The sequence below is a fragment of the Mesorhizobium sp. CNPSo 4689 genome, from assembly GCF_057784325.1.
The window spans coordinates 441,813-524,098 of record NZ_JBWLUZ010000003.1; the positions used below are offsets into that span (position 1 = coordinate 441,813).

The window sequence follows — 82,286 nt, forward strand, 5'->3', positions numbered from 1 at the left end:
GCTTTTCAGCCATCCGAAGAACTTCACGCCGGTCTGCACGACCGAGCTTGGCACCATGGCCGGGCTGGAGGGCGAATTCAAAAAACGCAACGTCAAGATCATCGGTATTTCGGTCGACCCGGTTTCGAGCCACGACAAATGGCAGGACGACATCAAGACCGCGACCGGCCAGGTGGTGAAATATCCGCTGATCGGCGACAAGGAACTCAAGGTCGCCAAGCTCTACGAGATGCTGCCGGCGGGCGCCGGCGAGACTTCGGAGGGCCGCACGCCGGCCGACAATGCCACGGTGCGTTCGGTCTACGTCATCGGCCCGGACAAGAAGATCAAGCTGGTGCTCACCTATCCGATGACCACCGGCCGCAATTTCGACGAGATACTGCGCGTCATCGATTCCATCCAGCTGACGGCAAAGCACCAGGTGGCGACGCCGGCCAACTGGAAGCAGGGCGAGGATGTGATCATCACCGCCGCGGTCTCCAACGAAGACGCGATCAAGCGCTTCGGCGCCTTCGATACGATCCTGCCCTATCTGAGAAAGACCAAGCAGCCGACCGCGTGAGCCTTCCTTCTCCCCGTTCACGGGGAGAAGGTGCCCGAAGGGCGGATGAGGGGCGGCGCGGCGTTCGGCCATGATCGCACGCCGGCTCTCCGAATGCGATTGCTCGCAGACTTGGCGCTGCCCCTCATTGCCCTGCCGGGCATTTCTCCCCGTATAGTGACGGGGAGAAAGGGCTGGTTCGCCGGCTTCGTCAATCGTGGACGCTGAGCTAAAATAAAAACGGCGGCGCCAGATCCTGGCGCCGCCGTTTTGTTATTGTTCGATGCGCGGCAGCCTTAAGCCGCCGGCTGTGCCTCGATGGTGCGCAGCGCCTGCATCTGGCGCTTGGCGGCGGCCTTGACCGCATCCTGCACCTTCTCGAAGGCGCGCACCTCGATCTGGCGCACGCGCTCGCGGCTGATGTCGAACTCGGCCGACAGCTCTTCCAGCGTCAGCGGCTCCTCGGCGAGGCGACGCGCCTCGAAGATGCGCCGTTCGCGCTCGTTGAGCACGGCAAGAGCGCCGGACAGCATGGTGCGCCGATTTTCCAGCTCATCTTGCTCGATCAGCATCTCTTCCTGGCTTTCGTGGTCGTCGACCAGCCAGTCCTGCCATTCGCCGGACTCACCTTCGCTCGCCCGGATGGGCGCGTTGAGCGAGGCGTCGCCCGACAGGCGGCGGTTCATCGACACCACTTCCGCTTCGGACACGTTGAGCCTTGTGGCGATCTCGGCGATCTGTTCGGGCTTCAAGTCGCCGTCGTCGAGCGCCTGGATCTTGCCCTTCACCTTGCGCAGGTTGAAGAACAAACGCTTCTGGTTGGCGGTGGTGCCCATCTTGACCAGGCTCCACGAGCGCAGGATGTATTCCTGGATCGAGGCCTTGATCCACCACATGGCATAGGTGGCGAGCCGGAAGCCGCGCTCCGGTTCGAATTTCTTGACGGCCTGCATCAGGCCGACATTGCCTTCCGAGATCACCTCGCCGATCGGCAGGCCGTAGCCGCGATAGCCCATGGCGATCTTGGCGACGAGCCGCAAATGGCTGGTGACGAGCTTGTGCGCAGCCGTGGTATCCTCATGCTCGGCATAGCGCTTGGCGAGCATGTACTCTTCCTGCGGCTGAAGCATCGGAAAGCGGCGGATTTCTTCCAGGTAGCGGCTGAGGCCGCCTTCGCCGGAAACGATACTGGGTAGTGACTGGGCCATGGTAGCGCCCCCTCTCTATTGGAGTGATGCCCCCGAAACGCGGCGGGCATGTGACGCGAGCACCAAAAGGCTCGCTCGCGGCAACTGGTGTATATAGGAACAAAACCAGAAAAGACAGGCATTTGTTCAACACGAAACAGTGTGTCACGCCAAAGTGAACAACGCCAGTCAGGTTTATTGATGGTTGGCTTGAAGCGCCTTGATGACGGGTTCAGAGCTTGCGGAAGCCGCCGACGAGTGCCTCCATGTCCCTCGGTAACGGCGCCTCGAACCTCATCGTTAAATGGGTGGCCGGGTGGCGAAATTCAAGTAGGCGCGCGTGCAGCGCCTGTCGCGGAAATGCCTTCACCGTCGTTTTCAGCGGCTCGGGCAGCCGGTTGGCCTTGGTGCGGAAGGCCTGGCCATAGTCCGGATCGCCAACCACCGGATGGCCGATATGGGCCATGTGGACGCGGATCTGGTGGGTGCGGCCGGTCTCCAGCCGACACTCGACCAGGCTGGCCGTCGCAAACTCCTGCTGCTGCTCGCCGAAGCGCTCGACCACGGTGAAATTGGTGACGGCGTGGCGGGCGTCGTCACGGCCTTCCGGCACCACGGCGCGGCGCACCCGGTCGGCGGCGCGGCCGAGCGGTGCATCGACCGTGCCGGTCGGCCTCGGCGGGATGCCCCAGACCAAAGCGAGATAGGCGCGCTGGAGGTCGCCGGTCCGGCCATGGTCGGCAAAGGCCTCCGACAGCGCCTTGTGGGCACGATCGGTCTTGGCGACGACCATGACGCCGCTGGTCTCTTTGTCCAGCCGATGCACGATGCCAGGCCGCTTGACGCCGCCAATACCGGAGAGGCTGTCGCCGCAATGGTGGATCAGCGCGTTGACCAGCGTGCCGGTCCAGTTGCCGGCGCCGGGATGGACAACCAACCCGGCCGGCTTGTTGATGACGATCAGCTCGGCATCTTCATAGAGGATGTCGAGAGCGATCGCCTCGCCTTGCGGCGTGGCCGGCGCCGGCTCCGGCATGATAACCGACACCACGTCGCCGGCGGCCAGCTTGCGCTTGGCCTCGTCAACAGGCTTGCCGCCGATCCTGACCGCGCCCTGCTTGATCAGCATCTGCACCCGGTTGCGCGACATATCCGGCCCGAGCATTCCGGCCAGCCACTGGTCGAGGCGCTGGCCGGCCGCCTCAGTGCCGGTCTCCAGCACGGTCGGCGCGGCCTCTATGAATTGGTCCTCTATCAATCCAGGGCCCTCTTCGTTATGAGCGCTCATCGAAAGAAAGTTCCGGAATTTTTGCCATGGCCAGGCCAATTGCCGACGAAGACCAAGAAAAGCCACTCGACCCGGAAGTCGAAGGCGTGCGGAAGAAACTCTTGCGCTTCATGGCCATCAATCTCGGCCTGTTGTTGCTCGCCCTTATGGTGGTGATCGGAGCGCTTGTCTACAAAGCCCGCAACGCGCCACGCGCCAGCCCGCCGCTGGCCAGCGACATCCAGGCGCCGGCCGGCGAGCCGGTCAGCGGCGACATTGTGCTGCCGGTCGGCGCCAAGGTGGTCGGCCAGTCGCTGTCCGGCAACCGGATCTCGATCGATGCCGAGCTTGCCGACGGCAGCCGCACCATCTTTGTCTACGACATCGCCGAGCGCCGCATCATTGGCCGCTTTGCAGTTCGAAACAAATGACTTGGCCGCAGCAAATGACTTGGTTGCAGCAAATGACCAGGTTGTATCAATGACCGGGTTCGCCGAACATCGCCGGGTGGCGACAATCGCGCTGGTGGTCAAAAACTACGACGAGGCGATCACCTGGTATGTCGAGCGGCTGGGTTTTGTCCTGACCGAGGACGTCGATCTCGGCGGCGGCAAGCGCTGGGTCACGGTGACGCCGGCTGACGGCCAGGGCGCGCGGCTGCTGCTGGCCGAAGCGTCCGACGCGGCGCAGGCAAGCCGCATCGGCAATCAGACCGGCGGCCGCGTCTTTCTGTTCCTCGAAACCTCCGACTTTGCCAGGGATTATCAGGCGATGCTGGAAAAGGGCGTCGAATTCCGCGAAACGCCGCGCCATGAGCCCTACGGCACGGTGGCGGTGTTCGCCGATCTCTACGGAAATCTATGGGACCTGATCGAGCCGAAACGCTAGACCTGCAACAGTCATTTCGCGGCTTTCATCAAACCTCGGAAGCCCAGTTGCTTTTTCCCAACCGTCAGCCTATATCGCCGGTTCTTGAACGCGCCCATCGTCTAGCGGTCAGGACACCGCCCTCTCACGGCGGGAACAGGGGTTCGATTCCCCTTGGGCGTACCAAGTCTCTCCAAGCTTTCCGCACCATCACCCGAATCCATCGCTTTGCGTCGGGGCAGGTTCTGGTTGCATTCGCTGCTTCTGGCGTGCGGCAGCCGATTGCATTAGCATTGCACGGGCTCAAGCGGCGCGCAGAACGCCGGGCGCCGGGCAGATCCGGACGACAGTTGATGCCACGGGAGGAAGGCCGATGCAGAAGCTGCAATCGCAGGGCGTCCATCACATCACGCTGGTCGGCGCCGGGCGTCAGACTTCGATCGATTTCTGGGAAGGCGTGCTCGGCATGCCATTCATCTTCGAGCAGCCCAATCTCGACAAGGCCAGTGAAAGCCATCTCTATTTCGATCCGGGCGACGGAAGGCTGATCACCATCTTCACCGATGAGAGCCGCACGCCGGAGAAACGGCGCACGCCGACCGATCCGGGCTGCGTCCATCACATCGCGTTTGCAGTGTCGCGCGTCACCTTCCTGCAGGCGGTCGCCCGGCTCGACGAGCGCGGTATCAAGCATAGCGGCGTCAAGGATCGCGGCTTCATGGATTCGATCTATTTCGAGGATCCGGTCGGCCTGCTGATCGAGCTGGCGTCCTACCGCTTCGAGCCGCCGGCAGGCTTCACCCATGCCGATGTGCTGATGGAAGCGCACAGACTGCGTGTCGCGCGCGGCGACTACAACATTGCCGAAGTGCATCTCGCCGATGCGATCCAGGCGCTGGTCGAGCGCTCCCGCACCACCTTGTCGGACGACCGGGCACCGAAGAACCCATACTGAAACAAAAACAGAGGGAGGAACACATGGCCAAGACAGCGACGAAGAGTGCGAAGAAACCCGCGGCCAAAACAGCGGCCAAGCCGGCGGCAAAGCCGGCAGCGAAAGCGTCGGCGAAGCCGGCAGTGAAGGCGACGGCAAGAGCCGCGCCTAAGGCGAAGCCGGCGAAGAAACCTGCCGTAAAACTCAGTATGCTGAAGCCCAGCGTCAACAACATGACCGTTCGCGTCTTTGCCCGCGCGGCCGGCTTCGACCCTGCCGAAACCGACGCCTGGGGCCATACGCGCTCGCCGGAATTCATGGCGCGCAATCCCGCCCATTTGACGCCGATGATCGAGGACAAGGGGCTTCCCAGAGGCGTGCTGTGGGAAAGCTGCGCCATCATGCAATACCTCTCCAACAAGCATGGGTTGGAGAAGTTCTATCCCAAGGCGCCGGCCAAGCGGGCGATGATCGACAGCGCCATGTTCTACCTGGTCGGCACGCTCTACCCCTATGTGGCGCGCGCCACCTATCCGTTCCTCGGTTTCCCGCAATATGCCGGCGAGGTCGGCCATAGCGACGCCCACCCCGACAAGAAGTCCGAGGCCCAGAAGGCGGCGATGGCCGCGATCGCCGAGCCGCTGGAGGTGTTTCACAGCTTCTTCCGGGACGGCAAGCCGTTCATCGGCGGCAAGAACCCGTCGATCGCCGACATCCGTCTGGCGGCAACGCTCGAATTCCTGGCGGTCATCGACTACGCCTTGCCCAAATGGGCAAAGGAATATGTGGCGGCGGTCGAGAAGAAGCTCGGCAAGGCCTATGCCGAGCCGGCCGCCGACGTGCGCGGCTATATCGCCTATGTGAAGTCGCAAGCCAAGGCGTGACGGCGCGGCTTTAGAGCGGTTCAGCTTTGATAGAATCGCCGACCCGCTCTAGTTCTTTGTTTTTACGCAATTCCGGACGGAAAACCGCTGCGCACTTTTCCTGGAATTGCTCGAACGATAAGGATTCGTTAACCAAAGCCCTGTCTACTGGATAGCAATTCATCTCCAGCCTACGACCACGGATGTACTGGCGCTGAGCGAGAGATGGAAGGAAAGGTCGGCCATGCGCCGGCCTTTTTTGCTTTTGAAAGGGCTTTTGTCCGGGGACGGTGAGCAGTCGCGCTAACGGCAGCCGCATCAAGTCCTTGCGAAGCATATTGTCATTGCCGGCTCCGACCCTATCATCGATTTCAGTTGTCCTGTGCGGACTGGCAGCCGGTGGAAGAAACGAGGACCTGCAAATGAAAAGCGGCACAGCACTGTCGGCGATTGTGGGAACAGTATTGATGGCGGCAATCGCTCAATCGAATGCCGCATCGCTCAACACCATGAACGATGTCGGAACGGCGATCCAGGCGTGCTGGACGCCGCCGGCGGATGCCGGCAATTCGACGGTCACATTGAGCTTCAGCTTCAAGCGCGACGGCACGCTCATCGGCCCGCCCAAGACGACGGCCATCAAGGTGGCCGGTGACGAAAAGGCGCGTCAGGCCTTTGTCGATGCCGCGACTGCCGCGTTGCGGAACTGCCTGCCGCTTAGCTTTTCGCCGGCGCTTGCCAAGGGCGTTGCGGGTAATGTGTTTACGCTGCAGTTCAAGTCACCGAAGCAATAGGCGGTCGCCTGCCGGCGCAGACGGCTCGCTTCGCGACCGGCTGATGTAGGCTCAATGGTGTCCGCGCCTGGCGTTGACGTGCCGTTCCAGCTCGGGCATCTCGAACACGTAGTCGTTCCAGGCCGATTCCGGAATCTGGCCGGCCAGATAGCATTCCACCAACAGTTTCTGCTCCGGGGTCAGGGCTTTTGGCCACCACTCATGATCCAGTCCAAGCGAGTGGATCAGGTTCCTTGTCAGCCCCGAAACGGTGAAGTGGATAGACATCTTCGCCCTCCTTTTTGCCTACAACGCGGGATGTCGGACAAAGGTTTCACAGCAAGCGGCGGACCACAGTGAAATTGGTCACGGTCGATCGTGCCAACGGATGGTGGCGTCGGCACTGCCTTTCGCCTGTCTCAATCTTGAAATGAAACTGTCCCCGCGGACTGACTTTTCGGCGGATGGCTGGTCAGCCGTGGGACGCCCGATCCAGGCGAACGGCTCGCCGCCGGAACGGCTTGCCGGCTGCCGCGTTGTGACAGACGACCAACCGGAGCCATCGACATGGTCACATTCAGGGAAATGAAGGTGCAGGAAATTGTCGAGGACCAGTCCCTGACCACCGAACAAAAGATCGCCAGGCTTCGCGACATCGAATCCGAGGCGCGCGGGTTGCAGCGTGCAGCGTCGGAAGGACCGATGAGCGACGATGACGGCTGGCAGGACGAGCTGCGGCAGGTTCGCATCGCGCTGGATAAGCTTGGCGCCAAGGAGCCCAAGAAGGGCGCGGCGTCGCTTTAGCTATTTGTTTCTTGCGCAATTGCTCTTGGGCGCCGTCAATTCGTCGAGCAACTCCCGCTGCCAAGGGTTAATCGCAGACGACCCGGTAGCGCTTGCCGGGCTCGCTGACATTCCTGCAGGCGAGAGTAGTGGCCGGCTCGGAGGAAGAAAACGGCGGGGGACTGGATGTCACCCGTCTCGGCTGCGGGGCGAGCCTGCGGGCCGCCGCGCGTGCTGGTGCCTGCGGTGGTGCGACCGGAAAGACACCCACCTGCGACTGGCTGGTTTGCGCATGGGGTGGAGGCTTGTCCCAGATACGCCTGACGTCTAGCGGCTTCGGGATGACCACGGTGCCATCGCCGCTGCGCGCGCACCCGCCCGCTGCAAGCAGCGCCGGGAAAAGGAAAACAAGCAGGAACCGTCCGAACATTAGCAACACCCCAATATACTTATAACGCGGCTGAGCCGTGGCCGACAACCGATGCAATGCCGCAGTCAGGGCCGATGCGGAATCCAGCCGGAGGCCGGCTGCGGGTTGTTATGGTTAGCGGTCCGTTAATGCTTCTCGGGCACATTCCGCCGACGGGTCGCGAAGGGGGTTCGGTCCTGGGGGTGGGAGCGGCATGGCGGAAGTGGACGAGACGGTCGGGACGGCTGGCAAGCACGCTCCCCGCAAGGCGGTTGCGCGTGGCGACGGCGCGCTTGCGCCCGCCTGGCAGGCGTCTTCGCCCGAGGCGCTGCGCGAGATGCTCGACGCAGCCGCGGACTGGACCTGGGAAACAGATGCCGAGCTGCGGTTTTCCCGGCTTTCGGACAATTATCAGGCCGCCACCGGCATTGAACCCGCCAGTATTCTCGGCCGTTTCCGCTTCGATTTTCTTAAGCAGGTGCTGAAGGGCAGCCATAGCGCCGCCGCGCATCTGGAGGACCTGCAGGCACATCGGCCGTTTCGCGACTTCGTCTATGAGCTGAAGGGCGGCCGCAGCGATTGCCGGTGGATCTCGATCACCGGCCTGCCGCGCTTCGACGGCGAGGGTAAATTTGCCGGCTATCATGGCATCGGTCGCAACGTGACGGCACTCGCCGGTGCCTTCGAGGAACTCGGTCAGAACGACCTGTCCCGCGGCGAGGGCAGCGAACAGCATCTCGCCGATCTCGAGCGGACGATGGATGCCATGCACATGGGCGTCGTGCTTCTCGACGCCCGGCTCGACACGCTGATCGTCAACAAGGCCTATCGCGAACTCTCCAGGATTCCGGACGGCGCCGTGACCGTCGGCGCGCCGTTCAGCCTGTTGATGGAGCTCAACCGCCGCAACGGCATCTATGGCGACCTCGACGAGCAGCAATGGCAGCGTTACCTCGCCACCCGCATCGAGGAGATTCGCGCCGGCTCCGTCGCGCCACGCGAGTTTCGCCATGCCAATGGCAAGACGATGATGTTCTCGGTGACGGCGCTGTCAGGCGGCAGGCGGCTGCTGACCTACTACGACGTCACCGAGGTCAAGCGTCGCGACGCCGAGATCGAGAGCGCCAACGCCAAAATCACCGAGACCTTCGCCAATCTTCGTACGATGGTCGATCAGATGCCGATCGGCGTCCTTGTCCTCGATGCGGATATGCGCGCTGAGTTGATCAACCGCGCCTTCTATGACTTCTGGGAAATCGATCCCAAGCGCGCCGGGATCGGCTGCGGCTTCCGCGAGGTGATGCAGGCCAGCCGCGACACGGACCCCTACGGCACCGACGACGCGGTATGGCAGAGCCACATCGTGGAGCGCGAGGCCGAAATCATGGCCGGCGTGGCGGGCTCCAGGCAACTGCCGCGCAATGACGGCCGTACGCTGATTGCATCGCTGGCGCCGCTGGCCGGCGGCAAGCGGCTGATCTCCTATGTCGATGTCACCGAGATGAAGGATCGCGAGGCCGAGCTCGCCGAGGCGCTGGAGAAATCGCGGCTGGCCGAAGCGGTGATCAAGCGGCGCGAGACGGAAGCAGAGGAGGCCCGCAAGAACCTTGCCACCGTGCTGGAATCGCTGCCGGCCGCCGTCATCATCTACGACCGCGAGGACAATTTCGTCTTCGCCAACCGCAAACTGCAGGACACGCTGCCGGCGCTGAAGCCGGCATGGCAGCCCGGCCACAGCTTCCGCGAGGCGCTGGAACTGGGACATTCGGCCGGCTATTTCCGGCTGAGCGGCGATGCCGAGATCGACAGGCTCTACGATGGAGATCTCGACGTCTGGCTGGACGCCATCCTCGCCCGCTACCGACTGCCCAACTCGTCTTACGAGCGCCTCAATCCCGACGGCCGCTGGTACCAGGTCTACGACATGCGGACCGACGACGGCACCTTCATCGGGGTGCGCGTCGACATTTCCGATATCAAGAGCCGCGAGAAGGCGCTGCATGACTCGATGCGCCAGATCGACCTGTTCCGGCACGTCATGGACGAACTGCCGGTAGCAGCCTTCATCAAGGCCCAGGATCTCAGCATCGAATTCGTCAACAAGGCCTGGTGCGCGCTGACCGGCCTTGCCAAGGAGGAAGTCATCGGCCGGACCGACCGCCAGCTGTTCGGCACCGAGGATGCCGAAAGCTACAGCCTCGACGACACAGAGGTCGTGGTCACCGGCAATGTCTTGGAGGTCGAGGAGCCGGTTACCCATCGCGACGGCACGCTGCGGCAATTGATGACGCGCAAGAGCCGGCTGGTGGCGCTCGACGGGTCGGTGCATCTGGTTGGTTCCAGCACCGACATCACCGACGTCAAGGCGCGCGAGCGGGCGCTGGAAGAGAGCATGCGCGAGAACGAGGTGTTCCGCAGTCTCATCGACAATGTGCCGGTGTCGATCTACGCCAAGCGCTCCGACCTCAGGCAGTTCTACGTCAACAAGGGCTGGTGCGATCTCACCGGCTTTACCAAGGACAAGGCGACCGGCAAGACCGACGTCGAGATATTCGGACCGGACGGCGAAGCCTTCGTCGCCAGCGACCTCGCCGTGCTGCGCACCGGCGAGACGCAGGAGATCGAGGAGACCGTGACGCTGGCCGACGGCAGCGTGCGGCACCAGTTCGCCCGCAAGGGCGCGATGATCGCGTCCGATGGCTCGCTCTATCTGATCGGCTCGACCACCGACATCACCGAGCTGAAGCAGCGCGAGGCCGAGCTCAGCGAGGCGCGCCAGCGCGCCGTGCTTGCCGACCGCGCCAAGTCGGAATTCCTGGCCAATATGAGCCACGAGATCCGCACGCCGATGAACGGCGTGCTCGGCATGGCGGAACTGCTCGCCAAGTCCGACCTCGACCCGAAGCAGAAGACGTTCACCGACATCATCGTCAAGTCGGGCAACGCGCTTTTGACCATCATCAACGACATCCTGGATTTCTCCAAGATCGATGCCGGCCAACTCGTGCTCGACCCGGCGCCCTTCAACCTTGCCGAGGCCATCGAGGACGTGGCGACGCTGGTGTCGACACGCGCCAAGGAGAAGGACCTCGAGCTGATCGTGCGTGTCCAGCCCGGTCTCGAAAGCCAGTTCATCGGCGATGTCGGGCGCGTAAGGCAGATCGTCACCAACCTGCTCGGCAATGCGGTGAAGTTCACCGACGAAGGCCATGTGCTGGTCGACGTCACCGGCGTCCGGGTTCCCGCGGGAACGAAGCTCACCATCTCGGTCACCGATACCGGCATCGGCATTCCCGAGGAGAAGCTGAAAGCCGTCTTCGAGAAATTCAACCAGGTCGACACCTCGTCGACAAGGCGGCATGAAGGCACCGGGCTCGGCCTCGCCATCACCTCGCGGCTGGTCGAGCTGATGGAAGGCGAGATCGGCGTGGAGAGCGCCGAAGGCAAGGGCTCGACCTTCTGGTTCACGGTGACGCTGCCCAGGGCGGAGCAGCAAAGCGGGCAACGCATCATGCCGGTGGACGTGACCGGTGCACGCGTGCTGATCGTCGACGACAATGCCGTCAACAGGTCGATCCTGAGCGAGCAGATGGCGTCGTGGACCTTCGATTCCTGCGCGGCCGAAAGCGGCGCCGAAGGGCTGAAGGTGCTGATCGCGGCCGCCGCCTATGGCGTTCCGGTCGACTGCGTCGTGCTCGACTACCAGATGCCCAACATGAGCGGCGCCGAAATGGCGCGGATCGTGCGCAACACCGCGGGTCTCGCCCATACGCCGATCATCATGCTGACCTCCGTCGACCAGTCTCTCGCCAACACCAGCTACCGCGACCTCGGCATCGATGCCCAGCTGATCAAGCCGGCGCGCTCATCGGTGTTGCTGGAGACGCTGGTGGCCACCATCCAGCGCCACCACCACACTGAGGAGGCGAGCCGCGTGCTGCCCTTGGCGAGCGGCGGGGGCGCTCAGGCGCCGTCGACGGCACAGCTGTCCTCGACCGCCTCGGTGCGGGCCCAGCTGCAACCGCCGCCGGTTCGGGCGCGCGTCCGGGCCACGGGCGAGCGCGGGCTCGACATTCTGGTCGCGGAGGACAATGAGGTGAACCAGATGGTGTTTACCCAGATCCTCGGCGAGACCGGCTACGGCTTCGAAATCGTCGGCAATGGCCGCAAGGCGCTCGACGCCTTCGGCACGCTCAATCCGCGCATGATCCTGATGGACGTGTCGATGCCGGAGATGAACGGGCTGGAGGCGACAGCTGCCATTCGCCGGCTCGAGGAAGAGACGGGCACGCATGTGCCGATCGTCGGCGTCACCGCGCATGCGCTCAAGGGCGACCGCGAGCGCTGCCTGGAGGCCGGCATGGACGACTATCTGCCCAAGCCGATCAGCCCAAGGGCGCTGCTCGAAAAGCTTGAGCGCTGGATCGGCGCGGACAGTCAGGTTCAGCGCAGCGCCGGCTAAGATCTTATCTCCGCGTGCGGCTGTGCACCGTCCCTGGATGGGCGGTCGCCGCGCACGCGATTTGCTCGCGGCGCCCCGGAAACGCCGGGTTACCCAAAGGTATGGCGCGATCGCACCATACCAAAACCGGCGACCAGCCGTGACAATGGGTGCATCGAATTTGGCTCCCTCGGTTACGGGCGGGAGCAGCGACCGCCGACTAGAACAGCGTCGAATCTACCCCAACGGACCTGTTTTCGGCGATGGCTCGGCCATGACACGCTCTGGCCAAGGGCAACGCGTTTCCGTCCGGCTTTTCTTTTCTCGGCGGCGCGGCTCGTGCCGCCGAGGGCAGACGAGGCTAGAAAATCCCGCAAGTCCCTGATTCCCGCGGCAAACCTGCGATACGCCGCCAAGGCTGGAAGCCGGCGGTTTCCGACTTGGCCGTCAGACGTTACCGGGCTGACATGAAACTGTCATGCGACTGTAATAATCGGGAGCTATTGGCCTCACCGGGCGCCTAGGACAAGGGTGCCGAGAGACCATCTTCCGAACAGGAGCAGGCCACATGAACAAATTTCTCCTCACGGCGTCGGTCGCAGCGCTTGCGCTCGCCGCGTCGTCCGGCTTCGCCGCCGCGCGCGACCAGATCCAGGTCGCCGGGTCGTCGACCGTGCTACCCTATGCCAAGATCGTCGCCGAGCAGTTCGGCGAAACCTTCACCAACTTCAAGACCCCGGTTGTCGAGTCCGGCGGCAGCGGCGCCGGCATCAAGGAATTCTGCAAGGGCGTCGGCGAAGACACCATCGACATCGCCAACTCCTCGCGTCCGATCAAGAAGGACGAACTGAAGTCCTGCGCCGACGCCGGCGTCAAGGAAGTCCAGGAAGTCCGTATCGGCTATGACGGCATCGTCTTCGCCACCGACATCAAGGGCCCGGACTGGGCGCTGGTTCCCGCCGACATCTACAAGGCGCTCGCCGCCAAGTTGGTCGTCGACGGCAAGCTGGTCGACAATCCGAACACCAAGTGGAACCAGGTCAATCCGAAGCTGCCCGACTGGGATATCGCCGCTTACATTCCCGGTGAGAAGCACGGCACCCGCGAAGTGTTCGAGACCAAGCTTCTCGACGCAGGCTGCGACAAGGACGCTCTCAAGGCCGCCGGCGTTGCCGACGAAAAGGAAATCGGCAAGACCTGCATCGCCATCCGCAAGGACGGCAAGGCTGTCGACATCGACGGCGACTATACCGAGACCCTCGCCCGCATCGACTCCAACAAGACCGGTGTCGGCGTGTTCGGTCTCTCCTTCTACGAGAACAATGCCGACAAGCTGAAGGTCGCAACCGTGGAAGACGTCGTGCCTTCGACCGAGACGATCGCCAGCGGTAAGTACCCGGTTTCGCGCCCGCTGTTCTTCTACGTCAAGAAGGCGCATCTCGGCGTCGTTCCCGGCCTGAAGGAGTATGTCGAATTCTTCCTCGACGACCAGATGGTCGGCCCGGAAAGCCCGCTCGCCGAATACGGCCTCGTGGCTGCTCCGGACGCCGAGCGTCAGGCCCAGCGCGACGCGTTCGCCGCCGGGAAGTCGATGTAATCAATCTTCCAGGCCAGGGCGCGGACCAAGTCCGCGCCCTGGTTTTATCGCCTGCCGCATTGGCGCTGGCGACTAAAGCTTCCCCGGGGGTGGTCAATGTCGTCCTTGTTCGTACTCGCCATTGTCGTCGCCATCGGCGTGGTTGCGTTCCTGATCGGCCGGCAGCGTGCCGCAGCGCACGAAAACGGCACGGTGAAGCCGCACTCGCGCTCCCATTACCACGGCTGGTGGGCCTTCCTGCTCGCCGTCCTGCCTGCCCTTCTGCTGCTTGCCGTCTGGAACATCGGCTCCTCCTTCTATCTCGACCGCCACATTCACGCCGTCCTGCCGGAGCGCACCGCCGACAGCAAGGTTGCCAGCGAGGCACTTGATGTCAGCCTGGTCAAGAGCCTGGCCAAGGGCCTGCGCCAGCTCGATGCGAACACCGCGCTGCCCGCCACCTTTGCCGAGTTGCAGCCGCTGCTTGCCGCCAAGGGCGTGGCGCTGGCATCGGATACACAGGACTACATGATCCCGATCGCCGTCGAGACGAACAAGGTCCAGGGCATGCTTGGACTGTTCGGCGCGGTCGTCACCCTCGCTCTGTCGATTGCCGGCGCCCTCTATGCGCTGAGGCAGATCGCGCCGCGGGCGCGCGCCAGGAACAATGTCGAGAAGCTGATGCTGTGGGGTCTGCTCGCGGCCTCGACCATCGCCATCCTGACCACAGTCGGCATTGTGCTGTCGATGCTGTTCCAGACGATCCAGTTCTTCGAAAGCGTGTCGCCGATGAGCTTCTTCTTCGGCACGGTATGGGATCCGCGCTTTGCCGCCGCCGGTTCCGGCGGCAGCCAGGGCCAGTTCGGCCTGATCCCGCTGCTCGCCGGCACGCTCTACATCGCCGCCGTCGCCCTGCTGGTGGCGGTGCCGGTCGGGCTGATGTCGGCTGTCTACATGGCCGAATACGCAACGCCCAAGGTGCGCGGGGTGGTCAAGCCGGCGCTTGAACTGCTCGCCGGCATCCCGACCATCGTCTACGGCATCTTCGCCGTCGTCACGCTCGGGCCTTTCCTGCGCGATCTCTCGGCGGCGCTGACCGGCGGCTCGCCCTTCATCCAGGGCCAGAGCATCTTCACTGCCGGCCTGGTCATGGGCGTCATGCTGATCCCGGTCGTGTCCTCGCTGTCCGACGACATCATCACCGCGGTGCCGCGCGCCATGCGCGACGGCTCGCTCGGCCTCGGCGCGACGCGCTCCGAGACGATCAAGCGGGTGATCCTGCCGGCCGCACTTCCCGGCATCGTCGGCGCCATCCTGCTGACCGCTTCGCGCGCCATCGGCGAGACGATGATCGTCGTGCTGGCGGCCGGCGTCGCCGCCAACCTCACCGTCAACCCGTTCGAAGCGATGACCACCATCACCGTCAAGATCGTCAACCAGCTTACCGGCGATCTCGAGTTCAATTCGCCACAGACGTTGGTCGCCTTCGCGCTCGGCCTGACGTTGTTCGCGCTGACGCTGGTGATGAACATCGTCGCGCTGTACATCGTGCGCAAATACCGGGAGCAGTACGAATGACCGACATTCCCATGGATACTATGGTCCGGGCGGCGGCTCATCCGCGCCGCGATATCGGCCTGAAAGCCCGCTACGCCGCCGAACGCCGCTTCCGCATCTATGGCGGGCTGGCGATTTCCGTCGGCCTGGCGTTCCTCGCCATCATGCTCATCACCATCGTCTCGAAGGGCTACACCGCCTTCTGGCAGACGACGGTGACGCTGCCGATCACCTTCGACGAGAAGCTGATCGATCCGTCCAACAAGCGCGCCACCGATCCGAGCGTGCTGATCAAGGCAAATTATCCCAAGCTCGCCGAACGCGCGCTGATCGCCAAGCTCGGCATCGATCCCAGCAACAAGCCGATGGTCATGAAGCTCAAGGGCTTCCTGTCGGAAGGCGCCCGCGTCCAGCTGCGCGACATCGTCGCCGCCGACCCGTCGGTCATCGGCACGACGCGCGACGTCAACATCCTCGCCGCCGCCAATCTCGACTCCGCCTTCAAGGGCCAGATCGACCTCAGTGTCGAGGAATCGCGCCGCAAGGTCTCGGACCAGCAGATCGCCTGGATGAACAAGCTCAAGGCCGACGGCGTGATGGCCGAGCATTTCAACACCGGCCTGTTCTCCTATGGCGCCTCCAGCCGCCCGGAAACGTCGGGCATGGGCGTGGCCATCATCGGCTCGTTCTACATGATGGTGATCGTGCTGCTTTTGGCGCTGCCGATCGGCGTCGCCGCCTCGATCTATCTTGAGGAATTCGCCAAGAAGAACCGCCTCACCGACCTGATCGAAGTCAACATCAACAATCTGGCGGCGGTGCCGTCGATCGTCTTCGGCCTGCTCGGACTTGCCGTGTTCATCAACTTCCTCGGCATGCCGCGCTCGGCCGCTTTCGTCGGCGGACTGGTGCTGACGCTGATGACACTGCCGACGATCATCATCGCGACGCGCGCTGCCCTTGCCGCTGTGCCGCCGTCGATCCGCTCGGCAGCGCTCGGCCTTGGGGCGTCCAAGATGCAGATGGTGTTCCATCACATCCTGCCGCTTGCCGCCCCCGGCATCCTTACCGGCACCATCATCGGTCTGGCGCGTGCGCTCGGTGAAACCGCGCCGCTGCTGCTGATCGGCATGGTGGCCTTCGTCGCCGATTATCCGACGACGCCTTTCGATCCGGCCACCGCGCTGCCGGTGCAGATCTACATGTGGGCGAACGAGGCCGAACGCGCCTTCGTCGAGCGTATGTCGGGCGCCATCATCATCCTGCTCGTCTTCCTCATGGCCATGAACATCACAGCGATCGTGCTGCGGCGCCGCTTCGAACGGCGCTGGTAAAAGAAGGTATCTGTATGAACATCATGACCGAACAGTCCCTCGAAAATGCAGTGGGCGACAAGATGAACGCCAAGTCGAACGAAGTGATCAAGATGCGCGGCGACAAGGTCGGCGTGTTCTATGGTGACAAGCAGGCGCTGTTCGACGTCAATCTCGACGTCCGCCTCAACCAGGTGACGGCGCTGATCGGCCCTTCGGGCTGCGGCAAGTCGACCTTCCTGCGCTGCCTCAACCGCATGAACGACACCATCGACTCGGCGCGGGTGACCGGCAAGATCACGCTGGACGAAGAGGACATCTACGACAAGAACATCGACGTCGTCGAACTGAGAGCCCGCGTCGGCATGGTGTTCCAGAAGCCCAATCCGTTCCCGAAGTCGATCTACGAGAACGTCGCCTACGGTCCGCGCATCCACGGGCTGGCCAAGCGCAAGGCCGACATGGACCAGATCGTCGAATCGAGCCTGAAGAAGGCGGCGATCTGGAACGAGGTGAAGGACCGTCTGCAAGAGCCCGGCACCGGCCTTTCCGGCGGCCAGCAGCAGCGCCTGTGCATCGCGCGCGCCATCGCCGTGTCGCCGGAAGTGATCCTGATGGACGAGCCCTGCTCGGCGCTCGACCCGATCGCCACAGCCCGCGTCGAGGAGCTGATCGACGAGCTGCGTCAAAACTACACGATCGTCATCGTCACGCACTCGATGCAGCAGGCGGCGCGTGTGTCGCAGCGCACGGCCATGTTCCACCTCGGCTATCTGGTCGAGGAGGGCGCCACCGACAAGATGTTCACCAACCCCGACGACAAGCGCACGCAGGACTACATCACCGGCCGGTTCGGCTGAGTGGTCCGGCGGCAACTTTCAGGCACGAGGACAGGATCATGGGTGAACATCATACCGTCGCCTCTTTCGACGAGGATCTCGGGCAGATCAGCAAGCTGATCTCCGACATGGGCGAACTGGCCGGCGCGATGGTCGGCGGGGCGACCAAGGCCCTTCTGAATTCCGACAATGCACTGGCACAGAGGGTGGTCTCCGACGACGCCATCATGGATGCGCGCCAGCGCGAGCTGGACGACCGCGCCATCACGCTGATCGCCAAGCGCCAGCCGATGGCCAACGATTTGCGCGCGGTGGTCGGTTCTATCCGCATGGCCGGCGATCTCGAGCGCATCGGCGACCTTGCCAAGAACATCGCCAAGCGCGTTGGCACCGTCGGCCTCAGCGTCACGCCGCGCGACCTGTCGCACTCCATCGATGTGATGGCGCAGTTGGTGCTGGTCCAGGTGCAAGGGGTGATCGAGGAATACGCCGCCGCAGACGCCGCGGCACTCGCCAAGCTTCGGAACGACGACGAGCGCATCGACGTCAAATACACCTCGGTGTTCCGTGAGCTGCTGACCTACATGATGGAAGATCCGCGCAACATCACGGCCTGCACGCATCTCTTGTTCTGCGCCAAGAATCTGGAGCGCATTGGCGACCATGTCACCAACATCGCCGAGAACGCCTACTATGTGCTGACAGGCTCGCAATTGCCAGCCAATCGTCCCAAGCAAGACGAGACAGCGATGTCCGCGCCGGCTGCATGACAGGGGTAACCGACTGATGATAGCGCCACGCATCATGGTGGTGGAGGACGAGGAGCCGCTGGGGGTGCTGCTCCGCTACAATCTGGAATCCGAAGGCTACCAGGTCGAGGTGGTGACGCGCGGCGACGAAGCCGAGATCCGCCTGCAGGAAAACGTTCCCGACCTGCTGGTGCTCGACTGGATGGTGCCGGCGGTTTCCGGAATCGAGCTTTGCCGGCGCCTCAGGATGCGGCCCGAGACCGAGCGGCTGCCGATCATCATGCTTACGGCGCGTGGCGAAGAGAGCGACCGCGTGCGCGGCCTCTCCACCGGCGCCGACGACTATCTGGTCAAGCCGTTCTCGACGCCGGAATTCATGGCCAGGGTCAAGGCGCTGCTGCGTCGCGCCAAGCCGGAAGTGCTGTCCAGCATGCTCAAGGTCGGCGACATCGTGCTCGACCGCGAGTCGCACCGGGTCTACCGCAAGAAGAGCGAGATCAGGCTCGGGCCGACCGAGTTCCGGCTGCTCGAATTCATGATGCGGCATCCGGGCCGGGTGTTCTCGCGCAGCCAGCTGCTCGACAATGTCTGGGGCGAGACGATCTATATCGACGAGCGAACGGTCGACGTGCATGTCGGCCGGCTGCGCAAGGCGGTCAACAATGGCCGCATGCCCGACGTCATCCGCACCATCCGCGGGGCAGGATACGCGATCCGGGAAGATTAGGTATGTGCTGATATTCAGGCCTGCGAACGGCGCGGCCTGGCCTCAACACATCTCAAGTCGCGATCAAGCCACGTTCTTTCCTGCCGAACCCGTTCGCTGCTGGACGCCCGGCGCGAAAATCTCCTGGTCGACGAAGCCAAGCGCGCGCATGGCGCAGCCCTCGCGGATCAGCGGCAACTCATTCGGCTCGGTGTCGAAGGAGATCGATTTCGAGTGCTGGCCGCCGGCGGTCTGGGCAATCGCCTCGCGCAGCGCCGGTTCGATCAGATCGAAAGCGGCGGCGCTGACGCCGACCATGGCGACGGGTGCGGGATCGATCAGCGCGAACAGGCTGCCAAGGCCGAAGCCGAGCGCCTCGCCCGCCTTGCGGTAGGCTTCGCGCTCCGGCCCGTCGCTCTCGCGCGCCCGGGCGGCGAGCGCGCGCATGTCGGCGTCGCCGACATCGGTCGGTTCGGCATCCTCACTCATCATCCTGGCGTTGCGCCAGATGGCATAGTTGCCGGCATAGGCTTCGACGCAGCCGCGCCGTCCGCAGCGGCAGAGCGCGCCGCCCGGCCGGTGGATCATGTGGCCGAACTCGCCGCCGGACGAATGAGTGCCGGTGAACAGTTCGCCCTTCAGCACCAGCCCCATGCCAATGCCGTGCGAGAGCAGGATGGCGATGAAATCGTCGCGGTAGCGTTCGGGATCGCGCCATTGCAGCGCCACCGCCATCATGTTGCAGTCGTTTTCCATGGTAGCGGGAATGCCGAACTCGCCTTCCAGAATGTCGGCAAAGGGGATGTCGGTCAGCGACGTGATCGGCGACCACAGCATGGCGCGGGCATGGGTGTCGGTGATGCCCTGGATGCCCATCGCGATGCGGGCGACGCTGCGGACATCGAGATCGGGATCCTCGAACCGGCGCCGGACTATCGCCGTGCATTCGCCGATCAGCTCGTCGCGCGGCATGGTCAGCGTGTCCAGGCGGCGTTGCTCTTCGGCAATGACCTGCCCGGCATAATCGATGACGGCGACGGAGAGGAAGTTGAGCGACAGCACCACGGTCATCACCGCGGTGGCTTCCGGATTGAGGCCGAGGCCGACCTGTGGCCGGCCGCGCTTCAGCGAAGCCGCTTCGCTGGGCTTGCTCTCGGTCAGGATGCCTTCCTGGATCAGGTCGGAGGAGATCGCCGAAATGGTCGAATGGCTGAGGCCAGTGGTCGCGGCGATCTCGGTCCGTGACGGCTGGCCAGCCCTGCGCACGGCCGAAATCACCATCGCCCGGTTGCGCCGGCGTAGATCGTCGTGGCGGATTCCAACCGACATGGCCTGCGTCTCCTCCCTGCCGCCGCCGCTTCGTGAACGTCGAAGGCCGTCGACGCGCTCACTGAATATTGGCAGAATCGGGAAGTCCTGTCATTTATTTATTCCGAGACCCGAAAAAAATTCGACGGCCGTCAAAAACCGTCAGAATCGATGTTGACAGCGCTTCGGCGTTGGATCAGTATTTTTTCGAGGCTCGAAAAAAAGAGAGCCTTGTGCCGGCCTTCGGGTCAGTTTGTCGCGCCGTGCGCGGCGCAGGGAGGATATCATGAAGAAATTTGCAGTCGCCATGCTGGCGGGTGTCGCCATGTCGCTGACGCTGGCGTCGGTCGCGCAGGCGAAGGACAAGGTCATCGGCGTGTCGTGGTCGAACTTCCAGGAAGAGCGCTGGAAGACCGATGAGGCGGCGATGAAGGCAGCGATCGAAGCCGCCGGCGACAAGTACATTTCCGCCGACGCACAGTCTAATCCCGGCAAGCAGCTGACCGACGTCGAAAGCCTGATCTCGCAAGGTGCGAATGCGCTGATCGTGCTGGCGCAGGACGCCTCGGCCATCGGGCCGGCGGTGCAGAAGGCGCTTGACGAGGGCATTCCGGTCGTCGGCTATGACCGCCTGATCGAGAACAAGGACGTGTTCTACCTGACCTTCGACAACAAGGAAGTCGGCCGCATGCAAGCCCGCGAAGTGTTCAAGGCGAAGCCCGAAGGCAACTACGTCTTCATCAAGGGTTCGGGTGCCGATCCGAACGCCGATTTCCTGTTCGCCGGCTCCATGGAAGTGCTGAAGGAAGCCATCGACGGCGGGAAGATCAAGAATGTCGGCGAGGCCTATACGGACGGCTGGCTGCCGGCCAATGCGCAGAAGAACATGGAACAGTTCCTGACCGCCAACGACAACAAGGTCGATGCGGTGGTGGCGGCCAATGACGGCACCGCCGGCGGCGTCGTTGCCGCGCTGACGGCGCAGGGATTGGCCGGAACCGTTCCGGTTTCGGGCCAGGACGGCGACCACGCCGCGCTGAATCGCATCGCGCTCGGCACGCAGACCGTGTCGGTGTGGAAGGATGCGCGCGAGCTCGGCAAGAACGCCGCCGAGATTGCCTCGCAACTGGCCGACGGCAAGAAGATGACCGACATTGCCGGCGTCACGGACTTCACGACGCCTGGCGGCAACACTGTCAAGTCGCTTTTCCTGACCCCGGTCGCGATCACCAAGGACAATCTCAACGTCGTCATCGACGCCGGCTGGATCAAGAAGGACGAGGTTTGCGCTGGCGTTGCCGCAGGCAGCGTCGCGGCCTGCAACTAAAGCCGGCTGATACCGGTAGCGAGTTCGGCGGTGTTCCGGCAACCGCGCCAGACGGAGACCGGTGGGAGGATATCATGACCGATACGGCTTCCAACACGCCGGTCGCCAATGCGACCGCGGATCGGGCGCGGGCTGCCGAGCTCAGCGCCGTCGGACGCTTTCTCAAGGCAACCGAACTCGATACGCGCATGCTCGGCATGGTTGGCGCGCTGCTGGTCATCTGGATCGGCATCCATATCCTGTCCGGCGGGCTTTTCCTGACGCCGCGCAATCTGTGGAACCTGTCGGTGCAGACCTCGTCGGTGGCGATCATGGCGACTGGCATGGTGCTGGTCATCGTCATGCGCAACATCGACCTTTCGGTCGGCTCCGTCGAAGGCGTGATCGGTATGATCATGGGCGTGGCGCAGGCCGAATTCCTCATTCGCGTCATCGGCTTCCAGCTCGGCAATCCCTGGCTCTGGATCATCGCACTCGCCGCCGGCGTGGCGCTCGGCCTTCTGATCGGCGCGTTCCAGGGCTTCATCATCGCCTATATGGAGGTGCCTGCCTTCATCGTGACGCTGGGCGGCCTGCTGGTCTGGCGCGGCATGGCGTGGCTGATCACCAGCGGCCGCACGGTCGCGCCGCTCGATGCCACCTTCCAATTGATGGGCGGCGGGCCACGCGGTTCGATCGGCGCCACCGCCAGCTGGATCGTCGGTGTCGTGGCTTGCGCGGCAGTCGCCTTCGCGCTGCTCAACGGCCGCTCGCAGCGCAAACGCTTCAACTTCCCGCTGCGCCCGGTGTGGGCGGAGACATTCCTCGGCGTGGTCGCCTGCGCCGCCATCGTTGGCGCGGTGTGGGTCGCCAATTCCTATCCGTGGCCGGTCGGCATCGTGCGCCAGTACGCGCAGCAGAACGGCATCACCATTCCCGAAGGCGGCCTGTTCATCGCCCATGGCATCGCCATCCCGGTGCTGATGGCGGTCGCGGTCGGCATCGTCATGACCTTCATCACCAGGCGCACCCGGTTCGGCCGCTATGTCTTCGCCATCGGTGGCAATCCTGAAGCGGCGGAACTCGCCGGCATCAACACCCGCTGGGTGACGATGAAGGTGTTCATGATCATGGGCGTGCTGGCGGCAATCAGCGCGGCGATCTCGTCGGCGCGCCTCAACGCCTCGACCAATGCGCTGGGCACGCTGGACGAGCTTCTGGTCATCGCCGCCGCCGTCATCGGCGGCACGTCGCTGGCCGGCGGTTCGGGCACGGTGCTGGGCGCCATGCTCGGCGCACTGCTGATGCAGTCGCTGCAGTCCGGCATGGTGCTGCTCGGCATCGACTCGCCGCTGCAGAGCATCGTCGTCGGCGCCGTGCTGGTCGTCGCCGTCTGGCTCGACACCGTCTATCGCAAGCGAGTCTGAGGAGGACGCGGCCATGGAAAAGACTGCTCCCACGGGCACACCGCTGATCGACATGCGCAACATCTCGATCGCCTTCGGCGGCATTCGCGCCGTCGACGATGCGTCGATCGATCTCTTCCCAGGCGAGGTAGTGGCGCTGCTCGGCCACAATGGCGCCGGCAAGTCGACGCTGATCAAGATCCTGTCCGGCGCCTATAAGCGCGATGCGGGCCAGATTTTCGTCAACGGCGAGGAGGCCTCGATCTCCAATCCGCGAGACGCCAAGAAATACGGCATCGAGACGATCTACCAGACGCTGGCGCTGGCCGACAATGTCGACGCCGCCGCTAACCTCTTCCTTGGCCGCGAGCTGATGACCGGTTGGGGCACGCTAGACGATGTCGCCATGGAAGCCGAGGCGCGCAAGGTGATGGGCCGGCTCAATGCGCGCTTTCAGCGCTTCAAGGATCCGGTGGTCAAGCTCTCGGGCGGCCAGCGGCAGTCGGTAGCGATCGCGCGCGCCATCCTGTTCAACGCCCGCATCCTGATCATGGACGAGCCGACGGCCGCACTCGGCCCGCAGGAAACAGCCCAGGTCGGCGAACTGGTCAGGCAGCTCAAGGCCGACGGCATCGGCATTTTCCTGATCAGCCACGACATCCACGACGTGTTCGAGCTTGCCGACCGGGTCTGCGTGATGAAGAACGGCCAGGTCGTCGGCACGGCGCGCACCAGCGACGTTACCCAGGACGAGGTGCTCGGCATGATCATCCTCGGCAAGTGCCCGCCCGGCGCCATTCCCGGGCCAGGCGCGCTGAAAATCGCTGCCTGAGACATCAAGTAAGCCGGCTAACTGTCTTCTAATGTGATATGCCAGCCGTCATGATGGTTTGGCCGCGCCATTGTGTTGGCGCGGGGACTTGCTCATAAAAGGGTCCGAATCGCCATGGGCAACGCCATCCATTGAAGAAGTTTTTCCCGATCGTCGCCTTCATCGCCGTCGCGCTGATCAGCCTGACGATGGCGGGCTTTGCGTATTTCGCCACGCAAGAGGCGGCGCGCATCAAATTCGCCGCGACGGCGGATGACGCGCTCAACCGCATCGAGAGCCGCATCGACCTGCATCTGTCGTTGCTGCGCTCGACCCAGGCGCTGTTCGACGCCCGCAACGGCGACATCTCGCGTGGCGAGTTCAAGGCTTTCTTCAGCGCGCTCGACGTCGACAACAATTTCGCCGGACTGCGCGGCATCGGCTTTCTCAGGCTGGCCAAGACAGGCGACGAGGCCGCGGTCGAGCGCGACATACTGCGCGACCAGGGTGTCGCGCATGCGGTCTATCCGGCGACGACGCAGCCATGGCGGACGCCGGTCGTGCTGTTCGAACCGATGGACCCGTCCAACCAGGCCAGCATCGGCTTCGACATGTTCACCGAGCCAGTGCGGCGGGCGGCGATCGAAAAGGCGATGGCCGACGACCAGCAGCACGCAAGCGGCCTGATCCAGCTCGGCCAGGGGACAGGTGCCGCGCAGACTTTCACCGGCTTCCTGGTTTTCGTGCGGCTCAAGGTCGAGACCGCGCCTGACGTCATCAACGCCACGCGCTCCTCGACAGCGGGTTTCCTCTATGCGGCCTTCCGCGCCCGCGACCTGTTCCAGGTCGCGCTCAGCCGCGCGCCGCTGCTGCCGGTCAACACCGAGATCTATGACGGCGAAGTGGATGCCGGAAATCTTCTGTTCCAGTCTGAGACGCCGCCGGTTTCGATATTCGGCGACCGGCTGCTGGTCACCCGCAAGCTCGTCGTGGCAGGGCGGCAATGGACCGTCCTTTTCAGGCCGACAAGCGCCTTCTCGCAGCCCTCTTCGCGCGCCATTCCGGTGATGCTCGGCCTGTTCGGTTTGCTGCTTGCCGGGGCCATTGCGCTGGTGGCCCGCTTTCAGGAGCGGGCCTATGACGCGGTTTCGCTGTTGCACGAGACGACCGAAAAGAGCCTGCTCGAAAAGGACCTGATGCTGCAGGAGATGAAGCATCGTATCAAGAACTCGATCACAAGGGTGCTGGCGATCGCCCGGCAGACCGCGTCGCACGCCACCGATGTGAAGGAGTTCTCGTCATCCTTCTCGGCCAGGCTGCAGGCGATGGCTGCTTCGCAGGACATGCTGACGCGTTCGCGCTGGCAGAAGGCCGATCTCGGCGACCTGCTGCGCATCGAGCTTGGCCAGGTATTCGGCAAGGAGCTTCCAGAGGGGATATTGTCGGGGCCGGAAGTGCTGCTCGACGAGACGACGACGCAGGCGCTCGGCCTGACCTTCCATGAGCTGGCGACGAATGCGCTGAAATATGGCGAGGCCGGCAATTCGGTGGGCGCGCTCAAGGTCGATTGGTCGGTCGAGGGTCGCGGGCATGACAGGACGCTGGCGCTCAACTGGCATGAAACAGGGGGCAAGCCACTGGACGCGCCGGCCAAGACAGGCTTCGGCACCAAGCTGATCGACCTCAACGTCACGCGCGAATTGCGCGGTACGATCAAGCGCGACTTTCACGCCGACGGGCTGAAGGTGAAAATCAGGATCCCATTGGTCTGAATCGCGGCTGCGGTAAGCGGACCCGCGCCAGGCAGAAAAACGGAGACCGGACGAGCCGGTCTCCGTTGCTATGCTTGCATGCTGAAGCGGATCAGCAGCGGGCCGTGTAGAGACGACCGCGATTGTCGCGGTACTGGCAATAGCCATTGCGCAGGTTGCGCACGAGCAGACCGGATCCGGCACCGACGGCTGCGCCGATGAGCGCACCCCTGCCGCCGCCGATCAGGCCGCCGGCCACTGCGCCGACACCGGCGCCGACGCCAACGTCCTGCTCGGTCGTGCTGCAGCCGCTGATTGCGACCACGGCAACCATGGCAATAATCACTTTCCGCATAGAGTCTCTCCTCACTTTTGTCCTGATTTTAGCGAGTACCAGCCGTCATTTAGCATGAAACAACGGCCTTTGCCTGCCCGATTTTACTGTTGGCTAAGATAGTCTTTTTCGGGGCGCGCAGCGTTCGATGCAACCACAAGGTTGGAAACCTGCAAGGAGGCATTGAGCGTGCCGTCCGGGCGCACGTTCCAGACGATCTGGTCGTAGTCATCCTCCAGAGCCGGATCGACAGTGAGGCACTCGGCAACGATATGCGGAGCCTGGCCCTGGACATCGGTCAGGACAAAAGGCCTTTCGGCGGTGCATTCCGCGGCGGTCTCGAAGACGCTGACTGGCACGGACAATTCACGGCACTCGGTCATGGTGTTCGAGCAGCCGATGACCAGGAGCAAAGCAGCGATGTGTTCCATGGCAACAAACCTCTCGCCATAAGAACGGTCGAAATCAGCCAAAGTTCCTGCGCCAGCGGCGGGGCAGTCAACAATTCGGGGCAGCTGCCCGCAAGGCTCCGCTGTGATCTTCAGACGAGCGCGAGATTACTCGGGTTCGACGTCAGGTCAGTTGCCATGCCGCCGCCAGCACCACGGCAGCGACCAACACGACGGCGGCGAAGTGAAGCAAAGGGTGGAAGTGCCGCGATGCCGAGGTCTGGGCCTCGGGGTCCTGGAATCCACTCATCGAGACGCGGGCGGCTTGCTCAAGCCTGTTCATGTCGGCAACCGTCAAGACCAATCCCTCCCCTGGAGAGATTCAGCTTCTGATAGAACGCTGCCCCGCTCCAAGTATTCGTTTTCGCGCAATTCCGGATGGAAAACCGCTGCGTACTTTCCTGGAATTGCTCTGCTGCGCTGCGACCGCGGCGGGACATCCGGCGGGTCGGCAGGCTCCAGCGCTATCCGGCCAAGGCAGCATCCAACTTTATGGTGAACAGCCGGTTAAGAACTGCAACTTTCTCGTGCGTTGGCACGCGATATCCGGTCAGTCCGTTTCGAAATTGCCGTGCGGGACGACGAGGCGGTATTCGACACGGTCGCCGGTGATTTCGAGCGTCGCCGTTCCGTTCAGCGATGTCGGTACGACGCGCTCAAGCGCTACGCTGCCAAAACGCTTCTCGCTGGGTTGCCGGTCACGGGCGCCGATGGCTTCGGTCCATGTCAGCGACAGGGCAGGCTTGTCGGCCGAGGCGGCGGTCAGTTTGGCTGTGACCTCGACAAAGCCATCCGGCCGCGACAGGGCGCCGTAGCTCACCGAATTGACGGCGAGTTCGTGCATCGCCAGGCCGATATGCAAGGCGGCATTGGGGTTGAGGTAAGGATTCTCGCCGGCGAAGCGCAAGCTTCGCCTGGGGTCCGAGCCGTAGCGCGCAACCTGCCCGGAGACCAGCTCGCGCAGGGCTGCACCCCGCCAGTTGGAGGACGTCACCAGATCCTGGGACGAGGCCAGCGACTGCAGCCGGCCGCGAAAGCGCGTCAGGAAATCACCGAGCGTCTCGGAATAGCGGCCGGTCTGGGTGGCGATGCTCTGGATGATGGCCAAAAGGTTCTTCGAGCGATGGCTGACCTCGCGCAGCAGTGTCTTCAAGGTCTGCTCGCGGCGTTTCTGCTCGGTGGTTTCCACCATGGTGGTGACGACCCCCTGTACGGCGCCGCTTTCGCCATGATCGGCATCGATCCACACCTGGAACCAGCGTATGCCGTCTTCGACGGGAACACCGAGTTCGAGACGTTCCGGATTGCCTGAGGCGACGACGTTGCGTTTGGCGGCGCCGATGCGCTCCGCCTGCGCCGGCGGCAGTATGCCGTTGCTGTCGGCGGCGTCGGACGCCCATGGCGCGCGCATGTTGCGCGCCCACACGGTCTTCATGTCGCGATCCTGGTAGAGAACGGAAATGCCGGCATTGTGCAGCGCGTGAAGAAGAGCCCGGCAAAGCTGCATTCCGCTTTCGGCCGGATGCAGAGCGATGACTTCATCACTCCGCCGGCTGTCGTTCAGGTCTGGGGCCTTGGAACGCATTTTTTTGCCACCGAACCCAGGCTGAACGGTTCATTCTGAAATGGGTTCCCATTAAACGGTCCGCCGAGCGGCACCTCGTTGGAGTGCACCGCCCGGCGGTGGCTGGAAACCGTTTGAGGGGTGCGGCTTCCAGTGTCCGATCGCGCCGCCCTTCACGCCCGTTTGAACAGGCCGGCAAGCAGCGAAATGATCAAGAAGGCGAGAAAGATGAAGAACAGTATCTGTGCAATGCCGGCCGATGTGCCGGCGATGCCGCCGAAACCAAGCGCGCCGGCGATGATCGCCACGACGAGAAATACGAGCGCCCAGTAGAGCATGATCCGTCTCCTTCCAATGCTGAGGCAAAACGTGGTTGGTTGGTGTTTGTTCCACCATTTGCTTAAAAAGACGATCCCGGAAAACCGCTCCAGGCGCGAAATTAATCGTGCGGCGAGGCAGTCGAGCGACCGGCGCGCAACACGTCATTTCGTTGGGAAACAGGCCAGCGCCCCGATGGCGCGGGCCTCGGCCTATGCTGCTGCCTTGGCCTGCCTGTCGAAGAACAGCGCTTGGCTGATCAGCGCCTTGACCATATCCGGATTGAACGGCTTGGTGACGAGGAAGGCCGGTTCAGGCCGTTCGCCGGTCAGCAGGCGCTCGGGAAAGGCGGTGATGAAGATCACCGGCACCGATGTGGACGACAGGATCTCGTTCACCGCTTCGATACCCGAACTGCCGTCGGCAAGCTGAATATCGGCCAGCACCATCTTCGGCCGCGTCTTGCCGAATATCGTCACCGCCTCGGCATGGGTGCGCGCCGTTCCGACGACGCGATGGCCAAGGCTCTCGACCATCTCCTCGATGTCCATGGCAATCAGCGGCTCGTCTTCGATGATCAGCACGTCGGTCGCCACCTGGCGGGAAATCTCGTTGCTCGCCTGGGCAAGCAGATCCGAAAATTCCTGTTCGTCGGCATCGAGGATTTCCGCCGCCTCGTCCTCGCTGAAGCCTTCGACGGCGACCAGCAGGAAAGCCTGGCGCGGGCGCGGGGCGATCGCGTTTAGATTGGCCGCGGCGCGTTGCTCCCATGCCGATTGGGCATGCTCCTGCGGAACACGGATGGCGATCGAGGTGAACAGCCTGGCGAAAACCTTGTACAGCGCAATACGGTCGTTCGATGCATCGGGAAAGATATCGACGTCGGCGATGATGGCTTCGAGCATCGCGGCGACCAGTGCATCGCCACTTTCCTGTGATCCGGAAACGGCGCGCGAGAAGCGGCGCAGGAACGGCAGGTGCGGCGCGATGGTGGCGGAAAGGCTCATGATGGACGTCTCCCTCAGATGACGCAATTGCATAAGTCGCAGGTCTAGCCGAATGCAAGTCCCGAAGACCCAAACGCCAGCTTTCCTAAAAAGTTCCGATCAACGTGGAACTAATATAAGAGGATGGCGTTCTGGGCTGGGATGGGCAAACCAGACGAGGGTGCCGCTTGCCTTTTGTTTTGTGTTGTTGGGGTGCGGCTCGGGTGCTGGAATCAAGGGCAAAAATGAAGAATATGACGAAAGATATCACGGCTGGCGCCGCGGGCAGGCGCCGGGCTGCTTCCGGTGACCCGCTCGGGCCAAATTCGGAAATCGGCCGCAAACTCAAGCAATATTACGATGAGCTGGTCTCCGATCACGTGCCGGATCGTTTTGCCCAGCTGCTCAGCCAGCTGGAGCGAACCGAACCCGCGCCGAAGAAGGACTGAGCATGACGGCCGTTTCCCAGAGCTTCAAGACCGATCTGCTCGGCTCGATCCCGAGCCTGCGCGCCTTTGCCGTGTCGCTGACGCAAAACGCCGACAAGGCCGACGACCTGGTGCAGGAAACGCTGGTCAAGGCTTGGGACAAGCATGAAAGCTTCCAGCCGGGCACCAATCTCAAGGCCTGGCTGTTCACCATCCTGCGCAATGAATTCTATTCTCAAATGCGAAAACGCGGCCGCGAGGTGCAGGACAGTGACGGCATCATGACGGCGAGGCTCGCGGTGCATCCGGCCCAGCACGGCCAGCTGGACCTCAAGGACTTTCGCGGCGCGCTCGAGCAACTACCCGAGGACCAGCGCGAAGCCATCATCCTGATCGGCGCGTCCGGTTTTTCCTACGAGGAAGCCGCCGAGATCTGCGGCTGTGCGGTCGGCACGATCAAAAGCCGCGTCAGCCGGGCCCGCACACGACTGCAGGAGATCCTGAAGATTTCCGGCGAAGACGAGTACGGCCCGGATGCGATCTCGGCGCAGGTGACGGGGTCGAACGCAGCGTGAGCGTCAACTGGCGCCGGTGCACGACATCCTGATTCAGACTGGTCCGGACGAGCGCCCGCAGGCCGCGGCCACAGCCTCGACGAGATCGTCTCCCGAATAGGGTTTTGCGACCAGCCTGACGCCTGGAAAAGACGCCTTGATCTCGTCGGCGTCCGAATGACCGGAGGCGAAGATGAAGGGCACGCCCGACTCGCGTAGTGCCGAGGCGAAGTCGCGTGTCGATGCGCCACCCAGCATGAGGTCGACGATGGCCGCATCAAATTGCTCAACCACATCCTGGGGCTCGATTTCCGTAAGGTCGCGGGCAATCACCACGTTGCCGGCGCCATAGTCGCGGCACAGCTGCTCGACATCCATGGCAATCAGGAATTCGTCTTCGAGGACGAGGATCCGCAATCCGTCGAGCAATGAGGGCACCGGGCAATGTCTCCTTGAAACGGAGCGAGTCATGAGCGCTATTTGGCGGTCTGTCATTTAAAAAAGACGTGGCCATGGCGATTGCGGAACTTCCGTTCCGGCAACGCGTTTGCTGTCGGCCCCGTCAGAGGCCGGGTTTCGAAGAGGGGGGTCGAAATGCCCGCGCAACGCGGTCGTTCTTTGTCCAGCCGTCAGTATCCATGCGAAAGCTGCCCGCTGCGGCCGCTGCCGGCCTTCCGTGAGTTCGAGAAGAAGGAACTGCTGTTTGTCAGCACGTTCAAGAAGGGGGAGCTGGCCGTCGACAAGGGCGCCACGGTCCTGGTCGAGGGCAGCCACAGCGCGCATCTCTACACGGTACTCTCGGGCTGGGCCTTCCGCTACAAATTGCTGTCGGACGGCCGCCGCCAGATCCTGAACTATTCGATGCCCGGCGATCTCATCGGCCTGCAGGGCAGCCTGATGGGCGAGATGCAGCACTCCGTCGAGGCGCTGTCGCCGATGCTGCTTTGCGTCTTCGAGCGCGAACAACTGCATGAGCTCTATCGCAATCATCCGGGTCTCGCCTACGACATCACCTGGATCGCGTCGCGGGAGGAACGCATGCTGGACGAGAATTTGCTCAGCATCGGCCGGCGCACGGCGATGGAGCGCGCCGCCTATCTCATCGCCTTCATCTCCAGCCGCGCCCGCGCGGTCGGCCTGAACGGCAAGACACCGGTGCAGATACCGATCACCCAGCAGCACATCGCCGACACGCTGGGCCTGTCGCTGGTCCATACCAACAAGACGATCCGCAAGCTGATTGACCGCAAGCTGATCGTCTGGCGCGATGGCGGCTGCGAGGTGGTCGACAGCGACCGACTCAAAGAGCTCGCCCATTGGGAGGGGCTGAGCGAGGATCGCAGGCCGCTGATCTGACGCTTCAGCCGAAGGAATTCGAACTGGGCTGGACTCATAAGCGCAAACACCCTTTCATGGCCGTCGTTCCGATTTCGGAACCTTGGGGCGTATGTTCGGAACCTCGGCGTGTGTTGGGCGTTTGAAATCAAGCAAACGCAAGGAGTTAAGCAATGGCGACTGCCACTGGAAAGACCGCGAACGAAAGCCGGACGAATTCGGATCTCGAAGCCGACATCAGGCAGTTGAAAGCCGACATCGAAAAACTCACCAAGCAGTTGGCCAAGACCGGCGAACATGGATATGGCACGGCGCGGCGCGCCGCCAGCGAAGGCGTCGAGCAATTGCGCGCCCAAGGCGAAGCCGCCTTCGACACCTTGCGCGGCAACGCCAAGGATATCGAAGCGCAGATAGCGGCGAATGTGCGCGAAAAGCCGGTGACCTCGCTGGCAATCGCCGCCGGTGTGGGCTTCCTCTTCGCGCTGTTGGCGCGGCGCTAGTTCCTGCACAGATGGGAATGCTGGCATCGCTGATCTCGGCCCTCGCCACTAGCGAAACCGTTGCTGCCCTGCGCCGTGCGCGCACGGCCGCAATCGTCTATGCGGTTGCCGCGGCTGCCGCACTATGCGGCCTCGGCTTCCTCATCGGGGCGGCCTATATCTGGGCGGCTGAACGCTATGGCTCGTTGGCCGCCGCCATTGGCTTCGGCGTCGGCTTCCTGGCGGTCGCGGGGCTCACTCTCATCGTCTATCAGGTGTCGGCCGGTGCGCGCGCGCGGCGCCGGGCGCGCAGGCGCAGCGCGGACATGAAAGCGATCGGCATCACGGCGGCCCTTGCCGTATTGCCGGCGCTGCTCAAGGGCAAGGGCGGCCTGGGTGCCATTCTCGGCCCGGCGGTCGCGCTCGCGGCTTACGCCATCTACCGCGAGAATGTGAAGCCCGATGCCGACGACAAGGATACCGGCGAAACGGACTAAATTAGATTCGGGCTTACTTCGGCAGATCCTCCAGCGGCATCGAGATCTCGGCAAAGACGCCCTCGGGACGGAATTCGTGGGTCACCTCGCTGGAGATGACCTTGGCCAGGCTGCGGCGGATCAGGATCGAGCCAAAGCCGTGGCGGTCGGGGGGCTCCACCGGCGGGCCGCTGCTTTCACGCCAGGTCAGCACCAGGCGCCGCGCGCCTCTTTTGCCTTCGGCCTTCCAGGTGACATCGACCCTTCCGGACGCCACCGACAGCGACCCGTATTGCAGCGCATTGCTGGCAAGCTCGTGCAGGATCAGGCCCAGCCCAACCGCCTGGTCGGGCGTAAGCAGGAGATCGGCGCCGGAAATCGTCATGCGCGGCCGCTCAGTGCTGTCGAACGGTTTGACCTCGATCTGCACCAACTCCCTGATGCCGATGCCGCGCCATTCGCGGTCCGACAAAAGATTGTGGGCAACGCCCAGCGCCTGCAGTCTGGCGCCGAAGGCTTCGAGGAATTCGCTGGGCTGGCGGGCATGGCGAACGGTCTGTGTCGCCAGCGCCTGCACGGTCGCCAGTGTGTTCTTGACGCGGTGGTTCAGCTCGCGCAACAGCAGCCTTTGCCGTTCGTCGCCGAGCTTGCGCTCGGTGATGTCGTAGTTGACGCCGAAGATCAGCGTCGGCTTACCGTCGCCGTCGCGTTCGATGACACGGCCGCGCGTGGCCACCCAGCGCGGCGGATGCATGCCCTTGACGCGGTATTCGCCAAAGTAGTCGTCGCTACCGGTCAGCGCGTCGCGAAAGCGCGTCTCGGTCTGGTAGACGTCGCGCGGGTCGATTGCGGCCAGGATGTCGCGGGCTCGCAGCCGGTTGGAGCGCGGCAGGTTGAACAGCTCCGACAGCAGCACATCGCATTCGATGATGTCGGTGCGGATGTCCCAAGCCCAGCTGGCCAAAGATGCGGCGTCGAGCGCGATGGCGCGGCGCTTTTCCTCGCGCTCAAGTGCGGCCGCGGCGATGGCGCCATTGCGGGTGGCGTCCTTCAGCGTGAACAGGCTGGCGGCAAGGCCGGCAAGCGCCTTCAATTGCCCGAGCTTGGCGGCAGACGGAAAGGCATGAGGCTTGCGGTCGAGCACGCAGAGCGTGCCGATGCGGGTGCCGGCCACCACCATCGGCGCGCCGGCGTAGAAGCGGATATGCTGCTTGCCGGTGACCAACGGATTGCCGGCGAAGCGAGGGTCGAGGGTAGCGTCGGCCACCACCATCGGCTCGTCGCCGGCGGCGATCGCATGGGCGCAGAAGGATATTTCGGTCGCCGTTTCGGTCTCGTCGAAGCCAATGCAGGATTTGAACCACTGCCGCTCGGCATCAACCAGGGTGATCAGCGCGACAGGCGCCTGCATCACGGCCGCGGCGAGGCCGCTGATGCGATCGAAGTCCGGATCGGCTGCCGTATCGAACGCATCGAGGCCATGGAGCACGGCGAGCCGATCCGGCGCGTTTATGGCGCCAAACACATCTGCCGGCACTCCCGGCGCACTCTCAACCCTGTTGTCCACCGAGCCCCCAAATTCCCGGGTTTGTGGTCGCAGGCCGCCACGCAGTCAGACTCGGCTGTCTGCGGAACTTTCGTAGCAAGGAATCGTTACCCGACCATGTTTTGCCAGTTCCCGCCCGCCGGCGCCAAACCATGAGGGAGCCGACCATGAAGATCATCCCTGAAGACAAAGCCCGTCAAGGGCGGTGGGGACGGCACGGCCTCAGGATTCTGATCGCGGCCCTGCTTCTGGCTTTTGTCGCATGGGGCATCGCCGAGATTTATGGCGAGATGATCGACACCAACACGCCCGCCGATCAAGACCAGGCACCCGCCGGCTAGCTGCGGCTTCATGGCGTCGGGCTGCATTACGCGGCCTTTGCCCGGGCAGCGCGCGCGGGCACAAGCACGTTCAATGCGCCGGGGTGGATCCGGATTTCCGTTTCACGGTCGAGCCTGATCAGTTCGCCGTCCATGACGGCGCGGAATTTCTTCGCCGCCGAATGGATTTTCAGGACCGCCCTGTCGGCCTGGTGGATTTCGACATGCTCGCTGTCGCGCCATCTGCCGCGCGCCATGTCGAGGAAGAACCTGGCCAACTCGCCACGCTGCCGCGCCACCGCAACGTAGATGCCGAGCACGCCGCCGGTAGGATTGTCGGCATAGGGCAGGTGGCCCTCGCCGAACAGATTGTTGGTGATGCCGATGCCGGTCGTACGGGTGACGATCTCGGCTTCGCCGATGGTCAGCGTCACCTTCATGGCCGGCGGGTTCTTGATGGTTGCCCAGGCGGCACGTACCGACGCCCGCATCTTTCCCAGGCGTGAGCCGAACTCCATCTTCTGGCGCAACTGGACCATCTTGGCATGCAGGCCGACCGAGAACTGATGCACGAATGGCCGGCCATTGGCGCTGGCAATGTCGACGGCGATCACCTCGCCATCGGCAAAGGATTTCACGGCGGCGTCGAGCGTTTGCGGGATGCCGAGCCCACGAGCGAAAAGGTTCATGGTGCCGGCGGGCAGGATGGCCAGTGCCTTCTTGCGATTCATCAGCAGGGCCGCCGCGGCCGAGATGGTGCCATCACCGCCACCGGCAAGCACGACGTTGACACCACGCCGCGCCGCGGCTTTCTCCAGCGCAGCCTCGATGTCGCCACCGGCAACGATGTCGATGTCGATAGAATGGCCCGCTGCCTCCAGCGTCTCGCGCATCTGCTCGGAAAAGGCTGGGAGATCGGTCGTGCGCAAGGTGCCGCCGTCCCGGTTCAGCACCGCCGCAAATCGCATGCCCGCTCCGATTTTCTTCACAACCCATCGGGCCGGGAAGATCCCAGCCAAAGGCTGAAACGAAGTGGCCGATGAAAGGTTCCCCCTGGCTCGGGCGAAATCCCACAAGGTTTCCTGCGACTTATCCGGATGTGCCGAGCACGCCTAATTTCGGAACAACAGCGTGGTCACGACGTTGTGAACCAGTAGGAGGATGCCGAGGCGGACGTCTCGTCTGGGCTCGGCGCGCAGAAATCAGGCACGAGGAGAGACGATCATGATCCGCACTCTTTTAGCGACGACCGCGTTGGCAACGTTGATTGCAACCGGCGCTTTCGCACAGACGGCAACAACCCCAGCGCCTGCAGAGGCGCCCGCCACCGAGACTGCTCCCGCGGCCCCGGTGGTGCGCGCGGAAGGCAGCCTGATGACCAACATCATCGGTGAATCCGTCTATAACGGCACGGCCGACGATGCCCAAAGCATCGGCGAGATCAGCGATATTGTCTTTGACGAAAACGGCAAGGCGAAATCCGCTGTCATCGGCGTCGGCGGCTTTCTTGGCATCGGGGCGAAGGATGTCGCGTTCGACTACGACAAGCTGCAATGGGTCGAGAAGAACGGCGACCGCTGGCTGGTCGCCGAGACGACGAAGGAAGCGCTGACGGCGCTGCCGGACTTTGACAGGAAGCCTTACGATCCTGTCCCGCCAGCAACGACCGATACGTCTTCCACGGACGCTACCGGAGCACAGAAGCCCGTCGACATGAATGCAGCGCCGGCCGAACCTGTCGTGAAGAAGGTGGATGGGAACCTGGCTACCAACATCATTGGCGAATCCGTCTATAACGGCACCGCTGACGACGCCCAGAGTATTGGCGATGTGAACGACATCGTTCTCACCAAGGACAACCAGGCGCAGTCGCTTGTGATCGGCGTCGGTGGATTCCTTGGCCTGGGCGAAAAGAACGTCGCCTATGACTTCGCAAAGACGCAGTGGGCAGAGCGGAACGGCGATCGCTGGCTGGTCGTCCAGACGACCAAGGAAGAGTTGCAGGCGCAGCCGGACTTCAACCGCAAGGCCTATGATCCGGCACCGGTGGCCAGCACGGCATCGAACGAGGTCCCGAAGGCCGCCGCCCCAACAACGACCGCTCCGGCCCCGGGCGAGAAAACAGCTGAGGCTCCGGCCCCGGGCGAGAAAACAGCTGAGGCTCCGGCCGCCCCGGCGCCCGATGTGAAGGCAACCGACCCGACGCAGACAGCGGCGATCGACAAGTCGACGCTGACAGAGATGCCGGTCGGCGAAATCAGAGGTGATGACCTCAAAGGGACGACCGTCTACGGCGCCAACGACGTCAAGGTCGGCGAGATCGGCGATGTCGTGCTGGCGCCGGACAGCAAGCCTGACGCGGTCATCGTCGACGTTGGAGGCTTCCTCGGCGTCGGGGAGAAGGAAGTGGCTGTCGGCATGGACAATCTCAAATTCATGACCGACAAGGACGGCAAGAAGTATCTCTACACCACCTTCACCAAGGAGCAGCTCGAGGCACAGGCGGCGTACGACAAGGGCAGCTACGCCGAGAAGCGGGATCAGCAGCGGATGATGGTGAAGTAGGGCAGTAGAGGGCAGTAGGGCTGTAGGATAGCTTTGTTCCTATTCCCCTACTCCCTTACTCCCTATCAAAATACCCCACAACGCCGTCTTCCGTCAGCTCTGCCAGTGCCAGCGACTGGTCGAGATGCGTGGCGCGCCAGGCGAGGAGTTTTTCGGCAAACTCCAGCCGCACCGCGAGATAGGCCGGATCGGTGGCGACGTTGGTCAGCTCGCCAGGGTCCTTCATCAGGTCGAACAGCAGCGGCGGCAGGCCGCCGCTGAAATGCACATATTTGAACTTTTCCGTGCGGATGGCGGCGAGATTGCACTGGCGCGAGCCAATGCCGAAATGGCGTTCGGGTTCGCCGCCGGCGATGGAGCGGAAATCGAATTCCCAGTGTGCCGCGTCGCGCCAGTCCTCAGGCGTCTCGCCCTCCAGAAATGGCTTCAGCGAAAATCCGTCGAGATGTGGCTGCGGATCCTGGCCGAGCAGGTCGAGCAGTGTCGGCAGTATGTCCACGGCCTCGGTGAAGCGGTCGATCTGACTGCCTGATGTCTCGTTTCGACGCGGGTCGCGGATGATCAGCGGGATGTGAAAGCTGCCGTCGAAGAAGCCGCCTTTGCCCAGCATGAAATGATCGCCCATCATCTCGGCGTGGTCCGAGGTCAGCACGATGACGGTGTCGTCCCATGCGCCAGCCGTCTTGAGCGCTTGCCAGAGGCGGCCGAGCTGCGCGTCCACTTCCGAGATCATGCCGTAATAGAGCGCGCGGATGGCGCGAAAATTGTCTTCGCCCCAGTCGCGCACCTTGCCTTCGCTGCCAGGCCGGAAGTTTTTTCGCTTCTGCCGGCCGAGATCGTAAGCCAGATAAGGGTGGCTCTCGGCCTCGGCTTGCCAGTTCTCGGCACGGCGGAAGGCCGGACCGTCGGCGGGATCGTATAGTGTGTTGTAGGGCTCCGGCACGATGAAGGGCGGGTGCGGACTGATGAACGAGAGATGTGCGAACCATGGCGCGCCGCCTTCCTGTTCGCCGAGCCAGCGGATGAACTCGCCGGCGAGGAACGCCGTCGGCGTCTCGTCCTTCGAATAGACGGGCGGCGTTAGGGTCACGTCATCTCCGGCCTCTCCACCAACAGGGCGATGGATGTCGGGGAAGCCGGCGCCGGTTTCGACGCCGCGCGCCTTCAGCCATGACAGCCAGGGTTTCTGGTGCTCGGGCAGGAACTGCCGTACGCTGAAGCCGGGCAGCACGCCCTCGTAGCTCTTCAGCCTGGGGTCACCAGGCGCCAGGCGGCGCGGGTCGAGCGAGACGTCGGTGTAGCCGAACAGCGTCGGATCATAACCGAGGGCCCTGACCGCGAGCGCGATGTTGCCGTGGCGAGCGTCGAGCGGCGTGCCGTTGCGGCAGACGCGGTTATTCATCTGGTAGAGGCCGGTGTAGAGGCAGGCACGCGCCGGCGAGCAGGGTGCGGCTCCGCCATAGTGGCGTCGGAACAGGACGCCGTCGGCGGCAAGCGCGTCGGCGTTCGGAGTCCTCACCACGGGATGGCCGGCGGCGGACAGGCAATCGCCGCGCCATTGGTCGCAGGTGATGAGGAGAATGTTTGGGCGTCTACCGGACTTGGCCAATCTGGGTCTCCTCACTGGATGATGGCGCGCCGCTCATGGAGCCGAAATTCCGGACCGTTGCAAGCTGGAGTAAGTTCGTCGATTGGTGAACAAAATGTGCTTCTTCGTTCACTTTTACAGCACAGTCCATTCTGTGTTTGCGTCCTTTGCCGCCGGCGTGCCTATCCTCATATTGGCGTGGACAGCGGCATGGGCCGCACAAGCACCAAAGGAAGGAGCAAAAAATGCTCGACCAGATCAAGGGCCTGCATCACGTCACCTCGATGGCCAGCGATGCGCGCCAGAACAATGCGTTCTTCACCAAGAAGCTCGGCCTGCGCCGGGTCAAGAAAACCGTCAATTTCGACGCGCCAGACGTCTACCACCTCTACTATGCCGACGAGGTCGGCACGCCGGGTTCGGTGATGACCTACTTTCCGTTCCCGAACATCGGCAAGGGCCGCCACGGTATCGGCGAAGTCGGCACCACCGTCTATTCCGTGCCCGAAGGCACGCTTGCCTATTGGGAGAAGCGTTTTGCCGACGAGGGCGTTGCCGGGCTGTCCCGCGAGGAAGCGTTCGGCGAGAAGCGGTTGGCCTTTGCCGGTCCCGATGGCGACGGCTTCGCGCTGGTCGAGGACAAGGTGGACAGCCGTGCGCCGTGGGTGAAGGGCGGCGTACCCGCCGACGAAGCGATCCGTGGCTTCCACTCGGTGTCGCTCAGGCTCAAGGACGGCGGCGCCACCGAGGAGCTGTTGAAGTTCATGGGCTATGAGGAAGTCGACCAGTCCGGCAACGTAAGGCGGCTGGCGGTGAAGAATGGCAACGGCGCCGATGTCGTCGACATCGAATCGCTGCCGGGTGCTGCCTTCGCCAATCTTGGCGCCGGCTCGGTCCACCATGTCGCCTTCGCCGTCGAAAACCGCGCGAAGCAGCTCGAAGTGCGCAAGGCGCTGATGGACACCGGCTATCAGGTGACGCCGGTGATCGACCGCGACTATTTCTGGGCGATTTATTTCCGCACGCCGGGCGGCGTGCTGTTCGAGGTGGCCACCAACGAGCCGGGCTTCGACCGCGACGAGGACACTGCCCATCTCGGCGAAGCGCTGAAGCTGCCGACGCAGCATCAGCATCTGAGGCCTTATCTCGAACAGCATTTGCAGAAGCTGGAAGGTTGAGGACCATGAGCAAGGACGCTTACATCCACAAGCTGCTGCCCGGTTCGCCGGGCAGTCCGCTGCTCTTCGTCTTCCACGGCACTGGCGGAGACGAGAGCCAGTTGCTTTCGCTCGGGCGCGATCTCGTTCCAGACGGAACGATATTGTCGCCGCGCGGCGACGTTGCCGAAATGGGCGCGGCACGTTTCTTCCGCCGCACCGGCGAGGGCGTCTACGACATGGATGACCTGTCTCGGGCCACGGACAAGATGGCGGGTTTCGTCAGGGCGCAGGTCGAGGCAGCAAAGCCGTCGTCGGTGCTTGGGCTCGGCTATTCCAACGGCGCCAACATCCTGGCCTCGGTGGTGTTCGCTGCACCCGACCTGTTCAATGCCTCGGTGCTGATGCATCCGCTGATCCCGTTCGAGCCGGAGGTGAAGGGCAGTCTTGCCGGCCGCCGCATCCTGGTCACCGCCGGCAAGCGCGATCCGATCTGTCCGCCCAACCTGACGTCGCGGCTCGAGGCCTATTTGCGCGCCGATGGCGCCGATGTCACTGTGGAATGGCATGAGGGCGGGCACGAGGTGCGGCCGAATGAAATCGAGGCCGCGCGGCGGTTCTTCGCCGGCGTGCCTGCTGAAGGAGCCTAAGCAATGCCTGACCAATTGCCTGAGATCGAACTGGAGGACCGCGGCTCCAAGGGTCGTTATTTCTTGCGCGGACCTGGCGGCGCCGAGGCCGAGATGACCTTCACCAAGATCGGCGAGCACCAGCTCATCATCGACCACACCGAGGTGCCGGATGCGTTTCGCGGCCAGGGCGCGGGGCTTCGGCTCGTCACCCGCGCCGTAGAGGACGCGCGCGCAGCCGGCAAGAAGATCATCCCGCTCTGCCCTTTCGCCAACGCCCAGTTCCGGCGCCATCCGGAATGGGCCGACGTGCTGAAGCAATAGGCGTTTGTCCGCGCGGAGACAGACGGCCGCGCGGGCAGAAACAAACGCAATCACCTGTCTGGCATTTGCGCGATTTGGCCATCTTGCCTAAGTAGAGGTATCGCCCGCGGGCCGGCTCACGGTCCGCGGCCCGGCTTACCTCAACCGAATGGCTTCCTGATGACCGAAACCGATCTCGTCCCCGTCTTCGACGGCCACAACGACACGCTGCTCAGGCTCTATCAGTCGAAGGATGCGGATGTCGAAAAGCTGTTCATCGAGGGGACGCAGGGCGGCCATATCGACCTGCCGCGCGCCAACAAGGGCGGCTTTGCCGGCGGCATGTTCGCGATCTTCCCGCCGCCGGTCGAGAAAACCAAACGCGCCGCGGTGCCGCCGGCGCCGAGCGACAACGAGCCCTTGCCGCCCGAGCTTCCGCGCAGTGAAGCACTGACCTCGACCATCGCCATGGCCTCGATCCTGTTTCGGCTGGAGCGGGCCGGAGCGCTGACCGTCTGCCGCAGTGCCAGCGATGTGCGCGACGCGATGGCGAAGGATTCGATCGCGGCGGTGTTCCACATCGAGGGCGTTGAGGCGATCGATCCCGAACTCACCATGCTCGACGTTCTGCACACCGCCGGCCTGCGCTCGCTCGGCATCGTCTGGAGCCGCCCCAACGCCTTCGGCAACGGCGTGCCGTTCCGCTTCCCGTCCTCGCCCGACACCGGGCCCGGCCTGACCGACGCCGGCAAGGCGCTGGTCAAGGCGTGCAACCAGCTGAAGATCATGATCGACCTCTCGCATCTCAACGAGAAGGGTTTTCGCGACGTCGCTGAAATCAGTGATGCGCCGCTCGTCGCCACGCATTCCAACGTGCACGCGATCTGCGGCCATTCCCGCAACCTTACCGACTGGCAGCTCGGCGCCATCCGCGAAAGCGGCGGCATGGTCGGGCTGAACTTCGCCACCGGCTTCCTGCGCGAGGACGGCAGGATGAACGCTGACACCTCACTCGAGATCATGGTGCGCCATGTCGACTCGCTGCTGCAGGCGCTGGGCGAGGATGGCGTCGGCCTGGGTTCGGATTTCGACGGCGCCATGATCCCGGCCGTCATCGGCGATGTCGCCGGCCTGCCGAAGCTGATCGACGCGCTTGCCGCGCGGGGTTTCGGACGGGCGCTGATCGAGAAGATCGCCTACCGCAACTGGATCGGCATGCTTGAGAAGACCATCGGATAAGTCCACCCAGTCGCTATTTGTAGCCCATGCGCTTCAGCCAGTCCTGGCCGCCGCCGCGATCCCGGATGATCGGCAACGGATCGGTGGAATCCAGCCGCGCACAGATGCGATAGACCTCGAGCGTCTCAGGGCTCATCTCGCCGCGCTTATAGAAGAACATGGCGGCGGCATAGCGGGTGCGCCCGGACCATTTTTCACCAAGCGGCGTATTGACCAGTTGCCACTGCTCAGAGGCTTCTAGCTCGGCCTCGTCGCTCATGGTCAGAAATCCGCCGGCGGATTGGCGGTGCGGCGGTCGAGCTTGATGAAGGGGCGCTGCACCACCTTGGCCCGTTTCATCAGCTTCTGGTACTGCAGCTCGCGCATGGCGTAGATCTCGACCCAGAGGTCTTCGACCATCGTGTCGCCGAAAGGCCTTGCCAGCGACGCGATGGCGATGTTGCGCTTGGCCATGGGTGACCACATGGCGGCGCTGACCAGCCCGACCTCCTGGCTCCTCTTGTGGTAGACGATGGCATGTTCGGCCGGGATGTTGCCTTCGATCTCCAGCCCGACCAGCACATGACGCAGCTTCCGCTTCGTCCGAGCTTCGAGGATGGCGCGGCGGCCGTTGAAATGGCCTTTCTCCACGTCGACCATGAAGCCGAGGCCGATCTCATCCGGCATGCGCAAGCGGTCGGCGCGGATGGCGTGCTCGGCGGTGGTGAAGTCGGCATTGGCGACGATCAGCCCGGCCTCCAGCCGGGCGCGGTTCAGCGCCGTGTAACCGATGGCGCGGATGCCGTGCAATTCGCCGGCAGTCATCAGCCGGTCCCAGAGGCTTAGCGCCTTCTCGGCTGGCACGAACAGTTCGTAGCCGAGGTCGCCGGTGAAGCCGGTGCGAGAAATGGTGATCGTGTCGCCATCATGTGGGAACTCGGCGAGGTCGAAAATCTTCAGTTTTTCCACGCCTGCGAAACCGGCATCGCGCAGCACGGCGAACGAGGTTGGACCTTGCAGGGCGAGGCCGGCAACGGCTTCAGTTTCTTCCTCGATGCTCACATCGAAGCCTATGGCGCTGTCGAGTAGCCAGGGCAGATGCCGCTCCTGCGAGCACAACCGGAAGCGTGTAGGGGAAAGCCTAAACAGCGTGCCGTCATCGAGGACAAAACCTTCGTCGTCGCACCAGGCGGTGTAGTGGACGCGGCCCGGCTTGAGCTTGGTCACGTCGCGCAAGGTGACGCGGTTGAGGAAGGCCTCGGCGTCGGGACCCTCGATGCGGTATTTCGTCATTGGCGAGATGTCGAACAGGGCGGCCTGACTGCGGATGGCGAAATATTCCAGTTCCTCGTCCCACAGCGAATGCGGGGCGCGGTAGCCGGCCCAATTGTACCAGTCCTGGGTCCTCGCCAATGCATCGATGCGCGGCTGGAACGGCGTGTCGAGGCGCAAGGTGCGGAAATGAGATTGCGCAGCGGCGCGGGCGGTCGTTGGGTTCATGGTAGGATGATGGTTCATGACGGCGTTCCTTCGCGCCCCCCTCTGTTCTGCCGGACATCTCCCCCACAAGGGGGGAGATCGGCTGGCCGTATGGCCGGCTCATCTCCTGCAGCGTTGGTGATTGGCGAAAGCGTTGATGAGAGCCAATCTCCCCCCAAGTGGGAGAGATGTCCGACAGGACAGAGGGGGGCGCCGTAGAGCACGGGCTTGGCCGATTGGTTGATCATCCCTACCCCCTCATCGCGATAATGCGCCGCGCGGCATTCAACCCCGGAGCACCGGAAACGCCGCCGCCCGGATGCGAGCCTGCGCCGGCGAGGAATAGCCCCTCGACCGGCGTGTCGTAGCCCGACCATCCGGAGACTGGCCGCGACATCAGCATCTGGTCGGCCTGCAATTCGCCGTGATGCCAGTGACCGCCGGGCATCCGGTAACGCGCCTCGATGTCGGCCGGTGTCAAAAGTTCGGTGTGAAGCACGGTCTTGGAAATGCCCGGTGCGTAAGGCTCGAGCTGAGCCATAATCGCCTTCAGGAATTTCGGTTTGCCCGCGCTCCAGCCTCCCTTCAGCACATAGGGCGCATATTGCACGACCGCCGACAGCACGCAGGCGCCGGCGGGCGCAAGCGACGGATCGGCGAGGCTGGGCAGCGCGATCTCCATCACCGGCTCGGCAGAGAACTCACCATACTTCGATGGATTGAAGGCACGCTCGACGTGATCGGGCGAGAGCGCGATGACCAGGCGGCCCTTGTGGCCAGCGGCGTCGATATCGGCAAATTGTGGCGGCCGGTCGAGCGCCAGATGCAGCTTGGCCGCATCGCCCTTCATGCGGATGTTTTTCACCTTGCGTACGAAGCCTGTGTCGACCTCGCTCGGTCCGACGAGATCGAAGATGGTTGTTGCCGGATTGACGGCGGAGACGATCGTTTTCGCACGTAGCACCTCGCCGCTGTCGAGCGCGACGCCGACGGCGCGACCTTTTTCGACGATGATCCTAGCGACAGGTGACGCTGCGCGGATGGTCACGCCGGCCCTCTCCGCGGCTGCGCGGATGGCGGTGACGACCGCGCCCATGCCACCTTTCGGCACGATCTGCGCGCCCGCCTTGCCGCCCACCTCGCCCGCCAGCCGGTAGTAGAGGCCGAGCAGCGAGGTCGGCGAACGCGGACCGAGATGGCTACCGAGCGTCGCGTCGAAGGCGAGCATGCCTTTCAGCCGGTCGTCGGTGAGTTGCTCATCGAGCAGGTCGGCGATGTTCATTAAAAGCACGCGCAGGAAATCGCGCATGTCCTCCTTGCCGAGTTTCTTCAGCGCCAGCGCTGTCTGGCCAAGAGCTGCCGTCTCCAGCAGCGACATGGCGCCAAGGTCGGGCGGACGGCGCGACAAGAACGGCTTCAAGATGCTGGCATAGCGCAGTAACTGGGCGCGCAATTCCTTCCACGCGGTCTGCTCCGAAGGGCTGGCGCCGGTCAGCACCTCGCCATAGGCGCCATGCAGCATAAGCGGCGGGCCATCCCTGGACAGCGCAACGGTCGGCACGAAATCGCCGCGTGCTATCTCCAATCCATGTTTTTCCAACTCAAGCGTCTTCACCACATCGGGATGCAGCCGGTTGAGCACATGGGCGACGGAGGAGACACGAAAGCCCTGCGCGAACTCCTCGGTGCGGGCAGCGCCGCCGACATCGTCGGCAGCTTCCAGCACGAGCACCTTGCGGCCGCTCTTCGCCAGCACTGCAGCGGCGACAAGGCCGTTATGGCCGCCGCCGATGATGATCGCGTCAAATGACGTCATGGGCGGGGCTCATATGCGAGGTTGATTTAGCGAGATCGCGCAGGATTTCGGCGGCGGCATTGCGGCCGGGCGCGCCCATGACACCGCCGCCGGGATGAGTGGAGGAGCCGCACATATAGAGCCCACTGAGCGGCGAGCGGTATTGCGCGTAGCCGGGCACCGGACGATTGAACAGAAGCTGGTCGAAGGTCAGTTCGCCCTGGAAGATGTTGCCTTCGGTCAGCCCGACCTCGGCTTCGATTTCGCGCGGCGTGCGCACCTCCATGTGGACGATGCGGTCGCGGAAGCCAGGCGAGTATTCGGCGATCTGCGCAATCACGCTTTCCGCGAACCCGTCGCGATCGGCGTCGGTCCAGTCGTGGCCGTTCACCTTGGGTGGCGCGTATTGCACAAAGCAGCTCATGAAATGCTTGCCCGGCGGAGCCATGGTCGGGTCGAGCGTCGTCGGGATGACCATGTCGAGGAACGGGTCGGCCGACCAGCGCCCGGCCTTCCAGTTGTCATAGGCGCGCTCCACGCGTTCCATCGAATCGGTGAAATGCATGTCGCCGCGATAGACCGGCGAATCCTTCGGCAACGCCGGGAATTCGGGCAGCGAATCCAGCGCTATGTTGACCTTTCCGGACGAGCCGCGGATCTTGAAGTTCTTGACCCGGCGCAGGAAGATGTCGGGCAGTTCCTTTGCCTCGACCAGCTTGAGGAAGGTGCGCTTCACGTCGGCATTGGAGACGACAAGTTTGCCGTAGATCTCCTCGCCGCCGGCGAGCACCACCCCCTTGGCCTTGCCGCGCTTGACCAGCACGTGGTCGACCTCGGCGCCGGTGCGGATGGTGCCGCCGGAGGCCTTGAAGGACGCGGCGAGCGCCTTGGTGACGGCGCCCATGCCGCCGCGCGCATAGCCCCAGGCGCCGACCGAACCGTCGACCTCGCCCATATAGTGGTGGAGCAGCACGTACGCGGTGCCGGGCGACATCGGTCCGAGTGCCGTGCCGATGATGCCGGACAGTGCGAAGTTGGCCTTGATGACATCGGTCTCGAAATATTCGTCGAGGAAGTCCGAGATCGACATGGTCCAGAAGCGCAGCGTCAGCGTCATCTCTTCCGCCGAAAGCCCGGCGAATTTCTTGCCGAGATAGAGCAGCTCGCCGAGATCGCGCGGCCGCAAACTTGTCGGGTCCGGCGCGGTGCGCATCAGCAGCGGCTGGATGAAGCGGCACTGCCGCGTCACATCGCGGGCGTAGCTGTCATAGGCCTCGGAATCGCGCTTGGAGAAACGGGCGAACTCGCGCCGATGGGCGTCGTGATCGCGGTAGTTGGCGAGATAGTCGCCGTCGCGGGTGAAGACGGCGCCGCCTTCATAGGAAATCACCTGCAGGCCGAAGCGCGGCAACTCGAGGTCGCGCATGATCTCGGGCCGGAACAGCGAGCAGACATAGGAGCAGTTGGAGTAGAGGAAACCAGGCGTCAATTCCCTGCTGGTGGCCGCACCGCCGACCCAGTCGTTCTTCTCCACCACCAGCACGTCGAGGCCGGCGCGCTGGAGATAGCAGGCGTTGACCAGCCCGTTGTGGCCGCCGCCGATGACGATTGCATCCCACGCCTTCATATACGCCGAGCCTTCATGGCGATCTCACCGTTCATTTTTATGTGATCTGTTCCCGAATGCTCGGAATTTGGCACGGCTTCAGCCATTTTGTCCAGCTGTATTGAATGAATGTTCAACAAATGATGTTGCGTTTTCCTGTTTATGCGCTAGGCTTTGCCGACTTTCTGGGATGTCCAGCAGGCAGTCGGAGCTGAGGTCGGATGATCGAAACGGCGGATGCCGAGCCGGAATATGACGACACCGCCACCCGCTTCCTGGAGGCGCTCTGGGGCGACGGCTATCTGTCGTCGGGCGGGCCCGACGAGGTCGACCGGGTCGTCGAAGGCCTGTCGCTCGCGGGCAAGACGATCCTCGACATAGGCTGCAGTGCCGGCGGCATCACATTGCATCTGGTCGAGCGCCATGGCGCCGCCCACGCTACCGGGTTCGATGTCGAACGGCCAGTGATCGAGACGGCACGCCGGCGCGCGGCCGCACAAAGTCTCGGCGACCGCGTCAGCTTCGTCCAGGCGCCGCCCGGTCCGTTGCCTTTCACGGATGCTTCCTTCGACGTCGTCTTCTCCAAGGATGCGCTGCTGCTGCACGTACCCGACAAGGACGCGCTGTTTGCCGAAATCTTCCGGGTGCTGAAGCAGGGCGGAGTCTTTGCGGCATCGAACTGGATGATCTCGCATGACGGTGGACCGTCACCCGAGATGAAGGCCTATGTCGCGGCCGAGGGGCTGTCCTTCGCCATGGCCTCGCCTGAGCGCTATGTGCTGGCGATGCGCCGGGCAGGGTTTTCCAATGTCACCATACGCGACCGCAATCCCTGGTATCGTGAGGTCGCTCGCGGCGAGCTGGAGAGGCTGAAAGGTCCGCTCTATCCGACGGTCGCTGCCGCGGTCGGCGCTGCCTATGTCGACAAGAACATCCGGACCTGGGAAGCCATGCAGAAGGTGCTTGACAGTGGTGAGCACCGTCCCACTCATCTTCGCGGTCGAAAGCCGGTTGGGTAGCCGGCAATGCTGGAGATCATGACGCCGATGAAGACCGCAGAAGCCAGGGATGTTCTGCCTGAACCAGCACGAAAAGGCGACGCCGAAAAGCGCGGCCGCAAGGCGTCGAAGGAAGTCCGGCAGCAGCAGCTGATCGAGGCGACGATCGATTCGCTGGCCAAGCGCGGCTATTCGGAGACGACGATGGCCGACGTCGCCGATGGCGCGGGCCTGTCGCGCGGCATCGTCAACTTTCACTTCGAAAGCAAGGACAAGCTGCTCGTCGCCACGTTGCAATACATGGCCGACGAATATGCCGCGCACTGGCGTGCTGCATTGACCAAGGCCGGCGAGGACCCGGCCCACCAGTTGCGGGCGCTGGTCGCGGCCGATTTCGACCGTTCGATCTGCAACAAGCGCAAGCTGGCCGCCTGGTGCGCCTTTTGGGGCGAGGCCAAGTCGCGGCCGACCTATCAGGCGCTCTGCGGCGCGCGCGACGCGGCCTACCAGAAGATCTTCATCGATCTCTGCGCAACGCTCAAAGAGAGTGGCGGCTATGCCTATGAGCCGCAAGTCATCGCCTTGGCGCTGAGCGCCATGCTGGAAGGTCTGTGGCTGCGGCTGATGATGGGGACCGAGGACGTCACCCGCGAGAGCGCGCTGCAGGCGGCGAACGCGTTCCTGTCGGCGGCATTTCCAAAGCATTACCCGTGAGAAAGCCGGCGGCATCAAGCCGGCATCAACAACCAAAAAGAGGATGGAACAGCAATGAAGATACTCAGCCGACGCCTGACACTGACATTGGCACTGGGTGCAACGCTTGCGGCTTCGGCGGCGGCGCTCGCCGTTGCCGCCGACAAGGACCTGATCGTGTTCGACTGGTCCGGTTACGAAGACCCCAGCTTCCACCCGAAATATGTCGAGAAGAACGGCGACTCGCCGACATTCACCTTCTTCGGCGACGAGGACGAGGCGTTCGAGAAGGTCCGCTCCGGCTTCAAGGCCGACCTTGGTCATCCCTGTTCGCAGAGCGTGGTGAAATGGCGTGAGGCAGGGCTGCTGCAGCCGCTCGATCCCTCGAAGATCACGGGCTGGAAGGACCTCAATCCCGGCATCATGGCGATGAAGGATCTTGCCACCACCGCCGACGGCAAGGCCTGGTTCATGCCCTGGGATTGGGGCAACACGCAGCTCACCTACAATTCCGACAAGGTCGACGAGAAGGACGTGCAGTCGCTCAACGCCTTCGCCGATCCCAAGGTCAAGGGTAAGGTTTCGATCGGCGACAATGTCGACGATGCCTATGCGCTGGCCAGCCTCGCCATCGGGCTCAAGGACTGGACCAAGATGACGGACGACCAGTTCAAGCAGGCATCCGACTTCCTGCGCCAGGTGCACAAGAATATCCGTTCCTACTGGACCGATACCACCGACATCGTCCAGCAGCTGAGCGGTGGCGAGGTCGATCTCGCCTGGGCTTGGAATGACGCCACGGTGCAGTCGGTCGCCGCCGGCGTGCCGATCAAGGCCAAGAAGGACACCGCCGAGGGTATCTCGACTTGGGTCTGCGGCTATGTGCTGTTCAAGGATGCGCCAGATAGTGTCGACAAGGCCTATGACTATCTGAACGCCATCAACGATCCGGAAACCGCCAAGGTGCTGGTCAAGGATTGGGGCTATGGCCAGGCTAACGCCAAGGGCATGGCCGGCGTCGACCAGGCGATGCTGAAGGAAAAGGGCTATGACGACGTGCAGAAATTCGTCGACAAGACGCTGTTCCAGTCGCCTGTGCCCTCCGATCTCAAGCTCAAGATGATCGCCGAGTTCGAGAAGATCAAGGCTGGCTATTGAGCAGAAAGATCGAAAGAACCGGCGTCGTCATCGTCGGCGCCGGCTTCACCGGCCTGTCGGCCGCGCTCGAATTGAACAAAGCCGGCATCGATTTCCTGCTGCTCGAAGCGCGCGACCGTGTCGGTGGGCGAGTCGAGGCTACCTTGAACGGTCTTGGCGAACGCATCGACAGCGGCGGCCAGTTCCTGTGCGAGGACATGCCGGAACTAATGGCTTTGGTCGAGGCGCGCGGCAAGACGCTGGCCGCGACCTATGTCGAGGGCGATTTCATCGCGCGGCCGTCAATGTCACCGCAGGAGGCCGAGCGGACCTATGTCGCTGCGATGGCGATCCGCGAGCGCATGAATGCCATCGCGCCTGACGATCCCGCGATTGCCGGCCTGACCGTTGCAGCCTGGCTCGACCGCCAGAACGATACCGCCGATGCCAAGGCAGCCTTTCGGTCGATGATCGAAGGCCTGTGGTGCCTGGCGCTGGAGAAGGTCCCGCTCTGGCATCTGATCGACAATGACCGCCGGATCACTAACGAGGTGCCGGAGCTGCAGTATTCTTTGCGTGAAACCATGCAATCGCTGGCCGATGATCTGGCCGGCGACCTCGGCGGCCGGCTGCGGCTGAATGAGCCTGTGACGCAGATCGGGCACGGGGCGAAAGGCGTCCGTGTTATCTCGGCCAGCGGCGCGATCGAAGCGCGCCAGGTCCTGGTCGCGCTGCCGCCGGCGACAGCTGCGAAACTCGATTTCGCACCATCTCTGCCGGTCAACTTGAAGAGGGCGCTGGACGTTTGGGAGAGCGGCGCGGTGATCAAAATCCTCGTGCGCTACGCAACTCCATTCTGGCGCGACCGCGGCTTGAGCGGCATGGTGATGTGGCGCGACCGGCCGGGACTGTTTGCCTGTGACACCAGCAAGGATGCCGACCATGCCGCGCTCGTCGTCTTCGTCGGCGGACCGCTTGCGCTGCGCTGGCGCGAGTTCAGCGATGCAGCGCTGCGCGCCGAAGTGACGGCAAGGCTGGAGGAAGCGCTCGGTCCGGACGCGTCCGATATCCTCGATTTCAACCAGCGCGACTGGACGCATGATCGCTGGAGCGGTGGCGCCTACAGCGACCTTATTGTCGTCACCACGGCGACGGATGCCGAACGCACGATCCTGGCCGGCGCGCCGCCCGTCCATTTCGCAGCGTCGGAAGTGTCGCCGTCATTTCCTGGCTATGTCGAGGGCGCGATCGTCGCGGGCCGCATCGCAGCGCGAAGGATCATCGGAGAGTTTCAATCCGCCATCGCCACCAGGGCTTCGGGATCGTAAGCCAGGCGGATCGAGGTACCGACCGGGATGTCGTCGGCACCGAAATCATTGGTCTCGGTCACCGAGAGCGGCTTTTCCAGCCCAGGGATCTCGACGATCAGATGGGTGATCTCGCCGAAATAGTGGCGCTCGACCACCTTGCCGGCGACTTCGAATTTCGCCGTGGCATCGTCCCACAGCACGCGCAGGCGCTCCGGCCTTATGCCGAGCGTGGCGGCTCCACCATTGCGGACAAAGGCCTTCGGCTTGTCGGTTTTGACGCGGCCGAAGCCCAGCGTGTCGACGACCAAGGAGGCGCCGTTCTCCTCGACGATCTCGGCCTTGACGAAATTCATGCCGCCGAGGAAGTCGGCCACTTGGCGATTGACCGGCCGCTGGTAGATCTCCTTGGGCGAGGCGACCTGCGCGATCTTGCCGCCGAACATCACGGCGATGCGATCCGACATGGCCAGCGCCTCATACTGGTCATGTGTGACCAGCGCGAAGGTGATGCCGACCGCCTGCTGCAGGCGGCGCAGCTCGACCTGCATCTGCTCGCGCAGTTTCTTGTCCAGCGCCGACAGCGGCTCGTCGAGCAGCAGCACTTTGGGCCGCATCACCAAGGCGCGAGCAAGTGCCACGCGCTGGCGCTGGCCGCCGGAGAGTTCGGTAGCCAGACGCTTGCCGAGGCCGGTCAGCGACACCTGCGCCAGCGCCTCCTCGACGCGGCGCTTTTCCTCCGTCCCCTCTAGCCTCAGCCGCTTCAGCCCGTAGGCGACATTCTGCTCGACATTGAGATGCGGAAAGATCGCATAGCTCTGGAACACCATGTTGGTCGGCCGGCGGTTGGCCGGGATGCCTCCCATCGGCTGGCCGCCGACGGCGATCGAGCCGGTGGTCGGATTGTCGAAGCCGGCGATCATGCGCAGCAGCGTGGTCTTGCCGCAGCCGGATGGGCCGAGCAGCGAGAAGAACTCGCCTTCCTTGATGGTCAGCGTGGCATCGTCCAACGCCTTGAAGGCGCCATAGCTGCGGGTGACGTTGCGGATCTCGATCATGGGTCGTTCGGAAAGCGGGGGCCGTTCGGATTGATGAGGCCGGGCGGCCTGGGACTGCTCAGGCATAGAGGCCTCCCTCGTTCTGTGTGCGCCTGGCCGCGCGGCGGCGCAGGATTTCGGCAACGGTCATCAGCAGGAAAGAGGCGACCAGCAGAAGCGTGCCCAACGCCAGCACGCCGGGCAGCTTTGATGCGAAACGCAGCTGGCCCCAGATGTAGATCGGCAGCGTCGCATCAGTGCCGGTCAGGAAGAAGGCGATGATGAACTCGTCGAGCGAGATGGTGAAGCTGACCAGCAGGCTGGAGATGATCGCTGGCGCCACCATCGGCAGCGTCACCCGCCGGAAGGTACCGAAGGCGCTCTCGCCGAGATCGGCGGAGGCCTCTTCCAGGCTGCGGTCGAAGCCCTCGAAGCCGGAAGTCAGCACCGTCATCGAATAGGGGATGCAGACTAGGACATGGCCGAGCACGACGGTGAGCAGCGACAGGCTGAGGCCGAGCTGCAGCATCACCAGCAGCATCGAGATGGCGACGATGACTTCCGGCAGCACCAGGGGCGCCATGATCAGGCCGTTGATGGCGCGGCGGCCGGGGTAGCGGTAGCGGGTGATGGAGCGGGCGGCGAGGATGCCGAAGACGGTGGCGAGGATGGACGCCGAGACGCCGACGACCAGGCTGTTCCAGGCGGCGTCGAGCAGTGCCGGCGTGCGCGGCAGGTCCTCGTACCATTTGAGGGTGAGGCCGGAGAGCGGGAATTTCGGCGTTGCTGCGGTGTTGATCGAGAAGATCGGCAGGAAGATGACCGGCAGATAGAGGAACACCACGTAAAGGAAGGCATAGACCGACAGCCAGCCACCGCCCGGCCGGAAACGCCGCAACGCCGTCATCGCGCCAGCCTCTGCGCGGCGCGGATGATCAGCACCATGGCGCCGGCGATCAGCGTCACGATCACCATGGTGGTGACGGAAAGTGCCGCGCCCAGCGGCCAGTTCGACGCCTTGCCGAACTGCGCCTGGATGGCGTTGGCGATCATGACGCCGTCCTTGCCGCCGACAAGCTTCGGTGTGCCATAGTCGCCGACCGTCGGGATCATGACGATGAGTGCCGCCGAGATGATACCTGGCACCGACAGCGGCAGTGTCACGCGCAGGAAGGAACGGAGCGGACCGTCGCCGAGGTCCTTGGCCGCCTCGACCAGCGTGCGGTCGACTTTTTCCAATGACACAAAGATCGGCAGGATGGCGAAGGCCGCCCAGGCATGGGTCAGCGTGATGATGACGGCGGTCGAATTGTAGAGCAGGGCCGTCGATGGTTCGTCGATGATGCCGAGGCCCATCAGGCCGGAATTGAGCACGCCATTGTAGCCGAGGATGACCTTCCACGACATCACGCGCAGCAGGTAGCTGGTCCAGAATGGGATGGTGATCAGGAACAGCCACAGGCTCTTATGGCGGCCGCCATGGAACGAGATGAAGTAGGCGATCGGGTAGGCGAGCACGCCCGTGAAGAAGCTCACCATCAGCGAGATGTAGAGAGAGCGCCAGAGCAGGTCGCGATAGATCGGCTCGGTCAGCGCGATGCGGTAGTTCTCCAGCGTGAAGGTTCGGTCGATGGTGAGATAGTTCTGCGTCCAGAAGGAGTGAGCGATGACCACCAGGATCGGCAGGACCAGAAGAATGAGGGCATAGAGGAAGGTGGGGCTGATCAGGGCAAAGCCCTGGACGGGTTCGGACTGCAGAAGGGCGTTTCGCCTGGCCCGTGTCATGCGCCGTGCAGGCGACCCCTCGGCAGCCGCCGTCATTGCAGCGCCCCCGGCGTGATCTCGTTTGCTGGCTCGGACTGTCCTGCCATGCTCATCCCATTGTTGGCGCCGGTCGCCTGTTCCCAATTTTATGCAAGGAGCACGATTTGCGGCGCGCTCCTTGCTTGCTGGCTTTCTTTCATCATGCGCGCATCCGGCGATTGAAATCAAGCGCTATTTCTGTAATATTGATTGAACGGACATTCAAAATGAAGTGAAGAAAGCCGCTTTTCCCAAGGCTTGGAGCTTGACTTCGTGTCCGCTGAAAATTGTCACGAGAGCATGTGAGGCGAAGATGGCGGCTGCAAGAGACCTGAAGGCGAAGGAAACGGCCGATGCCGATGTCGACGCCGTCGAACTGGCCAAGCGCCATCTCGTCCAGCCCTGGCCGTTCGCCGGCTCGGTCGGCACCGAGGCGCGCGCGCTGATCGGCGAGGGCGAGGGCATCTACATCACCGACGCATCGGGCAAAAGGCTGATCGACGGACCGGCCGGCATGTGGTGCATCAATGTCGGCCACCGCCGCGAGGAACTGGCCAAGGTGATGTACGACCAGGCGATGGCGCTGTCCTACAACACGCCGTGGTACACGATGAACGCGCCATCGGCGGAGCTTGCCATGCGCATCGCCGGTCATGCGCCGGGCGATCTCAGCCATGTCTTCTTCACCACCGGCGGGTCCTCGGCGGTGGAGACGGCACTGCGCTTCATGCAGTTCTACAACAATGTGCGGGGGCGGCCGGAAAAGAAGCTGATCCTCAGCCGCGGCGACGCCTATCACGGCTCGACCTATCTGTCGGCCTCGCTCAATGGCCGCCCGCGCGACCGCCACTGGATGGATGGCGCCGACGAACTGGTCGTGAAGCTCTCTTCGCCGGATCCGTTCCGCCGGCCGCAAGGCATGAGCATAGAGGCGTTCACCGATTTCCTGGTCGATCAGTTCCGCGACACGGTCGCGCGCATCGGCGCCGACAGGATCGGCGCCTTCGTCGGCGAGCCGGTGCAGGCCTCGGGCGGCGTCGTGGTGCCGCCGGATGGCTACCTGAAGCGCATCCGCGAAATCTGCCGCGACCACGGCATCCTCTACATCTCCGACGAGGTGGTGACTGGCTTCGGCCGGCTCGGCCACGTCTTTGCCTCCGGCGAAATGTTCGGCATCGACCCCGACATGATCACCTTCGCCAAGGGCGTCACATCAGGCTATTTCCCGCTCGGCGGCGTCATCATCTCGGAGCGGATTTTGCAGGAACTGCGCCGCTCGAACCACCCCGACGCGCTGTTCGGCCATGGTCTGACCTACACCAGTCATCCGATCGGCTGCGCGGTGGCGCTGAAGAACCTCGATATCCTCGAGGAGAGCGTGCTTGCCCATACGCGCGAGGTCGCGCCCTATTTCCAGGCGCAGCTGAAGACGTTGGAGGAACTTCCTTTGGTCGGGGAGGTGCGCGGCATGGGGCTGATGGGCTGCGTCGAATGCGTCGCCGATCGCGAAAGCAAGGATCCGCTGAAGCTCGACAAGGACGTCGGCAAGCGCATCGACGCACATTGCCATGAGCTCGGCTTGCTGGTCCGGCCGCTGATCAACATGTGTGTGATGTCGCCACCGCTGATCATTTCGCGCGAGCAGATCGACGACATGGTGGCGATCCTGCGCGAAGGCATTTCACGCACGATGGACGATCTGAGGAAGGAAGGGGTTTGGCAGGGGTAATTCCCTTCTTTCCGTTCTTCGCGTTCTACGGGAAGAGGAGCGGCGCTGTCCGATCCGGCAGCTACTCGCTTGGCGATCGGTTGGCGGCGCCGGATCGCCGACGTGGGCCCAGTTTGCAGGCGGCGCAGCGAGCTCGCGGCTCAGCCAGCGCCGTGAATTGCCCTGCGGGGTCGACGCCCATCGGCAGCTCGCCTTGGCGGCCAGCTCGGCATTATAGCAATTTTCCCCAAGCCCTGGACACCGCAACGCTGCAAGTTGTGGCGGCAATGTTCTGGCGCCGACACGGGCTTCCGTCGCCAAATCCCACAAGGCGCGGTTTAGGCAGGCGGGCCGCGACAATGGGCCGGCGGGCTGCGCTGGCAGTTCAGCCTGTCTGCTTGGAAACGAAAGGCAGTATGACGATGACGATTTCTCCGTTTCTCACCGCTCTCGGATCCGAAGGTCCTCCAGCCGACCGAGCGAAAGACATGGACCTGTATGGATGGCTAATTGGAAGCTGGGAAATGGCCTCGGTCCACTACCTCGACGACGGCACAATCCAGAAATGGGATGGAGAATGCCATTTTGGCTGGGTGCTCGGAGGCCGCGCGATTCAGGACGTTTGGATCAGGCCCAAGCGCCCTGCGCCGTCGACGATGTATGGCACGACTTTGCGCATCTTCGATCCTGGGATCGATGGCTGGCACATCATATGGAACGACCCGCTCAACCAAGATTACTCGCGCCAGATCGGGCGGGCCGAAGGTAAGGACATTGTCCAGCTCGGCAATGACTCGCGCGGTCTGAAAACTCGATGGCGTTTCACCGAGATCACTGCCAACAGCTTCCATTGGATAGGCGAGGAAAGATCTTCCGAGAGTGACCCTTGGCAAATCACGTATGAACATTTAGCCCGCCGAACGAAACCCTGAAGGGTGAATTTCTCCCTTCTCCCCGTTCCACGGGGAGAAGGTGCCCGAAGGGCGGATGAGGGGCGGCGCTGAACCTAGTGATTGGCTGTGGCCTTCGACGCCATAAGCTATCGTCCGATCAAAGCGATAATCTCAAAAGCCGGCGCTGCCCCTCACCTGCCTGCCGGCATCCTCTCCCCGTAGAACGGGGAGAGGGAGGCTACCCCCTCGACCTCAGCGCGTCGTTCAGCCCCCACATGTCCTTCTCCTCCGGCGCGGTCTCGAGCCCGAGCACCGGGATCTGCTTGCGTAAATGGTCGTGGTGGGTGCGCACGCCGTATTCGAGGTCGGAGAGGTAAAAACCTTCGAAGGCTTCCGACAGCATTGATTCGTTCGACCATACCGAAAGCTGCACGTCTTCGTTCATCGTGTCACGGTCGATGCGGTAGGCGAGATAGCGTGCCGCCGCCTGCTCCCTGGTCTCATCGGGATAGCGGTAGATCGCGCCGCGCAGCAGCGTCTCGCCGGTCGACAGCGGGAACTCCTGATAGAACTGCACCGATTCCGGCATGATCGACAGGGCGTTGTTGGGGAAGATGCCGTAATAGATCCAGGCTCTGCGCAGATGCTGCGGCAGATGCGACGCGTCGGGGGTGAGCTTGATGTATTCCCGCACGCTCCAGCGCCGCCCGGCATGCGGATTGTAGGTGGCGAAGGAGCGCGACACGCCGTTGATGAACGGTTCGTCGAAATAGGTCGCGCCGTAGAGATCCTGCAGCGCCGGATGCGCCATGGCGACGTGGTAGCCTTCATTGTCGACATCGCGCACCGACTTCCAGTTGACGGGCGACTTCTGCGTCCAGATGCCCCAGGACGGCACCATGTCGGCGACATTGTAATGGGCCATCTCGGCCTCGATCGGCTTCAGCAATTCGGCCACGGAGGGCTGCGGGCCACCCTTGCGGAAGCGGATGAAGATGAAGCCCATCCAGATTTCGAGGTCGAGCGGCATCAAGCCGAATTCGGTCTTGTCGAGATCGGGGAAGGAACGCGGACGGGCAGCGCCGCGCAGCGTGCCGTCAAGATTGTACACCCAGCCATGGAAGGGGCAGACCAGAGCGTTCTTGCAGGTGCCCTGGCTGTCGGCGACGACGCGGCTGCCGCGGTGGCGGCACATGTTGTTGAAGGCGCGCACGACGCCGTCCTTACCGCGCACGGTCAGCGCCCGCTCGCCGACCACATCCATGGTCAGATAGTCGCCGGCATTCGGCACGTCGGAGACATGGCCGGCGATCTGCCAGTGGTTGCGGAAGACGTATTCCCTCTCGAGTTCGAGAAGGGCGTCGGAGTGGTAACTCCAACCCGGCAGGCCCCGCCGGTCCCAATTGTTGGGGATCGCCACGTCACGGAGGTGCGGGTTCATCAAAGGCTCTTCATTTGTTGAATACTCATTCAATAAAATCATATTTTTCTTTGAAATGCAATGGCTTGTGGAAATACCAAAATTTCAAGATGGCTGAATTGTGCAGGCCTGGATCTGGCCCGACGAGAGAAAATCCCGGAAATTCCGGGCCTTAGCGCCGGTTGTGGAAGATGCGCCGGGCGCGGGGATTCGCAGGCGCCGCGCCTGGAAAAATGAACCCATTTCCGAGGAAAAAGCCCCGGCGCCGGCAGAGTGCCGCCCGGAGTGTGATCTTGCTCATAGTCTGGCCGGGCAGGTCCGGGCATAGCTCAACGCTATCACCGTCTAGGCAACATCCTGATCATGCACATGAAACAGCTTCGCAAACGAAACAGACCATCGGCGCTTGCCCGGTTGTGCCCGGATATGCCCGATTCTCTTGTTTCGTTCCTGTTACACGGGCAACCTTTGCGCGTCGTTCGTCCGTTACCAGGCGCGGTTAAGTTCGTTTTATAGCAAAGACAAAAATAAACGAAGGGAACGGCGATGTTTACGAAGGTTCACGCCAACAGCGACCGCGGCAGGCAAGTGCCGGAACGCAATGACAGGCGTCCGAAGTTGGCACTGCGCCAGCGCGCCAGCGATCATCCGATGGTGATGTTCATGATGATGGGCGCCTGCGCCTTCGCAATCATGGCATTCACGCCGGCGGCCGGTCCGGCCTTCGCCTCGTTCAATCCGCCAGCCAACGTCATCGACGGCGCCTCGACCACGGTCAAGACGGCGCGGCTGCCGATGCCGGAGATCGATTTTGCCTGCAAGGGCCAGGCCTGGGGCGCCGAGAGCGCGGATTGCCTGCGCGTCATTGCCGCCCAGTCCGGTGTGCATAGAGACCGCGCCGTCCGCATGATCGCCAATGCCGCGCCAATGAGCAACACGCCGAATGTTTTTTGAGTTCTGCTAGGCATGATCCGACAGTAGGTATCTAGTCTTCGGGTCATGCTTGGACCTCCCAGAGCGCACCTCCAGCGCTCAGTCAGGCTCCCGCCGCACATCGGTCGGGAGTCTCTTTTTTTTGGGGTCTGTTGAGATTCAGCTCAGGCCGGCCTGCGAATGGCGGTTTCCTGCGCTTCCGATACTCGCGTACCCAAATGTACGCTCCGTTTCGGTTCTCGGAAACCACCACTCTCGGCCAGGCCTGACCTGAATCTCAACAGACCCCAAGGACAGGTCAGCCGGCGGCCACGGCGACCTGCTCGGCAATGGCCGAGAGCACGCCGCGGACGTCCAGCGTGCTGAAAGGCTTCTCGAGGATTTGCGGGCGCTGTGGCGCCGGCAACGCCTCGATCTCGGCCTTGGCGCCGATCAGGTCGCCGGTGACGAGCACGAAGCGCTGCGCCAGGTCAGGCCGTTCGGCAAGCAGCTCGCGATAGATGGCGATGCCGCTGGTGCCGGGCATGCGCAGGTCGGAAAAGACGATGTCGGGCGGCATATGCCCTGCGAGGATCCCGGCTGCCGATGTCCAGGCCGCCACCACCCTCGACTTCAAGCCCATCAGCTCCAGAATGTCGGACAGCGAGCCGGCGACATCGGGCTCGTCGTCGATGATCAGCGCATGGCGCAGGCCGCTCGAGCGCGCCGGGCTTTCGCCGGCCGCGCCTGCACCGGCGGCGATCGCCGGCAACTGGACGACGAAGCGGGCACCCCTCGGCAGGACTTCCTCGAACCAGATGTTGCCGTTGTGCCGTTCGATGATCGATTTCGAGATCGACAGGCCGATGCCGGTGCCGACGCCGACCGGCTTGGTGGTGAAATAAGATTCGAAGATGCGCGAACGGATCGCTTCCGGCACGCCCGGTCCGTTGTCCTCGATCGAAAAGCCGGGATTGCCGCGGTCACTGCGAAATGTGCGCACCTTGATCAGCCGGTCGCCCGCGACGCCGGCCAAAGCATGCTGGCTGTTGATCAGGAAATTGGCCGCCACCTGTGTCACGTGGTCGGCATCGGCCATGGCCAGCAGCGGGCCGGCGGCGAAATCGGTGTCGATGATTATGCCGCTCGACCGCGCGCCATAGGCGGTCACTTCGAGTGCCGCGCGGATCACCTGGTTGAGATCGGTCTCGGCCTGTGCCGCCGGATGTAGGCGCACCATCGACAGGAAGCTCTTGACGATGCGGCCGCAGCGCTCCGCGGCGGCGCGGACCTTTTCGGCGCGCACCTTGGTCTGCGGGTCGGTCGCGAATTCGTGCAGAAGCGTCGACTGCGCGACGACCACGGCAAGCGGGTTGTTCAGCTCATGCGAGACACCTGCCAGCAGCGAACCCATCGCCGCCATCTTCTCGTTCTGGTGCAGTTTCTCGCGCTGACGACCGATCTCCTCCTCGGCGCGCAGCTTGTCGCGCAGGTCGCGGATCGAGCCGAAGATGAGACGGCGGTCGGCGACCCGCATCTCGGTCGCTGTCAATTCGATCGGAAAGACCTCGCCGGCCGCATTCTGGGTGACCGTTTCGAGCCGCTGGCCGACCATCGGCGAGCCGCGGCCCGACATGTAGTCGGCGCCCGATGCATAGCCCTTGCGATAATATGCCGGAACCACCGTATCGAGCAGGTCCTTGCCGAGTATGTCGGAGCGCTGGAAGCCGAACATCTTTTCGGCGGCTGGATTGAATTCGATGATCGAGCCGGTCTCGTCGATGACGATGATGGCGTCGAGCGAGGCCTGCAGCATGGTACGGCGGATGACTTCGCTGGCATGGGCGTCCGAGGGCGAGCGCTCGATGGCGTCGCCGATGGCGAGCGCGATGATGTGCAGCGTCGCCTCTTCCTCGTCGGTCCAGTCGCGCTCGTCGACGCAGTCGTTGACCGCGAGCGTGCCCCAAAGATGGCCGTGCGCGAAGACGGAAACCGACAGGAACGACTTGATGTTCTGCTTTTCGAAGTCGGATCTGAGAAAGCCTTCCAGATCGCGCGTATGGCCGGCGAAGACCTTGCCCTGGCGCTCGTCCTCGGCCAGTCGCTCCAGCAGCGGATCCGAATTGACGACCGATTGCATGATGACCGTCGGCGATGCCAGTTCGCCGCCGAAGTCGGGGTCGATCCAGTAGGCCGAGACCGACTGGGCAAAGCCCTGGCCAGGTAGCTCGCGCAACCGGAACAGGATGCCGCGCTGGCAATCCATGGCGCGGCACAGTGTCTCCAGGATGGTCTCCATCTCGCGCTGCCAGTCGCCGGCCTCTCGCAGCCGGCGAACGACGCGCACAGCCGCCATTGCAGCGCCCTGGCGGTCGCCCTTCATGTCCGTGTTTGCTGCGTCGGCAATCATGATCAGCAATTATCCAAAAGCCACATCTGATAGACTACGGAATTCAGCGCATAAGCCCGAAAATCGATGCCGATTTCCGGAAGCATCATGCGCAAAATCAGAATGCTACAGCTTCCGTTGCGTGTTCGAAAGGACGCGCGGCGCCGTCGTACGGTTTTGAATCCTGAAATTGGCGAACGCAATCTCCGAAACAGCGAGAATTCAAATCCGCGACACCGGGCTGTACGGCTCAGTTGCCGTCGCCGTTCGGCAGCGAGAAGACATAGCCTTCGCCGCGCACCGTGCGCAGGAACTTCGGATTGGCGGGATCGGCCTCGATCTTCTTGCGCAGCCGCATGATGCGGATATCGACCGCGCGCGAGGATTCCGGATCTTCGACAAACCCGATCGCTTCGGAGATCGCGGCGCGCGTCAAAAGACGGTTGGCGCGGGTCAGGAAGACCTCCAGCACGTCGAACTCGCTCTTGGCCATATCGATGACCGCGCCGTTGGCGCCGGTGACGAGCCTGCCGTCGAGATCGGCCTGGAAGGAGCCGAAGCTCAGGCGGCGCCCGGCGCCCGTCTCGGCCTTGGCGGCCTGCGGCACGGTCGGCTGCGGAACGCGGCGCAGCACGCTGCGGACCCTGGCCAGAACCTCGCGCAATTCATACGGCTTGACGATGTAGTCGTCGGCGCCGAGCTCCAGTCCGACGATGCGGTCGAGCGCGGTGCCGGCGGCGGTGGCATAGATGATGCCGATCGGGGTTTTGGAGCGCAGCCAGCGGCCGAACGACAGACCGTCCTCGCCGGGCATGGCGATGTCGAGAATGGCCAGATGGAAGGATTGCGTTTCCAGCAAGGTCCGCGCCTCGGCGGCACTTTCCGCCATCGCCACCTCATAGCCGCTGGCGCCAAGATACTCGGCGACCGCCTCCCTCAGGTCAGGCTCGTCCTCGACGACTACAATCCTTGCCCGCACTATGCTCTCGCTCCCGCTTTCAGCGGAAAGTAGATTGGGTATAAACATCATGTCCAGCACTCATCTTGAGATGTCTGTCGCGAGGTGGAAAAAACATGGCACGATCGGTCATCGCGCTCGTATCCGTGGCGCAAGTGGTTGCGAGCGATCTCGCCGACCATCTTGAGCGGCGTGGCCACGACGTGCGGGAAGCGCGCCAGCCCTGGGAAGCGGAGTCGCTGCTTTCGGCCAAGGGTATCGACGTGGTGGTTGTCGGCGACAGCCTGAGCCAGGCCGAGGGACGCGATCTCTTGAGGCGCCATGGCGGCGAGGGCGGGCCTGATTTCATCCTGATCTGCCGGCCGGCCGACCTTGTCGACAAGGTGCTGGCGCTCGAGCTCGGCGCCGCCGACGTCGTCGAAAGTCCGCTCAATGTCCGCGAGCTTGCCGCGCGCATCGGCGGCCTGTTGGCGCGCCGCGGCAGAGGTGCGGGGGAACTGGTCGTGCTGGAGAATGCGACCGTCGATCTGAGGTCGGCCATGGTCATGCATCGCTCGGGCACCGAGGACCAGCTCTCGCCGGGCCAGGTGGCGCTGCTCAGGCTGTTTCTGGCCAGCCCGCGCAAGGTGCTGACGCGCGACGACATCATTGCGGCGGCACCTGCCGAAAACGCCGACGCCTTCGATCGCTCGATCGATTCGCGCATCGTGCGGCTGCGCCGCAAGCTCGACACCGAAACCATCACCACGATAAGGGGAGCCGGCTACCGGTTCGACCCGCCGACGCAGCGCGCCGACTGAGGCCAGGGCGGCCGCCCTGTTTCTTTGTTTCACCATCGGACCGGTTTCCATCTTCTGGGTCCGATGCAATCGCTCAGCGCACCACGAGTACGGAAGGCCCTGATGGCATGTCGCTGGCGAGGCTGACCTCGTAGGTCTGGGCACGATCCCGCAACAGCACCGCGGCAAGGCCGGCAAAGCCCAGCAGGGCTTGGGCATAAAGCAAGGCAGAAAGTACCGCGGCAGCAGATTTCGTGTTCATTTTTCCATCCCTTCAGATCAGCCCAAACTTATGTTGGCGCTTCAGGAAACCCCCGAAGTGCCCGCGCCGCCCACGGAGCCCCCCGTCGCGGCGCGGGCCTTCGGTCCTCTCGGCAGCAAGTAGCCGGAGGCGCCGCGCATCCACTTCAGCCCAAGGCCGACCCGCCAGAGGGCCTTGAGCCGGTTAATGCGCAGGCTGGAGACGATCCAGACCGTGGCGATGAACAGTGCGGCATGCAGCGTCGAAACCTCGCCCGTGTTCATCGCCGCAAGCGTCGTCATCGGGCTTCCGGCAACTGTGCCGACGCCGCCGACGATGACCGCCGCGATGCTTATCCTGAGGATCCAGGACGGGATGTTCGTTTTGCTGCTCATTTTCGTTTGGTGCCGACTGCTTTTCGTTGCGTCAACTGTGCGGCCGAGCTGTATCCAGATCATGCCGCGCGGGCGACGCTTTGTTGCAGATTGGTTTCGAGACGGCTTAAGTCCCTTTCTTGTAAAGGAAAATCGCGCCTTCGTTTCGCAAAAGCGTAAGAGTTCGGTTGTGCCGGGTTGTAGTGTCGCCATCCCATAGTGGCCTGAACCGGTCGGGTCGGGGTAACCATACTTGTTAATCTTAGGAAACAGATTCGAAACAAAAGCGAGCATCAAGCGAAGTCAGCCTGAAACATGACGCAGCGATAAGTCCGCCATCGAATTGGAGCCGGCCGGACCGGCAGAGAGAGAGGGGACATCATGCACACCACCATTTCCGCCAAGCTTATCAACATCACCGCTGCTGTGCTTACCGGCGCGGCCTTGCTCTTCGGCAGTGGCGCCGCCCATGCCAACCAGATCCTGGCCCGTGTCTCGCTTTCGCAGCAGACCATGGAAGTGCTGGTCGACGGCCGCCCGACCTTCGCCTGGAAGGTGTCGACCGGCGGCAGGGGGTATGTCACGCCGACCGGCTCGTTCAAGCCGACCCGCATGCATGAGATGTGGTACTCGAAGAAGTACGACAATGCCCCGATGCCGCATTCGGTGTTCTTCAGCGGCGGCTATGCGGTGCATGCGACCTATGCCATCAAGAATCTCGGCCGGCCGGCCTCGCATGGCTGCGTGCGGCTGCATCCTGACAATGCCGCCGATTTCTACCAACTGGTCGAGGCCTTTGGCCCGGCCAACACAAGCATCGTCATCGTCAAGTAGCAGGCTGTGGTTGGAGCCGGCTGTGAAGCTTCGGCAAGCTGCCGTGCTTTCACCGTTTCAGGCTCCCGCCGGAAGGCGCTGTAAGCGGTTTCCGCGGTAAATCAACTCAGTCAAAAAAGAGGCCGGAAATTTCCGGCCTCTTTTTTTGTCGCTTGTCTTTGTCAGTCCACCGGCACAGGCATCAGCTTCGGATCCGGCTTCTCGGCATGATGCGGCAGGTCCTTGCTGGCGATGAAGGTGTAGAACATCGGCACCACGAACAGCGTGAACATGGTTCCGACCAGGATGCCGGTGAAGATCACCAGGCCCATCGAGTAACGGGCTGCGGCGCCGGCACCGCTGGAGACGATCAGCGGCACCACGCCCAGCGCCATCGCCGCCGTCGTCATCAGGATCGGCCGCAACCGGACCTTGGCAGAGGCGACGATCGCTTCGCGTCGCGACATCTGGTGCTTCTCGCGCTGCTGGTTGGCGAACTCGACCAAAAGGATGCCGTGCTTGGTGATCAGACCGATCAGCGTGATCAAGCCGACCTGGGTGTAGATGTTCAGCGTTCCGAGACCCAGATTGAGCGGTACGATGGCGCCGAAGATCGACAGCGGCACCGCCATCATGATGATCAGTGGATCGCGGAAGCTTTCGAACTGCGCCGCCAGCACCAAATAGATGACAAGCACGGCGGCCGCAAAGGCAATCAGGATCGTGTTGCCCTGCTCCTTCTCCTGTCTGGACTGACCGGAATAGTCGACGAAGAAGGTTTCGGGCAGGCTCTCCTTGGCGATGTCCTCCAGGGCCTTCAGTCCGTCACCAGTGGTGACGCTAGGCAGCGGCAGCGCGGAAATCGTCGCCGAGTTCAGCTGGTTGAACTGTTCAATGGCCGCCGGCGACGCATTGGTCGAAATCGTCACCACGGAAGAAAGCGGCACCATCTCGCCCGAGGCGCTGCGCACGAAATACTCGGCCAGCTTCTCGGGATTGTCGCGGAATTCCTGCGGCACCTGCGGGATGATGTCGTAGCTGTTGGAGTCGCGGTCGAACTGCGCCACTTCGGCGCCGCCGACCAGCAAGGTCAAGGTGCGGCCGATGTCGGCGATCGGCAGGTTGAGGGCCGCGGCGCGATCGCGATCGATGGTCACCGTCACCTGTGGCGCGTCGTAGGACATCGAGTTCTGCACGACGATGAAACGGCCGGAGGCCTGCGCCTTGTTCTTGATCTGCTCCGCCGCCTCGTAGACCTCTGAAGCAGCGCCGGTCGAGCGCACCACCATTGAGATAGGCAGGCCGCCGCCGGAGCCCGGCAGCGTCGGCGGCGCGAAGACGAAGGCCTCGACGCCGGCGACCTTGCCGAGACGCCCCTGTATGTCGGCCTGGAGCTCCTTCGAACTGCGGGCGCGTTCGGCCCAGTCCTTGAATGCGAAGCCGACGAAGGCGCCGTTGGTCTGGCCGCCGAAGGCGACCGCCGAAAACTGCGCCCGCGTTTCCGGGATATCCTTGACCAGGCCCAGGATCTGATTGACGTAGGTCTCGGTATAGTCCGACGTCGCGTAGCGCGGTCCGGTCACGATCGACAGCAGGAAGCCCTGGTCTTCTTCCGGCGCCAGTTCGCTCGAGGTCTTTGTGAAGGCGAAGCCGGTGACGCCGACCAGCGCAAGGACGATGATCAGTGTCACCGGGCGATAATTCAGCGAGCCTTTGACCGCCTTCTCATAGACGCGCTCGACCCATCCGAAGGTGCCGTCGACAACGCGCTGGAAACGGCCGGGCGCGCCGGACTTCAGCAGGCGCGCCGACATCATCGGCGTGATGGTGACGGCGATGATGCCCGACAGCACCACCGAACCGGCAAGGGTGACCGCGAATTCGCGAAACAGCGCACCGGTCAGGCCGCCGGTGAAAGCCAACGGCGCGAACACTGCGGCCAGTGTGATCGTCATGGCGACGATGGCGGAAAAGATTTCCCGCATGCCGTTGAAGGCCGCCTGCATCGGCGACATGTGGTCTTCTTCCATGTGGCGGTGAATGTTCTCCACCACCACGATGGCGTCGTCGACGACCAGGCCGATCGCCAGCACCATGGCCAGCAACGACAGGAGGTTGATCGAATAGCCGACCGAAAACAGCAGGAAGCAGACGCCGATCAGCGACAGCGGAATGGTGACGATCGGCATCAGCACCGAGCGGAACGAACCGAGGAAGAGCAGGATGACGACGATGACGATGGCGACCGCCTCGGCGATGGTCTTGAACACCTCCTCGATCGAGGCGCTGATCTGTTCGGTGGAGTCGTAAACGATCTCGATCGTCATGCCTTTCGGCAGCGTGTCCTGGATCGTCGGCACGATCTTGTGGATCGCCGCCGCCGTCGTCAGCGGGTTCGCCGCCGGGGTCGGGAAGATGGCGAGGAAGGTGCCGGGCTTGCCGTTGAAGCTGACCCTGGTGTCGGTATTCTCCGCGCCCAGTTCCACGCGCGCAACGTCGCGCAACCGCACCACGTTGCCGTCTTTCGAGCGAAGAGGAAGCTCGGCGAAAGCCTCCGGGGTCTGCAATGTAGAGCGCACGGTGATCGACGAGACGACATACTCGTTCTGGGTATTGCCGGGCGCGGAGAGGAAGTTGGAGTCATTGATGGCGGTCAGCACGTCCGCCGCGGTGACGCCGCGCGCGGCAAGCTTGACCGGGTCGATCCAGACGCGCATCGAATATTCCTGGGCGCCGAAGATCTGCACGTCGGCAACGCCTTCCACCGTCGAGATACGGGGCCGGATGACGCGCTCGATATATTCGGTCAGCTGCTCCTTCGTCATGTTCGGATTCTGCATCGAGATGTACATCATCGCGAACTGATCACCGGTGCCTTTGACGATCACAGGGTCCTTGGACGCATCCGGCAAGGTGCCGCGCACGCCTTGTACCTTCGACAGCACTTCGGTCAGCGCGACATCGGGATTGGAACCGAGTTTCATCTGCACCGTCACGGTGCTGGAAGACGGCCGGCTTGCCGAGGTGACGTAGTCGATGTTTTCGGTCGAGGCGACGGCGCGCGCGATCGGTGCGGAGATGAAGCCCTGGATCAGGTCGGCGCTGGCGCCGGGATAGGCGGTCGTGATCGTGATCGCGGTTTCATCGACCTTTGGGTATTGCCGGATCGACAGGTTGAAGATGCCCTGAAAACCCAGGAGCAGGATCATGCAGGCCAGAACGGTCGACAGGACCGGGCGGCGGATGAAGATGTCGGAAATGCTCATTGCTGGGCGGCCTGGTTGTTAGCCGATTTGGTCGGGTCGATGGTGTTGTCGACGGCAACGGACATGCCGTTGTAGAGCCGGTTCTGACCGGCGGTGACGACCTCGTCGCCGGAGGCGATGCCTTCCAGGATCTCAACCATGCCGTTGTTGCGGCGGCCCGGCTTGACGAAGACCTGGGAAAGGACAAGCTCCGGCTTCGGCGCTTCCGTTGCAGGCTTGGCCGGGTCTGCAGCCGCCTTGTCGGCTGGCTTTGCCGCAGCACCTTCGGCAGCGGGTTTCACCGCATCCGCCGCGGGCTTGGCGGCATCCGCAGCAGGTTTGTCAGCTGGCTTTTCTTCCGGCTTGGCTGCCGGGGCCGGAGCGGCTTCGGCAGCCTTGGCCGGACGCACAACAAAGACGAAGTCGCCATAGAGGCTGGACGTCAGCGCCGTCTGCGGCAGCGCCAGTACGTTGTTTTCCTCGGGCAATTCGACGCGCACCTGCACGAACTGGCCAGGCGTCAGCTTGCCTTCGGTGTTGGCGACCTCGGCTCTGATGGTCACCAGTCGGCTCGCGGGATCGATCTTGGGGTCGATGCCGCGGATCTTGCCAGCGAACGGCATCTCACCGCCGCCAATGCCCAGCCGCACTGTCTGATCGATCTTGAGCAACGGAAGCTGCTGTTCGGGAACCGAGAAGTCGACCCGCATCGTGTCCAGGTCCTGCAAGGTCACCACCGCGGTGCCTGGCGCGAGATACTGGCCGAGGTCGATTTTCGGGATACCCACCGTGCCGCTGAAAGGCGCCGTCAGCCGCTTCTGGTCGAGCACCGCCTGCAGTTTGGCCACTTGGGCTTCGGTGGCGGCTGCGGTTGCACGCGCCGTGTCGAGCGTAGCTTCCGGATTAACGCCGCGCCTCTGCAGTTCGATGGCGCGCGTCAGCGCCGTCTGGACGACCGCCACTTGCGCCTTCGTCGCTTCTAGATCTGCGCGCTCGACGGCATCGTCGAGCTGCAGCAGGACCGCGCCGTCCGCAACCTTCTGATTGGCGTGAAAGAGGATCTGCCTGACGATGCCGGCGGTTTCGACGGTAAGGTCGACGCCGTGTACGGCACTGACCGTGCCGATCGCCTCGATGCCCGGCGTCCACTCTGTCGGCTTGACGGCGACTGTCGACACGGTCGCCGCCGGCGGTTTCATCGTGGCGAAGTATTGCTTGATCCCGTTGTCGCGCAGGAAGTTGAAGCCGACGATGCCGCCGCATACCACCGCGAGCACGAGCAAAACCAAGGCGATGACGATTGTCTGGATTGTGCGCTTGAACAAGAGTTTCCCCTCAACCGGCGACCGGCATGGCGGTCGATCCCGGGACAGATATTCTTCTCATGTCCCGATTTCAAATGATGGCGATCTTACTGTACCGTCTGGACGGTCTTGTCAATTCCACATAGGCTAATGTAAGGGGAGGCGCCGATGAAAACCCGCAGAGCAAATTCCCGCGACAAGATACTCGCCGCCGCCGCCGAGGTGGCGCGGGAGACCGGTCCCGGCAGCCTGTCGCTTGACGCCGTCGCCAGCCGCGCCGGCGTGTCGAAGGGCGGCCTGCTCTACAATTTCCCGACCAAGGCAAAACTGATGCAGGGCCTGGTGGAGGACTATCTGCGCGAATTCAAGCAGGCGCTGGAGTCCCGCGCGACCGACAACGGCGGCGAAAGCCGGCTTGCGGCCTATATCAGGCTTTCGGCCGATGATTGCGAGGAGCCGAAACCCTCGGCGTCCTGGATTTTTTCGGCAATCGCCGAGGATCCCGATTTCATGACGCCGATAAAAACCTTCAAGCAGCAGCTGTTCGAGCGGCTGAAGGGTGAGACCCCCGATATCAAGGCGCTGCTGGTCTGCTTTCTCGCCATAGAAGGGCTTCGCAGCATGAATCTGTTCGATTCCGACGTGCTCTCGCAGGATGAGCGCCGGCTGCTGGTAGCGTCGCTGCTGGAGATTGCAAAATGAGTTGTCGCGCCCACTGAGGTCGGGCTCAGGTTCAACCGAACGCAACCGCCGGTCGAAATCGCACACCAGCTTCATCGTCGCGACATAGCGGGCCGCAAGGTCGACATATGGCTCTGGCATTGTCATGCTGCAATGCACAAGTATGATCGTACCTCCTCCCACTTCTCGCGAGATCCCCATGGGTTTGCTGTCTTCGAAAAACGCCCTCGTCACTGGCTCGACCAGCGGTATCGGCCTGGCCATCGCTCGCGCCTTCGCAGCCGAAGGCGTCAACATCACCATCAACGGGCTGGGCGACGCCGCGGCAATCGAGCAGGAGCGAACCGGCATCGAGAAGGATTTCGGCGTCAAGTGCCGCTATTCCGGCGCCAACATGATGGACGGCGCGGCGGTGCGCGCCATGGTGCGCGAGGCCGAGGAAGCCTTCGGGAGCCTCGACATCCTGGTCAACAATGCCGGCATCCAGCATGTGGCGCCGATCGAGGAGTTTCCCGACGACAAGTGGGAAGCCATCATCCGCATCAATTTGCTGGCGGCCTTCTATGCGATCAAGGCCGCACTGCCCGGCATGAAGGCGCGTAAATGGGGCCGCATCATCAACACGGCTTCCGCGCATGCGCTGGTCGCCTCGCCGTTCAAGTCGGCCTACGTCTCGGCCAAGCACGGCATAGCCGGCTTGACCAAGACGGTGGCGCTGGAAGCGGCGCAGGACGGTGTCACCGTCAATGCGATCGCTCCCGGCTATGTCTGGACACCGCTGGTTGAAAAGCAGATCCCCGATACGATGAAGGCGCGCGGCATGACCGAGGAACAGGTCAAGCACGACGTGCTGCTCGCGGCCCAGCCGACCAAGGAGTTCGTCACCGTCGAGGAACTTGCCGCACTGGCGCTGTTCCTGTGCTCGGACGCGGCCAGGCAGATCACCGGCACGACCTTGCCGATGGATGGCGGCTGGACGGCGCAGTAGGCGCTGCGGCAGGAGTTCCGGTTTTTCGCGGACCCGTGCAGGCGCGGCCGGCGTCGTTAGAGCGCGCCATGCAGCCTTCCTTCTTCAGCCCTTCCATGGTCACGACGTCGGCGATCAAACACGTCAGAGAACCGGCCCACGAGCGCCGGCTGAAGGCACTGCGTATCGCTGCAGCATAACTCTATTGTGACGGCGTTCGGGAATGACGCGCATGGCCGCCGCCAGCTGCTGCTTTCTTGACAAAGGCCGGCGATCGTTCCAGCATTGTGGCAAGGGGTTCATCGCGATGACCCCGTGAGGCGTCAGCCCAACGATCGCGTCCAAGCTCTCTTTTCCTGGAGGTGGACGCCATGCCGTCAACAACCGCAATCACCGTAGCGCAACTCTCCCGTCTCGTCGGCCTGCCCGACGCGCCCGATCTCGTCGACGTGCGTATCGATGAGGATTTTGAAGCCGATCCGCGCCTGCTGCCGGCGTCGTGCCGGCGCGATTTCAGGACCGTCTCGACCTGGGCGGCCGACTTCGCTGGGCGCCGGGTCGTCGTCATCTGTCAAAGAGGGCAAAAGCTCTCGCAAGGCGTCGCCGCATGGCTGCGCCATGAAGGCATCACCGCGGAATCGCTGGAAGGCGGCTTCGAGGCCTGGGTCGCGGCCAAGGCGCCTCTCGTCAAGGCAGACGCGCTGCCCCCGCACGACGACAAGGGCCGCACGGTGTGGGTGACGCGCGCCCGGCCCAAGGTCGACCGTATAGCCTGCCCCTGGCTGATCCGCCGCTTCGTCGATCCTTCGGCGGTGTTCCTGTTCATCGAACCAGCCGAAGTGCTGGCAGCGGCCGATCGCTTTTCGGCGGTGCCCTTCGACATCGACGACGTGTTCTGGAGCCATCGCGGCGAGCGCTGCACCTTTGACACGATGATCGAAGAGTTCGGATTGCGGTCGGAGGCGCTCGATCGCCTCGCTCTGATCGTGCGCGCCGCCGATACAGCGCGCCTCGAGCTCGTTCCGCAGGCGGCGGGGTTCCTCGCCGCGTCGCTCGGCCTGTCACGCATGTTCCGCGACGATCTCGAACAGCTCGAGGCCGGCATGCTGCTCTATGACGCTTTTTTCAGGTGGTGCCGCGACGCCACGGAAGAGACGCACAACTGGCCGAGCGGGAGCAAAGCGCCATGAGCTCCCTTGGCGCGGACAATGAGGCCGAGGCCGAGCAGCCCCTGGCCGTGCCGACCTTCAGGGAAGCGGTGCGGCTGTGGGCAAAGATCGGCCTGCTCTCGTTCGGCGGGCCGGCCGGCCAGATCGCCCTGATGCACAAGGAGCTGGTCGAGGAGCGCCGCTGGATCGGCGAGCAGCGCTTTCTGCATGCGCTCAACTACTGCATGCTGCTGCCCGGTCCGGAGGCACAGCAGCTCGCCATCTATATCGGCTGGCTGCTGCACCGGACCCTCGGCGGCCTTGTCGCCGGCACCTTGTTCGTGCTGCCGGGCGCCATCGTCATGCTGGGCCTGAGCAGCTTCTACATGCTCTACAATGACGCGCCGGTCGTCGAGGCGCTGTTCTTCGGCGTCAAGGCGGCGGTGCTGGCCGTCGTCGTCGAGGCCGTCATCCGCATCGGCAAGCGGGCACTGAAGAACCGGGTGATGGTGGCGATCGCGACCGCCGCCTTCCTTGCCATCTATGTGGTCAAGCTGCCGTTTCCGCTCATCATCCTGGCAGCCGGGCTGACCGGCTGGATCGGCAATCGCTTTGCGCCGGTGCCGTTTTCCGGAGCGGCGCACGGCAAGGGCAACGCGCCTGACATTCGGGGAGTGGTCGATCTGATGTTCGAGCGCGGCGAGCTCGACCATACAAGGCCAACGAGATGGCACGCGCCGCGCACCGTCGCAACCTGGCTGCCGATCTGGCTCGGTCCGGTGGCGCTGATCGCAGCTCTGACTGGCTCGACCAGCGTCTGGACGCAGCTTGGTAGTTTCTTCAGCGTCATGGCGGTCGTCACCTTCGGCGGCGCCTACGCGGTTCTCGCCTATGTTGCGCAAGCGGCTGTCACCTCTTTCGGCTGGCTGGCGCCCGGCGAAATGGTTGACGGTCTCGGCCTCGCCGAAACGACGCCCGGGCCGCTCATCCTGGTGCTGCAGTTCGTCGGCTTCGTCGCCGCCTACCGCCACGCCGGCGCGATGAGCCCGCTCATCGCCGGATCGCTCGGATCGCTGCTGACGCTGTGGGTAACTTTCGTGCCGTGCTTCTTCTGGATATTCCTCGGCGCGCCCTACATCGAGCAGTTGCGGCAGAACAAGGCGCTGTCAGCGGCGCTCGGCGCGATCACCGCGGCCGTCGTCGGCGTGGTGATGAACCTTGCCTTGTGGTTCGCACTGCATGTCGTCTTTGGCCAGGTGCGCAGCGTCGGCCTCGGGATGGAGCTACCGGTGCTGTCCTCGCTGGACTGGCGTGCCGCACTGCTGGCCGCCGCCGCGATAGTCGCCATGCTCAGGCTGAAGATCGGCATGCTGCCGACATTGGCCGGATCGGCGCTGGCCGGATTGGTGCTGCAGGCACTGTGAAGCCTGGCCCTTGAGGGCGTCACATCACTCTTGCCTGCAAGGCCGTGGATGCGCTCGCCGTCGCGTCGCGTCGCAGCGCATCGTTTCGAAAAATGCGCATCGCCCCTGTTTACAACTGACATGTTAGTCTGATATCACTGCCTGCAGATTGATTTCTGGAGAGCATTCTGGTGGCTTCGCGCTTTGGTCTTTCGGTTGCGCTTGCAACGCCCTTTCATGCGTCCGGGCAGATCGCGGTTCCCGCCATGGTCGCGCAGGCCAAGGCTTGCCTTGGCGTCGGCTGCAGCAGCGCGACGCTGTTCGGCACCACCGGCGAGGGCGCTTCCCTGGGCACCGAAGAGCGGCGGACGATCATCGAGGCCATGCTCGCCGCCGGCATCCCGGCGCGCCAGCTGGTCGCCGGCGTACTGGTCGACGCGGCCGAGGATGCGGCCGAACAGGCGCGTCATGCCCTGCAGCGCGGCGCCCGCAACATCCTTCTCGCGCCGCCTAGCTACTTCAAGAATGTCGGCGAGGACGGGCTGTTCGGATGGTTCGCCGCGGTCTTTGCCGCGCTCGGCCCGCTGGCGCGCGATGTCCTGCTCTACAACATCCCTTCCGTCACCATGGTGCAGCTGCCGCTTGGCCTGATCGGCCGGCTGCGCGCCGCCTTTCCGGCCGTGGTCGCCGGGGTCAAGGACTCAGGCGGCGACTGGAGCTACAGCGAGGCGCTGCTTGCCGCCCATGGCGACCTGGTGATCCTGATCGGCGACGAGCGGCATCTGGCGAGAAGCGTGCGCCAGGGCGGGCAGGGCGCCATTTCCGGCATGGCCAATTTCGTCACCGGCGAAATCCGCGCCATGGCCGTGGACGGCCGCGACGATGCCCGCGTCGAAAATTTCGTGCTCGAATTGCTCAAATATCCGGTCACGCCGGCGGTGAAGGTGATGGTGGCGCGCAAGACCGGCGACGACGGCTGGCTGGCGGTCCGCCCACCGCTGGAGCCGATCGCCGCGCAGGGGCGGCAGCAGCTTGCCGCCGCCTATGACCGGCTGTTTGCGACAGAGCCGGCCTGACCGGCAAGGATGCGCTGAATGGACGACACCAGCGAACCGGGAACCCTCAGGGAAAAGGCCTATGCCAGCTTCACGCGGCATCTCCTGGCGCGTGACCTCAGGCCCGGGCAGTTCGTGTCGCAGCGCGAGCTGGTCGCCTTCACCGGGCTGCCGCTTGGCGCCATTCGCGAGATCGTGCCGCGCCTCGAGGCCGAGGGGCTGCTGACGACCATTCCGCAGCGCGGCATGCAGATCGCGCATATCGACATCAACCTGATCCGCGAAGCCTTCCAGTTCCGCCTGTTCATGGAGCGCGAGGTGGTGGCGCTGTTCACGGTCAATGCTGCCGACGCCGAGCTCGCCCGGCTCAGGCGTGAGCACGAGGAGATGCTGGCCCACGCTTTGGCACAGGCCGCGACGCCTGAGATGGAAGCAAAAGCGCAGACCATCGACTGGGCTATGCACGACACTTTCATCGACGCGCTCGACAACGAGATCATCGCCAAGGCCTATCTGGTCAATTCGGTGAAGATCCGGCTGATCCACCAGGAGCGTTTCCGCATCGACGGCCGCGTCGTGCCGGTCATGCGCGAGCACCTTACGGTGATCGAAGCCATGGAAAGCCGCAATCCGCAGAAGGCGGTCGAGGCGATCAGCCAGCATATCGACAATGCACGCCGGCTGGCGCTGCAAATCTGAGGAAGCATGAGCCGCGCCGCAACCGCGGCGCAACCCACAACGACAGCAACCGGGAGGAAGAAATGTCGTCCAATCTGTTCAACCCAACCAGGAGGCAACTCCTCGCAGGAACCGCGGCTCTCGCCGCCGCCGGCCTTGCCGGCCTTCGTCCGAGCTTTGCCGCCGGCGTCGACTGGAAGCGCTTTGCCGGCACGACGCTCGACGTCAATCTGGTGAAGAGCCCGCGCAGCGACACGCTGATAAAGTATCTCGCCGAGTTCGAGGAACTGACCGGCATCAAGGTCAATGCCGAGGCGACGCCCGAGCAGCAGCAGCGCCAGAAGACGGTGATCGAGCTCAGCTCCGGCAGACCGAGCTTCGACGTCGTGCATCTGAGCTACCATGTGCAGAAGCGGCAGTTCGAGAAGGGCGGCTGGCTGGCCGACATCTCCGGCTATCTCGCTGACGCCACGCTCACCGATCCGGCGCTGGTCGAAAGCGACTTCGCCGATGCCGGCATGGTGTTCGCCAAGGACGGACAGGGCGTGCTGCGCTCGCTGCCTTTCTCGGTCGATTACTGGATCCTCTACTGGAACAAGGAACTGTTCGAAGCCAAAGGGCTCAAATACCCCGAAACCTTCGAGCAACTGGTGGCCGCCGCCGAGGCGCTGACCGACCCGTCGACCAACACCTATGGCTTCGTCGCCCGCGGGCTCAAGAACGCCAACACGCCGGTGTGGACGTCGCTGATGCTCGGCTACGACATGACGCCGCTCGATGCCCAGGGCAAGCTGCGCACCACCTCGCCGGAGGCGATCGAGGCCGCCAGCCTCTATCAGCGGCTGATGACCAAGGCTGCTCCTCCCGGCGTCACCGGCTTCAACTGGGCCGAAGCCCAGTCCGCCTTCCTGCAAGGCAAGATCGGCATGTGGTTCGACGGCGTCGGCTTTGCCCCGCCGATGGAGAACCCCGAGAAGTCGCGGGTGGTCGGCAAGGTTGGCTATGGCGTCATGCCCAAGGGCCCCAAGGCGCATGCCTCGGGCACGTTCGGCGACGGCATCGGCGTGACGGCGGCGAGCGAGAAGAAGGAGGCCGCCTATCTGTTCTGCCAGTGGGCGGTGTCGCCGGCCATGGGCGCGCGCCTGCTGCAGGCTGGCGCTGGCGTGCCGTTCCGCAAGTCGGTGCTGGAAGATCCCAAGGTGCGCGAGGGCGTCACCATGCCGGCGAGCTGGCTGGATGCCGTGGTCGGCTCCGGCAATGTCAGCCGGCTGGCGCTGCCGGTCATCATCCCGGTCACCGAGTTCCGCGATACCTTTGGCGTGGCACTGAGCAACATGATCGCCGGCGCCGATCCGGCCGAAGAGCTGAAGAAGGCCACCGAGCAATTCCAGCCGGTTCTCGACAGGAGCGAGCAGGGCTGATGTCCGCAACCACCCCAGAACAGGCCGGGGTAACGATCGAAGCCATGGACGGGAGCCAGACGGTACGGCTGGCTCCCAACTACTGGCCCTTCGTCGTGCCGGCACTCGTCGTCGTCGGCGCCGTGATTGTTTTTCCCTGGGCCTTCACGCTGTGGATGAGCGTCAACAGCTGGACGCTCGGCCAGTCGCGGAGCTTTGCCGGCGCGGAAAACTATCTGCGCCTGGCGAGCGATCCGCGCTTCTGGGAATCGCTGTGGCACACCTTGACCTACACGTTCCTGTCGGTCGTCGCGCCGATGTTCTTCGGCACCGTCGCCGCCCTGATCTTCGACGCGAAGTTTCCGCTGCGCGGCCTGCTGCGCGGCGTCTTCGTGATGCCGATGATGGCGACGCCGGTTGCCGTGGCGCTGGTCTGGACGATGATGTTCCATCCGCAGCTCGGCGTGCTCAACTACCTTCTGTCGCTGGTCGGCATCCCGGCGCAGGAATGGATCTTCAACGCCAACACCGTCATCCCTTCGCTGGTCGCGGTCGAGACCTGGCAGTGGACGCCGCTGGTGATGCTGATCGTGCTGGGCGGGCTGGCCTCGGTGCCGCGCGAACCGTTCGAAAGTGCGGAGATCGACGGTGCCAATGCCTGGCAGCAGTTCCGCTACCTAACCTTGCCGATGATCGCGCCGTTCCTGATGATTGCGATGATCATCCGTACCATCGATGCGCTGAAGAGCTTCGACATTATCTACGCCATGACCCAGGGCGGGCCGGGCACGGCGTCGGAGACCATCAACATCTATCTCTACAACACCGCCTTCTCCTACTACGACATCGGCTACGGCTCGGCCATGGCCGTGGTGTTCTTCATCGTCATCGTGGCGCTGTCCTTCATCCTGTTGATGCTGCGCCAGCGTTCGCAATGGATCGATCAGGAGGGCAAATAGATGAGCTCACGACTGCTCAACCAGATTGGGCTGTTCTTCGCGGCCCTGGTCATCGTCTCGCCGGCGATCCTGTTCTTCCTCTGGATGATCTCACTGTCGCTGAAATTCGAGATCGACAACGGCGCCTATCCGCCGATCCTGATCCCTGAACATCTCGCCTGGTCGAACTATGCAAAGGTGTTCGAGGAAAACAACTTCCTGCTCTATTTCTGGAATTCGGTCCTGGTGACCGGCACGGCGACGCTGCTGGCGCTGCTGATCGGCGTGCCGGCCGGCTACGGCATCGCCCGGCTCAAGGCCGAACGGTCGGCCGTCGTCATCATGATCGCCCGCATGACGCCGGGGCTTTCCTATCTGATCCCGCTGTTCCTGCTGTTCCAGTGGATCGGCATCCTCGGCACGCTTTGGCCGCAGATCATCATCCATCTGGTGGTGACCGTGCCGATCGTCGTCTGGGTGATGATCGGCTATTTCGAGACGACGCCAATGGAGCTGGAGGAAGCGGCCAACATCGATGGCGCCAGCTCCTGGCAGGTGTTCCGGCTGGTCGCGCTGCCGATCGCCAAGCCGGGCATCGTCGTCGCCTTCATCCTGTCGGTGATCTTCTCGTGGAACAATTTCGTCTTCGGCGTGGTACTCGCCAGCCGCGAGACGCGGACCTTGCCGGTCGCCGTCTACAACATGCTTTCCTACGAGCAGGTGAGTTGGGGACCGCTGGCCGCCGCAGCACTGGTGGTGACGCTGCCGGTGCTGGTGCTGACCATGTTCGCGCAAAGGCAGATCGTCGCGGGGCTGACCGCCGGCGCCGTCAAGGGTGGCTAAGGCGTGGCCCGAGCGGACATCACTCTTTCTGGAGGAATCCAATGGCATCGGTAACCATCAACAATGTGCAGAAGGCTTTCGGAGCCACGCGGATCATCCACGACGTCAGCGTCGATATCGCCGATGGCGAGTTCGTCATCCTGGTCGGGCCGTCGGGCTGTGGAAAATCGACGCTGTTGCGCATGATCGCCGGGCTGGAGACCATCTCGGGCGGCAAGATCGCCATCGGCGAGCGCACCGTCAACAATCTCAGGGCGCGGGACCGCAACATCGCCATGGTGTTCCAGAACTACGCGCTCTATCCGCATATGACGGTGGCCGACAATATGGGCTTTGCGCTCAAGATCAAGAAAGCCGATCCGGCCGACACCGCCGGGCGTGTCAAAAGGGCGGCAAACATTCTCGGGCTGGAGAAGCTGCTCGACCGTTTTCCGCGCCAGCTTTCCGGCGGCCAGCGCCAGCGCGTCGCCATGGGCCGCGCCATCGTGCGTGACCCGCAGGTGTTCCTATTCGACGAACCGCTCAGCAATCTCGACGCCAAGCTGCGCGTCCAGATGCGCGGCGAGATCAAGGCGTTGCACCAGCGGCTGGGCACCACCACGATCTATGTCACGCATGACCAGATCGAGGCCATGACCATGGCCGACAAGATCGTCGTGCTGCATGACGGCCTCGTCGAGCAGATCGGCGCGCCGCTCGACCTCTACGACCGGCCGGCCAATCTGTTCGTCGCCGGCTTCATCGGCTCGCCGTCGATGAACTTCATTGCCGGCCGCATCGAGGAAGGCATCTTCCGCAGCAACGGCGGACTTACCCTGCCGCTGCCGGAAGGCATCCACCCGGCGCACGCCACAGGCGGCGAACTCATCTACGGCATTCGTCCCGAACATATCCGCGCGAAAGCCCAGGGCATCTCCGGCACGGTCGCGCTTCTGGAAGCGACCGGTTCGGAGATATTCGCCAAGGTCGACTGCGCCGGTGAGGAGATCTCCTGCCTGTTCCGCGAGCGGCTGGCGCTGAAGCAGGGCGAGACGGTGCGGATCGAGGTCGACCGCAGCTGCGCGCATCTGTTCGACGCCAAGACCGGGCGGCGTATCTGATCGGGACGGCCGAAATATCTTGCCGTTTTCTAGGACCGGTCCATATTCATCGATGGGGAGTTCCGTTGTATTGGCCATGAAAAGTCTGTCGATCGCCTTTCTTGCCGGGATGGCAGTTTGTGTCGCGAGTGTCGCCGATGCGCGACCGGACACACGCGCGATGACCTGCGAACAGACGCAGGCCCTGATCAAAAGCCATCGCTCGGCGGTTCTGACCACCGGCCGCAACACCTACGATCGATACGTCCGCCAATTCGGCAACGAATGCGACTGGCCGGACGTGCCGAGCGCTGCGTCGGTCCCGACACGCGACGGTCAATGCCGTGTCTATCGCTGTCAGGAACCGACCTTCAATCGATCCCCTTGAGGTTCGCCTCACCTTCGTGCATGGCGCGTCCATTTCGCAGCTATTTCAGACCCAATTTCATCACCTTCGTTTTCCTCTCGCTGTACCTGGTCGGCGAGGAGTTCGACATCCACCTTGCCGAGCCACGGTCGCCTTGCTCGCCGGCTGCCCGCCAAACGCGGTTCGCGCCGCACTTGCGAGCCTCCTGCAAACGTTTCGCTATCAATAGCCAATTGCATGCCGCTGCCGGTAGAAAACGCCTTTTGGCGGTCGCTCGGTGGGTCGACTGCACCTCTGCCGACATTCGAAACCAATGCGCTCCAGGGTCGTCACCGCCAAGCGGCAAATCAGGCCGGGAGCCGCCACATTCGCACACGACCTGCACCACGCAATTCCGTTTCATCGAGTGGGTCGCAAGCAAAATTTGGTCCGAGCAGTTGGTGCGTTGCATCCGAAATACGGATTTCATCGGGCTCCGCGGACGTTTGAATACGTGAGGCGAGATTAACGGTCTCACCCCACAGGTCATAGGCGAACCGCCTCTTGCCTATGACGCCAGCGACGATTGGTCCTGAGTGAATTCCAATTCTGAGTCTTATCGGTTCTCCTGCGAAGCGTTCGCGCTTAACCGCCTTCCGCAGCTCAACTGCATAGTGCGCGAGGGCCTTTGCATGATCGGATCGCGCGGTGGGCAGGCCAGCGACCACCATCACACAATCGCCGATTGTCTTGATCTTTTCGCAGCCATATCGTTCAGAGAGCCGATCCGCCGCCTTGAAGAAGTAATTCAAAATAGCGAGCGTCGTCACGGCTCCGACGTTCCGCGCTCGTTCCGTAAAACCCACGATGTCGGCAAAAAGCACACTCACCTCTGCGTGGTTGTCAGCAATTTTTTTGTGCGCTTTTAACCGCTCCGCGATCGACGCCGGAAGAATGTTGAGGAGCAGGGTTTCGGCGCGCTGGTACTCACGCGCCAATCCCTCCTGGCTCTTCCTCAACGCCTCGTTCGTCGATTGTAATTTCTCGTTGAGTTGACGCTCCCTCTCTTGCAGGAGCGTCATTTCATAAGCCTTCTGTTGAAGCCGTTGCCTATTGTCGCGTTCGGCAGTGGCGTCCAGAAAGAGCAGCCACACGCAGGCATTGTCAGCAAAAAAATGAAGGTCCGCGACACGCCCGCTGGGCAGTTCGACCATGCCAATATGAAATGGAAGCTCCGGGCAAGGCAGCAAACCTTCCATGAATTCAAGCTGCTCGGCAACAGGCTTGCCAATGCGAAGCGATGAGAGTCCGTAATGTTCAACCTTACCGCCCTTCGCAGCTACGCAAAGCTGGGCGTCTATTTTCAGATAGGCGACAGAGTGCCCATTGTAGAAGAAATTGAAAATCCAACTTCTGACTTCTCTTGGCAATCCATGCATGGTCTATTTTGTGACCATTAAAGCAAGTTGACGAAATGCATCATCAACATGTTCACCCGAAAGCGCACTTGTTAGATAGATTTGCCATCCAAGTTGCCTGAGTTCGTTAATCTCACTATCCGATATCGCCCACCGATCGGCCAGATCGGATTTGTTGAACAGCAATACAAACGGCATAGCGCCGAATTCGGCCTCGGCCCGCTCGCGCAGCGTGAGCGCCACGGCAAGAGTAGCGGCGCGGGTTCCATCGACGACAAGCACGAGCCCGGCCGCACCCCGCACATAGCTGACGCGGAATGAGCCGATATCGTCTTCGCCGGCCAAATCCCACAAAATCAGATCCACGGTTTTGTCCGGGAGTGCGACACTCTTCTTGTCGATTTTCACTCCCACCGTGGTCAAGTAGGTATCTGAAAAGATGCTTTGCACAAACCTGCGAACCAGACTCGTCTTTCCGACAGCGAACCCGCCCAACATGCAGATCTTTTTTTGCAATATCCTAGGCTCCGCACTAGTCCAAGTTTACCGTAACCGAAACCCGGCGATTGGTGGAGCTACCAGTTCGACTATTTTCAGGCACTACCGGCTCAAAGGTGCCCGCGCCCCGAACCAGCAGCAGTTCCGGAGCGACGCCACGCTTGTTGAGAAGCGCACGAACTGTCTCGGCGCGGGCGGCACTGATCGACACGTTGGCCGTCTCACGGCCCGTGGCGTCCGAATGGCCGGTCAACATGAACCGCGCTGTTACGCCTGACTTGCGGGCATTTTTGGCGAATTCCTTTATTTGATCCGCCAATCTGTCGAGAGCCGGCATCTGCTCTGGTCCCGGCACAGCTTTGCCGGAATAGAAGAAAATATCGGTCGCCTGGATGGCCTCTCTCAAACGATTAAGTTCTGGAAGGTTCAGCTCACTCAGCTGCGAGACATCCAGAACCACTCCGTCCTCCGAAAGTTGTTCGGCGGCGGCCCGCGCCCGGTTGATCCAGGCGGCAGGAGCCTCACCCACGACAACGATGCGCCCCTGGACGATCGAAAGCCGAACCGATTTCGGCGGGGTCAGCGACGCCGTCAGCCGCTTCACCACGAACTTCGGATCAAGGCTCTGATAGAATTGCCACTGTGAATGAACGCGGGCAGGATCAACCTCCGTTCCAGACAGCAGAACTTGCGGGTCGGCGGCAAGCGGGTCTCTCAGGCCGGAAATGTAGAAATGTCCGCCCCTCGCCGTTTGTTGGGCGACGATGATTCCCGGTTGGGCCTCAAGTCGCGACACATAATACTGCCAGTGCTCCGCCGCGCGTGCTTCGGGGCTCACATCACGAACCTTGGAGATGTCGAATTCCGGTCCGCCTGCCGAAAGCTGTCGGGCCGCTGCGCGCGCCCGATCTATCCAGGTGTCGGGAGCCTCGCCCTCGGCAACGATGCGATCATTGACGATCGAAAGTCGTACTGTATCCGGCGGATACAGCGACGCCGTCAGCCGCTTCAACACGAACTCCGGCTCAAGGCTCTGATAGAATTTCCAGTCTGAATGAACCCGGGCGGGATCGACCTGCGTCCCAGACAACAGCGACTGCGGGTCGACGGCAAGCGGGTCTCTCAGGCCGGCAATATAGAATTGGCCATCGCGCATCTTTTGTTCGGCAACGATGATGCCCGGCTGGGTCCCCAGTCGCGACACATAGGCCTGCCAGCGTTCCGCCTCGCGTTCTTCGGGATCACGGACCCTGGAGATATCGAATGCCGGTCCGCCTGCCGAAAGTTGTTGGGCGGCGGCCCGCG

81 protein-coding genes and 1 tRNA gene (1 of these 82 only partly in view) are annotated in these 82,286 nt (G+C 63.2%); 50 read left to right on the forward strand and 32 right to left on the reverse strand.

Features of this window, described 5'->3' with window-relative positions; translation table 11 throughout:
• A protein-coding gene (locus AC04SI_RS07250) for a peroxiredoxin (RefSeq protein ID WP_120013472.1) crosses the window boundary here: on the forward strand, positions 1-562 show its 3' portion. It extends 98 nt beyond the left edge of the window; the window shows 562 of its 660 coding nt (coding positions 99-660); its start codon lies off the left edge, out of view; it ends in the stop codon at positions 560-562.
• 275 nt (positions 563-837) lie between these two features.
• On the opposite strand, the gene rpoH is transcribed toward AC04SI_RS07250, so the two are convergent.
• Together rpoH and AC04SI_RS07260 are read right to left on the reverse strand one after the other, a co-directional pair.
• On the reverse strand, positions 838-1,749 hold the full coding sequence (gene rpoH / locus AC04SI_RS07255; protein ID WP_404283095.1) for an RNA polymerase sigma factor RpoH: 912 nt from the start codon (positions 1,747-1,749) through the stop codon (positions 838-840).
• A gap of 211 nt (positions 1,750-1,960) precedes the next feature.
• Positions 1,961-3,016, reverse strand: a complete 1,056-nt coding sequence (locus AC04SI_RS07260) for an RluA family pseudouridine synthase (RefSeq protein ID WP_404283097.1) — start codon at positions 3,014-3,016, stop codon at positions 1,961-1,963.
• Between the two features lie 26 nt (positions 3,017-3,042).
• Here AC04SI_RS07260 and AC04SI_RS07265 point away from each other — a divergent pair, with 26 nt between their 5' ends.
• The 5 genes from AC04SI_RS07265 (at position 3,043) to AC04SI_RS07285 (ending at position 5,680) form a co-directional block, all read left to right on the forward strand.
• A complete protein-coding gene (locus AC04SI_RS07265; RefSeq protein WP_488474043.1) occupies positions 3,043-3,426 on the forward strand; it encodes a fimbrial protein in 384 nt (127 codons plus the stop codon).
• A gap of 49 nt (positions 3,427-3,475) precedes the next feature.
• Positions 3,476-3,883 (forward strand): VOC family protein, encoded by a 408-nt coding sequence (locus tag AC04SI_RS07270; RefSeq protein ID WP_404283101.1) that lies wholly within the window; start codon positions 3,476-3,478, stop codon positions 3,881-3,883.
• Between the two features lie 90 nt (positions 3,884-3,973).
• Positions 3,974-4,048: transfer RNA gene (locus AC04SI_RS07275), tRNA-Glu, on the forward strand.
• 187 nt (positions 4,049-4,235) lie between these two features.
• The gene (locus AC04SI_RS07280) at positions 4,236-4,817 is read left to right on the forward strand and encodes a VOC family protein (RefSeq protein WP_404283103.1); all 582 of its coding nucleotides are present in this window, start codon (positions 4,236-4,238) and stop codon (positions 4,815-4,817) included.
• 23 nt (positions 4,818-4,840) lie between these two features.
• A complete protein-coding gene (locus AC04SI_RS07285; RefSeq protein WP_404283104.1) occupies positions 4,841-5,680 on the forward strand; it encodes a glutathione S-transferase family protein in 840 nt (279 codons plus the stop codon).
• A 10-nt stretch (positions 5,681-5,690) separates the two neighbouring features.
• On the opposite strand, the gene AC04SI_RS07290 is transcribed toward AC04SI_RS07285, so the two are convergent.
• A complete protein-coding gene (locus AC04SI_RS07290; RefSeq protein WP_404283106.1) occupies positions 5,691-5,996 on the reverse strand; it encodes a hypothetical protein in 306 nt (101 codons plus the stop codon).
• 130 nt (positions 5,997-6,126) lie between these two features.
• Between AC04SI_RS07290 and AC04SI_RS07295 the strand changes: the two genes are divergently transcribed.
• Positions 6,127-6,453: a hypothetical protein gene (locus AC04SI_RS07295; RefSeq protein WP_404283123.1), complete on the forward strand. Its 327-nt coding sequence runs from the start codon at positions 6,127-6,129 to the stop codon at positions 6,451-6,453.
• Positions 6,454-6,504: 51 nt separating this feature from the next.
• Here AC04SI_RS07295 and AC04SI_RS07300 read toward each other — a convergent pair whose 3' ends face one another.
• The gene (locus AC04SI_RS07300) at positions 6,505-6,720 is read right to left on the reverse strand and encodes a hypothetical protein (protein ID WP_404283107.1); all 216 of its coding nucleotides are present in this window, start codon (positions 6,718-6,720) and stop codon (positions 6,505-6,507) included.
• A 279-nt stretch (positions 6,721-6,999) separates the two neighbouring features.
• On the opposite strand from AC04SI_RS07300, the gene AC04SI_RS07305 reads away from it, so the two are divergent.
• The 8 genes from AC04SI_RS07305 (at position 7,000) to phoB (ending at position 18,826) form a co-directional block, all read left to right on the forward strand.
• Positions 7,000-7,236: a hypothetical protein gene (locus tag AC04SI_RS07305; RefSeq protein WP_192182223.1), complete on the forward strand. Its 237-nt coding sequence runs from the start codon at positions 7,000-7,002 to the stop codon at positions 7,234-7,236.
• 602 nt (positions 7,237-7,838) lie between these two features.
• Positions 7,839-12,086, forward strand: coding sequence for a response regulator (locus AC04SI_RS07310; protein ID WP_488474044.1), 4,248 nt, complete (start codon positions 7,839-7,841; stop codon positions 12,084-12,086).
• Positions 12,087-12,633: 547 nt separating this feature from the next.
• Positions 12,634-13,662 (forward strand): PstS family phosphate ABC transporter substrate-binding protein, encoded by a 1,029-nt coding sequence (locus AC04SI_RS07315; RefSeq protein WP_488474045.1) that lies wholly within the window; start codon positions 12,634-12,636, stop codon positions 13,660-13,662.
• A gap of 96 nt (positions 13,663-13,758) precedes the next feature.
• On the forward strand, positions 13,759-15,219 hold the full coding sequence (gene pstC / locus AC04SI_RS07320) for a phosphate ABC transporter permease subunit PstC (RefSeq protein ID WP_488474046.1): 1,461 nt from the start codon (positions 13,759-13,761) through the stop codon (positions 15,217-15,219).
• The gene (gene pstA / locus AC04SI_RS07325; protein WP_404283112.1) at positions 15,216-16,532 is read left to right on the forward strand and encodes a phosphate ABC transporter permease PstA; all 1,317 of its coding nucleotides are present in this window, start codon (positions 15,216-15,218) and stop codon (positions 16,530-16,532) included. Before pstC ends, pstA begins: the two co-directional genes overlap by 4 nt.
• Positions 16,533-16,546: 14 nt before the next feature.
• On the forward strand, positions 16,547-17,371 hold the full coding sequence (gene pstB, locus AC04SI_RS07330; protein WP_006203874.1) for a phosphate ABC transporter ATP-binding protein PstB: 825 nt from the start codon (positions 16,547-16,549) through the stop codon (positions 17,369-17,371).
• 38 nt (positions 17,372-17,409) lie between these two features.
• Positions 17,410-18,120, forward strand: coding sequence for a phosphate signaling complex protein PhoU (gene phoU, locus AC04SI_RS07335; protein ID WP_404283113.1), 711 nt, complete (start codon positions 17,410-17,412; stop codon positions 18,118-18,120).
• A 16-nt stretch (positions 18,121-18,136) separates the two neighbouring features.
• Positions 18,137-18,826, forward strand: a complete 690-nt coding sequence (phoB, locus tag AC04SI_RS07340) for a phosphate regulon transcriptional regulator PhoB (RefSeq protein WP_006203872.1) — start codon at positions 18,137-18,139, stop codon at positions 18,824-18,826.
• Between the two features lie 63 nt (positions 18,827-18,889).
• On the opposite strand, the gene AC04SI_RS07345 is transcribed toward phoB, so the two are convergent.
• Positions 18,890-20,134, reverse strand: coding sequence for an ROK family protein (locus AC04SI_RS07345; protein ID WP_404283115.1), 1,245 nt, complete (start codon positions 20,132-20,134; stop codon positions 18,890-18,892).
• Between the two features lie 265 nt (positions 20,135-20,399).
• Here AC04SI_RS07345 and xylF point away from each other — a divergent pair, with 265 nt between their 5' ends.
• The 4 genes from xylF (at position 20,400) to AC04SI_RS07365 (ending at position 25,408) form a co-directional block, all read left to right on the forward strand.
• Entirely contained in the window at positions 20,400-21,440 is a 1,041-nt protein-coding gene (gene xylF, locus AC04SI_RS07350; protein WP_404283116.1) for a D-xylose ABC transporter substrate-binding protein, read from the forward strand.
• Between the two features lie 74 nt (positions 21,441-21,514).
• On the forward strand, positions 21,515-22,846 hold the full coding sequence (locus tag AC04SI_RS07355; protein WP_404283727.1) for a sugar ABC transporter permease: 1,332 nt from the start codon (positions 21,515-21,517) through the stop codon (positions 22,844-22,846).
• A 13-nt stretch (positions 22,847-22,859) separates the two neighbouring features.
• A complete protein-coding gene (locus tag AC04SI_RS07360; protein ID WP_404283725.1) occupies positions 22,860-23,657 on the forward strand; it encodes an ATP-binding cassette domain-containing protein in 798 nt (265 codons plus the stop codon).
• A gap of 131 nt (positions 23,658-23,788) precedes the next feature.
• Positions 23,789-25,408: a CHASE domain-containing protein gene (locus tag AC04SI_RS07365; RefSeq protein ID WP_404283723.1), complete on the forward strand. Its 1,620-nt coding sequence runs from the start codon at positions 23,789-23,791 to the stop codon at positions 25,406-25,408.
• A 91-nt stretch (positions 25,409-25,499) separates the two neighbouring features.
• Here AC04SI_RS07365 and AC04SI_RS07370 read toward each other — a convergent pair whose 3' ends face one another.
• The 6 genes from AC04SI_RS07370 to AC04SI_RS07395 form a co-directional block, all read right to left on the reverse strand.
• Entirely contained in the window at positions 25,500-25,742 is a 243-nt protein-coding gene (locus AC04SI_RS07370) for a YMGG-like glycine zipper-containing protein (protein ID WP_120013455.1), read from the reverse strand.
• A gap of 83 nt (positions 25,743-25,825) precedes the next feature.
• Complete coding sequence (locus AC04SI_RS07375) at positions 25,826-26,152, reverse strand: hypothetical protein (protein ID WP_404283734.1); 327 nt, start codon at positions 26,150-26,152, stop codon at positions 25,826-25,828.
• Between the two features lie 142 nt (positions 26,153-26,294).
• Complete coding sequence (locus AC04SI_RS07380; RefSeq protein WP_404283721.1) at positions 26,295-26,468, reverse strand: hypothetical protein; 174 nt, start codon at positions 26,466-26,468, stop codon at positions 26,295-26,297.
• A gap of 252 nt (positions 26,469-26,720) precedes the next feature.
• Complete coding sequence (locus AC04SI_RS07385; RefSeq protein ID WP_488474047.1) at positions 26,721-27,755, reverse strand: sensor histidine kinase; 1,035 nt, start codon at positions 27,753-27,755, stop codon at positions 26,721-26,723.
• 152 nt (positions 27,756-27,907) lie between these two features.
• Positions 27,908-28,072 (reverse strand): DUF1328 domain-containing protein, encoded by a 165-nt coding sequence (locus AC04SI_RS07390; protein ID WP_140554166.1) that lies wholly within the window; start codon positions 28,070-28,072, stop codon positions 27,908-27,910.
• A 192-nt stretch (positions 28,073-28,264) separates the two neighbouring features.
• On the reverse strand, positions 28,265-29,059 hold the full coding sequence (locus tag AC04SI_RS07395) for a response regulator (protein ID WP_120013452.1): 795 nt from the start codon (positions 29,057-29,059) through the stop codon (positions 28,265-28,267).
• A 224-nt stretch (positions 29,060-29,283) separates the two neighbouring features.
• Between AC04SI_RS07395 and AC04SI_RS07400 the strand changes: the two genes are divergently transcribed.
• Both AC04SI_RS07400 and AC04SI_RS07405 read left to right on the forward strand, forming a co-directional pair.
• On the forward strand, positions 29,284-29,487 hold the full coding sequence (locus AC04SI_RS07400) for a NepR family anti-sigma factor (RefSeq protein WP_192182575.1): 204 nt from the start codon (positions 29,284-29,286) through the stop codon (positions 29,485-29,487).
• 2 nt (positions 29,488-29,489) lie between these two features.
• Positions 29,490-30,041 carry an RNA polymerase sigma factor gene (locus AC04SI_RS07405; protein WP_006203856.1) on the forward strand — a complete coding sequence of 184 codons (552 nt, stop codon included), beginning with the start codon at positions 29,490-29,492 and terminating at the stop codon, positions 30,039-30,041.
• Positions 30,042-30,074: 33 nt separating this feature from the next.
• Here AC04SI_RS07405 and AC04SI_RS07410 read toward each other — a convergent pair whose 3' ends face one another.
• On the reverse strand, positions 30,075-30,398 hold the full coding sequence (locus AC04SI_RS07410; protein ID WP_404283732.1) for a response regulator: 324 nt from the start codon (positions 30,396-30,398) through the stop codon (positions 30,075-30,077).
• 216 nt (positions 30,399-30,614) lie between these two features.
• On the opposite strand from AC04SI_RS07410, the gene AC04SI_RS07415 reads away from it, so the two are divergent.
• The 3 genes from AC04SI_RS07415 to AC04SI_RS07425 all read left to right on the forward strand — a co-directional run bounded on the left by AC04SI_RS07415 (position 30,615) and on the right by AC04SI_RS07425 (position 32,331).
• The gene (locus AC04SI_RS07415; RefSeq protein WP_488474048.1) at positions 30,615-31,376 is read left to right on the forward strand and encodes a Crp/Fnr family transcriptional regulator; all 762 of its coding nucleotides are present in this window, start codon (positions 30,615-30,617) and stop codon (positions 31,374-31,376) included.
• Positions 31,377-31,528: 152 nt separating this feature from the next.
• Positions 31,529-31,855, forward strand: a complete 327-nt coding sequence (locus AC04SI_RS07420) for an ElaB/YgaM/YqjD family protein (protein WP_404283714.1) — start codon at positions 31,529-31,531, stop codon at positions 31,853-31,855.
• Between the two features lie 11 nt (positions 31,856-31,866).
• Positions 31,867-32,331, forward strand: coding sequence for a hypothetical protein (locus tag AC04SI_RS07425; RefSeq protein WP_404283712.1), 465 nt, complete (start codon positions 31,867-31,869; stop codon positions 32,329-32,331).
• Positions 32,332-32,344: 13 nt separating this feature from the next.
• Here AC04SI_RS07425 and AC04SI_RS07430 read toward each other — a convergent pair whose 3' ends face one another.
• Entirely contained in the window at positions 32,345-33,877 is a 1,533-nt protein-coding gene (locus tag AC04SI_RS07430) for a sensor histidine kinase (protein WP_404283711.1), read from the reverse strand.
• A 146-nt stretch (positions 33,878-34,023) separates the two neighbouring features.
• Between AC04SI_RS07430 and AC04SI_RS07435 the strand changes: the two genes are divergently transcribed.
• A complete protein-coding gene (locus AC04SI_RS07435) occupies positions 34,024-34,197 on the forward strand; it encodes a hypothetical protein (protein WP_085983167.1) in 174 nt (57 codons plus the stop codon).
• A gap of 26 nt (positions 34,198-34,223) precedes the next feature.
• Here AC04SI_RS07435 and AC04SI_RS07440 read toward each other — a convergent pair whose 3' ends face one another.
• Complete coding sequence (locus AC04SI_RS07440) at positions 34,224-35,144, reverse strand: diacylglycerol/lipid kinase family protein (RefSeq protein ID WP_404283708.1); 921 nt, start codon at positions 35,142-35,144, stop codon at positions 34,224-34,226.
• 256 nt (positions 35,145-35,400) lie between these two features.
• Here AC04SI_RS07440 and AC04SI_RS07445 point away from each other — a divergent pair, with 256 nt between their 5' ends.
• Positions 35,401-36,741 (forward strand): PRC-barrel domain-containing protein, encoded by a 1,341-nt coding sequence (locus AC04SI_RS07445; RefSeq protein WP_404283707.1) that lies wholly within the window; start codon positions 35,401-35,403, stop codon positions 36,739-36,741.
• Between the two features lie 55 nt (positions 36,742-36,796).
• Here AC04SI_RS07445 and AC04SI_RS07450 read toward each other — a convergent pair whose 3' ends face one another.
• On the reverse strand, positions 36,797-38,350 hold the full coding sequence (locus AC04SI_RS07450; RefSeq protein WP_404283706.1) for an alkaline phosphatase family protein: 1,554 nt from the start codon (positions 38,348-38,350) through the stop codon (positions 36,797-36,799).
• A 224-nt stretch (positions 38,351-38,574) separates the two neighbouring features.
• Between AC04SI_RS07450 and AC04SI_RS07455 the strand changes: the two genes are divergently transcribed.
• The 4 genes from AC04SI_RS07455 (at position 38,575) to AC04SI_RS07470 (ending at position 41,657) form a co-directional block, all read left to right on the forward strand.
• The gene (locus tag AC04SI_RS07455; protein WP_488474049.1) at positions 38,575-39,507 is read left to right on the forward strand and encodes a VOC family protein; all 933 of its coding nucleotides are present in this window, start codon (positions 38,575-38,577) and stop codon (positions 39,505-39,507) included.
• Positions 39,508-39,512: 5 nt separating this feature from the next.
• The gene (locus tag AC04SI_RS07460) at positions 39,513-40,136 is read left to right on the forward strand and encodes an alpha/beta hydrolase (protein ID WP_404283702.1); all 624 of its coding nucleotides are present in this window, start codon (positions 39,513-39,515) and stop codon (positions 40,134-40,136) included.
• Between the two features lie 3 nt (positions 40,137-40,139).
• Complete coding sequence (locus tag AC04SI_RS07465; protein WP_006200562.1) at positions 40,140-40,439, forward strand: GNAT family N-acetyltransferase; 300 nt, start codon at positions 40,140-40,142, stop codon at positions 40,437-40,439.
• A 159-nt stretch (positions 40,440-40,598) separates the two neighbouring features.
• Complete coding sequence (locus AC04SI_RS07470; RefSeq protein ID WP_404283700.1) at positions 40,599-41,657, forward strand: dipeptidase; 1,059 nt, start codon at positions 40,599-40,601, stop codon at positions 41,655-41,657.
• Between the two features lie 13 nt (positions 41,658-41,670).
• Here AC04SI_RS07470 and AC04SI_RS07475 read toward each other — a convergent pair whose 3' ends face one another.
• From AC04SI_RS07475 to AC04SI_RS07490, 4 genes are all read right to left on the reverse strand, one after another.
• Positions 41,671-41,916: a hypothetical protein gene (locus tag AC04SI_RS07475; RefSeq protein WP_404283698.1), complete on the reverse strand. Its 246-nt coding sequence runs from the start codon at positions 41,914-41,916 to the stop codon at positions 41,671-41,673.
• A gap of 2 nt (positions 41,917-41,918) precedes the next feature.
• Positions 41,919-43,154, reverse strand: a complete 1,236-nt coding sequence (locus tag AC04SI_RS07480; protein ID WP_488474050.1) for an aminomethyl transferase family protein — start codon at positions 43,152-43,154, stop codon at positions 41,919-41,921.
• A 211-nt stretch (positions 43,155-43,365) separates the two neighbouring features.
• A complete protein-coding gene (locus AC04SI_RS07485) occupies positions 43,366-44,931 on the reverse strand; it encodes a phytoene desaturase family protein (protein ID WP_404283694.1) in 1,566 nt (521 codons plus the stop codon).
• Positions 44,918-46,537 carry a phytoene desaturase family protein gene (locus AC04SI_RS07490; protein ID WP_488474051.1) on the reverse strand — a complete coding sequence of 540 codons (1,620 nt, stop codon included), beginning with the start codon at positions 46,535-46,537 and terminating at the stop codon, positions 44,918-44,920. Before AC04SI_RS07490 ends, AC04SI_RS07485 begins: the two co-directional genes overlap by 14 nt.
• Positions 46,538-46,737: 200 nt before the next feature.
• Between AC04SI_RS07490 and AC04SI_RS07495 the strand changes: the two genes are divergently transcribed.
• From AC04SI_RS07495 to AC04SI_RS07510, 4 genes are read left to right on the forward strand one after another with little or no spacing between them, the layout of a single operon-like run.
• Positions 46,738-47,535, forward strand: coding sequence for a class I SAM-dependent methyltransferase (locus AC04SI_RS07495; RefSeq protein ID WP_488474052.1), 798 nt, complete (start codon positions 46,738-46,740; stop codon positions 47,533-47,535).
• Between the two features lie 6 nt (positions 47,536-47,541).
• The gene (betI, locus tag AC04SI_RS07500; RefSeq protein WP_006201235.1) at positions 47,542-48,228 is read left to right on the forward strand and encodes a transcriptional regulator BetI; all 687 of its coding nucleotides are present in this window, start codon (positions 47,542-47,544) and stop codon (positions 48,226-48,228) included.
• A gap of 54 nt (positions 48,229-48,282) precedes the next feature.
• The gene (locus tag AC04SI_RS07505; protein WP_488474053.1) at positions 48,283-49,365 is read left to right on the forward strand and encodes an ABC transporter substrate-binding protein; all 1,083 of its coding nucleotides are present in this window, start codon (positions 48,283-48,285) and stop codon (positions 49,363-49,365) included.
• On the forward strand, positions 49,362-50,672 hold the full coding sequence (locus AC04SI_RS07510; protein ID WP_404283686.1) for a flavin monoamine oxidase family protein: 1,311 nt from the start codon (positions 49,362-49,364) through the stop codon (positions 50,670-50,672). Before AC04SI_RS07505 ends, AC04SI_RS07510 begins: the two co-directional genes overlap by 4 nt.
• Here AC04SI_RS07510 and AC04SI_RS07515 read toward each other — a convergent pair.
• Genes AC04SI_RS07515 through AC04SI_RS07525 form a run of 3 tightly spaced genes read right to left on the reverse strand, consistent with a single transcriptional unit; the run spans position 50,636 to position 53,509 of the window.
• Entirely contained in the window at positions 50,636-51,709 is a 1,074-nt protein-coding gene (locus AC04SI_RS07515; RefSeq protein WP_488474054.1) for an ABC transporter ATP-binding protein, read from the reverse strand. The two genes, AC04SI_RS07510 and AC04SI_RS07515, sit on opposite strands and share 37 nt — an antisense overlap.
• Positions 51,710-51,767: 58 nt before the next feature.
• Positions 51,768-52,595: an ABC transporter permease gene (locus AC04SI_RS07520; RefSeq protein WP_404283682.1), complete on the reverse strand. Its 828-nt coding sequence runs from the start codon at positions 52,593-52,595 to the stop codon at positions 51,768-51,770.
• The gene (locus AC04SI_RS07525; RefSeq protein ID WP_488474055.1) at positions 52,592-53,509 is read right to left on the reverse strand and encodes an ABC transporter permease; all 918 of its coding nucleotides are present in this window, start codon (positions 53,507-53,509) and stop codon (positions 52,592-52,594) included. The genes AC04SI_RS07520 and AC04SI_RS07525 overlap by 4 nt, the downstream gene beginning before the upstream one ends.
• Before the next feature lie 295 nt (positions 53,510-53,804).
• Between AC04SI_RS07525 and AC04SI_RS07530 the strand changes: the two genes are divergently transcribed.
• Entirely contained in the window at positions 53,805-55,220 is a 1,416-nt protein-coding gene (locus AC04SI_RS07530; protein WP_488474056.1) for an aminotransferase, read from the forward strand.
• A 395-nt stretch (positions 55,221-55,615) separates the two neighbouring features.
• Positions 55,616-56,131: a hypothetical protein gene (locus AC04SI_RS07535; protein ID WP_404283677.1), complete on the forward strand. Its 516-nt coding sequence runs from the start codon at positions 55,616-55,618 to the stop codon at positions 56,129-56,131.
• A gap of 199 nt (positions 56,132-56,330) precedes the next feature.
• On the opposite strand, the gene AC04SI_RS07540 is transcribed toward AC04SI_RS07535, so the two are convergent.
• Entirely contained in the window at positions 56,331-57,533 is a 1,203-nt protein-coding gene (locus AC04SI_RS07540) for an aromatic ring-hydroxylating oxygenase subunit alpha (protein WP_404283675.1), read from the reverse strand.
• 525 nt (positions 57,534-58,058) lie between these two features.
• On the opposite strand from AC04SI_RS07540, the gene AC04SI_RS07545 reads away from it, so the two are divergent.
• Positions 58,059-58,466, forward strand: a complete 408-nt coding sequence (locus tag AC04SI_RS07545; RefSeq protein ID WP_404283673.1) for a hypothetical protein — start codon at positions 58,059-58,061, stop codon at positions 58,464-58,466.
• A gap of 277 nt (positions 58,467-58,743) precedes the next feature.
• Here the strand turns inward: AC04SI_RS07545 and AC04SI_RS07550 are convergent, their stop codons facing one another.
• Positions 58,744-60,834, reverse strand: a complete 2,091-nt coding sequence (locus tag AC04SI_RS07550; RefSeq protein ID WP_404283672.1) for a PAS domain S-box protein — start codon at positions 60,832-60,834, stop codon at positions 58,744-58,746.
• Between the two features lie 229 nt (positions 60,835-61,063).
• Positions 61,064-61,792 carry a response regulator gene (locus AC04SI_RS07555; RefSeq protein ID WP_404283670.1) on the reverse strand — a complete coding sequence of 243 codons (729 nt, stop codon included), beginning with the start codon at positions 61,790-61,792 and terminating at the stop codon, positions 61,064-61,066.
• A gap of 95 nt (positions 61,793-61,887) precedes the next feature.
• Between AC04SI_RS07555 and AC04SI_RS07560 the strand changes: the two genes are divergently transcribed.
• Positions 61,888-62,571, forward strand: coding sequence for a response regulator transcription factor (locus AC04SI_RS07560; RefSeq protein WP_192182329.1), 684 nt, complete (start codon positions 61,888-61,890; stop codon positions 62,569-62,571).
• A gap of 73 nt (positions 62,572-62,644) precedes the next feature.
• Here AC04SI_RS07560 and AC04SI_RS07565 read toward each other — a convergent pair whose 3' ends face one another.
• Positions 62,645-62,812 carry a hypothetical protein gene (locus AC04SI_RS07565; RefSeq protein WP_006202193.1) on the reverse strand — a complete coding sequence of 56 codons (168 nt, stop codon included), beginning with the start codon at positions 62,810-62,812 and terminating at the stop codon, positions 62,645-62,647.
• A gap of 41 nt (positions 62,813-62,853) precedes the next feature.
• Positions 62,854-63,186 carry a hypothetical protein gene (locus tag AC04SI_RS07570; RefSeq protein WP_404283668.1) on the reverse strand — a complete coding sequence of 111 codons (333 nt, stop codon included), beginning with the start codon at positions 63,184-63,186 and terminating at the stop codon, positions 62,854-62,856.
• Between the two features lie 360 nt (positions 63,187-63,546).
• Here AC04SI_RS07570 and AC04SI_RS07575 point away from each other — a divergent pair, with 360 nt between their 5' ends.
• Positions 63,547-63,999: a L,D-transpeptidase gene (locus tag AC04SI_RS07575; RefSeq protein ID WP_192182332.1), complete on the forward strand. Its 453-nt coding sequence runs from the start codon at positions 63,547-63,549 to the stop codon at positions 63,997-63,999.
• Positions 64,000-64,160: 161 nt separating this feature from the next.
• On the opposite strand, the gene AC04SI_RS07580 is transcribed toward AC04SI_RS07575, so the two are convergent.
• The gene (locus tag AC04SI_RS07580; RefSeq protein ID WP_404283666.1) at positions 64,161-67,244 is read right to left on the reverse strand and encodes an efflux RND transporter permease subunit; all 3,084 of its coding nucleotides are present in this window, start codon (positions 67,242-67,244) and stop codon (positions 64,161-64,163) included.
• Positions 67,241-68,548 (reverse strand): efflux RND transporter periplasmic adaptor subunit, encoded by a 1,308-nt coding sequence (locus tag AC04SI_RS07585; RefSeq protein ID WP_404283665.1) that lies wholly within the window; start codon positions 68,546-68,548, stop codon positions 67,241-67,243. The genes AC04SI_RS07580 and AC04SI_RS07585 overlap by 4 nt, the downstream gene beginning before the upstream one ends.
• Positions 68,549-68,695: 147 nt before the next feature.
• Here AC04SI_RS07585 and AC04SI_RS07590 point away from each other — a divergent pair, with 147 nt between their 5' ends.
• The 11 genes from AC04SI_RS07590 (at position 68,696) to AC04SI_RS07640 (ending at position 79,107) form a co-directional block, all read left to right on the forward strand.
• On the forward strand, positions 68,696-69,229 hold the full coding sequence (locus AC04SI_RS07590) for a TetR/AcrR family transcriptional regulator (RefSeq protein WP_404283663.1): 534 nt from the start codon (positions 68,696-68,698) through the stop codon (positions 69,227-69,229).
• Between the two features lie 178 nt (positions 69,230-69,407).
• Positions 69,408-70,196 carry a 3-hydroxybutyrate dehydrogenase gene (locus tag AC04SI_RS07595; RefSeq protein WP_404283661.1) on the forward strand — a complete coding sequence of 263 codons (789 nt, stop codon included), beginning with the start codon at positions 69,408-69,410 and terminating at the stop codon, positions 70,194-70,196.
• Between the two features lie 350 nt (positions 70,197-70,546).
• Positions 70,547-71,365 carry a chromate resistance protein ChrB domain-containing protein gene (locus AC04SI_RS07600; protein ID WP_404283659.1) on the forward strand — a complete coding sequence of 273 codons (819 nt, stop codon included), beginning with the start codon at positions 70,547-70,549 and terminating at the stop codon, positions 71,363-71,365.
• A complete protein-coding gene (chrA, locus tag AC04SI_RS07605; protein WP_488474057.1) occupies positions 71,362-72,747 on the forward strand; it encodes a chromate efflux transporter in 1,386 nt (461 codons plus the stop codon). The genes AC04SI_RS07600 and chrA overlap by 4 nt, the downstream gene beginning before the upstream one ends.
• 170 nt (positions 72,748-72,917) lie before the next feature.
• Positions 72,918-73,802, forward strand: coding sequence for a dihydrodipicolinate synthase family protein (locus tag AC04SI_RS07610; protein ID WP_488474058.1), 885 nt, complete (start codon positions 72,918-72,920; stop codon positions 73,800-73,802).
• A gap of 18 nt (positions 73,803-73,820) precedes the next feature.
• The gene (locus tag AC04SI_RS07615) at positions 73,821-74,480 is read left to right on the forward strand and encodes a GntR family transcriptional regulator (RefSeq protein ID WP_488474059.1); all 660 of its coding nucleotides are present in this window, start codon (positions 73,821-73,823) and stop codon (positions 74,478-74,480) included.
• A gap of 62 nt (positions 74,481-74,542) precedes the next feature.
• Positions 74,543-75,880 (forward strand): ABC transporter substrate-binding protein, encoded by a 1,338-nt coding sequence (locus AC04SI_RS07620; RefSeq protein WP_404283651.1) that lies wholly within the window; start codon positions 74,543-74,545, stop codon positions 75,878-75,880.
• Between the two features lie 44 nt (positions 75,881-75,924).
• Positions 75,925-76,818 (forward strand): carbohydrate ABC transporter permease, encoded by an 894-nt coding sequence (locus tag AC04SI_RS07625; protein ID WP_404283730.1) that lies wholly within the window; start codon positions 75,925-75,927, stop codon positions 76,816-76,818.
• A complete protein-coding gene (locus AC04SI_RS07630; RefSeq protein ID WP_404283649.1) occupies positions 76,819-77,640 on the forward strand; it encodes a carbohydrate ABC transporter permease in 822 nt (273 codons plus the stop codon).
• A gap of 41 nt (positions 77,641-77,681) precedes the next feature.
• Positions 77,682-78,740 carry an ABC transporter ATP-binding protein gene (locus tag AC04SI_RS07635; protein WP_404283647.1) on the forward strand — a complete coding sequence of 353 codons (1,059 nt, stop codon included), beginning with the start codon at positions 77,682-77,684 and terminating at the stop codon, positions 78,738-78,740.
• A 76-nt stretch (positions 78,741-78,816) separates the two neighbouring features.
• Positions 78,817-79,107, forward strand: coding sequence for a hypothetical protein (locus tag AC04SI_RS07640; protein ID WP_404283729.1), 291 nt, complete (start codon positions 78,817-78,819; stop codon positions 79,105-79,107).
• Positions 79,108-79,433: 326 nt separating this feature from the next.
• Here AC04SI_RS07640 and AC04SI_RS07645 read toward each other — a convergent pair whose 3' ends face one another.
• The 3 genes from AC04SI_RS07645 to AC04SI_RS07655 all read right to left on the reverse strand — a co-directional run.
• Positions 79,434-80,504: an adenylate/guanylate cyclase domain-containing protein gene (locus tag AC04SI_RS07645; protein WP_404283646.1), complete on the reverse strand. Its 1,071-nt coding sequence runs from the start codon at positions 80,502-80,504 to the stop codon at positions 79,434-79,436.
• A gap of 3 nt (positions 80,505-80,507) precedes the next feature.
• Positions 80,508-80,999, reverse strand: coding sequence for a Rab family GTPase (locus AC04SI_RS07650; protein WP_488474060.1), 492 nt, complete (start codon positions 80,997-80,999; stop codon positions 80,508-80,510).
• 16 nt (positions 81,000-81,015) lie between these two features.
• Positions 81,016-82,286 (reverse strand): OmpA family protein (locus AC04SI_RS07655; protein WP_488474061.1); only part of this gene is annotated, 1,271 nt, incomplete at its 5' end.

Excerpts from the sequence above, each read along its gene's own strand:
- pstC (WP_488474046.1), top strand. The coding sequence starts at position 13,759 with ATGTCGTCCTTGTTCGTACTCGCCATTGTCGTCGCCATCGGCGTGGTT.
- pstB (WP_006203874.1), top strand. The coding sequence starts at position 16,547 with ATGAACATCATGACCGAACAGTCCCTCGAAAATGCAGTGGGCGACAAG.
- AC04SI_RS07410 (WP_404283732.1), bottom strand. The coding sequence starts at position 30,398 with ATGGATGTCGAGCAGCTGTGCCGCGACTATGGCGCCGGCAACGTGGTG.
- AC04SI_RS07640 (WP_404283729.1), top strand. The coding sequence starts at position 78,817 with ATGAAAAGTCTGTCGATCGCCTTTCTTGCCGGGATGGCAGTTTGTGTC.
- phoU (WP_404283113.1), top strand. The coding sequence starts at position 17,410 with ATGGGTGAACATCATACCGTCGCCTCTTTCGACGAGGATCTCGGGCAG.
- AC04SI_RS07280 (WP_404283103.1), top strand. The coding sequence starts at position 4,236 with ATGCAGAAGCTGCAATCGCAGGGCGTCCATCACATCACGCTGGTCGGC.
- AC04SI_RS07505 (WP_488474053.1), top strand. The coding sequence starts at position 48,283 with ATGAAGATACTCAGCCGACGCCTGACACTGACATTGGCACTGGGTGCA.
- AC04SI_RS07390 (WP_140554166.1), bottom strand. The coding sequence starts at position 28,072 with ATGCTCTACTGGGCGCTCGTATTTCTCGTCGTGGCGATCATCGCCGGC.
- AC04SI_RS07560 (WP_192182329.1), top strand. The coding sequence starts at position 61,888 with ATGGCACGATCGGTCATCGCGCTCGTATCCGTGGCGCAAGTGGTTGCG.
- AC04SI_RS07520 (WP_404283682.1), bottom strand. The coding sequence starts at position 52,595 with ATGACGGCGTTGCGGCGTTTCCGGCCGGGCGGTGGCTGGCTGTCGGTC.
- AC04SI_RS07405 (WP_006203856.1), top strand. The coding sequence starts at position 29,490 with ATGACGGCCGTTTCCCAGAGCTTCAAGACCGATCTGCTCGGCTCGATC.
- AC04SI_RS07490 (WP_488474051.1), bottom strand. The coding sequence starts at position 46,537 with ATGAAGGCGTGGGATGCAATCGTCATCGGCGGCGGCCACAACGGGCTG.
- AC04SI_RS07470 (WP_404283700.1), top strand. The coding sequence starts at position 40,599 with ATGACCGAAACCGATCTCGTCCCCGTCTTCGACGGCCACAACGACACG.
- AC04SI_RS07295 (WP_404283123.1), top strand. The coding sequence starts at position 6,127 with ATGGCGGCAATCGCTCAATCGAATGCCGCATCGCTCAACACCATGAAC.
- AC04SI_RS07345 (WP_404283115.1), bottom strand. The coding sequence starts at position 20,134 with ATGTCGGTTGGAATCCGCCACGACGATCTACGCCGGCGCAACCGGGCG.
- AC04SI_RS07475 (WP_404283698.1), bottom strand. The coding sequence starts at position 41,916 with ATGAGCGACGAGGCCGAGCTAGAAGCCTCTGAGCAGTGGCAACTGGTC.
- chrA (WP_488474057.1), top strand. The coding sequence starts at position 71,362 with ATGAGCTCCCTTGGCGCGGACAATGAGGCCGAGGCCGAGCAGCCCCTG.
- AC04SI_RS07270 (WP_404283101.1), top strand. The coding sequence starts at position 3,476 with ATGACCGGGTTCGCCGAACATCGCCGGGTGGCGACAATCGCGCTGGTG.
- AC04SI_RS07400 (WP_192182575.1), top strand. The coding sequence starts at position 29,284 with ATGAAGAATATGACGAAAGATATCACGGCTGGCGCCGCGGGCAGGCGC.
- AC04SI_RS07570 (WP_404283668.1), bottom strand. The coding sequence starts at position 63,186 with ATGAGCAGCAAAACGAACATCCCGTCCTGGATCCTCAGGATAAGCATC.
- AC04SI_RS07600 (WP_404283659.1), top strand. The coding sequence starts at position 70,547 with ATGCCGTCAACAACCGCAATCACCGTAGCGCAACTCTCCCGTCTCGTC.
- AC04SI_RS07265 (WP_488474043.1), top strand. The coding sequence starts at position 3,043 with ATGGCCAGGCCAATTGCCGACGAAGACCAAGAAAAGCCACTCGACCCG.
- phoB (WP_006203872.1), top strand. The coding sequence starts at position 18,137 with ATGATAGCGCCACGCATCATGGTGGTGGAGGACGAGGAGCCGCTGGGG.
- xylF (WP_404283116.1), top strand. The coding sequence starts at position 20,400 with ATGAAGAAATTTGCAGTCGCCATGCTGGCGGGTGTCGCCATGTCGCTG.
- rpoH (WP_404283095.1), bottom strand. The coding sequence starts at position 1,749 with ATGGCCCAGTCACTACCCAGTATCGTTTCCGGCGAAGGCGGCCTCAGC.
- AC04SI_RS07455 (WP_488474049.1), top strand. The coding sequence starts at position 38,575 with ATGCTCGACCAGATCAAGGGCCTGCATCACGTCACCTCGATGGCCAGC.
- AC04SI_RS07485 (WP_404283694.1), bottom strand. The coding sequence starts at position 44,931 with ATGACGTCATTTGACGCGATCATCATCGGCGGCGGCCATAACGGCCTT.
- AC04SI_RS07525 (WP_488474055.1), bottom strand. The coding sequence starts at position 53,509 with ATGACGGCGGCTGCCGAGGGGTCGCCTGCACGGCGCATGACACGGGCC.
- AC04SI_RS07595 (WP_404283661.1), top strand. The coding sequence starts at position 69,408 with ATGGGTTTGCTGTCTTCGAAAAACGCCCTCGTCACTGGCTCGACCAGC.
- AC04SI_RS07590 (WP_404283663.1), top strand. The coding sequence starts at position 68,696 with ATGAAAACCCGCAGAGCAAATTCCCGCGACAAGATACTCGCCGCCGCC.
- AC04SI_RS07575 (WP_192182332.1), top strand. The coding sequence starts at position 63,547 with ATGCACACCACCATTTCCGCCAAGCTTATCAACATCACCGCTGCTGTG.
- AC04SI_RS07615 (WP_488474059.1), top strand. The coding sequence starts at position 73,821 with ATGGACGACACCAGCGAACCGGGAACCCTCAGGGAAAAGGCCTATGCC.
- AC04SI_RS07285 (WP_404283104.1), top strand. The coding sequence starts at position 4,841 with ATGGCCAAGACAGCGACGAAGAGTGCGAAGAAACCCGCGGCCAAAACA.
- AC04SI_RS07540 (WP_404283675.1), bottom strand. The coding sequence starts at position 57,533 with ATGAACCCGCACCTCCGTGACGTGGCGATCCCCAACAATTGGGACCGG.
- AC04SI_RS07440 (WP_404283708.1), bottom strand. The coding sequence starts at position 35,144 with ATGCGATTTGCGGCGGTGCTGAACCGGGACGGCGGCACCTTGCGCACG.
- AC04SI_RS07460 (WP_404283702.1), top strand. The coding sequence starts at position 39,513 with ATGAGCAAGGACGCTTACATCCACAAGCTGCTGCCCGGTTCGCCGGGC.
- AC04SI_RS07385 (WP_488474047.1), bottom strand. The coding sequence starts at position 27,755 with ATGCGTTCCAAGGCCCCAGACCTGAACGACAGCCGGCGGAGTGATGAA.
- AC04SI_RS07360 (WP_404283725.1), top strand. The coding sequence starts at position 22,860 with ATGGAAAAGACTGCTCCCACGGGCACACCGCTGATCGACATGCGCAAC.
- AC04SI_RS07415 (WP_488474048.1), top strand. The coding sequence starts at position 30,615 with ATGCCCGCGCAACGCGGTCGTTCTTTGTCCAGCCGTCAGTATCCATGC.
- AC04SI_RS07580 (WP_404283666.1), bottom strand. The coding sequence starts at position 67,244 with ATGAGCATTTCCGACATCTTCATCCGCCGCCCGGTCCTGTCGACCGTT.
- AC04SI_RS07515 (WP_488474054.1), bottom strand. The coding sequence starts at position 51,709 with ATGATCGAGATCCGCAACGTCACCCGCAGCTATGGCGCCTTCAAGGCG.
- AC04SI_RS07305 (WP_192182223.1), top strand. The coding sequence starts at position 7,000 with ATGGTCACATTCAGGGAAATGAAGGTGCAGGAAATTGTCGAGGACCAG.
- AC04SI_RS07620 (WP_404283651.1), top strand. The coding sequence starts at position 74,543 with ATGTCGTCCAATCTGTTCAACCCAACCAGGAGGCAACTCCTCGCAGGA.
- AC04SI_RS07530 (WP_488474056.1), top strand. The coding sequence starts at position 53,805 with ATGGCGGCTGCAAGAGACCTGAAGGCGAAGGAAACGGCCGATGCCGAT.
- AC04SI_RS07445 (WP_404283707.1), top strand. The coding sequence starts at position 35,401 with ATGATCCGCACTCTTTTAGCGACGACCGCGTTGGCAACGTTGATTGCA.
- AC04SI_RS07625 (WP_404283730.1), top strand. The coding sequence starts at position 75,925 with ATGGACGGGAGCCAGACGGTACGGCTGGCTCCCAACTACTGGCCCTTC.
- AC04SI_RS07395 (WP_120013452.1), bottom strand. The coding sequence starts at position 29,059 with ATGAGCCTTTCCGCCACCATCGCGCCGCACCTGCCGTTCCTGCGCCGC.
- AC04SI_RS07425 (WP_404283712.1), top strand. The coding sequence starts at position 31,867 with ATGGGAATGCTGGCATCGCTGATCTCGGCCCTCGCCACTAGCGAAACC.
- AC04SI_RS07550 (WP_404283672.1), bottom strand. The coding sequence starts at position 60,834 with ATGATTGCCGACGCAGCAAACACGGACATGAAGGGCGACCGCCAGGGC.
- AC04SI_RS07315 (WP_488474045.1), top strand. The coding sequence starts at position 12,634 with ATGAACAAATTTCTCCTCACGGCGTCGGTCGCAGCGCTTGCGCTCGCC.
- AC04SI_RS07310 (WP_488474044.1), top strand. The coding sequence starts at position 7,839 with ATGGCGGAAGTGGACGAGACGGTCGGGACGGCTGGCAAGCACGCTCCC.
- betI (WP_006201235.1), top strand. The coding sequence starts at position 47,542 with ATGCTGGAGATCATGACGCCGATGAAGACCGCAGAAGCCAGGGATGTT.
- AC04SI_RS07495 (WP_488474052.1), top strand. The coding sequence starts at position 46,738 with ATGATCGAAACGGCGGATGCCGAGCCGGAATATGACGACACCGCCACC.
- AC04SI_RS07375 (WP_404283734.1), bottom strand. The coding sequence starts at position 26,152 with ATGGAACACATCGCTGCTTTGCTCCTGGTCATCGGCTGCTCGAACACC.
- AC04SI_RS07635 (WP_404283647.1), top strand. The coding sequence starts at position 77,682 with ATGGCATCGGTAACCATCAACAATGTGCAGAAGGCTTTCGGAGCCACG.
- AC04SI_RS07355 (WP_404283727.1), top strand. The coding sequence starts at position 21,515 with ATGACCGATACGGCTTCCAACACGCCGGTCGCCAATGCGACCGCGGAT.
- AC04SI_RS07300 (WP_404283107.1), bottom strand. The coding sequence starts at position 6,720 with ATGTCTATCCACTTCACCGTTTCGGGGCTGACAAGGAACCTGATCCAC.
- AC04SI_RS07260 (WP_404283097.1), bottom strand. The coding sequence starts at position 3,016 with ATGAGCGCTCATAACGAAGAGGGCCCTGGATTGATAGAGGACCAATTC.
- AC04SI_RS07630 (WP_404283649.1), top strand. The coding sequence starts at position 76,819 with ATGAGCTCACGACTGCTCAACCAGATTGGGCTGTTCTTCGCGGCCCTG.
- AC04SI_RS07370 (WP_120013455.1), bottom strand. The coding sequence starts at position 25,742 with ATGCGGAAAGTGATTATTGCCATGGTTGCCGTGGTCGCAATCAGCGGC.
- AC04SI_RS07480 (WP_488474050.1), bottom strand. The coding sequence starts at position 43,154 with ATGAACCATCATCCTACCATGAACCCAACGACCGCCCGCGCCGCTGCG.
- AC04SI_RS07545 (WP_404283673.1), top strand. The coding sequence starts at position 58,059 with ATGTTTACGAAGGTTCACGCCAACAGCGACCGCGGCAGGCAAGTGCCG.
- AC04SI_RS07465 (WP_006200562.1), top strand. The coding sequence starts at position 40,140 with ATGCCTGACCAATTGCCTGAGATCGAACTGGAGGACCGCGGCTCCAAG.
- pstA (WP_404283112.1), top strand. The coding sequence starts at position 15,216 with ATGACCGACATTCCCATGGATACTATGGTCCGGGCGGCGGCTCATCCG.
- AC04SI_RS07420 (WP_404283714.1), top strand. The coding sequence starts at position 31,529 with ATGGCGACTGCCACTGGAAAGACCGCGAACGAAAGCCGGACGAATTCG.
- AC04SI_RS07435 (WP_085983167.1), top strand. The coding sequence starts at position 34,024 with ATGAAGATCATCCCTGAAGACAAAGCCCGTCAAGGGCGGTGGGGACGG.
- AC04SI_RS07290 (WP_404283106.1), bottom strand. The coding sequence starts at position 5,996 with ATGCTTCGCAAGGACTTGATGCGGCTGCCGTTAGCGCGACTGCTCACC.
- AC04SI_RS07645 (WP_404283646.1), bottom strand. The coding sequence starts at position 80,504 with ATGCATGGATTGCCAAGAGAAGTCAGAAGTTGGATTTTCAATTTCTTC.
- AC04SI_RS07535 (WP_404283677.1), top strand. The coding sequence starts at position 55,616 with ATGACGATGACGATTTCTCCGTTTCTCACCGCTCTCGGATCCGAAGGT.
- AC04SI_RS07565 (WP_006202193.1), bottom strand. The coding sequence starts at position 62,812 with ATGAACACGAAATCTGCTGCCGCGGTACTTTCTGCCTTGCTTTATGCC.